We start from the raw sequence: 115,343 nt of genomic DNA, 5'->3' as shown, positions 1-115,343 counted from the left end.
GCGCATCGCGATGGAGGGGAGCTGCCGGGCCGCCCATTCCTGATTCAGCGCGTCCAGGGCCTCCTGCATGTCGATGGCCGCGGCCACGGCATGCCGGGCCTGTTCGGATGAATCCATCGGTTCCGGGGCTCCGAAGATCGCCATGACTGCGTCACCAATAAACTTGTCCACCATCCCGCCGTGTTTGAAGATTATCTCGGTCATCCGGCCCAGATACTGATTGAGCACTTCGGCGAGCTGAGCGGGTTTCATCTCTTCTGAAAGTTTGGTGAACTCGCAAAGATCAGAAAACAGGACAGTCACCGTCGCCATCTTGGGCGAATCCTCGAGTGTTTTCCGCCCTTCCACGATCGCGCTCACCATGGCCTGAGGCAGGAAACGCTTGAGAATATTTTCCGTCAAATGGCGATTCAACTCGGCCACCTTTTTCTCTTCGCGCTTCAGCTTGAGAAGGTTTTCCACGAGGCTCAGAAGTTCCAGCTCGTTGAAGGGCTTGCCGAGATAGGCACTGGCCCCCTTGGATGTCCCGATCTGTCGGCTTTCCTCGTCACTTTTCGCGGTCAGAAGAATCACCGGAATGCTGGACAGCGCTCCATCCTTTTGCAGTTCTTCAATGAACTGCGGGCCGCTCATTTTCGGCATCATCCAGTCGGTGATGATCAGATCCGGCTTCTGGCTTCGGGTCAGCTCCAAACCTTCCGCACCATTCCGGGCGGTCACGATTCGATAATTCCGTTTGCTGATGCTGCGCGTGATCAGCGTCCGCATGCTGTGCAGATCGTCGATAATCAGAACCAGCTCGCCTTCACCGTGCAGCGTGGAAACATTCGACTCGCGTTCGAGCGGCTCGGATTCGATATCAGCAAAGTGCCATTGCTTCGGCTGATACTGACTCAGGTCCGCGGTGGCCAATTCCTCGGCCGGTTCAGGGACGGCGGGCAAATCAAACCAGAATGTGCTGCCCTTGCCGAGTTCGCTTTCAACGCCCACGGTCCCTCCCAGTTTCTGGGCCAGCTCCCGGACCAGGGCCAGGCCGATCCCGGTTCCCTCATGCTCCCGGGTGGTGGAATTGTCCAGCTGTGTGAAGACCTGAAATATCCTGTCCTTCTGATCCGCCGCGATGCCCGGACCTGTGTCCGACACCAGGATGCGGGCCCGCCCTTCCTGGGTTTTCAGCCCGAGCCGGATGCACCCATGCGGAGGCGTGTGTTTCAGCGCATTGGATAAAAAATTGAAGACGATCTTTTCCATGGAATCAAGGTGCACGACGGCAAACACCGGTTCCGGGGGAATCTCGGTGGCAAATTCAATTTCCTTGCCCTGGCAGGTGAGGCGGACATATTCCGAACAGCTGCCCAGGAAGGCCGTCAGTTCCAGATGCTTCATGGTGAGAGTTTCGCCGCCAGTGGAATGCTTCTGAAAATCCAGCAGCTGATTGACGAGTCGATAGAGCCTCTTGGCATTCTTATAGGCCGTGTCCACGAAATAATTGTCACGCTGCTCGGCCAGGACCTGCTCCAGGGGATTCATGATCAGCGTTAAGGGCGTGCGGATTTCGTGCGAGATATTCTGGAAAAACAGGGTTTTCTGGGAATCGAGTTCCTGCAGCTTCATATGGGAATATTCAATTTCCTTCTTTTGCTCCACGAGCTGCAGCATGACGGCATTGATCTCTTCCGTCCGGGTCTTGACCTTTTCCTCGAGACCGCGGTTCAATTCGAGAATCGCCTCATTTTTCTCCCGACGCAGGACGTTGATACGATCGGAAAGAGCGAAGGAGAGGAAGATGATCTCCAGAGATTGGCCCGCCAGATTCGAATATTTTGTCAAAGCAAAGGTGGGTATAAGGCCCTGTGAGGTCAAGGCGGTAATGGAGTAACCCAGGATAACGAAGGCCCAGGCCCACACGAAGAACCTGGCGCCGGAATAACCCTTGCGATATTGATAAACCGATACGGAGATTGCGAAGAGCGAGTTGATAACGACCTGGATGCTCATCGGCTTGATCACAGCCAGGTAGCCAATGACAGGGTATAGCGCGATATAAGCCGCGTAAAATACATTATTGAGGCGCAGCACCTGATAGGCCATGCCTTTGGTTTTGCGCAGGGAAAAGAATATGATGATGTATAAATTTGTGAGAATGCCACTCATAAAAAATGAGTAAAGTCCAAAGGCCTCGTTGAGAAGCGGACTGCCCTCGAAAAAGAATTGATACGAGACCCCGGCAAAGTAAGTCTCACGGAAAAAGGCGAAAATCACCACGAGGCTATAGAACAGATATTCGACGGAACGGGTCGAAGCCGCGATGGAAAGGTTATAGATGGCCATCAGAAGGAAGCCACCAAAGAAGAGGGAGTAGATGAAGTTTTCCGTTAAAGTATGACTTGCATAGTAGGACCGGGAATAACCCCAGGCTCCCACTTGCATGCTGTGATGCGATTCAATGTGGATGTAATAGGTCGTCGTGCTGCCGGGAGGCGCCACGAGACGAAAGGAAATATCCCGGTTGTGCTGATCCCTTGCGCTATGAGGCACCATGCTGCCACTGATTTTCTTGCCACCACCGGCAGTATGCAGGCTGACCTTGTCGAGCAGAGCATAGGGAAAGCTCAGCACCCATTCGATTTCCACGGGCGCCACATTTCTTACCGTGAGGGACAGCCAGACGGGTGTGGCGGTGAAACCGAAATTGTCCTTCGGCAGGGTGATGAACTGGTCATCCGCCTGCCCCATGGGAATGAGGTCATCGGCGGTGTGGGGGACACCGTTAAAGTATTTGAAATGTGGGGTGATTTCCAGAACTTCGCTGGTTTCATCCAGAATCACGTCGGCCCACGATGCCTGGGAACAACACAGCAGAAGGCTGAGTATGAACGTGTGGATTGTGCGTGAACCGAAACCCATCAGCATGGGGTGCCCCAATTAATGCTTGGGATCAAGTTCGGCATTTTTTTGAGGAAGTTGAGCGGATTGGGTGTCCTGTCAGCTGGCGTTCAGGGTCCATGACTCGTCGTGATCCTGCAAAAAGCAGGACGCCGGCAGCCGGCCTTTGAGGTGGAAGGGCAGGGTGCCATGGGCCGGCGCGTGAGGATCCGGCACCACGAGTTCACAGGTCCCGCCCAGATTTTGAAACGCCAGCCGCACCGCTTCCATTCCCATGCCGCGACCGGAAATCTCATCCGCCGCATCCCGGGTGGAAAAGCCGCTGGAAAAAAGCAGCGCGACCACGGTGGATGCCGTTTCCCGGGTCAGAAGGCCTTTGGCTTGACCCCGTTCCTTCAGTTGATCAAGATCAATGCCGCGTCCATCATCGCGGAAGGTGAAGTCCCAACCATCGGCCGATGGAACCAGCGACCAGGCGATGATACCGCGCGCCTCCTTGCCCTTTTGCCGACGCTCATCCGGACCTTCCAGACCATGATCCAAGGTATTGCGGACAAGATGCAGCAGCAGGGTTTGCAGCTGATCATCCGCGGCCTTCGTCAGATGAATGTCCGGCAGCTGCACCTCCCAGCGCGGCTCAGGCTTGCCGAGTTCCGTGGCCAGCTGACTCGTGACGTGGCGCGCCTGGTTGAACAGCTCATGACAGGAGCGGAGAAGCCAGGTCCTGAATAAACCCTGCAGCGCCTGTTTCAGATGATTCCACACCGGACCCTGCGGCCAGCTGCCTTCAAGGGTGGTGTACGAGGACTCCAGGGCGGACAGATCCTTGCGCAGATCATGGGCCTGGAGCGTCGTATCGCTGGTTTGTTGCAGCCGTTCACGATAAAGATTCTGATAGGATTGTATCAGTTCGTTCAGACGGGCCAGAGCCTGCCGCTGTTTGTCAGCTTCCCAGCTGCCACCATCTTTCAGGAAAGTGCCATAAGCCTGCTCCGTCTCATGCAGGACCGAAGTGAGAGTTTTGAAATGTAAACTGCGGGCGAGGCCTTTCAGAGTGTGCAGTTCGATAAAGACGGCACGGATCGCAGCTTCGTGACTCCACCCTTGAGGATCGGAAGCCATCCGACAGGCTCTTTGGATATGACCCTGGGCCTTCTCGAAAAAGCGTTCGAGGTCAGGTGCCTTGCTCGCCAGAAGTTCGATGAGTATGGTCCATTCGCCCTGATTTTTCCTTTGTTGTTCCTGCAGCACACGAACCTGCGTGACGTTGCGGACGGACACCAGGATCCGTTCCATCACATGCCTGGAATTGATAATGGGATGCCATTCCACTTCCACGATCTGCCGTTCCTGATCGCGACCAAGGATGGCATATTCGGTCGGCAGGCAGTCGCGATTGGTTTCCCAGAGCAAATCCTCTTCACCCAAGGCGGACACGAGAGCGCTTTGAGCCAGCGATCGCGCCTCGCTGTCGAGCTCACTTTTGGCAAACATGACCTCCAGAGCGGATCGCCCTTTCAGATCCTTTTCCTGAAACAGCTCTTCCAGGTAAAGGGCATAATTGCCCTGAATAGTGAGGTCGGGTTGGATCATGAAGATGCCTTGCGGCACATGCTCCATGATGGAACGCAGTTCAGCCGTCTGGCGTTCGACCTCTCTTTGCAGTTCCGACTTTAATCTTTGCGCGGTGCGGAAGGCCGTTGCGAAGCGGGTGGCCACCACCTGACTCTGCAGGAACACGAAGATTCCGATGGCATACTGCAGAATATAGGGCTGGGGCAGTATATTGAGCGTGATCAGGATATCGTAGACGATGCCTGAAAATACGATCACGCAGCCGGCGAGGGCCAGCCTCGCGCCCTCCTCCTTCCGCCAGGTGGCACGCGCTAATATCAGCAAGGAATAGCTGGACTGAAGACCTATATTGGCTTGAAAAACCAAAAGGAAGCGGGAATAGGTCAGCAAATCAAAGCAGAGCACGACCAGGGTCAGCAGGGCAACGATCACCGTGAACACCTGAATGACTCGGACATGGCTTGCAGGGCGGAAGCTGAGGTGATTGAAGACGGCGTAGCTCCAGGGCCCGAAGATCAGCGTCAGATATTCAAATGCATAGTTGGTTTTGAAGAGCCAGGGACCCGCATCCGGCATAAAATAGGACGGAATCTGTCCACTCGTTACGGCCCGCATGGCCATGACCAGACAGAAGACGGCCAGGAACCCGCTGGCCTTATCCTCACGCCGCCGCATATAGAGCATAAGATTATAGAGGCCGATGACGACGATCACCCCGGTGGAGAAGATGAAGCTCATTCGGGAGATTTCATGAAGTTCCGCAACGCTGGTGCCGCCACCCAATTGAGGAATGCTCCAAAGTCCGCCTTTTCCATAATGAAAATTGGAGACGTGAACCACGAGAGTCCAAACCTCATCCGGACTCTCAGGATAAAAACTGATGATGAGTGGGCGCAGAAGCGGAACGGATTCCGCCGCTTCAGGCGCCACCTTTCCTGCTTCGAGCAACTGGGCTGCCGCCGCTTTCCCTTCACGATAGACAAAGAGTTTGTAACTGGTTGCCGCCGAACGGATGCCGACCTGATAGCCGTCGGGTCGCGGCATCAATCCTGTCACGCGCAAACGATAGGTCCCATAACCTGTCGCTCCGAGGGAGGCGCCGGTGTCCGGATGCGGGACCTGATCCCAGGGACGGCCGATTGCAATAGTCTGCCTCGGTTCAGGCCATGGTACGGCTGTGGGTGACCGCAGCTCCTGCCAATAAAAATCCCAGGGCCCGGTGAGATCGAGGACGTCATCGGACAAGGACGTTTTTTGCAGATCGAGCCAACCGTCACGGGATGCCGGCTGCGACCACCCGATGCCGGGAGCGCCTCCCAGCAGCAGAAGTCCTGTGATGATGACGGCAAGAATGTGTTTCAAAGATTGAATCCGGCTGAAAGTTGCGGGTTCCTGCAGATATTATAATGGAGGCCTGCGAGATCCCCTAGGTTCAGAACCTGCCTGGTTCACACACCCAGCGCTCCTTCCCTGCTGCGGTTCGCCGCCTTCCAGGCGTCTCAGGGTGAAAAAGCGGCTTTGATGGCTTTGACAACCGCCGCCTCGTCCACCCGATAGCCTTCAAAATGAATAAAACGCATGGCCAGGGAACTCGGGCTCACGAGGCAGGCATTTGCGGCCGGAGGTTCCGATTGTGTCCACTCGGCGTTGGTTCGCCGTCCGGGAGTGGAGGCGCCGCCGTTCAACTTGCAGCCGCTTTCCCGTTGATGATAGCAGACGCATCCCGCGCCAAGGTTCTGTTCCATCGAGCGCCAGAAGCGATTCGGCCAGGTGCCGTCATCCTCCTCGGCAGTCAGCTTCAGGCTTGACGCTTGGCTGATATGAGCGGTTCCCATGCAGCCGCTGGCATTGGTGCTCTTACCGGCTCCGTGGTATTCGAGATGATAATAATCACGGGCGCTCTCGATCCCATCGTACACGGCGTAGTAGCCGTTGCGAATGGAGTGCACAACGTCCGAATTCCGCACGCCGCCTTCCCCGCAGGCATAGCTGCTGGTCACGGGACTGCAGCCGGACGTTGACGTCAGACTGCAGCGATGTGCGGTGTTTTGCAGAAAGGCGACCGCATCCGTATCACGAAAGGTGCGCACGGCCCGACCATCAGCGGTGGCATAGTCGGATCCCATATGCGGAGCATCGATGACCAGACCGCGCGCCTGCTTCACTTCCTCCGGAGCACGGAAGGCGAAAACGCCTTGATACGCAGGCTGGTTTTTGTTTTCACGCAGAACCCAATACGAATGGCCGCTGGTGGCATCACGCAGAAGACTGGCTTCATAGGCCATCGTTTGCGCTGCCGCTACAAATTTCTCGCAGTTGGCATCAGCCCAGGCGAGTGCGGCTTGCCTGGCCGCCTGCCACTCCTTGCTGTCCGTTTCCCAAATCTTCATGCCTGCGTTGGCCTTTAAAGCAAAGGGAGCCGCTGCTATATAAGCGACCAGATCCGTTTCCGAGGCCACGGGAAGACAGGTGCTCGGGGCTGCGAGGCTGCGTGATGTCCATAGGGTTGCAACGGTTGTGATGAAGATCAAGCGTTTCAATCAACTCTCTCCTTGAGTGAAGCTAAAATTGGCTCTAGCTTTAACTGCGGTCTCCGGAAAAAGAAAGTTCAAAAGGATTCAATAGATATAGTTACGGAAGGGGTTAATCCACATGGCATACATGTTGCTCAAGGCGCTTTTGAAGGACCACGTTCTTCACTGCAAGCCATCTACTTCCCGGAGCCCTTATGAAATTGACGATTCTCCTTCTCCTCCTGACTCTCCCTGTTGCGTGTAAGGACAAAAAAGACAAGAAAAATGATGCCCCTGCGACCACCACGCCGCCTCCTGCTGAGACTGTGACGCCTCCGCCGACGACAACAACGACGACGCCGGCGCCCACGCCACTTGCCAGTGGTTACTGGAAAATCACCAAGGAAAACTGTGCCGCTATCGGCCGTGCCTTCGATGCGGAAAAGCCGGCCTGCGTGCGCGTGTCCACGAAAGAAGCCTGTGATCTTCTGGCCAACGGCTCCAAATTCGAATTCAGCTTTGGCGTCGGCGAATGTATCGGCCCTCGTCATCAGCCGAATGCAGCTTACTGTGCCGGATTCGGTCAGAAATTTGACCAAGGATCGAACAGCTGTCAAGCCATCACGGTTCAGGCGGAGTGCGAGGCTCTGGCCAATGGCTCCATTTTCGATACGGGCTTTCAGCAGTGCATGGGTGTGAAATATCTCCCGAGCGCAGACAACTGCGCGGCCTATGGCTCCAAGTTTGATGCGACCACGGGCAAGTGTACGGCGATTCGCACCGAAGCAGAATGTACCGCATTGAATAGCGATGCGATTTTCGATGCGGGCTTTGAGTCCTGTATTGGGCGCTGTGAATACAGAAATTCCATACTGGACGAGTGCTACCTCGACTGATCCCCTGCGGCGCTCGCGCCGCATCCCTCGACTCATCCCCCTGACCAGAACCTTGACAGCTGTCGTGCCCCTGGGCAGCCAAAAACCAAAATCCCGCACAGAATGATTGGCAAAAAGTTCAGGACCAGGTCTTGCTTCGCGAACCTTTGGGCAAGAATGAATAAAGGTCGAAAATGATGAAACTGCTTAAGAAACTGGCCTTGTTGGAAAGCGCGGATCAGGTCTGTGCCGTCCAGCAATTCCGGCTTTCCACGGAGTGAATCCATCGTCAACTCGGAATCGGCTGCAGGTGCCTGGCTAATGCGCGGTGAATGAACCGCCGTTCCACGCCCCTTCAGAGAGGTATTTGATGAAGATTCCAGTTTTGACAGTTGGTCTGGCCCTTTGTTTTGGTGGAGCCTGTAGCAAGGATAACTCCAACACGTCCTCGTTATCTGATGCCCCCTGCCCGGTTTCATTGGCCCTGGTGGGTGGCAGCAGCAATCAGTCGCATGATTTTATATTCCCTGATGGATTGTCTGAGTACAAAGCCGGTACCAAAGTCTTCCAGGCGAAGACGGGTCGAACCTATGAGTGCAAAGGTTTCCCCTATACCGTCTACTGCCGGCAGTACTCTGAAGGTTCCACGCAGTTCGAACCGGGCGTCGGTTCCAACTGGATGGCGGCCTGGGATCTGAAATGAATCCCGGAGCCTCAGGTCCTTCAACCTTTAACTCCATAAGTGAGCAAATCATGCAGAAACCACGCCTTTCCCATATTTCGAAAATCATCGCTCTCTTCGGTCTTTGTTTGACCCAACCGGTTTTTTCTCACGGTTTTGTGAGCACTCCTCAGTCCCGCGCCTATCTTTGTAATCAGGGTGGCAACACCAACTGCGGTTCGGTCCAGTATGAACCGCAGAGCGTGGAAGGCCCCGATGGCTATCCAGCCGGCGGCGCGCAGGATGGAACGATCGCCGCTGCAGGCTCGGCAGCCTGGGCTCCTTTGAATGAGCAAACGGCGGATCGTTGGAAAAAGGTTCCTATCAAGTCAGGTCGCAATAGTTTCACCTGGCATTTTACGGCGCCGCATTCCACCAAAAATTTCGTTTACTACATCACCAAAGCCAACTGGAATCCGAACCAGACTCTGAGCCGGGCTTCGTTTGATTCCGCACCTTTCTGTACGCTCGAACTGAATGCGAAACCACCTGTGGATTACACGCATGATTGCGTGGTTCCCGAACGTCAGGGTTATCATGTGATCCTCGCGTTGTGGGATGTGGGTGATACCGCCGCCACGTTCTATAACGTGATCGATGTGCAGTTCAATGGTGCGAACGCCCCGGGTGCTCCCACCACACCTGGCACGGCTCAACCAGCTCCGACTCCGAATCCAGCTCCGACCCCCAATGCTCCAACGACGCCAGCGCCCAACTGCGGTGGAAGCACGCCGAAGGTGTGTAAGGCCGTGGCGGGGAGTGCGGGGACGGATCAATGGTGTAACACCAACTGTAACCACAACCCGAGCTTCTGCCCTGTGGACCTCTGCTCCTGTGAAGGCAGTGCCGCTCCGGCTCCAGCTCCTGCACCCGCTGCGCCGACTGGCGATGCGAAGTTGAACTGTAGCGCGGTGCCGACCAGCGGTGCTGATGATCAATGGTGTAACATCAACTGTAATCACAGTCCTGCTTTCTGTCCAACGAACCTCTGTAGCTGCGAGTGAGACGCACCGGGTAGGGCGGGATTATTCCGCCCTACCATGGGTTACCCACGCAGCGAAAAATGCTTTACATGATCCCGTCCGGACCTCTATTTAAGCTTTCCAGTTTTGAATCCTGCAGAGCTGCCCCTGGTGGCTTCCGGGATTCCCACAAGATAGAGGTCACCATGAAATTGATTGCCATTCTGCCATTCGCCGCTCTTGCCTTCACTTCCGCTCTGCACGCCACTCCTGAGGATCAGCCACGGACTTTGCTGATGATGGAATGCACTGCTGCGCATGATGATACCGACCAAATTTTCCATGGCCGTGGACTGAAATTCGTGGGCTCTCACTTGGCCATCAAGGCCTGTAAGGACTGGGCGGAGAGTGAGGATCGCGACGCGAGCAAGTGTCGGATTGTTTCCTGTGAGCCTGTTCTTGAGGACAGCTGGGAAGGTTGAAGGAGGGCCGACGCCGGATTCGTCCGGCGCGGACGCAAGTCTTAGAGGACGGCCGGTGCTGAGAAGGTGAAGACCGTTCCCTGAGGGTTGGCCTCGGTCTTGTTATACGCAATCTGGAGCTTTCCATTCACGACATTAAGATCGCAGCCCATCTTGCGGAAATCCTGGGTGAGCGGATGCTTCAAGGCTATGTCCTTGCAGAGGTGAATCAGCAGTTTCGCTGCTCCCCCCTCCGGACTCTGGGCCGGCGTATCGGTCACCGGCGCAGCCCAATGGCCACTCAATGCGATCAGAGCACCATTCTTTTCCGACTGCTCAAACGCATGTCCATGGTATGTTTCGGGCAATCCGTGGCCGATTTTGTAATCGACCTGATCCCCTGAGTAAATCGTTGCTGTCATCTTGAATACGGTACCTTCAGTCACAATGTCACCATACTTCAGTCCTGGAGTGGACAGGAATTCGATGTACTCGCCTTCCATATCAATGGCGCCATACAACTGCAGACTCAGCGTCTCATTCAGCCCTGAGGCCTTGCTGAGGAGCCGGAACTGACGATCCAGTTGTTCATCATTCGGGAAGCCCAGCATGACCTCCAGGGTGCGTTTTGCGGGCTCAATGTTCGTGCCAATATCATGAAGTCGACTCGTATTCTGAGCACCACAGCTGATCGCCGCCAGGGAAAATGTCAGAGTTGTCATCATACGCAGCATTTCCAGTTCCTTTCATTGAAGGTAAATATGCAGCATCACGGTCTGTTGCATGACAGTACAATGAATTTTCCAAAAACCCCGATGTCTGTCAAATTCTGCGGTCACGGTGTCAAATGACTAGTCCTGATGGAAGCGAAAGCGGAGTTCCGCGGCCACGGGCAGATGATCCGATAGAGGCTTTCCCGCAGCGTCCACAAAGACATCGAAGGGGACATGATAATCCATAAGGGAGACGTCAAGATCATCTGATCCGCGGAAATATATTTTATCGATGAGTTCACAGAACGCTCCGGCCGGCTCCGCCGCACAGGATTCATTGAGGGCCGGGCCTTTGGAAGGAAGCGCCGGCAGATCATTCCACACCATCCAGGAGTCCTGAAAGCCTGCCTGCACCATGTGTTCGGCAATGTCTCCATTGCGGGTATAGCGGGAATTGAAATCGCCCACCACAACCACGGCCCGGCCGCCTGACCTCTCCTGGATCAGGTCGAGCAACTGCGTGATGTTGCTGCGCCGCGCTTCCATGGAACCCTCATCCGAACCGGCATCGGCATGCAGATCATAGACATCGACGGTGACGCCGGGCGTAATTTCATAGCGCGCGAACATGATACCTTTTGGAGTGAGGCAATCGCTCCCCTGGGTGATGACCCCATGACAGTCCTTCCACTTGATCCGTTCGAGACCCTGGAAAGGGACCTTGGAGAAGGCGTTCAAACCGTCACCGAAGCCCGCCCAGCCGGAGGTTTTCGACTGATAGGGATGCAGGGCCGCCTCGCTCAGTTTGTTGTGATAGTTGAAATCCTCCTGAACAAGGACGACGTCATAGGAATTGATGAGGGCCCCAATCTTCGGGGAATTTTTCGCGGGCGAGCTGGCCGAGATGGGCTCCGGCAGGCCTGCCACATTATAAGTCAGAAAACGGAGGCTGACGTCATCCGTCTGGGCGTTGAGAGCGGTTGAACCAAGCAGGATGATGCAGGCCAGGCATGCAAAAGGGCTCATAGCGCTTTTTCCTTCGAGTGGTGCGTTGTGAAAACGAAAGTTTGTGGGCGAATCTAGCAGTGGCCGCGCCGTGAGACACTTCAATAATCCTGAAATCGAAGCCCAGGTGCTATCATAATGGAGTGGTCTATTCCCCCAGGATGCTGCCAGCGATGGAGAGGATGCCTTGAAGTTCTCATACTCCCTTGGCCTAATGGTCGGTCTGTTTCTGTTCGCCATGATTCCACCCAACATTCTGCAGGGCGCGGAGCCTATCCGCATGACCCTGGGCGGCGATGGTGTGGCCATCGGCACAAGGTCGGACATCCTGATCGATACCGATGACAAACTCACCATCGACGACATTCGCAAACCGGAATATCAGGCCCGTTTCCAGCCTTTGCGCAAAAACGAAATGCCCTCCGCGCTGCGCGGATCCGCATGGCTGCGCTTCGAGTTGGAGAATCCCACCATCCTGACCCAGGAAATCGTCCTATCCCTGGATTACAGTTCCCGCATGGACACCGAGCTTTATATCGAGCGTGGGGGTCAGGTGGAACGATGGGAGGCTTCCGGCAGTTTCAAGGCGGGTGAGATTTCCTATCACCAATTCGCCTACCTGATCAAAAATGAGGCCGGCGCACGCATCTCCTGTTATCTCCGCCTCGCCCGGCTGCCCGTGACGCCGTTGAAGCCGACCCTCTATCTTCTGAAGGATCTTTTTAACAAGAATGACTCCGAGAAGTACATCATCGGCCTGTATTCAGGCGCGATCATCGTCATGTTCATCTACAGTGTTTTCCTGCTGATCTTCACCCGGGACCGGACCTATCTTTATTATGCAGGTCTGGTCTTCTTCTTTTACTTCATCGTTCTGCAGCACATGCATGGCGTGCTGTGGCAGTTTTATTTCCGAAGCGAGAAGCTCAGCGGCTTCACCCACAGCATCTTCTGGGGCGGCGTGGCTCTCGGCATCTTCAGCGCTTCGCTCTTCTTTCGGCGCATCGTGGATACCCGGAGCCACGCACCCGTCCTGCATCGCGTGGCGGGGCATATGGCCTGGATCCTGCCCGTTCTGATCGGCCTGTCCATGCTTCCGGAGCATGGAGTCATCCGCTTCGTTCCCTTGCTGACCCTTCTGGGCTGGCTCTGTTTTATTCTGACCTCCTCGCTTTATCTCCTCCTGAAAAAAGTCCCGACGGTCCTGAGCCCACTTCTCACCTTTCTCACGGTCCTGTTCTGCGCGATCGTCTATATCGCAACGGTGCTGGGCGCGATCGAATCCACGGCTCTGACAAGGCACAGCCTTTATCTCGGGGCCGCGGTGGAATCCATTCTGCAGTCCGTTGTCCTCGCCTGGAGAATGCATGCCCTCCAGAAGGAAAAGAAAATCGCTGAAGCCAGGCTGAGGGATCGTCTGGAAAAAGCGCTGCAGGTCTCGCTGTCGATGGCCGGCAAGCGTGAGGCTTCCGCAATCGTGCATGAGGCCATGCTGTGCCTCAGCTCGGAGATCCAGGATTGCGACAGCACCCGGGTTCACTTTCACCTCAACGAGACAGCCACCGCCGGCTTAAGTCTGCCCATCGAATGGAACGGGGAAAAGTTCGGCACCATGACCCTCGATCCGGCGTTGGGTGAGCCGGGGCCCGAGGATCTGGCCTTCATGAAGAATGTTCTGCAGTCCGTGGCTGTTGCCTTGAACAATATCCGTTTTATCCGCGAGCAGGAGGACAAGACCAAGGTGCAGCTGCAGCTGGAACTCGCCAGCACCATTCAAAAACATCTGCTGCCACAGAACAGCCCCTCGGCAGCCCTGCGGGTCGCGGCGCATTTCAGCCCGGCGGAGCATATGGGAGGAGACTGGTTCCATTACCTGGTGGATGAACAGCAGGAGTGGGCTTACATCGTCATCGCGGATGTCACAGGTCATGGCGTCTCTTCCTCGATTGTCACCGGGGTCCTGGCCGGCACCGTTATCGGTTTTCTGCGTGATCCCAATGAAACCGCGGCATCGATTCCACAAAGGCTGCGGAGTCTCTGCCACATCACCAATAGAGTTCTCTTTGAAACCTCGCGCGGTGCCGGACGATTGGCGACCTTAAGCGCCGCGTCCCTGAATCTCAAAACGGGTGCTTTGCATGCGGTCAATGCGGGGCACAACGGCTTTTACTGGGCCGGTCCTGCCGGCGTTCGTCATCTGAACCGCCGCGGCAGTCTTTTGGGTCTGAGTCTTGAACCTGAATTCGGAGAGATGTCGGCTCAACTGCAGCCGGGTGATCGGCTGTTCTTTTACACGGACGGTTTACTTGAAAACAAAGCCACGGATGGCCGTCATCTCAAGGAGCGGGAACTCCGCAACATGGTGCAGGACGCAGAGTCGCCCGAGGCGATGAAGCGTCTGATCCTGGAACGGGTTCTGCCCCTTTGGGGAAACATGGCGCTTGAAGATGATTGCACGTTTCTGTCTGTGCAATGGATGGGAGAAGTTCTGCAGGATGTGGTTTGAGACGATAATATTTTCACATTTATCTTGAATAAACTCTCGCGCGGCGATAATGAGACTTAAGATCACAGATACTGGTGCTGCCTCAATTGAAAAGGAGGCCGTGAGTTGCTGAATCTTTCGCGACGCTAATCTCATCACAAAATCATGTTCCAAATCAAAACGGGCATTTCACATGTCGCGTGAGGAATGCTTTTTTTTCAAAGGGAGATTTCCATGCTGAAGAAGAAATTAATTTCCTGGTCCATGTTCAGTCTCCTGATCAGCAGTGTTGCGCTGGCCGGTGCTCAGGAACAAAAACCAGGGCAACAATCACCCGGACAGCAATCACCGGGACAACAGTCACCGGGCCAGCAGACTCCAGAGAAGGGGCCGGAGCAGCAGGCTCCGGGTCAGCAGGCACCGGGACAGCAGGCGCCCGGCCAGCAGGCTCCGGGTCAGCAGGCTCCGGGTCAGCAGACGCCGGGACAACAGACCCCTGAGCAGAAGGTCTATCACTATCCTGAATTTGGTGTGCAGCTCGGCGTTCTGATGCATGAGAGCATGCCCAACGTCTATATTTATCGGATCACCCATGGATACGGAACCCTGGCCCGCCTCGGCCTGCATAATGGAGACATCATCCATTCGCTGGGTCAGCGGAGAATGACCACGCCAGCTCAGGTGGAAAGCATGATGCGATATCTGGAGTGGCAGCGTCAGTCTTATGGCCATCCTCTGTATGTGCCACTCCAGATTGCTCGTGGTGGCCAGTGGTATTCGTGGCACGCATTTTTCAACTGATATTGGATCGAACCGCAGTAACCACACAGGCATCTGACGCGACATCGGATCTCATGGTTCCAACCCGGGGCCGTGAGATCGCGATTCCGGCAGGCTCGCTCAAGTCGTCCCGTTGGTATCCCAGTGCCGCGGCACGGTGCGATTTTTCCAGATGCTGAGGAATACATCCGTCAGCGCCAGGAGCAGGGGACCCGCAACGATGCCGGCGGCCCCGAGAAACATAATCCCGCCGACGATGGAAAGGAATACGAGCAGGGTATGCTCGCGGATGCGCTTGCCAACCAAATAAGGATACAAAAGGTTGTCAATCAAACCGATCACAACGGAACCAAAGAAGACCAGGATCAGGGCCTTGCCCCAGGAGCCTTGAAAGACAAGGAGAGCCGCTGCGGGAATCCAGACGATGGCGGCACCCAGGATGGGGAGCACGGCAAGAATCGTCATCACCGCGCCCCATAACAGAGGGGCGGGCAGACCGATCGCCCAGAATACAAGGCCACCGAGCGTACCCTGAATCAACGCCATAAAAAGATGTCCATAGACTGTGGCACGGACTGTATCCTGCACCTGACGGAACACGCGATCGCATTCCTTTTCGGTCAGCGGCATAAAGCGCCGCGTCGTAACCAGAAACGCCACGCGGTCCCGCATCAGGAAAAAGATGATCAGGAGAACGATAGCCGCTTCGGTCAATTTCCAGATGGTGCCGGTCGCCAGCACGGGCACACGGGAGGCCATATCGGTTGTGAGGCTTTTGATGTCGCCTTTCAGGTTGAATTCCGTACGCAGGAGGGAGAGGGAGGGATGGCTTTGGAGAAACCTGTCCACGCTTTGCTGCAGTTCAGGACTCTGCAGCTTTTCCATGACGCCGCTGGCCTGATTGCCGATCTCAATGGTGACAAAGGTAAGTGGCGCCAGGATCGCAAAGCCGATGATCACAGTCGTCAGCGCCGCCGCCACGTTGGGATTTTTCCAGTGTGTTTCCATCCAGCGATGCAAGGGAAAGACGGAGATGGCCAACGCCAGGGACCATACCAGCGCCTTGGCGAACGGTTGAATGACCAGGGCAAAGCCATAGAAGATAAGGAGCGTTATCGCCGCCAGGAGTATGGAGCCGATGTGATGGCGATCCGACCAGAAGTCCACTCTGTTTTCGCTGTCTGCTGCATTCTGTTCCGCCACGGGAGGTACATCCTCTTGCAAAATGTGTTGTATCGTTTGAGAATCGGCGACATGGCAGCCGCAGGCCCCGAGCCATGCGCTGCAAGAAGCATGCAAGTTTCCTCGTGGGTGGCAACGACCATGGAGAGGATTGGTATGAATGCGAAGACGGAACCACGGATTACAGAATGCAGGGTGACGGCCTGGCAAATTCCAACGGATCAAGAGGAATCCGATGGCACCCTCACCTGGTCCGCGACGACGATGGTGCTGGTGGAGCTGAAGGCTGCGGATATCTGGGGACTGGGTTACACCTATGCGCATCAGGCGGCGGCCTCGCTCATCAGGACCGTTCTTTTTGATACTGTGAAAGAACGTTCGCCCTTCGATATTCCCGCCCTTTGGATCGAGATGCGACGTCGGGTCCGAAACTACGGCAACCATGGCCTGGGAGGCATGGCCCTATCCGCTGTGGATAATGCGCTTTGGGATTTGAAAGCCAGGCTTTTGCAGGTTCCACTCAGCCGCCTGCTTGGCAAGGTTCGGGAGGATATACCCCTCTATGGCAGCGGAGGGTTCTGTTCCTATTCGCTTGCCAGACTTGAGGAGCAGCTCGGCAGTTGGGCGGCCGAGGGATTTCGTGCCGTGAAGATGAAGATCGGCGCATCCCCGGATCAGGATGCGGAGCGCGTCCGCCGCGCGCGGGAGGCCATCGGATCCGACGTGAAACTGTTCATCGACGCCAATGGCGCCTGCACGCCAGGCGAGGCCCTGGCGATCTGTCGGGATCTGTGTGAACCTCATCGGGTCAGTTGGTTTGAGGAACCTGTTTCGAGCGACAACCTGAAAGGTTTGCGCCATGTGCGCGAGCATGCTGGACCTGGACTTGATATCGCCGCGGGGGAATACAACAGCACGCCTGATACCTTCCAGGCCATGCTGGAGGCGAACTGCATTGATGTGATGCAGGCCGACGTCACGCGCTGCCTTGGGATCAGCGGTTTTCTTTTGGTGGATGCCTTATGCCAGGGGGCTGATATCCCACTTTCTGCGCATACAGCACCGGCCATGCATGCTGCGGTCTGCGCGGCTGCCCAGAAACTGGTTCACCTCGAATATTTTCACGATCACGTTCGCATCGAAGCCATGCTCTTTGATGGCCTGCCCACGGTCCAGCACGGAGTTCTCCGCGTGGATCCGGAGGCTCATGGTAACGGCCTGATTCTGAAAAGGCACGCCGCGGAACCTTACATCGTGGCCTGAACCAGGCAGGCTCCCGAGGCCCGCGGTCCTCAGCAGGCCTCGTTATCGGAACCAGGCGTTTGCAGAAGCAGCCTCGTCATGTGCACCAGGCGTTTGCAGAGGCAGCCTCGGCATCTGCACTATGCGTTCACATAGTCCGCTGGTTGGTCTCGCGTTTCACGATGATCACCGCTTTCGATGGCCCGCCTTTGGACGTCAGAATCTTGGAGATGCGCTCCTCATTCAGGTTATCCATTCCTTTATCGCGGGCCTGACCTTTGATTTGAGCCTGATTCGTTTGAAAGACCCTGGAGATCCAGTTTGGTTTTTCAGCCATGCTGTAGGTGTCGACATCATCCACACCATTCTTATCCAGCAGGTCTTCGATGACATCGGCTCTTTCTTCAGCAAGATCCCGTTCCGCTTCGGGCAGCTTCTGATCGGCTTTGGCGGGATAGGCCTGATCACTCCAGGCGGCGACGATAACCTCATCGATGTTCTTATCGCCAGCGTAACCGGGAATGAGTGCCTTGATCTTGTTCTGCTCCGCTTCCGACAGCTTAGCTGAGCCCTTCGCAAAGGTCACTGTGGTCGTTTCCTTTTCCATCCTTTCCAGTTGCGCTTCGGCACTGGTATTGGCTGCTGTGGTTCCTTTGTTGTCACCGGCCGCTGAGGCTGCCACAGGCCAGCTGGCCAGAAGACCGACGACGAGGAATTTGTATGTCGCTTTCATAAGTCATTCCTTTCAAAATGTTGTCAGGTTTTTCCCTTCCGTTCACTCCGGGACGCTCAGGCATGCAAAGAGCGGCCTTCCATCCAATCCTGGGGCTGTTCACCCTGGGCTGGTTGCACGCGAATCCTGTTATGGACGTCCTTGATGCCGGCTATCCCGTCCATGGCATCCTCCGCAGCACGTTTTTGCCTGCGATCGGACACCGAACCGGTCAGGGTCACTTCACCATTTTTCACTTCAATCTCGACTTCAGAGGCATCCACGTGGGGATCGCGGGTGAGTACGTCGCATATTTCCTCCCGGATACGTTCATCAGAACGCTGATAACCCTTGGGTCCGCGTCCATAGTAGCGGCCGGAGTATGAGTCGGACTCCTGCTGACGGTCATTTCGGATGAAATTGGTGCGCCCGGCGGTGCCCCAGCCGCTGGCCGTCCAGTTGCTTGTGATATCCCGAGTATCATCGAAGCCTCCGCCGGTGTTCCAGCGATGACTTCCCTCTCTGTTCCAATCCTGCGACGGCCGTGGCCAGATGGGCCGATCCTGATGCCGCCAGGGGTCGGCTCCCCGTGATTCATAGTCGCCTGGTTTGAAGAAACGACCATCTTCCCTATTGAAGAATCCGCGATCCATGCTGTCCCTCCTCCTTAAAATGAAACGTCAGCATTTTTGCACAGGAATGCTGCAAGAAATGTGCGAAGGAGAGGGGCTGAGCTCATTTATGAATAACGACCTTCCAGCCTTCCGGCTTATGGGGAATATTCACACCGACATCCTTGAGATAGGAATGAAAGTCAATACAGACGACCTGCTGACCCAGCCGCAAGCTGTTGAGGCTGAATCTCCGCAGATAATCAGGAAGCATGGGTTGATTCAGGGTTAACGTTTTCTCCAAGGCATCGATTTCAAGACCGAGCGCGGCCTGCAGAAGACCAAAGAGGGCCGCGACGGACCAGGCCTGGGGGGAACAGGCCACCGGATAACGTGTGGGGCCTTCTCCTGGCTGACGCCTGAGGCCACAGTAAAGTTCGGGCAAGCGCGCGCCTTCGAAACGATTCGCGGCATCATAAAGGGCATTGAGGACGGACAAAACCTCCTGCTTCAGACCATAGCGGCTGAGACCCATGGCGACGATCGCGTTATCATGCGGCCAGACCGATCCATTGTGATAGGAGAGGGGATTGAAACGCCGCGAGTGTTTGGACAGGGTCCGTATGCCCCAGCCGCAAAAAAGCTGGGGAGCCAGGAGCGATTGGGCCAGGATGGGGGCTTTGTCCGCATCGACGATACCGGCCAGAAGGCAGTGCCCGGGATTGGACGTCAGTACACGGCAGGGACGCTTGTTTCCATCCAGGGCCACGCAGTAGGAACCGAGATCCGCATCCCAGAAATCACGATTGAACTGTTCCTTCAGGCGTTGTGCGGTCTCCCGGAGCTGTGTGGCCCGCGCCTCCTGCCCCATGAGTTCGGCAAGAAGGGCCGCCTTCAGACGGGCGGCATAGGCATAGCCTTGCACTTCGCAAAGGGCAATCGGCGGTTCCGCCAGAGTCCCGTCCGCATGGCTGATCGCATCATGGGAATCCTTCCAGCCCTGATTGTGAAGTCCATGTTCCCCTTTGCGTTGATACTCGATATAGCCGTCACCATCGCAGTCCCCATGGTGATCCAGCCAATCCAGGGCCGCTTCCACATGCGGCCAGAGCTTTTCAATCGTCTCCCGGTCTCCCGTGCGTTGATAGTATTCGCCCGCCAGCCATATGAAAAGCGGCGTCGCATCGATCGTTCCATAGTATGCCTTGAAGGGTATTTCCTTAAGATTCGCCATTTCTCCGGAGCGCATTTCATGAATAATTTTTCCTGGTTCCGCATCCTTGAATCGGTCGGTCTCCCGCGCCTGATGCCGCGCTAAAAACTGGAGCACGCCTTTGGCTATTTCCGGAGCGGTCCAGAGCGTGAGAAAGGCGGAAATCAATCCATCGCGCCCAAAGATGGTGTTGTACCACGGCACCCCGGCGAAGGGATAAAGGCCATCCTCCGTGACGGTCAGAAGGGAGACGAAGTCCACGGTCGAGCGATCGACCCAATGATTGAACTGCTCGTTGTCCGTGCGGATCCTGGCGATAAGGTGACGGTTGCGTTTCAGTTGATCGACCAGCCGATGTTTCGCATCATCGAAACTGAACTTTTCAACCCGACCCTGCTCATCCTTGGGTTCGACCTCGATGGTGAGCACCTGCTCCGATTTTGGAGTCAGATGAATCGAGAATTCGCACATCGAGTCGTTGACGGAGGAAAAGGGAATGGAAAAGTGGAGGCGGGCCTCCCTGTGCACCTGGTCGAGCCCCTGGTAGCCGAAGCCAATACACTGCGGACTGTGCTGCGTGTAGCCGAGCATATGGCCCCGACGAATCCTCTTGACTCCGCGGACCTCGAAAATATCGCGAAAATCGACGACATAACGAAAGGAAACCACAAGGTCGTGGGGAGCCAGATCAAAATTTTGAAAGGTGATCCTTTCGTAGCAGATTCCCTCAAAAAGAAACTTGGATCGAGCGATCAAGATCACCCCCTTGGGCGTGACGATCTCATCATCCGCACGGATATCGTCGTTGGTGAGGTTGACCGTCAGCATCTCGTTGCGATCCTTGATGAGCGAGTTCAGGAGCAGAGCCTTCTGGTTGTTGATAAACATCTCAAAGGTGGCGAGATAGCGACAGCCGCGGTAGAAGAGCCCGAAAGCACATGACGGCGTATAAGGGAAGTCACCAAAGATATTGAAGACAGCAAAGGTGTCCGCATGATTAAGAACTTTCACCTGTTCTTCAAGATGCGAGGTGGTGGCCACCGGGTCGACTTCCTCATCCTGGATCTGCAGAATATTGTTCTTGACCTGCTCCGGACCCATGCGCTCTCTCCTTTAGAAAAAATGCGTGGTTTGCGATGTGACGCCCGAGTTGAAAGGAATGATCATCTTGTGAGCCGTCTCAGCGATCAGCTTTTCATAGATCGCCACGTATTGCCGGGTCATCCTTTCCGCCGTGAATCGATTCAGAAATTCCTCACGGCAGCGGTGGCGTGAGATCCTGCTGATATTCCGTACGGCCGCGACACCTTCGGCGATGGAGTTGACGACGTAGCCGTTGATGCCGTGCCGCAGCACTTCGGGCACCGACCCTTGGCGAAAGGCTATGACCGGGGTGCCGCAGGCCATCGCTTCGATCATGACAAGCCCAAAGGGCTCGGGCCAATCGATCGGAAAGAGCAGAGCCAGAGCGCCTCCCAGGAAGTGATTCTGTGCCTGCTGGCTGATCTCGCCAACGAATTCGATCAAAGGATGATCCAGCAGGGGCCTAACTTCCTCTTCAAAGTACCTGAGGTCATTCTTATCAACTTTGGCAGCGATCCTGAGCGGCAGACGGCAGGCCTTGGCGATCTCGATGGCTCGATCCACCCGCTTTTCCCGTGAAATGCGGCCGAGAAAGGCGAGATAACGCCCCGGCCGTGGCTCGAAGGTCAAAAGATGGGGTGGCAGTCCATGATGGACAGTTCCAACCCAGTTGGCCATCGGCACGGGTGCGCGTTGTGCATGGGAGATGGAAACAAGCGGGGCTCTGTTGTAAGCGGTATAAAGCGACTGCAATTCCCGAACATCCTGCCGGCCATGCAGCGTGGTAAGAAATGCCTTGTCGAGCTGAGTCATGACCGGAAAGTGCAGATAATCGATATGAAAGTGAACGATGTCGAACTCATGCATATGGTCCAGGAGCATCTTTAACTGAACCAACTGCAGGGCCAGCCGGTCCTGGCAGGTCGCGTCCGATCGCAGGGCCTGGGGACAGGCGGCGACCAGTCGGGCGGAAGAGCAGGAGTCGCCGGAAGCAAAAAGGGTCACCTCGTGACCCTGCCTGACCAATTCCTCAGTGAGATAGGCGACGACCCTTTCCGTTCCCCCATAGGTTTTCGGTGGAACGGACTCTTCAAGGGGAGAGACTTGTGCAATACGCATGACAGCCTCCTTTCTCTGCCAGGGTACTTTATTCACCTCCCAGGGAAAGCCGAGGTTTTATGTACCTATGGTTTGGCTTCGCAGGGGTCGTCTGCAGGAGCACGACAGCAAAGTAGTGTTCGGCATCGGTCCAGCTCCTGACGCTTTGAAAACCGGCTTTCCTGCAGAATGCAGCAAACTCATGCAGATCATACTTGTACGATGATTCCGTATGGATGGTTTCATCCTTGCCGAAGGGAATCGGAACATCCTTGATCCACACCACCTGGTGCCGGACGGAACGCAGATGCATTTCCATCCGCTTCTCCCTGGCATTGAAGACTGCCTTGTGTTGGAACTCATTGAGTTTGAAGTCAGCGTCCAGTTCAACATTGATGCGATGGAGCAAATTGAGATTAAAGGCGGCTGTCACTCTCTCGGCATCGTTATAGGCCGCTTCCATGATTTTGGGATCCTTGAGAAGATCGATGCCAACCAGAAAATAGCCATCCCCACGCAGCATATGACGGATGCTTTGCAAAAGCGCCAGGGCTTCATCCTCATCCAGATTGCCAAGGGTGGAACCGGGAAAGAAGACCAGGGAGCGGTCGCGCCGGCCACGATCAAACAGAGGCAGGGCAGGCTGCCGGGTATAGTCCGCGCAGACGGGAACCATGGGTATATGGGGAAAACGCTGTGCGAGGGCGTGGGTGGATCGCAAAAGATGTTCCTTTGAAATGTCGATCGGAATATAGGCGGTGACGGCGGACGCGGCATCCAGGAGAAGACGGGTCTTGATGCTGCTGCCGCTTCCCAATTCGATAATGCGGATGGGATGGGGAATCTGCTCCAGGATTTGAGAGCCATATTTTTCGAGGATCGAGATTTCCTTGCGGGTCAGGTAATACTCAGGAGTCTCGCAAATGAAGTCGAACAGCCGGGATCCACGGGCGTCATAGAAATATTTGGGCGGCAGGGTTTTGGGAAGCTTCGTGAGCCCGTGCAGAACATCCTGCCGAAAGTTGTCCAGGCCTATGCTGAGATCATATTCACCAATCAGGTTTGATGGATTCATAACAAGTCCTTTGCGAGGCGCACGCCCGTGAACTGCCAGCGTGCGGTTGCTGGAAAAAAATTTCGATAGCTGGGTCGGATATGCTGCCATGGAGTGGCGCACGAGCCGCCGCGCAACACATACTGATTCACCATGAATTTGCCGTTGTATTCGCCGAGGCTGCCGGCCAGCGGCTGGTAACCGGGGTAGGGGGCATAACTGCTGCTCGTCCATTCCCAGACATCGCCATAAACCTGACTCGCATCATCATGCGCAGGAGCCGGATGCAGGTCGGAGAAGTCAAAAAAATGCCCTGTCAAAGGCCGACGCCGGGCGAAGACTTCCCATTCCTGCTCGGTGGGCAGGCGCGCTCCACACCAGCGCGCGAAGGCATCCGCTTCGAAATAACTGAGATGGCAGACAGGTTCATGCATCGCGAGACTTTCCCAGCCATGCAGCGTGAACTGGCGCCAACCGTGATGGTCATCATAATGCCAGTAGAGGGGCTGCTGCAGATGATGTGCGCGCACCCAGTTCCAGCCTTCGGACAGCCAGAGTTCCACCTGCCTATATCCTCCGGCCCGGATGAAGTCGAGGTATTCCCCGTTGGTCGCAGGGCGGCTGGCGAGAGCCACGGGGTTAATATAGATCCGATGCGCGGGGCGCTCATTGTCAAACGCAAAGGTTTCCTTCACGTGCCCTATGGTATGCACCCCCTCGGGCAGTCTTTCCCAGCGCAGCGCGGGTGCATGCGCATCGGTTTTCCGGTTCCGCGTCGTACCAAGAGCGGGCTGGAACGGTTGCATAAAGAAATTGTATTTGATGTCGGTCAGAAGCAGCTCCTGATGCTGCTGCTCATGATGCAAACCGATTTCAAGGATCTGGCTGTTGTGCAATTCACCCTGTTTTTCATCGCTTGAAAGTTCGAGAATGCGGCGATCGACGTCATGCCGCCAGGCGATGACCTCATCCAGTCCAGGTCGTGAGAGGAGACCGCGCTGCGCACGGGGGGGAAAGGAGCCTGCGGTTTCATAGTAGGAATTGAAGAGATGATCATAGAGAGGCGGAATCGGAGGGGTGGGGTCAGGACCTGTGCGTAAAAGAAAGCGTTCAAAAAACCAGCTGGTATGAGCCAGATGCCACTTGGGTGGACTGACATCCGGCATGGCTTGCAACTGGCAGTCTTCGGCGCTCAGTCCCTCACAGATTTTCTCGGAGTCGCGCCGAATTTTGAGATAGGACTCCAGGAGCGTGTTCAGACGGTCGACGCCCGTTTCTGGTTTCATCAGAATCCCCACAGCTTCCGAAACGCTTGTGCACTATTAATCCAACGTCCAATCCATGGACCCTGCAAGGTTCATGCTCGCTGTGGGAAGTCGGAAAGGCCTTCGTTTGAGCTGTTCGGGTCGGGATGTCCAGGTGAACCGTATTGCATTCCCAACAGTGTTCTCAACCGGCACTCGGGATATTCCCCAAGTCATCTGTTCTGCGCGGTCCACCCGGGGGCCGGGTCGGCAAGTCTCATCGCCACATTGCAGCGCTGATATTTTTTTCCATAATCATTCATAATCCCGGCATCATGAACGAAGCCGTTTTTTTCATAGAGATGAATGGCGGCTTCGCAGTCCGTATTGGTGAGGAGGTAGAGAACTGTCGCCTTCTGCTGACGGAAAGCCTCAATGAGGCCCTGCAGCAGCTTTTCCCCAACCTTGAGTCCGCGCGCCTTTTTCAAAACGCCCATCTTGGTCAGTTCAAAGCTGCCCGCCCCTGTTTTCAAAAGCGCCCCTGTCCCTACGATACCCAGCTCGCCTGCCTTGGCGAACAGGATCACGCCACCGCGATCGATCACTTCCGCCCTGGGATTCTTCAGAATATGTTCATCCGTTTCTTCCAAGCGGAACATATCCTGAATCCACTCCCGATTGATTTGATCAAAATATGGAGCATACTTGTCCTCAAAGGAGAGAATCTCAACATCCTGTTGCATAAGCCGGCTCCTTATAAGTTGCTGGGACAGGGTTCAACCTTCACAGACCGCGGACGCATTCCACGCGGAATCTGGCCCGGGTATTGTAGCCATTGGTCCAGTCGAAACCATCTTCATAGGTCCCTTGGATTTTATCGATCTCACCCCTGGCGAGTTGAGTCATCGCACTGGCTTTGAAAAAGTAGAAGCTGTACTGATCGCCTTCACTAAAATCAAGTTTGACCATAGTCAGCAGCTCCTCCTCGCTCAGTTCGCCGGTGGGATCATAAGTCGAACCTGAGTATTGGGCAGGCTGCTCCATGACAACCGGTTCGGGGAAATAAAAATCCGCTTCGCAGAAATTTTCAAGACCGGCGATGCAGTCTCCCACCGCGTCACATATCAGGCGGGAAGGAAACTCAACCGCCTCCTGAGCCGCTGCCTGGGTGCTCAGTGAAGCCAAAATTGTCAATACCTGTAGAGACTTATTCATAAAACCTATTCCCCTGGTGTGGGCCCATACCGACGGGCATCCCGTATTTACGACAAGATCAGCATGGGGGACAAGAGGAATCCGGAGATTCATACCAAAGAATGTTTAGGGAAAATTCAAGTCCCTAACCAAAATGAGCGACACATCAGGGTGCGCCTGCGTGTGATTCTTACCGGGTCCGAAGAATCGTCGTTGGCTCTTGATGGAGCGTCCATGAGATTTTGGAAGCATCTGCTCTTGGTTCTGGTTGGGATATTTTTTGTACCGTGGAAACTCGAAGCGAAAGAATACCCGCGCCTGGTCAAAGGTGTGTTGGATGTCCGTGGTTGGGATTTTGAAAAGGACGGCTCCATTCCTTTACGGGGTGAGGCGGAGTTTTATTGGGATCGGTGGATGGATCCGGATCCCGCGAAGTGGGATGGGAGTATTCAGCCGAGCTTTATTGATATTAAAGGGGGCTGGCAGAAGTCTGGCTATCCGGTTTATGGAAAGGGGACGTATCGAGTTCGGATTGAAGGTGATCGGCCTGTGAAGCTGGTCATGGGAGAAATTCGATCCGCAACAGATCTCAAGGTTTATGTGAATGGATCCATACTAAATTCATCCGAGAGAACTCCAGATGGAAGGTTGCTCTTTCCATTTAAGAAACCTCAAGTCCTCTCAGAGGCGCCCGCGACATCCTTCGATATTTTGTTTCATGCCGAGAACCAGGACTATATTCTAGGCGGGATTGTGACTGTCGAGGATTTGGGGCTCCATGATCAAATCTTCAAGTCCTTTATTGCTGAAGCGATCGTCAATGCTGGAGTGTTTTTCGCTCTATTGACTTTGGCTCTCTATAATATTGGTCTTTATACCGTCAATCGTACCGAATGGGGGCCACTACTGATAGCAGCCTGCTGCATTTGTGTGAGTGGATTAATAGCGATTGAGCCTGGACTCTGCCCATTTCTTTATGGTTCTGATGATAAGCTTCTTCCGATCAGAGTGTATAACCTTTCATTTTATACGCTACTCCCTGTTCTTTGGCTCTATTTGAAGGTTATGTTCCCCGACGTCTGTTATGCCATTGTCGTTAAAATCGTTGTCCTATTTGGGACCACGGTCGTGGCTATTACTGCTGTGTCTTCACCACGTATATACCTTGGTTTCAGTACGATCTACCATGTTGCCAGCCTATTGACTTTAATCTATATGATCGTTCAATCGGCCAGAGCAACAAGGAGAAAAGAGCTCGGAGCGTCAATCCTGCTGTTGGGCGCTGTTGTCTGCACAATATTTTCCATTTTGACAATCTTCATGATGCAAGGATATCTGCCCAGATTCCCCGCTGCCGCAATTGGTATGCTGTTCTTCTGCTTTTCCCAGTCCTTTATTTTGTCGATGCGCTTTGCCGAAACTTTGCGCCAGGTTCAGCGCAGTGAGGTTGAGATCCGCACCTTGAATGAGAATCTTCAAGAAAAGGAGAGAGCCAGAACACTCTTCTTCCACAACACATCGCATGAGCTGCGCACACCTCTCAACGGCATCATCGGATTCCTGGACCTCATCGAACAGGGACGCTACGGGAACGTGACAGAGGCAACGCATCAGCAGCTCTCCAAAGTCAAAAGTCTGGCCATCTCTCTCAAGCAACAGGTCAACACAATCCTCGATCTGGCCAAATCCAAACAGGGCAAACTCAGCCTTAAAAACACCCAATTTCCTCTACAATCCTTGATTCAGGACAGTCAAAACCTGGCGGAAGGTCTCGCTCTCAAGAAACCACAAGTTCAGTTCCACCTCGAAACCCCCGGCATGAATCCAAACTCCCTCTGGATCCATGACTACGATAAAGTTTTCACCATCATCCGCAACCTCATCGGCAATGCCTTCAAATTCACGGCCGTCGACAAGCCCAGTCAGGTCACGCTCACCTTGCGCCTGGGGACCGATCGCACACTGGAGATCGTGGTGAGCGATACCGGCATCGGCATCCCAGCCAGTCATAAGGATAAGATCTTCCAGGAATTCCAGCAGGTGGAAAACGATGCCCGCCGCTCATACGAAGGAACTGGCCTGGGCCTCGCCATGGTGCGGGATCTGGTCAACCTGATGGGCGGGACGATCAGCTTTGAATCCGAAGAGGGGAAGGGTTCCACCTTTTCGGTGAAGATCCCGGCTCAGACCGTCATTCATGTCGAGCAAAGCGAAATCTCAAGGGATTGGGCAAAAGCCTGCAGCCCAGCTCCGCTGCCAAAATCCGAGCTCGGGTCGGTTTCCGACCTGGTTGCTCAGAAGCAGGAGGCCAGGCATCTCATACTGGTTGTTGATGATAACGAGATGAACTGTGAAGTGGTCCGCGATATCCTGACCTTGGAAGGTTACGATGTAATATTGGCCTTTGGTGGACAGGATGCTTTGCTCAAACTCCGTGAACATCATCCGGATCTGGTCCTCCTGGATTTGATGATGCCTGAAGTTTCAGGTGAGGATGTTCTCCAGGCGATGCGTCGCGATCCAGACTTGGACAATATTCCTGTGATCCTGCTGACAGCGCGAGCTACGGAAGAGGATCGCATTCACGGCCTGGAACTTGGCGCTGATGATTATCTCGCCAAGCCGCTGATAGCCCGCGAGCTTATTCTGCGAGTTCATAATCTTCTTCTGCGGATAGAATCCACCCGCCTGCTGGAAGGTGTCGAACATCGTGAGAAAATGGCTCTGATGGGTGAGCTTTTAAGCGATTTATCCCATGAACTCAAAAATATTCATCATGCCGATGCCTATGGCAGCAAGAGTCTATTGGAATATGTTGAACCGCTCCTTAATCTTTTTCCCGATCGGGCAGATCAGGATCTTTCAGCCCAGACTCTGCTCGTGACATCCGCTGACATAACGCAAGCACAGGCCCGCGAACAACGGATGCTGGCAACGATTACAGGCAAACCCGAGCGCCAGGACCGTCGCCTTGCGATGTATCTCGCCTCTTTGCCTGTGCCTGACGCCTCCCTCCTGCGTCTCTGGGATTGGTCGCGAGCGTTACGCCCTGACCTCAGACTGGCTTGGGAAAGCCTTCTCGCCATGCTCCAACATGTGAATACCCTGAGCCAAAGTTCTGAGCGGACGCAGGAACTCATCACAGCTGTTCTGGATTACGGGCGTTACCACAAGGCGCAGAGCACCGTGGATATCAGTCGCGTCATCGCCTCGTCTCTGACCTTCCTCCAGGCGCGCTTCCGCCGCGCTGGTATCAAGGTGGAGAATCAGGTTCAGGCCCTCGAAGCACAAGCCTCCAGCTCCGATGTTCAGCAGATTGCTCTGAATATCCTGAACAATGCCTACGACGCTGTCAAGGACCTGAGTCCCGACCAGGAACGCCTGGTGGTCATCACTGTGGAAGAAGACGTCCCACATCAACTGATTCGCCTGCGTTTCGTTAACAAAGGGCCGGGCATTCCTGCCGAGGTTTTGCCACGTATTTTCGAAAGACGGTTCACGACGAAAGGGGACAAAGGCAGCGGCCTTGGACTCTATGTTTCGCGCCGTTTGGCCGTCAAAAACCACGGGGACCTTCAGGCTGACAGCCGCGACGGGGAGACAGCCTTCGAGCTAACGCTCAGGAAGGCAGGGTAATGTCATGTTCCTTCTGAGAGCTATTCCATGGGCATTCATTCTTCTTCTCGCCTCATGTGGGTCCAGGAAGGCCGCGCCTCGGGCTCAGGATGGAGTCCTGGATTTAAGAGGAATGGATATCCAAACTCTCGACCCATTGGAATTGGCTGGTGAATGGGAATTTTACTGGGAACAACTTTTGACCCCCGAAGTTTTGGCCAGCTCTGTGCCGCGGAAAGGGCTGATGCACGTGCCGGGCACCTGGACTCATTCCAAGGAAGGGTTCCCGAGTTTTGGTTATGCCACCTATCGTTTGCGTGTTCTTTTGGAAAGTCCTCAACATGTGTCTCTCTACTTTCCCCCTTCAATCTGGTCCGCCGCGCGCATTTATGTCGATGGAGAGGAAATCGCCCACTTTGGCGAGATGGGCACCAATGAAGAAACAGCCAAGGGTGGGCTTGGCATTATCCTTCATGGATTCCAGACCAAGGACAATTCCTTTGATATCGTGGTGCAGGTGGCCAATTTTGAGATCTTTTTAGCTGGTATCGCGATAGCACCTCAAATGGGATCTTTGACCTCACTGATGGAGCGGCGCGCCAAAGGATTGATGATTGATGTTTTTGTCGTTGGTGCGCTATTTATTATGGGACTTTATAACTTTTGCTTGTATATACTTCGCACCAAGGTTCGTTCCACACTCTGGTTCGGATGCCTCTGCGTGTTCATCGCCGTCTATGTTTCCTCCATGAGGGCTGGCTTGATCGAGATCCTGCTGCCAGGCCTGGGCTTTAACGATCGCCTCCGCGTCTTCAATCTATCCTGGGTCGCTGCTGTCGCGTCCTTTACCTGGTTTGTCCATCATGCATTTAAAGAGTTCTATGCGCGGTGGTTATGCCAATTGACATCCTGTGTTACCTTGGCTCTGTGTGTTGTCATCCTGCTGACCCCGGCGAAGGTTTTTGTGCCACCGACCAATGCCTATCATGTCTTGACAGCATGCGTGGCGCTTTATACGCTTTATGCCATCATTCGTGCCTGTCGAGCCAAAGCCAGTGACTCCTCCATTTTCCTGGGGGGATTGGTGATGCCTCTCGTCGCCACTTTTAGTGACCTGCTCTCCATCCGTAGAATTATTGAGGCGCCGACTCTGGCCGGATTTGGCCTCCTTGGATTCGTCTTTTTTCAGTCGTTCCTGATCGCCCGCCGTTTCTCCCGCGCGTTCGAACAGGCCGAACATCTGTCCGATAACCTGCAACAGGAAGTCAAAAATCAAACCTATAAGCTTGAAGCCCAGCGCGACAAGCTCATCGAACAAAAGAAAGAAATCGTCCAGGCCCATGAAGAGCTGCAGCGCCACGACGAACAAAAAACCCGCTTCTTCCAAAACATCTCCCACGAACTCCGCACGCCGCTCACCCTTATTCTGGGTTCACTGTCTCAGGCTGAAAAGAGCGAGCAGGAATCCAAACCCATCCAGGTCGCAGCCCGCAACAGCAAAAGACTTTTACGCCTCGTGAACCAGCTGCTCGATTTCCAGAAACTTTCCGTCGGAGAAGGCGACCTGCAACTGAAAAAACTGGACCTTCAGGCCTTCCTGAATTCCATCTCCCAGTATTTTCAACCCACCTGCGAACAGCGGGGCATTCGCTTCCAACTTGATGTGACGGACAGAGATCTCGATCGCGTCATGGTGAATGCCCATATCGATGCTTTGGAAAAGATCGTTTTCAACTACCTCTCCAATGCGCTCAAGTTCACTCCGCATGGTGGCGAGATCCGCCTGACTCTCGTGAAGGTTGGCCCTATGGCCCGCATTCAGGTCGCGGACACCGGACCCGGTATTCCCCAGGATAAGATCAGCCATCTCTTTAAAGTATTCTCGCAAGTGGATGGTTCCACCAAACGGGAATTCGAGGGCACAGGTCTGGGTTTGGCTTTGGCGAAAGAACTGGCCGTGAAAATGCAAGGCTCGGTGGGAGTTGACAGTCAGCCAGGTCGCGGCAGCATCTTCTGGGTTGACCTTCCGCTCTGCTTTGATGCGAGCCATACCATTGATCTCCTGGTTGTCGATGATGATGCCGCCCTGAGCCAGCAGATTCAGGATGAACTCCTGCAACGGCAGATTTGCGAAAACTTTCAGGTCGTCGGCAGTGCGAATGAAGCCCGAGCCGTCCTGAGCCGCTATCGGGTTCACTGCGTTCTTTCCGATGCCGTGATGCCCGACGAGGATGGTCCCACTCTGCTCGCCCATGTGGCCCAGGAGCAGCCCCACTGCAAACGCATCCTGATCACAGCTCGATCCAGGAGCCATCGCATCGTGCAGAAGGCCATCAATACAGCCAGGATCGATAGAATTTTCTATAAGCCGTTTACGAGCGAACTCTTTTCGGTCCTCAAGACCTTGATCGATGAAGCGAAGATCCAGCACTCGGCCAAGATTCTGGATCTGCTTGTCATTGATGACGAGGAGAGCGTCCTGAAGAGCATCCGCATGATGCTTCTCGATTCGGACAGTGTCACCACCTTCGAACTGGTCAAGGACCTTGACCGTGCCCGGCAGATGATGCGTTCGCATCGCATTCGCTGCGTCCTGGTCGATGCCAATCTTACCGCCGCCGATGGTACTGATTTCCTTATGGAAATTGCTGGCCTTCAGCCCGATTGCCACCGCATCATGATCACCGGAGAAAGCGGCCCTGAAGTCCTGGAAAAAGCCATTAACAAGGCGCGAATCGATCACGTTATCTATAAGCCTTTGCAGAAGCAGGACCTCTTAAGTCGCGTGGAAGAGGCCATTCGCCAGAGTCCCATTCAAGCGCCGAGCGAAATCGAAGAGAGCATCAGCTCGGACTATCAACCCAAGGACTGGCTGCTGGCGGATGTTCAGGCGCCAGTGGGCCTTGCGCCGCACGACCCATCCCTGGACGCAGCATCCGCACCCAGCCGTGAGGAAACCATTCTGGTGGTCGACGACGTCGATGATATGCGTGATCTGATTCAGACCGTGCTGCGTCGTCAGGGGTATCGGGTGGTCGGTGCCCGGAACGGCGAGGAAGCCCTGGGCCTGCTTCAAAACCAAGCCTTCGATCTGATTATCACCGACTGGATGATGCCACGTAAATCCGGACCCGAGCTGCTGGCCGATCTGCAGAAGGATCCCCGGCTCGCCGGCATTCCGACGATCCTGCTCACGGCGAAAGGCGATGATGTCAGCAAGGTCGTGGCCGCCCGGGAGGGAGCCTCCGCTTATCTGGCCAAACCTTTTGATGAAGTCGAGTTGCACAGCACGGTGGCGAACCTGCTGAAGTTGAAGGAAGGCGAACGAACGATCGCCGCGCTCAATCGCGATCTCACCGAAAATATTCTGAAGCGCTTTCTCCCGCCCCATCTGGTCAACGAAATCGCGCTCGGTCACCGGGAATTCATCAATGAGGCCAAACTCAGCCCAGTCACGATACTTTTTGCCGATCTCTGCCAGTTCACCAAAACCTCGGAAGAACTGGGACCCCGCCGCATCTCGCTGGTGCTCAACCAGTACTTCGACGCCATGACCGAGGTTATTTTCCAGGAGGGCGGGACGATTGATAAGTTCATCGGTGATGCGGTGATGGTGATTTTCGGTGCTCCTGAGGCCATGCCGGTCGAAGAGCAGGTGGAAAAGGCCTGCCGCTGTGCCCGCCTCATGCACGAAGGTTTGGCTGCGCTGGGACAAACCTGGGAAAGCGAAGGCATGCCCCGGTTCGAAATGCGAATCGGCATTCACCATGGTCCGGCCACCGTCGGCATGTTTGGTGGTTCCCGACGCTCGGACTATACCGTGATTGGTCCCACGGTGAACCTGGCCTCACGGGTTGAGTCGGTGGCTTCTCCAGGCGAAATTCTGATGACCTCCGTGGTCCGCGATTATCTGCGGGATGATAACTGGGAAAAAGCCGGAAGCTTCAATTTAAAAGGGGTGGGGGGTGGCATCACGCTTTATCGCTTGAAGCAGGGCCACAGGAAGGCAGCATGACGTCCGTTAGCCAGCGACCGCGACGTGATCCTGCTTCTCCAGCCGCAGCATAAAAAACGTCGTATCATCAGCGACCGGCTGATGACTCCAATGATTCCTCATCAGCTCGATCAATCGTTCCTGGCAATCATCCAGGTTTTCATGCATGGTCAGGGCCTTATGGATGGACGCCACACGAAGCGGTTTCCCCCCAGGCGCTGTGTTTTCCGTCAGCCCATCCGTGTAAAGGAAGATCGATTCCCCAGGCTCCAGCGAGAACGTATGAACCCGAAAAACCGGAGTCTTGAACATCCCGATCAGGCTCCCCGGATGAACATGCGGATGGATTTTTCCGCCGGATATTTTTAGTAGCGGCGTATGCCCGGCATTCACATGGCAAACCTCGCCGGTTTCCCAGTTCAAGGATATGAGCACGAGGCTCATGAAACAGTTGGCTTCATGACAGCGATCAAAGAGGGCTTCATTTATGGACTGCACGATATACAGGACGCGATTCTGTTCCCCCATCTCCTGGTGCAAACTATTGTGAATGGCCCCACGGGTGGCACCGGCTGCAATCACGGACATCAGCGCCGGAGACAGTCCATGCCCCATGACATCACCCAGGTAAATATACAGGCGTTTTTCCGCGGCACAGTTGATCATCCCTACCCAGTCACCCCCAATATTCTCAGCGGGTTTGGTGTAGTAAGTATAATTCAGAAAAGCTGGCAGATTGGTTTCCATTTCCCGACGTCGCAGGAATTGAGCGGAGCGCACCACCTCCTCGATCTGCTTTTGTTCCGTCAGGACCCGCGTCAGCTGGGTCTGCACCTGGGACATCCGCCCCCCCACAGCCAGCGACAGGAGCACGATTTCAATCGATCCCCCGTAGAGCTGAATCCAGTTGCTGATCTCAAAGGCCGGTGTCAGCCCAATCAGACTGAAGATATTCGCCGAGGCACCGGTCAGATAAAAGCTCCAGGCCAGCGTGTAAAAGTAGGCCGGCTTGTAACGTTTCCAGCAAAGATAAACCCCCGCGCTGACGAGCAGGGTTACGGCATGGATGGAGTTGAAAAGACAGAGGGTTGCGGCCATCTTATTGGAAACCAGCAGGTTGATCAGGATGTTCACGACACTGATCGCACCGCAGATCTTCATGGCCCGGGACATCATGGGGAATTGCAGGCCCAGGGAAAGAAGCGAATGGGAAAAGATCAGGGCGGTGATGATCACAGCATCCACCGAAAAAATCATCACCCAGTTCGGCAAGGTCTCCCAGCCAAAGAACATATGGTGCGCATACTGCATGATGCCCATGGAACTCGACTGGTACGCAACATTGCTGAGCACGTAGATCACATAGATCAGGTACATGCGATCGCGCACGGTTACATACAGGAAAAAATTATAGAGGGCGATCACGATATGGAACCCAAGGAGCAGGCTGATGATCATGAGCTCCTGAGCATTCTTATGATGGAACGCCTGCTCATCCCAGACTTTCAAACCCAACTGCACGACGTTTTCCGCATCCATGCGCAGCAGATAGGTATGGGTTCCGGGCGGCACCATGAGCCGGAAAACCGGCTGCCGACTGATGATGCTGCGCTGCGAGATCGGTTCCTGATCACCCTGGGATCCCAGCGAATGAAAACCTGTATCCTGCTGATGGAACAGCTCCAAACGATCGATGATCGTCGTGTTGTTCTCGATGAGAAGAGGCCGCTCTTCCATCCGGGGATTGGTTAATTGAAAGGCCACCCACTTGGTTGAAAAATCCAGGCCGAAGTTAACGGATTCCCCTGTTTCCTTGTAGTAACGTCCGCTCTGAAACGTTTCGAACACACGTTCGGGACCCCATTCCGACGGCACCCCATAGAGTATCCCTAGGGAATGGGTCAAGGACGTGCCCGCGGCCTGGTCCGGCAGAGTCAGAGCTGGCAGATTGTGCGCCGCCCATGCCGCAGGGAGCCCGCAGCATAGGGTGATGAGCCCCAGCCAGACTCGGACGAATAGTGTTCCAGGACGGTGCATGAACGGCCTTTTTGTACGAAGAAGTTCCCCAGGTGGATCGGAACAATGAAGGAGAAATTAAGCGGGGCTGTCCAATGTTTTGACAGAAACGGGTAGGGGCATTTGCTGCCAACTGTGCGAGGCTTTCAAAACCGGCTGTGCGATCTGCAACAAGCCGGTTGGCTGGCTTTGGTAAAAATGCAAAGAATTTCGAAAGCCTGTTCGAAGGCCCTATTACGGCATTTTCCTTGCATATTTTATGTGCATCAATTCAACCATGGAGTCGTTCGCCATGCACATGGGTCAGGTTTTGGGGCTTCTTGCGGCACTCTCATTCATCCCGCTCGCCTGTCAGAAGGAAAAATCTCAGGACACCGCCGAGGAAACTGCGGCCGCTGCGGACACGGAGTCAGATCCTGCCCCGGCTGCCAAGGACCAGGTTGCGGAAAATCAACCGCCGGCCACCTGCAGCGCCCTGAATATCCCAAGCTATGAACTTTGGATTAAGGATCTCAGTGCGCTGCGCTGCGACGAATGCCATAACGAAACATTCGCCTGGGAAGGAATTATCCTGACCAACTATGATGGTTATAAAACGTATACCAAAGCCATCCGCAATCGGATCTTTTATAACCTGCTCAGCAAGCCTTTGGAACCCGGTGAGCAGGAGATGTTCCTGACCTGGATTGATAACGGACTGCCTCGGACGGAGAGTGACTGTTCCAATCTCCCGGAGGCATCCAGTTCCGGTTCGTGAGCGGATTAACCTTCCGCACCCGCGACCTTGATTTCCGTGGACTGGATATAGATGGCCTGCTGACGTAATAGGCTGGCCGTCCTGTCATCGATTTTGTTCCTCTTCAGCCACTCCTCCGAAAGCGTCGGCATGCTGCGGATCACTCCACTCAAGTTGACCTTCTGTCCCGCTTTGATAGCCACCTGTCCTTCCATGGGCTTGCCCGGCGTAGGGATTTCAGCAAATGTCACAAAAACCTGCTGGCTGGGGCTTGGACCTATCCAAAAGCTCTGATCGCCAATGACGCTCTGCACCTCAACCTGCTGCAGTTCCACCTTTTTTCCTGCCAGGGATGCCTTATCCTGGCTGTCCAGAATCGTCTGTAAGTGATTCATCGTTCCATCTGTCGTTGCTGACTCAGTAGCCTGTCCTCGCGGTGATATCAAGACTGATGTGGCGACGATTGCTGGTTTATTCTGAAACTCCACTTCGTAACTCGGATCCAAATCAAAGTTGAACTCCCGCTCGACGTCCGCGACCACGATATTGCGAAGAGTTCCCGTCACCAGAGCGATATCATCCACTCGGAATGGTTCCTCTGCACGACGCCGTACACTTTCTTTGAGGGGCTGGTTTGTCAGGACACGAATCTCACTATCAAAGAAGTCCGTGCCTCCCAGCTGAAACGCCCGGGTTCCAAATACTTTCTCGATTTCGCCACTGACGGTCACTTCCTTGCCTAAGTACAGAGCAGGGTTTTCCTTAATATCCTCCACGCGGACGCTTGCGGGTACCGGAGCACTCTTGGTGCAGCCCCAAGGGGCAAGGACGAAACCTGACATGATACAGGACATACAGAGTTGTTTCATTGTCGTCTCCTCAATGAGCTAAAAAATAATCTCGTTTCTGGCCCCAGGCGGCAGCTGCCCATCGACACGCTTGATGGGCGTTCCTTTCGCCAGCGTTTCCTGAGGTTCCACCTGATTGATCATGGCCAGCCTGCTCACGGGCACAGGTGATGAACGGCGTTCGACAAACGCAGACAACGACATGGATTGTGGAAGTTTTGTGACCGTAATGCGCAGGGGCTGGATACTCAGAATATCCTTATCCGTGATCGGTTGAAAGCTTTCAAAGGTCTGCAGCACCTGGGGCCGATAAGCGGCCCAGCGGGCGGCCATGCTGTAGCCCATGACCTGATAGACCTTGCCTTGATACGAAAGAAAAGCGGCCAAACCATCCATGATTCCTGGATCGGTTTGAGCGCGAAAGGGAAGAAGGACCCCGCTTGCTCCGGAAACCTGAATGGCCTGTAAGGGGCCAAATGACAGGCCTTTTTGCTGGCGAAACTGCAGAGCCGCTTCATCCACCGTCCTGCTCCTGGTGAGGCCAAGAACCATAGCCGCATCCCGCGATGGGCTGAGCGCTCCGACGACGTCCCTTTGATTGGTGGTTTGCCATCCTTCCGGGAACTCCATGCGCCACTGCAGGTCGGGATGATAAAACCGGGATTCCACAAAATAACCGTCCCGTGGATCGCTTCCAAAAATCAGACCATCGATATGCTGCAGGTATTCATTCTGGTTCACGATCGGATTCTGTGGCTGCAGGTTTTCGGAACGGATGGTTTGCACGATAAGTTCACGGCGCTCCTCGGGTGCTGGATGGGTGGCGAGCCAGCCAGGCATTTTTTCCTGATCCTGCGCCTGACTCACTGCCGCCAGCACATCCATGACATCGGTGAGTTTTTGCGGAGCATACTGAAGGTCGGTCATATAACGAAGTCCGAGACGGTCGGCCTCGCGCTCGTCATCCCGGCTGAATTTGAGAAAGAGAAGCTGCATGCCCTGTTGCGCGGCGCGGCCCAGTTCCTGAAGTTCGGGATAGAGCAGGATGCCGATACCGAGCCCCAGGGAGCCAAGCGTGGTCTGGCTCATTTGTTCCACCGAATGCCGGGCCGTGACATGACCGATTTCATGCCCGAGGACGCCTGCCAGCTCCGCCTCCGACGTCAGATAAGTGAGCAGTCCGCGTGTGATGTAGATATACCCGCCCGGAAGAGCAAAGGCGTTAACCACGGGATCATCGAGCACGGTAAAGGTCCAGGGCAGCTCCGGGCGTTCCGAGCTGGCCGCCAGGCGCTGGCCGATGTCGTTGACATAACGCTGAAGCCCCGGATTATCGAGCGCCTCCATAGCCTTGAGAATTTCGGCATGGGCCTGCTGGCCCATAGCAATTTCCTGCTCCGGGCTCATCAGGGCCAGCTGCCGTTCACCGGTTGCAGGATTGGTGGCGCAGCTCATGACCGTCCCTATGAGAAGCAGACTCAATAGGAACGTATGAAACAGACTTTGATGCAACATGATAATCCCGTCTATGCATGAGGTCCTGGCTGATAGTCACCCGCGACTCCGCCCGGTGGCGTTCCCAACGTCCGATCCTTGAAGCGCCGATAATAATGGGACAACGCCATTTGATAGGATTCCGTGATGCCCTGGTCCCGATCGTAAGGTGGTGCGTTCTTCACCTCATCGCGGGTCATGGCCACCTCGATCTTCTGATCGTACCAGTCGATGTTTTGAACGAGGCCTCGATCGATCACGACCTCGCCACCAGGCCACCACCGGCGTGCATCCGCGATCACATGGGTGACCCGCCAGGATTCTGGTTCAATCAGCAGGTCTTCCAAAATGCCAAGATCACCATCCGTGGCGCGCAGACCGTATTTTCTCACTTCATTAAAGCTGCGCAGGTGGACGTCCTGGTCCTTGTCCTGGTCGATTCGTGCCTGAAGTTCCTTGCCTACCGTGGGTGGCAGGGAATCATTTTGCCATCTGTCCCTACCCGCCGATTCTTCCCCATAGGGTGGATAGCTATAAATTCCAGGCCAAGGGTAAGCGCCCAAGGGAGTGGTCCAGTAAGGACTCCATCCATAGTACTGGCTCAGGCGCTCTTCATGCTGCCGCGACACGGTTTTTTCCGAGTCTGAGGGTGGACTGTCGGCAATCTGCTGTCGGGTGAGCTTCGTGTGAAAAGCCTTATCGTCTTCACTGTAATGAGTCAAGGCTTCCGGACTGATCAGAACAAGACGATCCGCTCGCCAGGTTCCAATGTCCACAACGAAATATCGTATGACCCAGGAGATATCATCAAAGTAGACATCCTTAATATCCCCATAGGCTCCATCGGAGGCCCTGAGCTTGACCTTTGTGATCGCATGCGTGCTGTACAACATTTCATGCCCCTTTCCCAAGTGGCCCTGTCGAGTCTGCTCCATACTGAAATTTCTGCAGCATGGTGGAGCATCGACCTGGGTCAACACTCCCTGTCCAGGTTTTGCAACATTCATTCCTTTTGCATTCTTCATTATTGGTCCAAGTCTTGCTAACAGGGTTGGCGGCGGAATGAGATGACAAAGGATCGGTGGGATCGTGATCACAGTATTTTCCGAGCGTATGAATCTCGTCCTTGGGAAGCTGCGCGCGTCCTACTGGTTTATCCCAGGATTGATGGCCGGAGCTGCAGCGCTGGGGGCGTTTTTCAGTCTCAAGGTTGATGACGTCCTGAAGAGTTCGAGGCTGCCTGAGTGGATGGTATTTTTCTCGGGAGGACCCGACGCCGCCCGTGATGTTCTGAGCGCGGTTGCCGGTTCCATCATAACCGTGGCTGGCGTGACATTCTCGATCTCCATGGTCGTCCTCTCCCTCGCGTCCCAGCAATATGGTCCCCGCCTGCTCAGAAATTTCATGCGGGATCGATCAATTCACGTGGCCTTCGGCACGTTTGTGGCCACATTCGTCTATAGTCTTCTGATACTGCCTTCCACTCTGAGTGGAGACGAGGCGGGGCGTGAGGCCTTTACTCCACGGCTGGGCGTCACGATTAGCATCGCATTGGCCATTTGCAGTGTCTTTGTTCTGATCTATTTCGTCCACCATACTGCCCGGTCCATTCAGGCGTCCCATATTGCAGCGACGACATGCGACGAATTGCTCGAGACGATCAGAAGCTTGAATGGTCCTCAGCCTGAGAACAATGACAGCCGCAATGATGGGAAGGTCTGGACACTGGATTCCGATTCCATCCCCGTCTGTTCCCGCAGCGCGGGATATTTACAGGCCTGCAATCTGAATGAACTCGTCACACTGGCGACCGAATATGATGTCATGATTGAAATCATTGTCAGGCCGGGCTCGTTTATTACCCAGGATGATGCCCTGGCGCGTGTCTCAGGCAAGAAAATAAATCGGGAAAGCCTCACGCCTGCCATCTGTGAAAGTTTCATCCTGGGGACTGAACGAACCATGGAACAGGATCTCGAATTTGGCTTTCATATGCTCGTTGAGATGGCCGTTCGCGCCCTCTCGCCATCTTTAAATGACCCTTATACGGCTCTTCAATGTATTGACTATCTGCGTTCCGCATTCCAAACGATGATGCACCTGCCCCAGCAAAGTCCCCTGCATAAGGACGCTCAAGGCTCCATTCGGGTGATACAGCCCATCCTTGGCGTCAGCGATGTGCTTTCAAGCACTATTCCACATCTGCATCACTATGCCCGCAATGCGCCCATGGTTCTGAAGGGACTGACTCAAATGCTGGAATGCCTCAAGGCAGATGCTGGAGGTGGGGAGGTTTTGGACATCATAGAAGAGCTCCAGGCACAAATTTCAAAGTCCCTCGATGCGTGCCAGGCTCATGGGTCGTCCGCGCAGGCAAGTCCCTGAGCCCGGCTTTCTGAATTGATTATTTCACGGAGAACTGCACCACAACCCCGGCATGATCCGACGGCCACAGCCCGCCTGATGTTTGATCCTCAGGTTGATTCCCGACCACCCAGGCCTGGACCTCCTGTGACAGCCAGTCGCTATCATTTCTGGTCAGGACCAGGTCGATGCGTTCAACCAGGTTGGAATCCTTGTTGGAAAGATCCGCCGCCTGGCAGCAGGTCAGACCCAGCTCCTCGGGCCCGATACGATCATTCCAAACATCACGATAACCCGACTGCATCATCAGATCGTAACTGGCGCCTCCTTCAGGGCGCGAATTGAAATCACCCACCAAAAGGATCGGCTCCGAGCGGCTGCCGAGGATGGTCATGAGTTCCTTGGCCTGCATGGCCTGCAGAGGTTCCAGTGCCGAGATCTCGAGATGGCTGTTGACAAAGACCGCCTCCTGACCCAGGAGGTTCACATTCACCAGGGTGTAACCCCGGTTGACGGTCAGGTTCGATTTCCCATCCGGGAAGGGCAGGGAGAGCGCGGCCTGGTAGTTGCCCTTCAGCGCGGGTTCGGCTTCCACATCACCGCGAGCCAGAATCAGATCATGATCGGTCAGGCGCACATCATCGCGGGTTTCATTCGCCCGCGGAACCTCGACATCCGCATTCTGCACGCGCGAGACCACTCGATAGTCGAGCCCGCGTGAGGCCAGCTCCGACATCAAAGTTTTTTCAAAGTCATAAACGACCGTCGTGGCAGGTTCCATACCACCCTCCATACGATCCCCGGGTGATTGAACCCGAAGCAGGGACACCTCCTGAAGACCGATTAAATGCGGCCGGTGCGCTGCAATCTGGTCGGCGATGGCGATAACCCGCTCCTCGAATCGGGTGGACTCCATGGTCCTCCAGGCCGCATCCGCACGGGATGCCATTTCCTGCATCGAAGGCGACGCCAGGATGGGTGCCGTATCGGCTCCAACGTATAAATTCCAGGTCATCACAGTGAATGAGTCCTGGGGAGCCGCTCCGCCCATGGAGAGGAGTGCAGAAAATCCGAGAACCATGGCCCCTGTCAGGTGTTGACGTATCATCTCTATCCCTCTTTCAAATGTTGATAATCGCCGATCTTTGATAGGGATGAGCTCGCCGTCAATAGGAGAAACCACGCACTGGGCCTGATGGCGGCCTCTATTCCGCCGTCACGCGATGCCAAAACTCAGTGGGATAGCCGCGTGCATCCAGATGAAGCACCTGCCGGCCCGGGACGGCAGTCTTTCCTGAACACGTCCAGGTGAAAACCGTGGCACGGCCTGTAACATAAGCCGGGATCACGTCGGCCTTCGGATTTTGGGCACAGTACGTGTTCATGGCCTTCGATGGCGTGCGGCTGCTGTCCCCTTTTTGATCACAGGGGAGATTCGCTCCCGTGCAACAGGCATAAACCTGCTGATCCATACAGCGCCAGCGGCAGGCATTCTCAGGCGGGACAGGAGCATCCGCAGTGATAACCTCGGCGCGCTTGAGTGCTGCGACGATCTCAGCTGTCACCTCGGGCTTTTGCCAGGCTGAACCAGGTTCGTCCACTGTGCCTTTCTCAGCACAGTAAGCAAAAGGACTGGTTGTCGGTGCAACTTGCGCAGGGTCCGATTCGATGTTCCTGGAAACCGTCGCGGTACAAGCCAGCGGGAGGATCAGAAAGAGGATGGAGATGAGTCTGCCTGCCTGGATCATGTTTTTTCCTTTTTCGTTCTGCATTCGGGAAGATCGGCCGGGCTCGGCCGTTCATCCTCTTATCAATTTCCGTTCCAGAATCAGGTGCCCGCAGGCATGGACTCACGGCGGGGCAACTCACGCCGTGGCGCGTCATCCTCCAGCTGCAGCCAGCGTCCAATGCCATAGCGATTGTGGGAAATGAAGTGGTAAACCAAGCGTCCGACCCAGCTTATAACAGGCAATCGGAGCAGAGGCAAAAACCAATGCACCAGCCGGGATTTCGCTCCCAGCAGTTCGATGACAGCCCTATAGTCGGTCAGCTGCTGAAAGCGCGGCGTCAGCACCGTAACCCGCTTCAACGCCTTGTCCGGATCAATCATGGGCCAGCGTTTCATCACACTGCGATTGTTGACATCAACAAAGTGCATGCGCGGTCGGTCTCCCAGTCGCTCGAGGAATCTGCGGCTGCGGCGACAAATGGGGCACTGCTCATCGTAGAACACAATGTAACTTCCCTGATCTTCCTGTCGCATCGCGTCTCTCCTTCCACGTGGTTGGCATGTGGTCCATCAGGAAATTAGAATGAATTGAGGAATTTTTCCAGAGGTGGGCTTGACGGAAAATTTAGCGGGGAACCGGATGGATGCAAATCTCTCGCGTGTGCTCGCTGCGCGTTATCGCATCCACTTTTTTCGCCCATCGGGTCAGAGCCGGGTATTGATTGAGGATCTGGGACTCCTCCTCGAGGGAGGGGTCCAGGAGAGCCTGGATACTCATGAAGAGACTGAGATCGAGTTCCTTAAGCTCCGGCCCGGTTACAAACTCCGTTCTTTCAAGTATCTTGTTCAGCATCTGCGCGCCCTGAGTCAGCTCGTTGATATATTCGCTGTGGCGCAATCCGCCCACCTCGGTGGACCTGAGAATGTCGCAAGCCCGCGTGCGCACATAGGCCACACTGCGCGGAATATCGTTGCTGGTTTTGATGGTCATAAACGAGCGGACAAAACTTACATAGTTGTCCTGTTTCAACCAACGCCCATAAATGACCAACCAGACCAGCCAGCGCTCGGCCCAATGTTCCAGGTACCAGAGTTCAGGGGTCGTGGTCACTTCGCTTCCCACAAAATCCATGCGATTATTACGTTCAAGGAGCCATAAAACGATCTTGGCTGTTCCCTCGATATAGGTGGTGTCGTTCACCTTGATGATCGGAATCTTCCGCATCAAGGGTTTCACTTTGTCAGATATTTCGGATTCGTTGACAGTTTTAGGAAAGCTGATGTCAGCGACCTTATACGGAGCGTGCAGGTAGGCCAGCATTCTATGGATTTTGGTGCAACGCACATAAATACTGTCACAAAATTGACTTGCAGGCCATTGGTAAAGAACGATGTCGGGTGCGGTTTTGGCAAAGATATCACCGTCGTCCGTGGGCGCGGCAGGTTCGATTTTTTCTGCTATTGGGACAGCGCTCATGGCCTTATCCTTTCATACCTTTTCATATTCGGCTGATTGCGCCCAATCATTAAGCCCGCCGGATGTTGCCCACGAACCGGGGATTCTTACAAAAAGTAGTGAAACTTTGGGAATTATCCCGGCAGTCCTGTCAGGGCTGTCCCCCTAGCCTTGGGTCGGCGATCCCGATAAGATAACCCTACGTGCTTTTACTCTGCCGGCCTAAATTCCGACGAGGTTGGGAATGTTCTATTACTTCGGTTACGGTTCCAACATGAGTATTACGTCCCTCAAGGCCAAGGGCGTGGAACCTCTCTCAGCCGAGCCTGCGATCCTGGATGGGTGGAAGCTCAGCTTCAATATTCCGGATTTCTTCCTGATCGAAGGCGGCACCGGCAATATCACGAGCGCGCCGCAGCATAACGTGCATGGCATTCTCTATTCCTGCCGCGACGAACATCTCAAAGTGCTGGATGAACTGGAAGCCCTCGGCGTGAACTACAAGCGCGTCAAGCTCATGGTCACAACCTATACCGGCCGGACAGTTTCCGCTTTCGCCTATACCGGCATCGAGGAGCGCCTGAAGGAAGGCTATCAGCCGTCACGAAGGTATCTCAATATCCTGCTGCGCGGCGCCGAGCAGATGGGCCTCGACCCGGAATACATCAATATCCTGAAGAGCATTGAAGTCAAGACCGATCCAGTCAACCGGCCTTTTCATTTTCCGTTGCGCCCGTCCCGCATTTTCTCGCAGGAGGATCTGAAGGCCCACCCTTATCATACGGCCATCGCAGGGGCCGTGTTTGACATGACCGTGGCCCGTCCCGATCACCAGTATCTTCGGGATTTTTTCAAGGGCAAGGACATGACGCTGTTTTTCCTGAAGCGGATGGATACCAGCGATGGAACGGAATCCTTTGAAGACATCTATAAAGGCAGGATCAGCAACGAACAGAGGCGTTATCTGACCAACTACCTGCACGAGTTCGACCGGGAATATCATTACGTTGGAAAGATGGAATACCAGCTGGATCTGGCCCACAAACCGCGCATTTCCGGCAAAACAGAGAAGCGGCCTGCTGAGCATGCCTCATCGCATGCCATTATCGAGAATGCCGAGAAAATGAATCGCTTTCTCGGCCACGAGAATCTGGGCTTTCTGTCGTTCTCCCATGGGTTCATGCCGCTGCAGCCGCCCAAGGAAAACATGCCGCCCGCGTACAAGGCCTGGGATGAGATTATTCAAAAACTCCCGGAACTGTATCGGAATCTCCAGCTGCGCAGGGAGGTCCGTCAGCTGCCCATTTTGGATGCGGGCGAGGGGAGCCTGGGCGATGCCTATCTCTTGCGTGCCGGGGCCATCCTCTCGATGCTGGCTCATGCCTATTCCTATGTGGAGACGAGCGGGCCCCAGCCCCTGCCGCCATCGCTGTCCCAACCCTGGGCTGATGTGCGGCGTCGATTGGGACGCGAGCAGGAGGTGCTTTCCTACATCGATCTGATTGTTTACAACTGGAGACTTTTGCAGCCTGACGCTGCGGATCCCTTCCGGGTTGAAAACATGGCCCTTCTTATCCCGACCGTCGATAACAAGGAAGAAAACCATTTCTACCTGACCCAAACCGAAATCCTCGCCCAATGCGCGCCGATCATTGGCGCCATCGCTCGCAGTCAGGAAGCGGTGAAAACGGACAGCCACAGCATCATTGAGGATGAGCTGGCCCTGATCATCGAATGTCTGAAGCGCGTGGTTCAGGATTCCCTGCTCAAGATCAATCCGAATCCTGTCAGCAGGAGTCACGTGGATCCGGTGATATGGGCGAAGACGGTGGCGCCCTTTGCGGTGCCGGTCAAACCGGGCGTCCAGGGACCCAGTGGAACATCGTCCCCGATCTTCAATCTTATGGATGCATTTTTTGGGCGCCAGAAATACGAGACGTTTCTCGGCAAGGAAATCAAAAGTCTGCGCAGCACGTATCCACCCTACTGGCGGGAATTCCTCGAAGCGGTGGGGGCGCTCTCGGTACCGGATTACATCCGGACCTCCGAGGATCCGAATCTGCGCGCGCTCCTGCGGGAAACCTTTGAGCTGTATGCCGGACCCAATGGCTTCCTCGGTCGCCATCGCATGAAGGTCTATGGTTATCTTGAAATCGCTTTCAAGGTCGGGCGCAGCGTCACGATCGGCGGTTTTTCGGGACTTTTTAAGGATCGCACCTGGGAGCAGGTTGATTCGGAACTCGAATACGCGCGCATGGAAAGACAGGAATCCTTTCCCAGCAGCTGTCACTATGGTTCCATCAAATCGGTTGGGCAGACCCACCATTCCGGTCCCGAAAACGTTAAACACGTAGTGCTCGATGTCACAGGAACAGGCATCCATTATCAGCCTGGAGACCGCTGCGGCATCCTCCCTGAAAATTCCGATCAGCTGATTGGTCGCACGCTGATGGCGCTCGGCGCCACTGGCAATGAACCCATACGTCTGACCGAGGAATGGGTCAAGGCCGCCCATCTGCGTCACGGCTTCGCGCAAACGACAAGTCTCACGCTGCGGGATTTTCTGCGCTTTGCGAAAATTCGTCCCGTTGTGCCGCGTCTTGCGGAAGCGCTTCATGCCATTTCCCAAAACAAGGCCCTGGCGCAGGCCATCAAAACTCAGACGACCGTTCGCTGGGAACTTTGGGATCTTTTGAATCTCCTTCGTACCGAAGGATTTGATCCCACGCGACTCTGGAAGAGTGACTACCACTCGCCCATGTATATCGCCCGGGTGGTTCCTCCGGAACAGTTCCGCATGTATTCCATTTCGTCCGCGCTGGAGCCAGGCGAACCCGCCACCGAAATCCATCTGACGGTGGGACGCCTGCGCTATCAATCCGATGGCACCTCGGGTGAGTCCGATGTGGAAAGATTGGGCACAGCCTCGAATTTTCTGGCGACAGGGCACGGCCGCAAGGGTCCGCTTTCGCTCATTATCGATCATCCTCCACGCTTCAGTCTGCCCAAGGACCATACCACCCCGATCGTCCTGATTGCCGGCGGCACCGGCTTTGCACCGTTCCGGAGCTTCATCGCCCGACGCATGCAACAGAAGGACAGCGGCCCGTGCTGGATCATGCTGAGTCTGCAGTCGCGGGACTTTTTCTATTATCAGGATGACCTCCTGCCCGGTCTTGCCAGCGGCATGATCAAACTCGACACGCTGTTCTCGCAGGAGGATGCGCGTCCGGTCTTTCAAAAATCCTCGGCGAATCATGGTTCGTTTGTTTATGAACCCAACCCCCGAGGTCATATTCAGGATCTCCTGCTCGACAAGGCCAATGCCTCCGTGCTTTGGAAGATGCTGCAAAAGCCGGAAGATGGCGGCCAGGGCGCCTATCTTTATATCTGCGGAAGGACCCGCTTTGCCAAGAGCATTCACGGTGCCTTGAAAACCGCATTCTCGGACTTCTTTGAAGGCGATACCGACGAACGCCTGGCAGCCTCACATGAAAGCCTTTGTCGCATCGCGGCGGAAGGCCGCTTTATGCAGGAAATTTTCACACACGCCCGCTCCTGGGATACCGAACGGACCTCGTTTGATATTTCCGAAGTGGTGGATCGGAATAATGCCGCCAATGGTTACTGGCTGATCATCGACGATGTTGTTTATGATGTGACGGACTTTATTGGCCTGCATCCCGGTGGCAACACCGTTCTGGCCAACTACTGTGGCCTTGACGCCACGCAGGGCTTCATCAAGGTTCATCATGGTCATTCCGAGATTGAAGCCATGCGCGATATGTATGAGATCGGTGTGGTGCGCCAGCTGGATTTCAAGGGAGCCGCCCGAGCCGTTCATCTGCGCGGCATTCAATCCGTTGTGGGTGTTTCCGCGCTGTATCGCAAATGGATCGGCATCCTCTATCTGGTCGTGGAAATGGAAAACGCCTTGAATCTCGACCAGTCTCTGCAGAAAAGCTCGACGACCCGGGGAGAGAGCGCCGAAGAGCGAACGCTTTATAAGATTCAAAGGTCCATCGAAACCCATCAGCGTTTTATTCTGTCCTATGCTCAGGAATTAGGCGGACAACCCTTCATTGAGATCTGGGAACTGACCAGTGGCATGATGTCAACGCGGAACGAACAGCTGTGGATGCGGGATGTGATCATGGCCATTCACGAGGGTCTGGACGCCAAGTTTCCCGTCGCTCTGTCGAGTGCGATGAACGATCTTCTGGACGAGCTGATCGCCGAACAAAGCCCCCAGGATGATCCGCGCAGGCAGGCGCTGATTCTGGCCTGCACGCGCATTGAGGACATGGATCGGCGTTTGCTTTTGACCATCAAAAGAGGCCTGAAGCGGGGGATCGAAATTTTTGAAAGCTTCCAGTCCCAGGCGCTGGAGGAAGGTGGCCAGAACCTTCTGGCTGAGCTGCGGCAGTTCCCCACAGCCTTCGAGACTTACTACCGTGAGGCCCGTAATCTGTTCCATGACATGGGCTGGAAGCGTGAGCAGGATCGGCACCAAATGGAAATCAGGCCCTGGCAGCTGGACGAGATTCATATACTCATGACGGATCTCTATTGGACCTTTGAGGAGCATTCCCGCGAGAGGATCGTTATTCTGCGGCGCACGCCGACGCCGATCACGGTCATCGGTGAACTCATTGCGAGCAACGAGCGCATGATTGCGCTTATGCAGAACAAATATAGTAGCTATGGTGTCATAGTTGATATGCGCCAGGCGTCGCAGAGAAATGACCCGGATTTCGAGAATGCCATGCTGAAGCTACGACTGGCCGTGGCCACGAACTTTGCGCGGGTGGCGGTTCTTCTGGAAAGTGCCACGGGGGTGCTACAGGTCAATCGGATTGGGCGTAATGATGGGGCGGAGACTTTCGCCACCATGAATGAATTCGCGGCGGTCAAATTTGCCAAAGGTGCAGCTTAATACTGCTTAAGAAGCTCCGATTTGCATGATATGATGAGCCGGGCTTAGGCAAGCTTGACAACTTTGTTCATTGAGGATCGTCATGAAACTATTTTACACTCAAGGCGCATGTTCTTTGGCTCCCCATATTGCTCTGCATGAAGCCGGTTTGAAAGTTACGCTGGAGCCGGTGGACCTTCGAGCCAAGACCTGGCAGGACGGTGATTTCACGAAAGTGAACCCCAAAGGCCAGGTTCCTGTCCTGCAACTCGATAATGGAGAAAGATTAACGGAATGTGCGGTGATTCTGCAGTACATTGCGAATCTGAAGCCTGAAGCCCGGCTCCTGCCCCAGGGCAATACAATGGAGCACTGGCACGCGCTCGAAGCTCTCAACTTCGTTGCCACCGAACTTCATAAAGGTTTCGGTCCCCTTTGGAATCCCGCATTGCCGGCTGAAGTGAAAAATATCACCAAGGACATGCTCGGCAGGAAATTTGATTTCATGTCAAGCCGCGTGGCCGGCGGCAAGTTCATGTTGGGCAATGCCTATAGTGTCGTCGATTGCTATGCTTTCACGATATTGAACTGGACCAACGTCCACGGCATCGAGCTTTCCAAATGGCCTGAGCTGAGCCGCTATATGGAAACGGTTCGGAGTCGCCCAGGCGTTCAGGCTGCATTAAAAGCGGAAGGCCTCATCAAGTAACCGCCAGGCCCCGATTCAGGGAGTCCCGGCGATGATCGCGGCCAGGGTTCTCGTTTCATTCGTGGGAACGGGAACCAGGTTGACTCTCTCCACGATCCTGATGGCCACCACGATCCTGTCGAAGCTGGCTTCGATCTCGACCAGGGATGGGCCATGGATTTCGATGACGCGATCCCACTTGCCAATGCTATTCGCCGCAAAGTTTGCCGACACATTCGGGGTCAGCAGTTCGCCCGGCAGAGCATAGGTCAACGTGAAACGGTCGGGATCCGTGGACATCAGAATGTTATCCTTGAAGGCCGCCACACCAACCAGCATTTTTGCTGAATTCGAGACGGTTTCCTTGGCTATGATCTTTCCTGTGAAATAGGTTCCCGCAATTTGTGATGGCGGAACCACCAATTCCTCTGGATTGGGGGTCACGGTCATGGGACTGGCGTTTTCCGGGACCTCGATCGGATTGGGTGCAGGATACTCTTCCGGTCGACCTTCCTTGATTTCATGGTGCGAGGGCATCATATCAACGGATGAATCGAGAGACGCGGGATTCAGCTGACTCTGCGCGCTGCTCTCCAAGGACCCTTTGCTGTTGCACGAAACAGCAAAGGCCATCAGAAATAGGGCGGCTCTCAAGGAGATATTTTTCACCATGCGACTCCTGGATTTAGAGACTTTATCGGCTGATCGGCCTGGGGAATTGAGAGAGAGCCAAGGACCGCAGACTTTCCAAATTAATTCACGATTATCGAGTCCATCGATCCGAATTTTTACCCGACCGAAGAAGTGATCGGCCCCGGGGAAATCGTAACAACTTCTGTCGATGGGTGGGTCCGTGGCTCCTGCCTGGAAAGAATCCTGAGCATCAGGACGGTGGCATCATCATGCGGCTGACCCTGTGAGCCGGATTGATCCATATAACGTGCCAGGTCCGTCTTCAGGTCTTCGATGTTTGCGCTTTTCCTGATGAGGTGCGTCAGGGTCCGGGGTGTGAGCGCCTGGGCCTTTTCGCTCTGATTTTCCACGAGACCATCGCTGTAAAGAATAATGATATCGCCGGGGCTGAGCGGGACATGAATAGGCTGGAATATGGGCATGCGGTTGAAGCCCAAAATGCTTCCGCGCCGCAGGTAGACGTGGACCACGTCGGCTGATTTTACGAAGACATTGACGTGCCCGGCGTTCAGGTAAAGGCAATCCAGCGTGACGAGATCAATCACAAGCAGGGTGCAGGTCATCATCGCATTCTGTTTGGTGCCCACGCGCAGGATGGTTTCATTCAACTGCGTGGCCAGTGTTTCGGCAGCCTTTTCCAGGGTCTGCTGGGAAGGCAGAGATAGAACAGCCGTTTGAAAGCTGCCGGCAGCCGAGCCTGTGATCAGTGAAGTGGCGATTCCGTGGCCTGTGACATCACCGAGACACACGTAAAGGCGCTGCTGGTCCTCGCGTTCCATGCAGGCGAACCAGTCACCACCCAGGGCATCCGAGGGTCGGTAAATAAAGTCCATTTCCATGGTGGAGGTACGGATGTCCTTCAGCAGGAAGGATTCCTGCACGACACGAGCCACTTCGAGGCCATGCTGCAGGTCCTTGCGTTCCTGAGTCAGCTGCCGCATCCGATCGCCCAGGGCCACCGAGAGCATGATGACCTCCAGCGCAATCCCCGCGTGGAGAATATAGATATTCGTGCCGTTGGCCGGGATGACTCCAAAAATGATCAAGAGATAGTGGCAGGCTGTATAAGCCGGAAAAATCCAGGAGCAGAGGTAATAGCGTGCCGGGCGAAATCCACGCCGCAGGACCATGAAGGCCACGGGAGGGATCATGAGGCAAAAGAAGAGAGCGGAGAGACAGGCGAGCAGCAGGACCCAGGTGTACGCGAAGATAAAGGTGCCGAGGGTCAGCATGATCTGGCTTGCGAGCCAGAGGTTAATCAGTCGATCAACGCGGGGGACGATTTCATAGGTCCGCAGGAATTCCTTGGCGAAGAGCGTGCCCCAGACTGTGCTCATGATGATGGAGAGGACATAGACGCGGTTGGTCCACCAGTCGCTCTGAGGCCAGAGCCAGGCGAAGGCATAGCCGTCCAGTGTGAAGAAGAGGGAAAACCAGGCCAGGAGATTGATCGAATAGATAAGGTACGCGAGGTCCCTGGAAAAGATATAAACGATGAGGTTGAAGATGAACATCACGCCGATCAATCCGAACAGCACACCGGACATGTACTCCTTGTGCCGTTCATGCTCATAGTGAGCTTCCTCCGCGCGAAGAAAAACAGGCATGATGAAGGCATCCGTGGTCTGGACGCGCAGATAGTAAACCGCCTGCTCATGAGCCGGCAGATTGATTTGGAAGGTCGGAAGTATGGAGCGGATCTGACGTTCGTTGTGGGGCAGAAGGTCGCCGACCTCCTCGCGGGACCAGCTGCCGCCGTCGGGGCGATAGAGCGTGACGGAATCGAGCCAGGAGCACCCGGACTGCAGGAAGAGCTTTTTGTCCTGAGCGTCGGGATTATGGAGAACGAGGCGGAACCAGTAGGCGGAATCGGTGAAACTATAAACGGGTATGGCACCGGGGAGAGGCTGGAAGCTCATGGGTTGCTTGGCCACATCATGGATTTCCAAGGAGCCATCAGGATCTTCAAAAACGTCCAGGTAGGAACCCAGCGATTGTTCGCGAAAGCCTTCGCTGATGCTTAAAACGCGCTCCGCCCTGGCTTCTGTTGCCAGCCCTAGCATGAAAGCAAGGATGAGCCCTAAAGCGCGCAAATGGATGGCCTCATTGTAAATAATATTCCTGATTACCCTTCGGCAGTCTGATCACAGACTTGAGGCTGGTTTTCGTCAATCGCAGAAACCGCGTGATCGGTGTCTTCAGGGGGACCGTCACCGCTATCGCAATCGGCTGATTGTGTGGGTGGAATCAACCTTATTCCGCGAAAATGCAAATGAAGTGTGCGGGGCCTTGCGGCCCTTGCAGGGAAAGGCGTTTATCCTAACCCCAGATGGACTTGAGCCGTGGGTCCTCACTCACGCGGTGCTGGATTTGGAGGAGCTTCGGAGTTTCGGCTTCGAACCACGCGGGGCCGGGTCTCCACCTGGTCATGACCCGGACGTAAATATCGAGAGCTGTCATGCTGGTTCCCAGGAAGTAGGGCGCCCCCGCCTGCTGTTCCATAAAGCGCCACAGTGTCTTGCAGCGTTCGTCCGTTGATTTTCTCAGCTGCGGACCTGCGGCTTCGCCGACCCACTTCGCTGGATTGTCACCGTAAGTAAACGTTGGGTAGATGGCGGCGACAAGCATGACCGCATAGCGCCAGAAGTCTGGGATGAGGTTGGTGTCCTTGGGAATCAAGGGCGCCTCGGGATTTGCGGTCTGGGCATAAACGGCGACGGCCAGAGATTCGGTGAGGATTTTTCCGTTAGGCAGCCTGAGTGTGGGAACCTGACCCAGACTATTCAAAGCGAGCAGTCGATCGCGGTCGGGGCCGGGCTCGTCATATTTTTCCAGGCTCATAAAATCGTAGGGGATGCCGGCCAATGTCAGGAAGGCCTCAGCCATGTCCGAGCCGTCACCGCGTCGGCCAAAGACTTCGATCCTTGTGCTCATCGTTGACTCCTTGTTTTCGTTGTGTGCTTCCAGGGAGGAGTTAACAACAGTGGCCGTGGCAACGCAAGATTTTCATCGTCCGTATTTTCCAGCAGATGGGGACGAACGAACATACTGGGCGAGCATGGCAATCAGTTGGACATAATTGATGGGCTTCGATAAATGATCGTCACAGCCTGCAAGAAGCGATCGCTCCCGGTCTTCAGGCAAGGCGTGGGCTGTCAGGGCGATGATCGGCTTTCCATAACCCTTGCCGCGCAGGGTGCTCACGGCGGCGTGGCCGTCCAGGACAGGCATGTGCATGTCCATTAAGATGACATCATAAATTCCATTCATGGCCTGTTTCACGGCTTTGGCGCCGTCATCGACAACATCGACCTGCGCACCGCTTCGTTTCAGCAAACGCTGAATGAGGATCTGGTTGTCCGGGGAATCCTCGGCCACAAGGATTTTGGCGCCATTCAGGGCCTCGGGAGGGGGGAGTGCAACGCCTGGATCTTTCTTCTGGTCAGGAACAATGGGAGATTCCAGTTTCCTTTCCATTGGACCGGGGTCAATGAACACCTCAAATGTACTGCCGACTCCCGGATGGCTTTCGACCAATTCAACATTGCCCCCCAGTTTCTGCGCCAGTTTTCTGGAGAGTATGAGTCCGAGGCCCGTGCCCCCAAATTTCCGGGTCAAGGACGGGTCAGCTTGCACAAACGGCTGGAAGAGATTCTTTCCCGCTTCCTCCGCGATGCCGCAGCCGGTATCTTTGACAACAAATCTCAACTGCGTGCCGTTGTCCTTGAGTTTGACCAGGACCTCGACGCGGCCGTACTCGGTAAACTTCACGGCATTGCCCGCGATGTTCAAGAGGATCTGACGCAAGCGTAAGGGATCCGTATCAATGGATTCCGGGAGGGGGCCTGAGGTCCTGACAAGAAATTCGATACCCTTCTTCTGAGCCTGAATGCCGATCGAGGACGTCAGGTCCGTAAGAACTCGTGAAAGCGGGACGCGCTCTTTTACAATTTTAAGCTGCCCGGCTTCGATCTTCGATAAGTCGAGAATGTCATCGATCAAGGCAATGAGCGCGTTGCCATTGCGATCAATGATATCAATGTAATCGGTCCTGGTGTCCGTATCCAGATCCGAGGCCTTGAGAAGCTGGCTGAAGCCGAGGATGGCATTGAGTGGCGTGCGGAGCTCATGGCTCATATTGGCGAGAAAAGCGCTTTTCATTTGATTGGCAGTCTCGGCTGCACTCTTCGCCAGGCGTATTTCCCGTTCGACCTGCTTGCGTTCCGTAATATCCTGGATGACGCCAAAAGCCTTGATGGGACTTCCATCCTTGTCCAGACGCAGGTTGGCATTCACGGCGACCCACTTGATAGTCCCATCTTTGCAAACATAGCGCATTTCATCATAGTAATCCGGGTCTTCACCCTGATACGTTCTTTGCCAGGCTTTCGTCGCCCGCGGCTGGTCGTCGGCATGGGTGATGGCAAAGAAATTCATCGACAGGAGTTCACTCTCCGTGTAGCCGGTCATCTCGCAAAGCTTTTTGTTGACCTGGAGAAATTGTCCGTTCACGGGGTTCGCTACCGCTTTGCCAACGGAGGCGGTCTCAAACATGGCGCGAAAGCTCTCTTCGCTCTCGCGCAGGGATGCTTCGAAACGCTTGCTCTCCGAGATGTCGTTCACGATGGTGAAAAAACCTTTGACCGTTCCATCAAGGTCGATATCGGGTGCATAGGAAGCCTTGATATAGCGCGCAGCGCCGGCTTTATAGGGTATGTAAGTCTCGACGCTGACAACCTCTCCTGCCAGAGCCCTCTCCATATACGATAGGATCTCTTTGTACGATTCCTCACCGATGACATCCAGCAGGACATCGACGACGCGGCGCCCGCACACGTCTTCCGGCTTGAGGCCGAACCACTTTTCATAGGCTGGATTGACAAACCGAAAGCGCAGGTCTTTGTCAGCATAAGACACCACATCCGGCAACGTTTCCGTGATGAGCCGGAAGTGTTTTCCCTGGTAGAGAAACGTCTTGTTGCCTTCCTCATGGCGTCTTTCCTCGGCGTTGAAGCCTTTCAGTTTCCCGATCATCCACTCGACCTGGTCCTCAACAGACGGCTTGCCGAGTCGGATATCAGGAGGTTCGTAGAAAAAATTACGGCACATTTGGTTGCCGAGGATGGCGGTCGCATGACAACGGAGAACCTCCTTGATCCTCGCGGCCGGAAAGCGATGCTTATCGTACTGGCAAAGGGCTATCGCGGGACTTTCCGCGATAAAATGATGTAAGGAAGCTTCGAATTCGGCAAGGTTCCCGTGAGCGCTCTCCGCTTCGAGGCACCAGCTCATCTCAATAATCAGGCGCACGCCAGAGAAACCTGCAGCCAGCGCATTCTCAACCTGGGAGCGCAGGAGATCGATCATGGGAAGGGGATTGAAGTCACGTCGAGCCCGCTTGCTCAGCTTTGAGGTCACGAAGCTCAGGGCTCCCGTATCGATGCCGGCCTGATGGAGAGCTTTCACGACCGCCCTTTTCGAGCCGTCATTGGAACAATAAATGGTCTTGTGATTGAGATGAAAACCATCGTTCATGAAGGGGAGCATCACAGCGATTTGCTCAGCGAGGTTTTCATAGACGAAGCAGAGATGGTCATGTTTTGCAATCTGACCCATCTCATATTCAAGCTCAACCATTATGGACCTCGTGCAAGTCAACTCCGCTCAATAGGGTCATGAGACGTTACCGTGAGGCGCCGTCAGACAAGTTGCAATGACATCTGCCGCCAGCTGTCTGCATGCCAGAGTCCTTGAATTATGTGCGGCGTTTAAACAATACTGCAGAGTACCAGGTCAGGTCTCGATATAATTCAGGTCCTTGCCAAAGGTCTCTGGAATGAAGAGCAAGGCCGAATATGCTAATAAGGCACAACCGATACCCAGGATGAGGGCGCTATTCACCACCCCAACCGATGGCCTGAGCACCTGAAAAATGGATGTAACGATGACGATGAGGCCTCGAACGAGATTGGGTACGGTCGTCGCCACCGTGGCCCGCAGATTCGTGCCGAACTGTTCCGCGGCGATGGTAATGAACAGCGCCCAAAACCCGAACGATATGCCGAGGGCGAAGTAGAGGGCATAGTAATACGAGCTATCGCGCCCACGCGTGAACAAAAAGTGCACGATAAGAAGCATGGAAACGCTCAGGAATCCGGCCACGGCCTTCCTGCGGCTGCGCAGGATCTGGCTGGTGATACCGCTGCTCAGGTCTCCAATCATCTGACCTATGTAGTAAAACATGATGACCTTGCCAGGAACAATAGGACTGGTCGCGCCCAGAGCTTTGCCCAATTCGGGTGAGAGTGTCAAAAAAATGGAAAATATGAAGGCGATCGGAACGCCGATCAAGATGCACTGGAGGAAACGCAGGGCCCGACGGCGGTCGGTGAAGAGGGAAAAAAACCGTCCTCGGGGAACGAGGGTCCGGCGCATCTGCAGAAAAATGGTCGATTCGGTCACGCGGATGCGCACCAAAAGGAGGAGAAAGCCCATAAGACCTCCTATCACATAAGACGTCTGCCAGGTAAAGGCCCCGCCGACATAGGCCGCCAGGGCCGCGCCACTGACACCGCATCCTGCAATCAAACAGGTGCCATATCCACGTGTCTCCTTGGACATCGTCTCACCCACAAGGGTCACCGCCGCCCCCAGCTCGCCAGCCAGGCCAACACCGGCGATAAAGCGCAGGACGCCGTAGGCTTCCGTCGAAGTCACGAAGGCATTTAACAGATTGGCGGCGGAATAGAGAAAGATTGAACCGAAGAGTACCGAGAGGCGGCCACGCTTATCGCCCAGAATACCGAACAAAATGCCGCCCAGCAGCATGCCGCCCATCTGAAGATTCATCAGATGCACACCAACATTGAGGAGTTGATCCTCGGGGACACCGAGACTTCGAAGGCTCGCCATGCGAACGACGCTGAAAAGTACAATGTCATAGGAGTCGACGAAATAGCCCAAAGCCGACACGATTACGTTGACCGAGAAGAGTTGACGAGTCAATGAATGGGGTGACATGGTGATAGTCTCCCATGCGCTCGCAAGCGCCGATGGAAAGGAATCTTCGGTGAAGTATGTAATTGCTTTTAACCTGGTTTTCTTAAGGATGCAATTGGCTATGCTTGGATGGGAATGCAAAGATACTTCGTTTTTCGGACGGGCCCATAGCCTGTCCCCTTGCGCGCAAAGCCTCTGCGTGTACGAGGCGCGACAGCGATTGACGGCATGAGGGGAGATTTTGCCGATTGTCATGTCGCAGCGCAATCAGGCAGAATTCATTCCACCCCACGATGAGGTGGCTCGATGTCGCATAAAACAATATGGTTCCTCAGCCTGCTCTTCGCCGTACTGTCTCTGGTTCCAGCCATGGCCCATCTGCTGGAAATGCCCAACAAGTTACAACTCAGTCGTGACGAGTACATGACGGTGCAACAGATCTATCGAGGCTGGGCTTTGGTCGGAGTCTTTATCTTCGGAGCGCTCCTATCGCTCCTGGCCCTCAGCCTCGCTGTTCGCAAACGTACCAGTTCGTTCCGCCTGGTTTTCACCGCCTTCCTATGCATCGTCGCGACGCAGGTTATCTTTTGGACATTCACCTTTCCCATGAATCAGCTCACCGGGAACTGGACGATCGTGCCTCAGGATTGGATTCATGCCCGCAACCAGTGGGAATATTCGCACGCTATCAGTGCCGTACTCAACATCGCTGCTGTCGTCGTCCTGATTCTGGCGATCATTAAACATGGATCCGCACAGGACAGGTCGGAAAAAGATGCGGCAGGCAGCCCGTGACTTATGATCGGCTGCCGTTCGCAGGGCGGGTCTAACAAAACTTCACAGTCGCTTCACATGGACTTCAGGTTGACTCCATAGGGGTGTTCTATTCTAACTCCAAGTGAATTTTGAGGAGATTTTCCTGTTCGTGAAAGGGCCTCCTGCTATAGCTTGCACCCGTTGAAACCGATAAGAATAATAATTTGAATTTGCCGTTCTACCACATATCAAACCAGGAGGAACAATGAAAGCGCAGAGGACCACGTATCGAATCGCCGTCGGCGTCGCGCTCGCGACAGCATTCATCCTTATCTGGCTGAGCCTCGGCGTCGGCATCATTGGAAGAGATGGTGATCCTGCAAACATAATGTACTTCGGGGTGCTAGCCGTCGGGATTATGGGCGCTCTCATTGCGCGCTTTCGACCAGCTGGGATGGCCCGCGCGCTCTTCGCTACGGCGCTCGCTCAGACGTTGGTCGCCGTGGTCGCACTTGCCGCCGGGTTGGGCCGCCCTTGGAGCGGACCGCTGGAGCTTTCAATCCTGAACGGGATCTTCATTGCACTCTTTCTCGCATCGGCCTGGTTGTTTCACCGTTCTGCGAAGACCCAGGTAAGTTCTTCCCCTTTCTGTCCGTCTTCTGGAAGTCGATAATAGGGGCAGAATGTGGAATGACTCTCACCAAATACAAAAATTCTCTCTTCGAAAATCGAAGAGGATGCTTCCGCTGCTGGCGTTCGCCATCGGCTTTATATTCTGCTGCCTTCAAGCCCAGGCTGAGGAATCCCGGAATACTGTGACAGCGGTGCAGGGCACGCTGCATCTGGAACCCCGGGATTTCGAGAACCAAAACCTGATAGCTCTCGATGGTGAATGGGAGTTCCACTGGGAGTCCCTCCACAGCCCCGAGGACTTTGCCACCGGCCGCGTCAGCGAACCGGCTTATTTTCGCGTTCCGGAGCTATGGAATGACCACAGCATCGGCGGCAAGGCTCTCTCCGGTTCAGGGTATGCAACCTATCGCCTGAAGATCACACTTCCAGTGTCTTACCCTCAAGCTCTGGCTCTGCACATACCCGAAATGGGGACAGCCTATCGACTGTTCATCAACGGGAGCGAAGCGGCGTCGACGGGCCAGGTGGGGCGGGATGCGGCCTCGTCCCGCCCCGGCCGTCGCCAATCCATTGCGAAGATTCCCTTCGGGGTCCATGAAGTCGAGCTGATTTTCCAGGTTTCGAATTTTCATCATATGACCGGCGGTACCTGGAACAGCATCGTTCTGGGATCAGAAGCCGACCTCCTGCGCAGGCAGAAACTTGCCATCGGAACCGACGCTTTCATTATCGGCGGTCTTCTGTTCATGGCCCTCTACCACCTCATGATCTTCCTATTCCGACGTGGCAATCGCTCTCCTTTGCTCTTCGCCGTTTTTTGCTTTGCCGTCGCCGCCCGAAGCATACAGTCAGGCGAGGGACAGCTCGGATTTATCCTGTGGCCGAATTTTAGCTGGGAGCTGTCCTATAAACTGCACTATCTCGGATGGCTGATCGCGACGCCGGCGTTGAGCTATTTCTGGGCGCTCCTCTATCCGAAGGAATCCATCCGGATTTATATCATAGCCAACTTCCTCTTCGGTCTTTGTACGAGCCTGATCGTCCTCTTCACCGAAGCCAGGATTTTTTCGCAGACCTATCCGATCTTCACCTGGCTGACCTTCGTGCTGCTCGCTTTCGGCCTTCACGTCACCATCCTCTCCGCTGTGCGAAAGAGGGAGGGAGCCCTTGTCAACCTGATCGGCGTGACCATCCTGATCGCCGCCGGCATGCATGATGCTCTCTATTCGCTTGGGCTCTTCAGTACCACGACCAGCCTGATGCACATCGGGCTCTATGGTTATGCGTTTTCGCAGGCGACCATTATCGCCAAGCGTTTCTCAGGAGCCTTCCGACGAGCTGAAACAGCCGAGGCTGCCGTGCGTAAGCTCAATGCCGGTCTCGAAGAGGTCGTGGAAGAGAAAACCCTTCACATTAAGTCCATCATGGAGAACATCAAGCTGGGCATCTTCACGATCCTGCCCGAAGGCAAGAGGATCCATCCTGACTATTCCCAGCATCTCAAGGAAGTTTTTGAAGTCGACAGCCCCATGCAGTCGAATGCAGTCGATATTCTCTTCCGCTACAGCGACCTTTCCTCCGACGCCAAAAATCAGGCCGAGGCCGCCCTGGACGCCTGTCTTGGGGAAGCCCAGTTCACGTTTTCCCTGAACCGCCATTGTCTTCCATCCATCATGAGAGTCAATCTACCAAGCCAGCGACAGAAAACCATTGAGATGGACTGGAATCCTATCTGCGACCAGGAGGTCGTCAAGGAAGTGCTTGTGACGGCCAGAGATGTGACGGAACTGAGAAAGCTCGAACTCGAAGCGGAAAAACATCGAAAGGACATGGAAATCATCGGCGAAATCCTTGAGATTCCGCACGATAGCTTTGCACGCTTCATCGACCTTGGCGAGCGTTTCATCGAAGAGAACCGAGGGCTGATCCGCAAAATCGATGCACAAAACCATATTGAAGTGATCCGAATTCTCTTCATCAATATGCATACTTTGAAAGGGGCGGCGCGGTCCTATGGCTTCCGGAATATGAGCCACATCCTGCATGACGCCGAGGCTTATTATGCCCTGCTTCAGAAAACAGGTGCCGCACCTGACCCGATGAAGCTCAACGATGATCTGAACAGGGTGGAAGCCATCCTTGAAACCTACAATGCGATCAGCACTCAGAAAATTGGGCGCAAGCCTTTGGCCGTGACAAAGCTTGAGATCGACCGTGCGAAAGCACGTGATGCCATGCTTCGCCTGGATACTCTCATCCAGCAGAATCTGACTGACGAAGCCCGGCATGCCGTCGCCGATATTGAGCGAACCTTTCATGAGATGTTTTACAAACCTGCCGCCCTGGTTCTGGACGACCTTCTCAAGCCTGTCGCCTCCCTGGCTCGCATGCTGAAAAAAGCGCGGCCTCATATCAGTGTGGAAGACCCCGGATTTGGATTGAATCAGGAAGGTCACGAGCTGCTGGGCAACATTTTCATCCATCTCGTCAGAAATTCGATGGACCACGGCATCGAAACACCGGAGGAACGGAAGAAAAAGGGCAAGGATCCTCAAGGGACACTGCGCATCCAACTGGTTCCGGATGGGGATTCTCTGCTGATTGCCTACTCGGATGACGGAGCGGGTCTGGATCTGAAGAAGCTTAAGGACATTGGTATCGAGCGAGGCCTCCTCACGGACGATGTCTCACTCACGCCGCAGCGGATTAGTGCTCTGATCTTCGATGCGGGAATTTCCACAAGCTCCAGCATCACGGATATTTCCGGTCGCGGGGTGGGCATGAATGCTGTCCAAAAGTATATCGAGAAAGGCGGTGGAAGCATTGCCATTATTCTTCGCGAATCAGCCGCCCCTGGTTCAGGTCATAGGCCCTTCGAATTTCACATTCGCCTTCCTCGCCCATTATGGGCGCCTCCGCTTCGCAGTGAAAAGCCCAGGCAGGCCGCCGCGTCCTGATTCCCGCGCTGGCACCACCATCACCCGAGGCCACTCCTACGTAATGTGCTTTTTACGGCGAGGGCCGCTTCCCCTGACGGAAAAATATTGTATTGATTGATCGACAGAACATGAGCTTCCTGCACTTGAAATTCCGTGCGCCAACCCCATTTTTCATCGCCTCCGTAGTAATGGCCCAAAACCACGAGGCGATCATCGACCCATTCGCCTGCGCAAACCATCGCGGTTGAACCCGTATGAAAGCTGTCCATCCAGTAGCAGGTCGCCTGGGATAGCCTTTGGTCCACGCCGAGGATTCGAATTCCCGCGTGATCCTTGCTGCCGACTCGGCCTGTGTATTCTTCCTGGATGAAGAGTCCGCCCAGAAGGGGAGTGAATTTCGATTTGACGTATCCTGGATGCACAGGAGTGTTCGGCTCGAACCAGGTCTCGGCCGGTCCTTCCCATTCCCCAAGAAACACATTCATCCTCTTTAATATCGTTTCGGCTGGAAGGCTCTTATTACTTTCACTCATATAGGCTCTCATCGTTGTCAGGTTTTCAATTGGGTCTTTTATATATCACGCGGCAGTTGGTTGGAAGAGCTTCTCTTACTGGGCAAGCGGCAATTCGGGAGCAGACTCAGGATAGCGGTCCCGAATGTCGGTACCAAAAGTCTTGCTGTAAAGGTCAAAGAATTCAGCACTCGGCTGAAGTCCGTTGCGATCGACTGAGAGTTCGGCCCGTATTCCCTTCACGAAAAACATCTTCACAAGGCCGACATTCTTTGCATTGATCTCGCCACGCGGCTCCAGTCGGAAAAAATCCTTGACGCGTTCCGCGGTGGATTCGGAGATGTTGATCTCATCGACTTCGCCCGAAGATTCCATACGACTGGCCAGATTCACGGAGTTTCCGAAGACGTCATAGACGTACTTTTTCGCGCCGACGATGCCCGCCATCACCGATCCTGAGTTCATGCCGAGGCGCATTTTCCAGTGAAATCCCTGGCCATTTTCCCGATTGCGCTGGATACGGCTATGGATCACGCCCTGCATCTCCAACGCTGCCAACACCGAATCCACGGCATGGGATTGGGTCTGCTCCGGGATGCCCCCGGCATACATGTAGGAATCGCCGATGGTCTTGAGCTTTTCCAGGCCGTAGCGCTCCATGATGCCATCGAAGATCTGGAAGATCTCATGCAGCTCCTCGATCAGCTGCTCCGGTGCCAGGCTTTCCGAGATCCTCGTGAAGCCAGCGAAGTCCGTGAAGACTATGGTCACCTCATCGTATTTTCTGGGCAGGACGTAGCCGGTCTGTTCCAATTCAACCGCGACGGAGGAGGGGAGGATATTGAGGAGGAGCTTTTCGATGGTCCGCGACTTGTCCCAGCTTCGGTACCTGATTTTGTTGAGGATGTAGACAAGGCTTGCGACCACCACCAGGGTCGATGCCAGATCATTCAAACTGTATTGCAGGGATGCTGTATGCTCGCCGATGCCGACGTAGAGCCAGGCAGCAAAGAGGCTGACGACCGAGGTTGCAACGATGGCGCCATGCAGCCAGACGGGGAACGGAATGATGGGCATCATCATGAGGGCCATGAAATAACCGCCCATGTATTCCGGACTGATTCGGGTCATTCCCGTGATGACGGCGGCGGAGATTTCCACATAGGCAACGATGAAGGCACCGCAGATCAAGGCGCGATAGCGATGACTCATGAACCGATAGGTTATGCCGACTATCAGCGATATCACGGTCAATCCTGCCCTTAGATAGGGCAGGGAGCGAAGCTCGGGAAAGAGTTTGGAATCTGTCACGATATAGGGGAGGAAGATGAATGAGCAAATCAGGACAGCCAGGGGAATCATGCTCGCGCATTGGGCCTCCAGCTCTTCAATATAGGTCGCCCCATGATTGAGCCGATGACGGAAGAGTTTGAGATTTCGGCGCGAGTAGTCGATTAGCATTTGCTGTCATCCAAGGCGATTCTGAGAGGTTGATTAATTTTATCATAATTCTGAAGAGTCGAATAAGGTCATCGATCTGGGTATTTCCTCGGAGTTGGCACGCGACTCTACTTTCTGTTCCAAAACTAACGACAATTCGTCCCAATATCATAATTTTCCTGACTTAACTCCGACCCAAATACTGATGCTCCCTTCCCGAGGGGGAATGCATGGAAGTAATGCGGTTGGTCTTACCCACTGGCGTCGAGAGGATTCCATCTTATGGGAGTCTGCGTTATGAGGGTGAGAAGGTGGGTGCATGGGAGGGTGCATCATCGGGCGGGAGCGGCGGAACCCTCAACGTTACGGTGACTGATGATCCTCGGGTCGGCACTACGATTCGCTGGAAGCGGGGCCTCTCTTCTCAGAGGGCCTCCGCTTTTTTCCACTTGGAGATGTCCGACTCCGGATGTTCTGCGGACTGTCACTCCTTGTGCCATCTCCTGTGGAATTTCTCGATGCAGGCCAACGCCTCCTTCCGTTGCTCCTCGCTCAAGGACGCATGGAAGGCAGCGAATTTCGGGTAGACCGCCTCATAGATGGTATGGAGGCGCGCTGTCCGCTCGGCCATGTGTTTTTCAAAAAAAGCTTTCGATTGCTCGGCATCCAGGGTTGGCCTGTCCAAAAGAGTTATGAGTTCTTCCATAGGCTCCGTCCGGCTTTGCTTCATCTGTTCCCGGATGGCATTGGTCAGGTCTGTGAGCCTGGCTTCCTGATCCTCATTCAGGTCGAGTTCGCTTGAGATTCGGTTCTTGACGAAATCAATGCGGGAATCGCGGTCGCGATGGCAGGCGAAAGCGACAAGTAAAACGGCAGGAATCAGGATTATGAAGAATTTTTTCATACTGTAGCCTCCTAAAAGATTCAAAGCCATCATCGGACATTTTCTGGAAAACTGCTTTTCGAGGCTGTAACCTTTTGTAACATATCGTAACATGGCCTGGTCCGGGCCGACAGAATCCGATACGTTAGGCTGAGAGGGGTGTATCCATGCGTGTTCTTATGATCGACGATGACCTGAAACTAATCAAACTCCTTCAGGATTATTTTCAAACCTTTCAGATCGATCTGAAGGGCGCCGGTGATGCCCGCAGTGGCCTCGCCCTGCTCAGGGCCGAGCAGCCGGATCTGGTGATTCTTGATGTGATGCTTCCCGAGCAGGACGGGTTCAGTATTTGCAAATCCATACGGAACTTCAGCGAGGTTCCGATCATCATGCTGTCCGCACGCGGCGAAACCATGGATCGCATTCTGGGTCTGGAACTCGGCGCGGATGATTATCTGCCGAAGCCCTTTGAGCCTCGTGAACTGGTGACACGCATCCAGGCCATCCTCCGGCGCTCAGGTCCGAGCCGCGGCCAGACGATCCTGCGCTTCGATCGTCTGGAAATACGACTGGCACAACGCGAGGCCTTTCTTGATGGCGAGGCATTGGGTTTGAGTTCGATGGAATTCGACCTGCTCGCTTTGCTGGCCGGAACCCCAACGAGGAAATTCAGCCGGGATGAACTTATGAACCAGCTGCAGGGTTTCGAATCGGAAGTCTATAGCCGTTCGATCGATGTACTGGTGAGTCGATTGCGGGCCAAGCTCAAGGATGATCCGAAACAGCCTCATTTCATCAAATCCGTGCGTGGGCATGGCTACGTTTTTCTGGGAGAGAAACAATGATCCATTTTGCTCTCCATCGATCGATTTTTGTGCGCCTTCTGCTGATCTATGGCAGTACGTTCATTATTCTGACCGGAGGGCTTTTTGCGATTTTCTCCAGGGGTGGTCAGCGCGGGCAGGTGTTCCGTGAGAATATTCTCTATTACACTCAGCTGCTGGCCCAGGACATCGGAACTCCGCCGGATTTGAAAAAAGCCGCTGAGCTGCATCGAAAATTGGGTTTCGACATCGCTATTCAAGGGCCTGATCTTGATTGGGTGTCGCGCCCCGCTTTCGGGGAAAAAGTTCGTCAGGAAGGGTCCGCTGTCCGGCGCAGGCAAGGACCTGGACCCTTTGCGATGCGACATACCATTGTGCGCGTTGAGAGGCCGCCTTACGTTTTCTTCCTGGGCGGTCTTCATGCGGAAGAGGATTTTTCACCGGCGACTTTTTTCGGTGCCCTTCTTCTCATCGGGGGCGTGCTGTCCTTAAGCTTTCTGCTGGTTCGCTATATCCTGCGACCTTTGCGGGCCATGGAATCGACGGCACAGGCCTTCGGTCAGGGGGATTGGAAACGGCGCGTTCCGGTGCATGGGCGTGATGAACTCGCGAGTTTGAGCCAGACCCTAAACGAGATGGCCGATCGCATCGAAGGCTATATCCTCTCCATGCAGAAGCTGCTCCTGGCGATCAGCCATGAATTCCGCTCGCCGCTCACACGGATGAAGGTGGCTTTGGAATTCGTAAGGAATGATAGCATTCGAAGCTCTTTGAACGAGGACATCGTGCTTTTGGATCGTATGACCGAGGCGCTCCTCGAAACCGAAAGGCTTCGTGCCAGACCCGACAGCCTGAAGCGGGAAAACGTCTCCTGGATCGAATTCCTGCGCACGCTCGCGCTCCCTTACCCGGATCTTGTCCTGGAGCTTCCCCCTGAAGAGGCGACAAGACCCGGAAATTTTGATCGGAGCCGGATGACCATCGCGATACGAAACCTGATTGAAAATGCTTTGAGACATGGGGGTGGCAACGTTCACGTGCGATTGCGGCAGAGCGCGCAGGAGACTCATATCGAAGTCCTGGATCGCGGCCCCGGCATTCCTGACGAGCAGCTGGCACATTTGGGTGAACCCTTTTTCCGCGCGGATCCGGCTCGTGTTCAACAGGGAGGATTTGGTCTGGGTCTCAGCCTGGTCTATGCCATTGTTCAGGCGCACCAGGGGCGTGTGGTCGTCGAAAGGCGGGAGGGAGGCGGAACGTGCTTCCGCATATGTCTGTAAGCGAGGGCCTGCGTTTCGCACGAGCCAGGTATTCGCGGCTGGCGGATCGCTCCGCCAGCGGACGATCAATCGAACTGAATCGTAAACACGCCTGGCAGAACGGGACGGCTCACTCGTTCCGCGGTTCCACCTTTCAGCTCGGCCTTGACTGCAGGCAGGGGACCGGCTGCCGACTTGGCGAAGGAATAGACACATTGGAGCTTGTAATTGTCACAGCTCACAGGCTTCGTTTGCAGGACGCTTGCCGTGTCGAGCTTCACGTCAAATAAGTTGCGTGCATTATACAAATAGCTGAAATAGGTGCCGGGGTCGGTTCCAGCTGGAAGCTGATTGAAATGTTCACTGTACTTCAACACCACAGTGAAGGTCTCTGGTGCGCCAGTTACAGGGACAGCACGTACGGTAAGATCCTTCTTAAGGCTCAAACTTGGAATGGCCTGCAGCGTCAGCTGACCCTTGTTCGAGACTTTGTCATCCAGCTGGATTTGATACCTGATTGTCAGCTCCTGGCCGGCGACCAAAGCCTGCTGCAACTGAGCCTTGACCGCAATGGTATCATATACCCAGTTGAAATCCTTTGTTTCCAGCGTGACACCGTCAGCCGTCTCAAAAGTGTATTTCTCATCGCTCGTGGCCGGAAGCTCAAAGTTGATTTCCTTCATCTCAGCAGGGACTTGAATCTTGCTATCAATGGCCAAAAGTTTCGGGTATTCCAAAATGACTCTGGATGGGATGCTTTCCTTGCCATCAGAATCAATCATGCGATAAGTGAATGTATCGCGGAAGGAAGTGGCCTTGATTTTCAATCGGCAGGCGCCTTCTTCACAGGCCACCGTAAAGTCGGTTGCCTGTGGGTCGTCCACGAAGAACCCTTTGACAGCGGAAACACGCATCTTGCTTGCGTCCTCGTCCGCATTGTAACCGCGGGCATCACCTCGGGCGATAACGACTTCGAACTGGCTCGAGCCGGTCTCCTGCAGAGCGTATCGGGTAAGGTTAGGCTTGAATGGAGCAAACTTTTCGCGAATCAGGCGCAGGGTTTTCTTGGGGCTTGCACCGTAAGAATTTTTGAGGACAAGGCCAAGGTCCACATAACCAACGTCTGTGGTGAAACGGCCTTCCACGACGCAGCTGCCCTGGGCATCGCAGTTGATTGTATTGCCATTCGCCAAAGACACTCCAGAGCTGGCGTTGATCGTAACGTCCAGGGTTTGGGCTGGAAATTGGGAATCATAGTCCTGTCCACGATCCAGGCGCACGGAGAAACTATCAACCGAGGCGTTCACTTCCTCACCAAAGCGGCTGATACGTTCATTGGCATCTGTGAACGCGATCGCATCGCGCTTGAAGACGACTTTCTTTTGGAGAATGGCTCCCTGGGATGTCGGGGTCACCAGTTTCAAGCGAAGGGGAACCTCGCTGGTGAAATCATGGGTCCTGGTTACAGTTGCACGGCATACACCTTCTTCGTCGCAGACAAAGGCCTGCGACCGGGTGTTGTCATCAAGAACAGGAGCCTCAGTAAACTTCAGACCATACGCGCTGTCCATGATGACAACCGAGGTCACCTTGGAACCGTCCGCAGTCTGATAGTCGCGACCGGGTTTCAGCTCCAGCGTAAAAGGACCTGTCCGGTCGTCCCAAACCTCGAGGTCTCTCTCGGTATTGGCGGTGTGCGGGACAACTTTAAGGCTCTGCTGGGGACTCTGATAGGTTCCCGAATGAAGCGTATAGTTGAGCATAACAAAAGGTTGGGCGCCCGAGTAATACACGGATAGTTTACAAGTACCAGCAGCGTCACAACTTTTCGGGCCAAACGAGAGATCCGGGATGTAACGCGAGCGATCAATCTCGACGGTCGTCGCAGGGATATCGCCTGCGCTTATGTAATCGGTGCCAGGAACAAAAACGATATCCGTATAAACGTTGTTGCTGACAACCGCTTCCTTCGCAAAAGGCGTAATCTGCGGCGTTATCACGTGCCATTCGACGCGACCTGTTTCCTGCACGGCGCCGACGCGATAGATCATGGAGACTGGCTTAGTCAGATCGAATTGAACATTGTTCGCCAGGCAACCTGTTTCAGAGCATTGAAAGACAGGATGGGCCATGCCCGTCGTAGCCTCGACCTTAATGTAACTTGCAGGTCGATTCCACGATGAGATGTAGTCGATGCCTTGTATGAGGGATGCTGAAGTCTGGCCATCAAAGGTGGCCTTTTTTGAAGGAAGATATTTAACGACTTCTGGAGTCGCCGAAATCCGGTCGGAAGGCATGACCATCTCAGGGATGCTGAATTTAAAGCTGACGGCCGGGTTATAAATTTGCTGCTTGTAGAAGTATTCAATCTCGCAGGCTGTGGTTGTGCAGCTGGCTTTAACGATATTACCACCTTCGCCATAGAGGGCTGTGAGCTCCGGAGCCTTCTCGAGTGCAGCTCCATATTGATCCGCGATGGGAAAGCTGATTTTAACAGTCTCTTTGAAGCGGGGGGTAAACGCGAAATTCGCGGGAATTTTAGGCTGTTGACCTTTGAGGAAAATACGGCCCTGAGTCCAGGCCTCGCCCTGTTCATCTTCCAGATGATATAAGATCGCTGCAGGACTCGAATCGGTCTTCTCTTTTTGCTTATACTCGATGGTGCAAATACCATCGTCACAAGCGGCTTTGGTCACGTCCACAAGATAGGCCTGCTCGATGGTCACGCGGACAGGCTTGCGATCGGACTGGTAAACGAAGTTCTGCTTGAAGCGGGAGTCTGCCGCTGGCGTCAGCGCAAGAGTCTGGACGATATCAACGCCACCTCTCACGTCACCGCTGGGACTTACGATAATCGGGCGCTTGGACTTTTTCTTGTGATTACATGCGGTTACGGTCATGAAGGCCGCCATGACGGCAATAACGGCCAAGGGCATGTTTACTATGTTCTTTGTCATCATGAGGCCTCAAATAAAATGACAATCTCAACGGGCACAATGCCGCGAGGGTCAGACGCGGCCGGGCGGAGAATATTGCAGGTGGTGCTCTATATCTAAGATGAGTTGTCCTAAATGGCATGAAATAGATGCAGCAGAGTACAGTGGCTCTGCACCACCAGGAATTAAGCCTCCCTTGACAGGGGTGGCTTTGCGCCTTAGAAAAGCGTTTTGAAGCTGAGAGGGGAGAGCATGGATATGACGAAAAAGGCGCTGGCTGGTCTGATATTGCTACAAAGTTTGGTCTGGTCTTGTGGTGAGAAGTCGCCCGATTCCCAATATAAGCCCAGTCCTGAGCCTCTTGATTTAGGAATATGGTCCTTGGGATCGCCGCTACCCCAGTGGTATCTCAAGAGTGGCCGATATGAGAGCGGATGCCTGATGGAGCCTTCGCCGTTCGATGAGGAACCATTCAATCGTCCGACTTACAAGAAAACACGCCTGATTTTCGAGGGAACGGCGCTGTCCCGTGAAATCACTTACTTTAAAGATTCCGGCTGCGTCGATCCCGATCATATGCATGGGCAGGCGGCGACCGTGAGCATAGCCTACAGGTCGGCTCCCGACGAAACGGGGGCGAGCTATATCGTGTACGACGCTTATGAGAAGCCTCGGGTGTCAAAGGTCCAAGTCTATTTGAATACCGACGACGCGAGCTTTTTGAATGAGCATGGCATTTGCCGCAAGACCTGGATCCCGGATAGCATGAACGATGTGATGGAACTGGATCAAGCAGGCTGTGAGGCTGATGTCGAACGGTTTGAAAGCGGCACAGCGGAGCGGATGCAGGGCATGTTTCTGCTCATGCGCCTGGACCCGATTCGACTGGATTCGGGCTTCTCCCTGGTCGCTCGGGAGCGTCCGGATGGATTGGGCGTTAAGGCAGGTAGCGGACTTCTGATCAAGCATCCCGAGCTACTCTTCACTCCTGTTCATTAACATCAATTTGGGGCGGTCTGAGAACTGTGTAATAATTGAAGCGCAAGGAGGCAAGATCAGGCATCCTGAGATTCAACCTGGAGCCGTCCCCATGCAGGGGGACATCGGTCATCAGGGTCGATCACGCCCCGCTATCGGGTATTCCAACCCAGACCGATAGTTCCATAAGAAAAGGAACCTGTTGATTTATAATCTTCGGCTATGTCCTTGGCCTCCACACTGGCAAAACTTGAGCCCAGGCCATAGCGAAGAAAGAGCTCCAGGCCCCCTGCAAAGTTCACAGCCATCCCCAGTTCTGCAATGGGAATAGGATCCAGGGCGATTGTATAAGTTCGATTGACATTGCTTGGCAGGTCTTCGTACTGAATGGATAACTTCTGAATGTTTATCAGGCCGCCACCGAGCGACAGAGCCAGCCGCTTCCAAAGGACCACGCGTCCCCCCAAACCGAGGGCGAGATGAGAATATGAATTCAGGGGTTGCGGCGGACCCTGCCCCAGGAAGTTAGCCATATTTTTCGTATCTGCAACGCCACTGGAAATGGCGAGATACGAATACATATAGGTCCAGGGCCGGATTTCCAGCTCAAGCGCCACGGATCGGCCTTTGAAGGAATATTTTTCATTGAATGCATTGTGGATATCAGCGTATCCAAGGCGAATGGAAAAAACGTTGTCAAGTGGGTCCTCCTGAGTAACCTGAGGCGTTTCCTGCTTCCAGTTTTCCTCCATGAGTTTGCGTTCCGACTCCAGATAGAAACCCTCCTCGATTTCGCCGTCCGTGATATTGGCAAAATCCATCTTTTCCATGATGGCTTCGATATCGGGCAACAGGTCGGCAAAGAAGTCCAATTCCTCCTCGCGGGCTGGAGTCGCTTCAAAACGTGCCGCCGTTTCCAAATAGTCTTTGGTCTTTTCAACTCCCAGCAAACGAATCAAATTAGCCCGATCCTGCGGGGTCACGGCTTCCCAGGCTTCGGTTTTTTGACCAGCTGCGAGCTCGATAGGCATCTCTTCCGTTTGCATACGACGCAAGGTTGTCAGCCGGCTCAGTTCCCGGTAGTTTCGATTCCGGTATTGCTCAAGCGACTGCGAGTACAACTGCTGACTTTCTTTTGAGACCCGGCGCATGGAGATGTTGGCATCAAGGTTCAGCGCCTGGCTCATTTTCCCTTTCACAGCAAAGAGGAGATCCGCTCTCTTAAGGTCCGTTTCCAGGGAAGATGAGCGGACGGTAAAGCCGTTAAAATTCAGACCAGGATTGACTTTGATCCGCATTTTCCCAGCTATGATATGGACTGAGGGATAGGCAGCCTGGGTCTGGAGCAGCTGCATGAAATTGGGCACGAGCTGAATCACCGATTTTTCCGAGAGAGTGATCTCATGAAAGGATTGAATCCTGATTTGTGCTGATGCATTCGCCCCGGTACTCATCAGGTCACCATATTGAAGCGGAAACTGCTGCGTGGCAGGATAGGCCTCCCAGTACCAACCTTGATAGAACGAAACCTGGTGGACTTTTGAGTTCACCCGATGATCGAATTCCGGAGATTTTTGCTTGACGGGGTTTCTCAGGACAGCGACTTCGCCGCGAAAGGTAAGGAGGACACCCAGCGGCTCCTTAGCGGCAGCATAGGCCGTTAATTCAGCAAGAATCAGGAATAAAAATACGAGGATGAACATGATGAATCCAGATTTGATGTCAATCAAATAGCCTATAAACAAGTATAATTTTTTTGGATTATTTTGAATAGATCCAAATTCTTGTATCTGCTAAAGCTGGCTTTTTACTCTCAACCGAGTTCTGGATCGTTGGGGAAGCCCTAAGGCAAGAGGAAGGCGGCCCCGCAGCCGCCTTTGCAAACACGCTCAGGGTTTTGAGCTTTTCACTTCGCACTGATTGTCGATCAGATAGACGAGCCCGGAAATTCCTTGCTTGTTTCGAATGGCAACCGCGAAGTCAAAGGTCAGAATATCAATCGTGCTGATATCCGGACTGTTGAACAGAGCCTGCAGCTGGTCAAAGGTAAGACTAATGGTGTAGTCGTTACCGTTCTTGGCAGGAACGATAGGGAAGTCATCAATAGCAGTCATGACATCCGTGATATTAATCGCGTTGGGGAGCTTGCCATTATTGAGAACGACAGGCCCGAAACCAAATTCCAGGTCGCCTGTACCGATGGTGTTGGTACAGTTCTTCAGGACGATTTCCAGAGACGGTGGGGTTATAAGGTCACCGCTTTCAACAAAGCGTGCGCTGAGGGAAGCGCAAGTTGGAGCAGCTTCTTTCTCCAGATGCGCATACAGTTCGTTTACATTGATATCGTTGACGAGAATCTCGTTCTTGATATCCAGTACGCTGTGGAGGAATGTGACATGTATTTCTCTAAATTCGCAGTCATCCTCGCATTTTCCCTTGCCTTGGCTGCTGCCTTCTCCGATTGGTTGAATGGAGCGTACGAGTTTCTTATCGATCAGCCTGTTATTGGCGGGGTCTCTCACTTCAAATTCGTGGATACCCTCGCTGAACAAACTAGCAATCTTATAGGTTTTGCCGTAAACGAACTCCGTCAAGCGAAGTTCGCAGTTTTCAAGCGAAGAATAAAGTTCAACGGACTGCTCGTCTGCACTGAAATCCAGGCTGGCTTTGAGCTTATCATTACACCAGAGGTCAGCTTTGGTAACATAACCGGGTGAACCCTGGCCATATTTGTTCAGACTTAAAGAGGATTCAACCTCTTCAACGCCAACGGAAAGTTTTGTCGACTGAAAATCGTCTTTCTCTGCACTATTTTTTTGGCAAGATATCCCGGCAATGGCAGAAAGCACAACAACCGTAATCAAACGCATCAAGAGTCTCCTTTTCCACTTACTTTTGAGAGGCTAAGAAAGGTGATATCCGAAGGATTCAGCAAGACACGTACCAGATGAAGAGAAATCCGTAGGATGCCACTCGACTTTTGAGCCTGGAGAGTTTCTTATTGAATACCAGGTCGTTAAAAGTTGGACCATCCGTAAGAATCGGGTGTCGGGTCTGGATGGACGGTTTATACGCATGCAGTGGGTGTCAATATTCTAGCGAATCATCACTTTTTAGACAGAATCCCGAGGCCTCGTTCCTGGTGACGAAAATCTTAAGATATCAACCGCATAGAACCTGAGGTAGGCGACCATTTCCCCGATATTCCCTGAAAAATCATAGTTAGGCAGGGCGTGTATCGATCATGAGCAGGCCTTGCCCGATGTGGACCCAAAGACGGTCAAAGGGGGAACGTCAGAAATTTTCGGAACCGGGAAACGCATTGACCTAATAAGCTGCTGGGTGCAGGGGAGCGATTGAGGGCGCCCATCAGCTGCAATAAACCGGGTCGATTCGTCAACTTCTCTGTTTCTCTGGATTCGTAATTTCAGGGTGATGTCTTGCTTGGAGCCAGGCTCATCGGTGCAGAACCTGGTTGCATCAAGGTTGGTCTGCAGAAACCTGGCCTGTGTTGCGATCGTCACGTCATCGTCCACGTTGAAAATGAATGGAAGACAACGGTGACGTCTTGCGCTTTCCGGGGAGGCTAAAACTGTTTAGACTGGGGATAGGTCGCCCAATCAGCACTGGCGGATGGGCTGAGCGGCGGGGGTGGGGAAGGTTCGTATGAAATAAATTAGGACGATTTGAACCATGAAAATCGATATCGAATTGTTGAAGAACGCTATTGGAAAAATTCTCGATGCTCAGAAGGAACTCTATGGGCCTACGATTGAGACTGATAATGATCTGTATTGGTTCATCCAGCACGAAGAGCTTTATGATCCAATTGTCTCACCGAAGGATTTAACTCTAGGCTCCCTCGAAGATGATTGGCAGCAAATGGAATCTCTTATGAAAGAGGGCAACGATCCTATCGGCTATATGGCTGTTTGGGCAGCAATGTTGCTTCGAGTTGTTGGAGAGCAAGGACTGAACTCGAAAAAGTGACGTAGGTTCGCTTTGATGATCGCATGTGTAATTTTTTCTCCTTGGTTTGCAAATCGCCGTCTAACGGCTGAAAATTCGGCGATCCCAAACCCTCACTTGGAAGCCTGCCGACCCCTCTGGCCGTTTTCCTCATGACGCCCGACTACTCCACCAATGACCGGACCCAGCTGAAGATTGATGGCACTCATGTCTCTGTGCATAAGCGGCAGTCGCCCAAGAACAGAGCTCTCGGCTCCCCTCATTGCTTTATGCCCTCGAATAGTAGGGACCGACATAGCTCTGAAGATACTCCATCTTATTCAGGGAAGCGCATCTTGTCGAGGAAACTGCCAGCAAGGATATCCCGGCTAGGAAAGGGAAACGCTTCAGGTTTTTCTCAAGCGTCTTGCCTAATATCAAAGTCAACTCCGGATCATTACTGTCGGTCATTTCCTTATCGGAGGACTAGGGCAAATGACTAGCAGAAAACGTCAGGCAGACTCATGCAGCTATATGGTAGCAGGGAGAATAATGCTCATCTGCGCGGACCGCAGTCGGTGGAATTCCTGTACATCCCAGTCCGACCCTGGCTCAGTGATCAGCACCATAATAACCAGGACGGTTTCCCCGTCTTGATCCGGGCCGGATTGTGATGGGAACCCTTTGAAAGTGCTCTGTATTGGGCCGTCCCAGGGCAGTGAATGAAATCACGTATTGCCGCTTACAGAATGGGCATGAGTGCTCTTCTTCGAATCCTTGTTCCGAAGACGGCATTGTTGTGGGCATGACATGAAGGACCCATTCTCGACAGCATTTGTTCATTTCGACCTGCACTCTAAAGCCTTCACACGACAGGTTCCACTTGCAATAAATAAACCTTATCAGCAAGCCTTGCGAAAAAAGCAAGACGAGCCGCCCGTGCTGGAGGAGAAGCCGGAATTGCCCACATTGCTCAAATTATGGAAGGCTGGAATTGCCAGCATGGCTTAGGTGCAACGCGTTTCCATGGACTCCGCTGATCTACAAACCGGAATGAGGCCAAATCAAGACCCATCGGCTATCTCCCAGGCCGGTTCGTACTCTTCTTAGAATTTTGATTTTCGACTCGGCCTCGCTGTCCGTTATTTCATTGATCCGTAGAGGCTTCAAGTCCCTTGGCAATAAAGCCATCAAGGAAATTCCGTTGAAGTTGATGGGGTAAGCTCTCCTGTCTGTCATGAGCTTTTCCATGCCTGGCTGCTGTGAGAAACTGGCTTCATTGATACGGGCCATGGCAATGAGAGGTCGAAGATCGGACCAGGTAACCTCAGACAATGAACCACTGTGCTCTTCAGGTTTTGCCTTCTTTTGGCTTACAACGATGCCGTGACGCTCAAACCATGAACTTAAATCCATCGACGGATCTTCAGTCAAAAGACCAATGTGCCACAGAGATTGGTTCGCAGAATCAGCCTTGGCCCATGCAACCCGAAAGTATACTTACTCTTCCTTGAGAGAAATCAGGACGGTGGACTCTGGCTGAAGATAGTCCAGACTCCTGATCCCTATCCCGATCGTGGAAATATCAACGAGAATCGATCTTACAAGGGTTTGCGTATCAGCAGTTTTCAAACAGCCTGACAAATCGTAATGACCAGGCGTTCGTTTTCCAGATCTGCGTTCGATCTGGAGTGGAGCAGTATGAGTCATGAATAACCTCCAGGGTTTTCTCTTTGCGAAAATTAATCAGAAATTGTGTAGATTCTACTGTATGACTGGGGACGCCACCGCCCCATTCCCTGTGCTTCGTGAACGAGCAGTTGGAAGTCAGCGTTTTCCTTATTCCTTAGCGCCCAACGGCGTTGACGTATGTATACAGAAACTATACATTGGCCTCAAGACGGGCTCCCGCTGATCAAATTTTGATCCTCCTAAAAGAGGGAGCCCCAGTCACGCAACCGAAGTGCTGGATTGCCGGAGTGTGAGGAGTAGGGACGTGGATTCTCGGTTGGTCAAGGAGAAGACGCATCCCGGACCGGATGGCAGACGGACAGTCTGCATTCTGCTCGTCGAAGACAACAGGGGAGACGCGAGACTCATTCAGACTCTGCTGCGCGAGTTTGGTACGAATGCTTTCTCGCTGGATGTGCATGTCGCTTCAGATGGCGAAGCAGCGATAGATTTTCTCTTACAGCGCGGCGAGTATTCCGGCGCAGTCACGCCAAGCGCCGTCATTCTCGATATCAATTTGCCCAAGAAGAGCGGATTTGATGTTCTGACTGAGATGCGAAAGCACCCACGTCTAAGGCGCATGCCTGTCTTTATCCTCACGACATCCAATGCCCACGAAGATATTTTGAAGGGCTATTCGCTTGACGCAGTTTCATTCATCACGAAACCAAGCAGCCTTGCTGGTCTTGAAGATGCGGTCAGGATGTTCCTGGCCGTCGAGCTGCCACGGGTGATTCGAGAGGATTGAAGTTTCCAATGGATACTCAAGGCAATGACGACAGCAACGAATCAGGCTGCCCAAGCCTGGTTATAGGCATAGGGGCCTCGGCTGGCGGCCTGGAGGCTTTAAGAGAGCTGTTCGCGTCCCTGCCACCAGATGCGGGAATGGCTTTTATTGTCGTTCAACACTCGGATCCCCGTCATGCAGCTATGCTTTCTGAAATACTCCAACCCATAAGCACAGTGCCGATCGAGCTCGCAAAAGATGGCCAAAGGATACGACGCGACCACGCTTATACAGCTCCAGCGGATCAGGACCTGGTCGTTGAGGACGGTATCCTCCGGCTTGTGCCCAGAACCCTGACCCGTCGCATTCATTTGCCCGTTGACACCCTCTTCTGTTCGCTGGCTCAGGCTTATGAGTCGAAGGCCATAGGCATCGTTCTTTCCGGGACCGGGAACGATGGAACGATTGGTCTTCAAGACATCAAGATGGCAGGAGGCATCGCGATTGCGCAGGACGGGCAATCAGCCAGGCACTCCGGAATGCCAAAGAGCGCGATTTCTGCGGGTCACGTCGATCATATCCTGTCCCCCTCCAATATTGCAGCCGAGCTTGCTCGCATCGCTTCCATGGAGGAAAACTCGACCGTTCGGACCGGCGACGAAGATCGCGCCGCCTTGAAGGAGATTCTTTCCCAGCTCAAGACCAGTTTCGGCGTTGATTTTGCTGACTACAAGGAAACGACGGTGTCACGTCGTGTAAGAAAGCGCGTGACCTCCTCCAAACTTAAAACCCTGGTCGAGTACCTTGCGTTTGTGAAAACCCGCCCGGACGAATTGGAGGCCCTCTACGGTGACATCCTCATCAATGTGACGAGTTTCTTTCGCGATCCGGAGATGTTCGACGCGCTCGAAGCCTTGATCATTCCGAAGATAACCGAGGGCCGCGGGGCAGAAGACTCACTTCGAGTCTGGGTCCCTGGCTGCTCGTCCGGTGAAGAAGTGTACTCACTGGCCATCCGGTTGGCTGAATTCAACGAGAAATATCACCATTCATTCTCCGCGCAATTCTTCGGCACGGATATCAGCGAGCCAGCGTTGGAGAAGGCTCGTTCCGGTATCTACCCCACGACGATTTCCTCGATTGTTTCGCCTGAGCGTTTGAAGAAATTCTTTGACCCCGTTCAAGGTGGATATCAAATCAAGAAGGAGATCCGCGATACGTGTGTCTTTGCCCGCCAGAACGTGATCGCCGATCCGCCCTTGTCCCGCATGGATCTGATTAGTTGCAGAAACCTGCTCATCTACTTTGGGCCGGCTCTTCAAGAAAGGGTCGTGCCGATATTCCACTATGCCCTGAAAGTCCCGAACGGATTCCTGATTTTAGGGAAGTCGGAACTTGTCGATGTGTTCTCGGACTATTTCATCCCAATCGAAAAAGCCCATAAGTTTTACCAAAAGAAAGACATTCCGCTTCGCCTTTCCTATCAACCGATACCCGGGCATAAGTTCCCCGTGAAGGTGGAGTCCCTCAAACCTCAACCCAGCATCCCACCGGCCCGTGACAGCGAAAACGATATTCACAGGGAAACCGATAGGTTTATTCTCGCCAATTTCAGTCCGGCGGCCGTCGTGATTACGGAAAACTGCGATATCGTTCAGTTCCGGGGCCACACAGCCGCTTACCTGGATCCTTCGGGGCGAGCAAGCTTCAACCTGTTCAAGATGCTTCACCCCGATCTTATGCAACCCGTGCGGCAGGCCATAGAAAAGGCAAAGTCAGGAGAGGCAAGCTTCGTCAAATGCAATCAACTCCGTTTCAGGTCCGGTGATGAATTCAAACATGTGAACGTCCGGGTCACTCCACTGCGAACTCCAACCTTAAAACAGCGCTACTTTCTTATCATCTTCGAGGAGTCGCCAGCCTCGCTACCCAGGCCCGGGCTTCAAAAAACCGAGTTCAAGGACACTGATGGGGCCGAAGTCGTGCAAGTCAGCGAATCGGAGGAAATCCGTCGGTTGACCGAGGAACTGGAAGGCACGAGGCAACACCTTCAAGCCGTCATCGACGAGCGCGATATCGGGTTCGAGGAGCTTCAGTCAGCCAACGAGGAGGTCACATCCAGTAACGAAGAACTGCAAACGATTAACCAGGAGCTTGAAACCGCGAAGGAGGAGCTGGAGTCTTCCAACGAAGAGCTGACAACTCTTAATGAGCAACTCCGCCACAACATGGAACTTCTGCGCAAGAGCGAGGAGCACTTTCGAATACTTGTTTCGGGAGTCAAAGACTACGCAATCTTCATGCTGGACCCCGCTGGCCGTGTTCTGAGCTGGAATGATGGTGCCGAGCGAATCAAGGGTTATTCAAAAAATGAAATCATAGGCGAGCACTTCTCCATTTTTTATCCAGAAGAGATGAAGCGAGCAGGAAAACCCAACAAGGAGCTGGAAGTCGCGACCAAGGCAGGTCGCTTTGAAGAGGAGGGCCTCCGGGTCCGAAAGGATGGCGCAACTTTTTGGGCAAGTGTCATTATCACCGCTCTGTACAATGAGGACGGCAGGCTTTACGGATTCGCGAAAATCACAAGAGATATCACCGAGCGAAAACAGGCCGATGAAAAACTGCGGCAAAGCGAGCTGAGGTTCCGGCGCCTGATATCCGGTGTTAAAGATTATGCCATATTCATGCTCGACCCCGAGGGCTACGTCATGTCCTGGAACGAGGGGGCGGAACGGATCAAAGGATACAAAGCCGAGGAAATCGTCGGGCAGCACTTTTCAAAGTTCTACCCAAAGGACGATGCGTACAGGACGAAGCACGAGCTTGAAATTGCCGCGAGAACAGGGACGTATGAGGAGGAAGGCTGGCGTATCCGGAAAAATGGAACACGTTTTTGGGCCAACGTCTTGATAACCACCGTAAGAGATGATGCGGGCCAGATCATCGGCTTCTCCAAAGTGACCCGTGATTTGACGGATAAGCGTAATGCCCAAGAGGCGCTGAGAGCAAGCGAGGCGCGAAGCAGACTCGTCCTCGAAAAAGCGCATGATGCTTTTGTTGCGATCAATGACAGGGGCAGCATTACGGAATGGAATCCGCAGGCCGAGACGACATTCGGCTGGTCTCGCCAGGAGGCCGTGGGCCGATCCCTCTGTGAAACCATTATTCCGGAAAAATACCACCAGGCCTACAGGCGGGGCCTGGAGAATTTTGTTAAGTCAAGCGAAGGACCCGTTCTGAATCGCCGTCTTGAGTTTCCCGCTCTGCGAAAAGACGGGACGGAAATCCCTGTCGAGCTGACCGTATTGCCTATAAAGGTTGATGACAGTTATTCGTTTACTTCGTTCATCCGCGATATCAGTGAGCGCAAGAGGGCGGAAGCATTGGCCGCATCGAACGCGGAGCTGCAGGACTTCGCTTTCATTGCGTCACATGATCTCAAGGAACCACTCCGGATGGTTTCCACCTACTTGCAATTCGTGGAGAAACGAGCCCGTTCGAAGCTTAACGATGAGGAAAGAGAGTTTATCGATTATGCGTGTGAAGGAGCGCAGCGTATGCAGGCCCTTATCGAAGACCTGCTTTCCTACGCACGCTTGGGCAGGGCCCCGCAGAATACTCGACCGGTTGATTTCAATGCGGTGGCTGCAGAAGCGGAAGCCAATTTAAGGCCAGCGATCAGAGAAAGCGAAGCGAGTCTGAGGATAGGCTTGCTTCCGACGCTGAATGCTGATCCCGTGCAAATGGTTCAAGTATTCCAGAATCTACTGAGCAACGCAATCAAGTATCGCAGCGAGAAGAAACTCGAAATCGAGATCACGGCGGAGGAACGGCAGGAAGGATGGATGTTTTCAGTGAAAGACAACGGAATCGGCATCAGCCCAGAGTATGCCGAAAGAATTTTCCTCGTCTTTCAGCGACTGCATAGTGATCGAACAAAATATCAGGGCACGGGTATCGGACTTGCCATCTGCAAGAAGATTATTGAGCGTCACAGGGGGCGCATCTGGGTGGAGTCGAGATCCGGCGAAGGGGCCAGTTTCCATTTTATTCTTCCTGGAGAGCACGGGATAGCGCGCAATGAGGCCGCCAGCAGCACTTGATTTTCGGAATTGGAGGCAGCGTGGAACAGGAAGTCGAAATCCTTTTGGTGGAAGATAATATTTCTGATGCACGGTTATTCACGATTCTCCTCCGGGAAACGCAATTCCCAGGCAAGGTCCATTGGGTCCCTGATGGCGTTGAGGCGTTGGACTTTCTCCATCGGCGGAGTACCTACTCGAATTCACCGCGTCCTGATGCGATCGTATTGGGCTTGAATCTTCCACGCAAGGACGGGCGGGAGGTACTCAAAGAGGTCAAGACGGATTCAGACCTTAAGTCGATTCCCGTCTTTATCGTGACCACCTCCAGCCGGGATGAAGACCTCATAAAAGCCCATCAGCTCGGGGCGACTTACTTTTACACAAAGCCCAAGGAGCTCGGCGGGTTCGAGGGGCTGGTGAAGACGCTGGCGACCGTTGGCTTTGCTCTCTTGAGTCAAAAGCAAAGCCATGAAGCGTAAGGCGTTCGTTCGAATCGAACAGCTCACTCTTTGAGGAGGGCCAGGAGGCGAGCGTTGTCACCTGACTCGAGCGCCGCCTCGGCTTCAAGGCTGGCGGTATCCCGCCCCAGAGTCGCAACGGCCCGCACAACACCTTGGGACAGGAACGCAACCGTTGCATCGTTGTTCTGGACTTTTCCGCTGACCCGAATCTCGTCCCAAGCCGGTGCATGACCAACATAGGCCAGTGTTGTATCGTACTGAGCCGTCCAAAAAAAGGGGACCGTTCGGTACGGAGCTCGTTGGCCAAGCAAGTTACGTGCCGCCGCCTGGCCTTGACGTCCGGCAACGGCCCAATGTTCGATGCGCATGCGCTCCCCGGTTCTGGCATCGGGGAAGAATGCCAGGTCTCCTGCCGCAAATACACCCGATGCGCTTGTCTCCAAATAGGTATCCACTTCAACCCCTCCACCACCGAGTCGAAGCCCTGCGCTCTCCGCGAGGCCGATATCCGGACTCACTCCAATCCCCACCACGACCAGGTCGGCGGGAACAAGTTCGCCTTGATCAAGTTTTACGGACTGGGCGGTGATCTGATCAATATTCCGCTTGAGGTAAAACGTCACGCCGTTGGCCTCATGGGTCTTTTGAAGAAATGATCCGATCTCCTTGCCGACGACCCTCTGAAGCGGTATGGCATCCATGCTCACGACCGAGACCTTCATTCCTCTGGCACGCAAGGAAGCGGCCACTTCAAGTCCAATGAAACCGGACCCGATGACAACGGCATTTTTCGCCTGACCAGCGGCAGAAATGATGCGGCGGCAGTCCTCAAGAGTCCTCAGGTAATGGACATGCGGAAGCTGGCTTCCACTTACGCTGAGGCGACGGGGAGTGGCTCCCGTAGCGAGAAGGCAGCGGTCAAACTCAAAGGTTTCGCCTGATGACGTCGTTATGATTTTTTTCGTGGCGTCGAGGCTTACGGCACGTACACCGAAACGAATGTCGATGCCGGCTTCCCGGTAAAATTCCTCGTTTCGCAGCGGAATCCATTCTTCGGGAGCCCGGCCCGCCAGGTAGTCTTTCGAAAGATTGGGTCGATCGTAGGGTGTAACCGTATCAGCCGATAGCAGGGAAATGCTCCCGTTGAATCCTTGAGTTCGAAGCTCTTCGGCTGCCGCGTTTCCTGCTGCTCCGGCGCCAACGATAACAACCCGATTCACATGTGGCGAAGAAGCCGACTTTTGAACTCGAGGTTTTCGGCCACGAACGTAGACATGCCCGTCACGCAACTCGACGGTCCAGCAGGAAAGAGGATTCAGTGAGGGGCAGCTTGCATGACCTGTTGCGAGGTCAAATGCAGCATGATGCCAGGGACACCGAAGTTCGTTACCCACGATCATTCCTTGTGACAAAGGTGCCCCATAGTGAGGGCACGTGGCACCCAGAGCATGGAATGTTTCGGAACGTCGGATCAACAGGACGGCTTCACCAGCAACATGGCCCAGTAATATGCCGTTCACAGGTATCGTTGAGATTTGAACACCTTGCTCGAAATCTGGACCTGTTATGGGTTCGCTTGAGTTTCCCATTTCTTTTCCCTTTCGATAAATTCCAAAGTCACGTACGACCGATATCTTCGTCAAATATATCAGGAGGTTTAATTTTATGACATATGTTTATGTCATATTAGTTAATTTGTGAAAGAAATCGGGTGACTGTCCTTCGCCAGCGATATGTCCTCTCGTCAGTCATCCCAATGTCCGTTTGGCAAAAATTCAAGGTTTTCTCCACTTTGTCGATGACCATCGTGTCCGATGACAAAGGAACTCTTGCATGATTTTGCTGAAATACCCTAAACCTGGAATTCTTATTGTTGGCATCCTGTGGAGCCTCGCCTTTGGCTCGTCGCCAGCGTCCGGCAAGGTCATCCAGGTGCCCAGCAATTTGAGCGAGATTCCCATCCATGGCAGCTCCCTGGATTTCTATCATGACCAGGGTCATAACATGGATTTGAAACAAATCCTGGACCTGCCGGCGGAATCTTTCATCACTGTGCCGGATAAGGTTCCTTATTGGGGCATAACCAGGGCCGGAATCTGGAGTCGCTTTGTCTTACGCAACGACACGGGGCAGAGCATCCCAGCTGTTCTGGAATATGGTTACCCCAGCGCTGATCTTGTCGAATTCCACATTCCCAGCAGTCAGGGCTATGAAAAACGCGTGTCCGGTGATCGCATCGATCCCCGGTCCAGGGAGGTCGCTTACCGACTGGTAGTCTTTGGTTTTGAAATTCCACCTGGCGAGCATGTTTACTACTTTAAAGTCAGAACTGAAGGGATAAACCAGCTTTCTCTCCGCCTCTATGCGCGTGACCACTTCTTTGAAAAAAGAACGGCCGAATCAAGTCTCATGAGCTTTTTCTTTGGTTTTCTCACCGTCATGTTTTTTTACAATGCGTTTCTGGGGCTCACAACGCGCAATCGGCTCTATATCTCCTATGTGGTTTTTAACATACTCTCCATCCTGAACTATCTCGGGCTGCAGGGACATTACATGACTCTGCTGCCGCCAGGGTTTGCTGAATTTTTCAGTAACGAGGTCATGGTCGCAACGGTCGGTTTTCTGTCAGCGGCTGCCATTTGGTTTGTCAACGACTATCTGGGACTGAAGCGCAGCGCGAGACGGCTCTGGATGGTCACCCTCATCCCCGTTCTGAATGCCCTGATTGCGGGTGTTATAACTCTTATCAATATAAGCGTCGCCGTTAAAATGAATGCTATCACAGCGACCCTGGCCCCTCCTCTCGTTGCGATCGCCATTGGTTATCGCTGCTGGCAACGTTATCGTCCCGCTTATTTCCTCGGTCTATCGTGGTCACTCTTTCTGCTGAGTTCCTTCATCGTCCTGCTGGCGATGATTGGATTGCTTCCTCACAGCACACTGACCACCTGGGCCCAGTTTATTGGTGGGTCGGTGGAGGTCGTGCTGCTTTCCCTGGCGGTAGGTGACAAGGTGCGCTTGCGGCAGCTGAAGGCCGACCAGGAGATCCGTGAGCTCAATGAGGGCCTGGAGCGAAAAGTCGAGGAAAAAACCCGTGATATCCGCAGTATGATGGGAAGCATTCGGCTTGGAATCTTTTCCATAGTTGGACAGAACCTTGTCATCGACAACGAATACTCCCGGCAACTGGAGGAGATCCTTCATGAGGAAAATCTTCAAGGCAAACCCGCCCTCGGTCTGATCTTCCGTCATAGCGATGCCTCCACGGATCAGATGGCGATGCTGCAATCCGCGCTCTGCTCGGCTCTGGGGGACGACGTCATCGCCTTCGATTCGAATGCCCATTGCTTTCTTCGCGAAATCAAGGTCCATCATCCCGGCCTTGGCGAGCAAATTCTGGAGCTCGAGTGGAACCCCATCGTCAACAAGCAGAATATGACGGAAAAGGTCCTGGTCGTGGTGAAGGACGTGACCGAGGTTCGGCGCTCAGAGGAACAGAACGAGCGGCAGAAGCTTGACGTTCAGTATATGACCGAACTGGTGGCCCTGCCGGCCGATCGGGTGGAGCGCTTTTTCAAGCTGGCCGATGCGCTCATCGAGGAGAACAAGCGTCTCGTGCAAGGCGCAAAGTCGGGCTCGCTTGATGTCGTCAGGATACTCTTCATCAACATACATACGCTCAAGGGCACATCACGCGCTTTCTGTTTCAAAGATCTGAGCGACCTCACCCATCGGGCGGAGCAGGTTCTGGCCGACATACGACAGGGCCGACGAGCCTGGGATACAGAGCAGCTCATGGCTGACCTGGACCGTATTCAAACGCTGCTCCAGACCTACCTTTCCATCAATACGCAGAAACTCAATCGTACGGCAGGGCATCCCGCCAACCTGATGATTGCCCGCAGCGAACTGAAAGCCAGGCTCGATCTTTTGGAAAAAATCGCCCATTCCAGTCATCCCGATGAGATTTACGAAGGCATCCTGCAGATCCGAAATTTCTTCGTGAGTCTGCTCTACTGTGATATTCGGGAATTCCTGGAGGAGTTCCGCAAGCCCATTGAGAAGCTGGCCCATGATCTGAAGAAGGAGAATCCGGAGTTTGTCCTCCACCTTGATGAGGTTTATCTTTCGGATGAGGTCACGGACGTTCTCAGGAATATCCTTATGCACAGCATCCGTAATTCCCTGGATCACGGCATTGAGGCTCCTGATGAGCGACTGTCGCAGCAAAAATCAGCCCGAGGTCGCCTCGAGGTGAGTGCCCGAATCCATAAAGAACGGCTGATCCTGACCATCAAAGATGATGGGCGTGGCCTGGCGCTTCGCAAGATCGAGCATTTGGCGGTGATCAAAGGCCTGATTCCGGAAAGGCATGATCTCGATGTGATGGCCATCGCCAATCTCGTCTTTCACTCAGGATTTACGACCACCACGTCGGTGACTGACATCTCCGGTCGCGGAGTCGGGATGGATGCGATCCGCTCGTATTTGGAAAAAATCGGTGGTTCCATCGCCATTCATCTGATGGACCCCAATCCTTCGTTCCTGCCGGACTTCATGCCGTTTGCGCTGGAACTGCAACTGACCACAGGATTCCAGCAGATCAACAGACGACCAAAGGTCCTGTCCAAAGTCAGCTGAGCCCGGGGGCTTCCATGCTTCCTCGCAACATGGGATTCCGCTTGCTCAAAAATGCTGCAACGGATGAGCCATCCCCTTGAGCTGCATTTTTTCATTTCCTATGTTCGGTAAGAGGGTCATGATAGAGCCGCAATGCGCGATTGTTGTTCTCGCCAACAGGGTTTTATTTGCATGAAAATATGTCATCGCCTTTCTTTACATGGAAGAAATTACTCTTCGCTCATTGTCCGTTTGTTCTGCCTGGCGTCACTTGTCACATCCTGCCAACGCTGCTCGACTGCGGAAGAGGATCTTCGCATTGGGGTATCACCATGGCCTCCCATTGAATATCTCTTCCTTGCGCAGGAAAAAGGTCTGTTCGAGCAGTTGGGTGTCAAAGTGAAAATCATTGAATACAGCGCCATACAGGATGCGCGTCGAGCTTTTGAACGTGGCCAGATTGATGTGATGGGGGTGACGCCGCTTGATGTTTTGCTGGCCGGACAGTACTCAAAGCGGCAGCTCCAGGTGTTTGCCGTCATGGACACGTCGCATGGAGCCGATGTCCTCATCGCGCATTCCAGTATAAAGAGCCTCAGTGATTTGAAAGGCAAGGAGGTAGGCGCTGAACTGGCGACGGTCAGCTTTTACCTCCTGTCTCGGGCCGTCGAAAGCCACAGCTCTGTCTCGCTCCAGGATATGACAGTTGTCCCCTTGAGCCAAGGGCACATGGGCTCCGCGCTACGCAATGGCAAAATCGATGCGGCCTCCACCTTTCCTCCTTATTCTTTCAAACTGCTCTCCGACCCCGACTTTCACATGCTGTTTAGTAGCAAACAAATACCTGATGAGATCGTGGACGCTTTTGCTGCTGATAAGGACCTTATCGATCGACGTCGAGATGAGCTGGCCCGGTTTCTGCTCGGATTTTTTAAAGCGCAGCAGTATGCCGAGCAGCATCCGGAAGAATCTTACGCTTTCATGGCTGCCCGAGAGCATATCCCGAGTGCTGAATTCAAAGAGTCTCTTGGTCTTGTCAAGATGGTTTCACTCAATGAACAGCTCGCTTTTCTCGGTCCTGACGGAACGATCGAAGCGACGTTCCAGCGCATGGAAAACATGCTTCGTGGCCTCGGGCATCTTTCAAAACCACAAGAGGATTATAAAGGATGGACTGATAGCATAGTGAAAAAGGCCCTTCCCATGCATGAGGATAAAACGAGCCATGATCCTGACTAAAATCAAGCGACACATTGCTCTTTTTCTGCTGCTGGCTGGGGTCATCCTTGGCTCGGGAATTTTCATCTCTCACGCCATCTTTGAACATCAGCTGGAGAAAGCCTCATTCAAGCGTTCCGAGACTATTGCGAATATGCTGAATCATGCTGCAGAGACGCAGCTTCCCGATGAAGATTTGCAGAGACTCGTGAGCGTGCTCAGTGGTGAAAGTGATGTGGAATTTGTTCTGGTGATCGGCTGCTGCGCACCTCGCGTCATGGCCTCATCCCATCACCGCTGGATAGGAATGCCCCTGGAAAACCTGCCTCTTGATCCCGACCTGATTCAGGATATCAAGCGAACCTTGGAATCGAGACAGACGGTTTCCCGACTACATAGAGAAGCTCTGGCCGCCGACTATCTGGCGCCCATTTTGCTGACCCAGCCTATCGTCAGAGGACAAGGCCCCGGGCTTATCCTGGCTGCCACAATCATTCGACTCGATCTGCGGAATATTTACAGCATGTCCTTGACGACCAGCATCACCACAGCGGCTTTACTGATTTTTTCCATCTGCGGATCCGGTCTTATCCTTCTCAAACTCCATCGCCTTAAGACAGCACGTGTTGTGCGCTCCATCATTTCCACTATCAAACAGGCTGGGAGAGAGGAGGAAGCGCTGCCGATCAAGGCTGCTTTGATTCCTGAAGTGAAGGAGATGGCTATCGAGCTTATCTATGCCTTTACAGCCCTGCATTCGAGCGAGCAGCGTTTGCGTTTTGCGCTGGATGCCGGAAATATATGGGCTTGCGAGTGGGACCTGGGCAGTGATTTCATTGTCTGGTATGAGGATCGAGGCCTATTGTTTGATGAGACCAAAACCGGCCAGGGAGTCAAGTCATTCAGCGATATCCTCTCAGTCATCCACCCCGATGATCGGAATTCCGTGGATTCCCGGGTTCGCAGTTCGATTTTATACAGAGCCTCTTTCAGTGCTGAGTTCCGCACCGTGTGTGCTGATGGAACCCACCGCTGGGTGTCTTGCAGCGGCAAACTCATCAAGAGGGGCAGCAAGGACACCATGATTCTGACTGGAGTCGATATCACCAAACGCAAGCAGTTTGAGTCGACGATCGCATCCCAGCAGGCCAAGCTGATTGCATCATCGAAAATGAGTGCGCTCGGTGAGATGGCGGGTGGCATCGCTCATGAAATCAATAATCCTCTCGCTATCATCGACGGTAAAGCGAAGCAGCTCAAAATATTCCTGAACCGTGAACCTATTCCCAAAGAGATGACCATAGGCGCTGTGGAAACAATTTCCAATATGACCCGACGCATCGCCAAGATCATAAGAGGACTCCGCACCTTTTCCCGCAATACGGATATGGATCCCTTTGAGCAGGTCAAGGTTCGGACCATAGTCGACGAAACCCTTTCCTTCTGCTCAGAACGATTCAATGTGTACAAAATTCAGCTCCTCATTGACGATTTTTCTCCTGATCTGGAGCTGGAGTGCCGGGCGACTGAGATTTCCCAGGTGTTGCTCAACCTGCTTTCGAATGCCTTCGATGCTGTCGTGAACCTGAGCGAGAGATGGGTCAGGATTAGCGTCGGGCAGATTGCCGGGACCATAGAGATCGCGATCATGGACAGTGGAAAGGGAATACCCGAGGACATCCGCCCCAAACTGGGCCAGCCTTTCTTCACGACCAAGGAAGTTGGCAAAGGGACGGGCCTCGGTCTGAGCGTTTCCAAAGGCATTATCGAAGCTCAAAACGGGTCCCTGAATTATGACGAAACGTCGCCCAATACCAGATTCGTGATCCAGCTGCCGATATCTCAATCCAAAAGCCATAGGATGCACAACAGCCCGAAATGAATTTCAATGTTTGGTCTTACGGATCTCGTGCCTGACTTGACATTCTTTCAGCCGGCTTCTATATTCACCCTTGAGGGTGAATAATGAACGCTCACAAACTGGACCTTGATCAAATCCTTTTAGCCTTGGCGGATCCCACACGTCGGGCCATATTGCAGCGCTTATCCAAAGGCGAAACCAGGGTCACCGACCTGGCCAACCCTTTCGCGATGTCATTGAACTCTGTCTCCAAACATATCCGTATTTTGGAGCGTGCGCGCCTTGTGAAGAGGCGGCAATCGGGTCGTGAACACTTTCTGTCTTACGATCCCCGTGCCTTTGAGATGGCGCTCCAATGGATGGAAAAGCAGAGTCGACTTTGGAACGGGCGACTGGATATTTTGGAACAAATCCTGGATGAGGAGGACAGCCGTGAATCCGAATGAATCCATCACCGTCACCGTCATGAGGCATTTTCGGGCGGCGCCTGAGCGCGTATTTGATGCCTTTCTCGATCCCGCCAAAGCCGGCCGCTTTCTCTTCGCGACCGAAACAGGGCATATGAAGCGCGTGGAGATCGATGCCCGGGTCGGCGGCCAGTGGATCATCGTGGAAAATCGCAATGGCGAGGATGTTGAACATCATGGCGAGTATGTGGTCATAGACCGACCCAAACGCCTGGTCTTCACCGCGCGTGTTCCCAAATATTCGGATGGAACTGATACGGTCACCATCAGCATCACACCCAAAGACCAGGGTTGTGTTCTGGTTCTAACGCACGTCATGGCAGCGAAATTCAAAGACCAGACCGAAGGCTTCTTTGAAGGCTGGGCGGGCATTCTCATGGGCCTTGCCAGGGAATTGGGTGAACAATTCCTGAACCTAAAACAATCCATCGACATCAAAGCTCCCGCTTCCCGGGTTTGGGAGGTTCTGACCAATAGTCAGCTCAACCAGGAATGGATCAGTCTTTGGTGGCCAGGAACCAGAATGGAATCCGACTGGAAAGGTCCCGACAGTCCTGTGACCTGGATCATGGAAGACGGCAATGTGGGTTCGAAAGGCTTTATTTATAGCATCACGCCCAACCGGCATCTGAAATTCAGTTTCAGGGTTCAAGGCCTTGATTTTCAGAAGTTGGATTTTCTGACGTTTGATCTCCGGGAAGAGCAGGGAAAGACCAGCCTGACCGTGGAAATGGGCGATTTCTCGGACTCACCAGAGCATGAGCAGTGCCTGCCGGGGGCCAACGAAAGCTGGAACCTTTCCTTGCCCAAAATCAAGGCCATGGCGGAACAGAAGTGAGGGTCAATTACCCCGTTAGCGTCAGCCCGATGCCCCTGGGAGAGGGGCTCGGGTTGCGAAGCCCTGTCACCGCAGGCAATCCATTTCATCCGCCGTTCCCTCTGGAACCTTGAACCTTGCCTCATATTCACTCAACGCTTTCTTCCAGTCAGGGCTCAGTAGAAGTTCTCAGGTGGATTTATTTATGCTTGGCCTTGCCTTAAATTAATTGTCTGCTTTTCTGAATATGATGTGTGTAACAACCTTGTCATTTTCATAAAGATTGCCGATCAGTTCTGAACCCTGCGCATTGGTCGCCATCTGAAGGTAGGACCCATCGCCTGTTTCCAAGATCAATGTCTGAGTTTCCGAGTCAAACCGCAGGCTGATGTTCTCATCGCCTGATATCGCTTCAATTCTGGAAATCCGTACTTCATCGCGGTAAATACTAAGTACAGCCCGTGAGGCGTCTTTCCCCTTGTCATCGAATTTTTCCAATTCGAATTCGAAACGGCTGTTGTTCCAGGATTCTTTAGGGGCGAGGGGTTTCCCCCTATAGCTGCCATACAACTCTTCAATGAGATATCGGTGCTGAGCGAGGTTAAGAGGCTGAAATTTAGGAAATCCCTGAGTCACGCCTGTCAGTTTTTTAGCTTCGAGAGACGCGATGGCTTCTTCTGGACTGAAATATTCGACATTCAGTACTACGTCTCGCTCGGTTTCCTCTGTGGCTGGAAACGGCGGGGCCCGGCGTGATGATTCGTGTATTGGGTCGCTCGCCTGGGTATCGGACTCATGCACTGGATTCCCGGTAGCAGCCACGTTATCGCCATTGCTGGCAATAGCTTTAGAAGGCATTGGAGTCACTGGTACCGCGGCCTCGGTTTTCGCCGCAGTCATAGAACGATTGGTGTCGACGATAACATTGTCGCTGTCTACCGGGCGCATTGTCTCCTGTTTCGGCCACAGATAGAGAAGACATACAGCTGCGATAGCAAACGTGAGGCCTATAACTTTTTTACTCATCATCAAATCCCGAAAATTCGCTTAAGAGATAGAGCCATTTCTGGCGTGAGGATGTCATGGAACTTTTTATACAATTCCATCTTACGTGCTATATAGCCTACGTCCTCTTCGAACTCCAGCTGATCGATGAAATTTGCATAGTCGAGGAGAAGGAAATTCCTCCTGCCGGCGTCGTCCAGACATTCCAATGCGTCCATCCAGAGGCCTTGCGAGAACGAATATGTCAGTTCTTCAGCTTGGTTGCCAATGATTGCTGCAATTTCATTTCGCGATGGTACAACGTCCAAAGGTTGACTGTAGATGCTGTGCCAGAGCCCAGAACGACAGACCTCGTTTGGAGCACCGAGCGCTATAAGGAGGCGGTAGGTATTTACCAAGTGAGTGAGCAGATTCCGGCCTGTATGCCTGACTCGATGGGCTTTGAATTCAATAAGGCGATGCAGAGAATGGAGAAAAAAACCGTCGTCCAGCGCAATTAGGTCGCGGGATAGCATGTCTTCTACACATTTTTCGTTCAGGTAATGCTCCGGCGTCTGTTCCCAGAATGAAAAGATTACTGAGTACCGCGTTCCCCTATGAATAGGCCTCACGGCATGCCATGACTGGCTACTTAACTCGAGCAGGAAGAAGTTGTTCTCATCAAACGAAATGGTCTTCTCCACCTTGTTACGCCCGTCCAGAATTTGGATCTCACCACCTCCGACGTCACCGTCATTGATGACAAGACCCAAGCGAATGCTCTCATAACCTGGACCCGGCGCATCGGTATGTGGATTAATGTATTGGCCCCGCGCTAGGAGGTGAGCGGTGGCAGTGAAGAAAGGTTCCAGGGTCACTCCGAGGCTGCATTCCACCATTTGCCTTACGGCTTGATGGAAAGCCTTATTATTCCATGGAAGCGTGTCGGCACCTATATCATTCAAGCTGAGTTCATGTTGATCATAGAACCTTTTCTTTACCCGATTCCATGGCAATTCACTCTTGAGCTCGGAGAGTATCCTTTCAAAATCTGCATCGTTGAGATAGGGCATGCTGCCAAAAGCATGCTTATAAGGTTGTTCATGTATGGTTACCATCATGATATTTTCTCTTTGTAATAGAGGTCGGGATATATCTTTCGAAAGATGTGGGTGTATATGTCCATGTAATCCGAACAGTACACGCTTGGGTTATCGAATCCTCTGCTCTCAGACCAACGATGAGCGATGAAACCACCCCCACAGACAGTCTTGAGCTCACATGTTCCACAGGCTGAAGATGGCAGACTGCTGGCCTGATGCACGGCCGTCCACCACGGATCATTAACGATGTCCTGCAGCGCATGAGTATGCACGTTGATGCAGCTTGCGTTCTTTTTCTGCCTTGGGATGATATTCAATGCATCATGATGCTCAATTCGGCCGTCGGTATTAATGGTGACGGTCGAGTTCGCACCTGAGCCAATTGATTCCGATGAGGATTTTTTGCCGAGGACTGTGCGCAGCATATTTCGCAGTATGGGGACGTCAACATCCTGGGCTGCATATTCATCATACCATAGATCAAAGAAGCCCCGGTAAAATTTTGCGATCGAGGGCGCATGATCTTCAAAGGTGTAATCGGGTATCAGCACGTTGAAGCGATTTACCTTTAGGTCATGAACGAAATGCTTAAAGACCTCCTTCGGCTCGATCATAGGATCGCAAACAGAAATGAGCCCGGGAGAGATTCCTTGCGATCTTAAGAGCCCCAGGCAGTTGACTACGTTTGCATAAGAACTTTTGCCTTTGAAGTCGATTCTGCTCCGATCGTGAGCATCTCTTGTGGTGTCAAGGCTGACAGACACAGCAATTTCGAACTCTTTGAGGATCTCAATCCACTCGGGATCCATTAAAAGACCGTTAGTGGTCATTCCAAGGTTGATTTTGACACCAGTCTCGCGCTCGATGGCTCGAATGTCGTTGCTGATCTGTCGAAGATTCTTCTTGCCATAGAGCAGCGGCTCGCCGCCGTGATAAATGATGGAGAACTCGCGCGGTTTATACGTCTTGAGGTGGGCGGCGAGTGTCCGCACGAACGCCGCTCTGGTTTCAGCATTGAGAACGTTTGGGTAGTCCCTGACTTCGCCGTTGCGAAACCAGTAACAATACGTGCATTTGAGATTGCAGATACTCGCAAGTTTCAAAATGATAGTCGAAATTATCGGATTCATGAGCTTCTGCCTATTGTGTGACAGGAACGATATCCTTCCTGTCACTTGGTTCATCGCTTACTTGCCGAACTTATCCAAAAGTCCAGGTTCCTTGATTAGATCATTTGGAATTAAGCCGCCTGGAGTGATTCCCGGAATAATCCTCTCCGCAACTTTGTCTACAGTCCGATCGTATCTGTCGAAATTTCTATCATAGCCTTCCTCGTCGATGGACTGCGACTCCAAAATCTGTTGAACCAGAGCGGATTTTGAGGCCAGCTTGGCTGTGGTTCCGCTTTCCTGGCGCAAGCTTGCCAAAGCTTCAGCATTGGCTTGACTCGCACCGGAACCTGCAAGAGCTGCAACAGCAGCCATCGCCAGTTTCTTTGCCTTTTTGATTTCTGAATCTTTCATAACATTACTCCTATTTAATCTCACCTCACTGCGAGGGGAGAGTTTCTTGTTGAGCCTTATTTATGAATCCCATCACTTTAGAATTTGAAAGGGGCAGGACGAACAGGATCTTTTGTTTCCTTCCACCCAGGTCCACTATCTTGCTACCCTTGATAAGGCCTATCATCTTACCGCCCTGGATTAGGACCGAACCGGAATCGCCGTCGCCGGAATAGCCCTGAAAGTGGTCCTTATCCAGTGGTATATTCTGGAAGTTGACATAAACACCTTCCATGGGTTCAACCTTCAACTTGGAAAGATGCCTCGCAGGTTGACCAGAGTTTAACCATTTCCCTCCTGTGCGAACGAAGTTCTGAACTCCAAATCCGAGGAAATAGGCATCGCAATCTGATTGCAGAGATCCAATTTTCAAGTAGCTAGACTGCCCTGCTCCCTTGATTCGGATGAGGGCAATATCGTTTATGTGCTTGATGTCTTTTGCAAAATCGGGATGAATTAAAACACTCGGCTTTTCAATTCGGTAGCTTATATGGTTCTCTGTTATGACCAGGTGTTCAGTAGTCTTCGCGACACAATGAGCTGCCGTTATAACGTAATCTTCGTTGAAACGCATGCCGCTACAGAGTCGATGCTGGCCCACTTGAATTCTGGCTGCTAAACGCTCCAATGCAGGAAGATCAGTAGGAATGCAAGCGTGGGCTTGATTCCTGAAGAGCATGAACGCTGCAAAAAAGACTATGATGCGCAAGTGCAAGTCTCCTCCTTTTTCATCCTCCTTACTAACAAAAATCAATTACTGATATTGCAAGGCATCACAGAAGAAATGAAAAAAAGTTCAATTCTTTTTAGGTGGCACTTATGGCGGTAACTGAATGTGACTCTGAGTGTGAACATCAGTGACGTCAAACGTCACAGCGAAAGGAAATGGCAGGGCTTTTGTTTGAAGTGATGAGTGCGACGCAGATGAGAAGCATCAGTAGCGCCTTGAATTGCTGGAGAGACTGTAGACCCGGCACTGAGAAACGCAGCTGCGCTTAGCGCCACGTGGTTTGTTAGGCCATCTCGAATTCTTCAAAAATCTGATGTGGGTAATCGGCTCTAAGCTTGGTTCTATAATTAGGATCTGTCAGTAGCTCCCGCACTTTCGCATTTGAAACAACCAGGAGGATCCTTGCGTCTGACCCGGCCTTGGACTTCGACAGGAGCAGCCCAGGACTGATCCGAACCAGCTAGGAATTTCTGAAGCCTGACGCCATCCTCCCAGCGGCACTCCAGCAGCCAGAACTCGGCGCCATCGCGTTCGATCATCTCATCGGCCAGCCGGCGCGTGGAACATCCGGGCCGACTATGACAACCCCATGGACCTGGCGATGATCTCTTTCATGATTTCCTGCGTTCCACCACCGATTGGCAAAAGTCTGGCATCACGGGAAAGGCGTTCGACCAGGGTTTCCCTCATATATCCCATGCCACCAAATATCTGAACCGCTTCATAGCAGACTTCCTGAGCAACCTGGGCCGCAAGATTCTTGGCTGCAGCCACATCCTGAGGCAGGCCCTTGCCGTCCTGCATTTGCTTCGCAACCGCGAGCGTAAGGGCCTTGGCGCCCAGGACCTTGGTTTGCATATCGGCGAGCTTATGCCTGGTGACCTGAAATCTGCCGATGGGTTGACCAAACGCCTGTCTCTCGCGACTATATTGCAGAGCCTGCTCCAGTGCAATTTCCGCCAGGACATAGCCTTGTACGGCCAGCATCAGTCGCTCGTTTTCAAAATTCTTCATGATCGCTGGGAAACCCGAGCCTTCCGGCCCGATTCGATTTTCATGGGGAACGAAAACATCATCAAACACCAGTTCCCCGGTGTCAGAGGAACGCCACCCGGTTTTCTTCAGGCTTTTGGAAACTCGAAAACCTTCACGCTCCCTTTCCACGACAAAAAACGTCAGGCCATGATGCGAGGCATCTCCCGTTCGAGCCAATACGGTAAATTGATCGCCCCGAACACCGGATGTGATAAACGTTTTAGCACCTCTTATCACATATCCACCATCAACAGGACGAGCCGTGGTGCTAATCCTGGCCACGTCGCTGCCTGTATCTGGTTCCGTGATAGCCAACGCTGCAATTTTTTCACCCCGAAGTACCGCAGGTATGAAGGCCTGCTTTTGAACTTCCGTACCAAGCGCAAGTATGGGCGGCAATGCAATCGAGAGGGACCCCAGACCGACGGCAACTCCGGTAGCCCCGCCGCGCAGCAGCTCCTCCTGGGCCACGATACCGTGGAACAGGTCACCACCGCCTCCCTCTAATTCCACGGGAAAGGTGGGCCCCAGCAGACCAACGGCTGCCGCTTTTTGATAAAGCGCTCGATCAAAAATCTCAGCCTCTTCCCATTCAAAAGCAAAAGGCTTGATTTCCTTGTCCGCAAATCGACGACAGCTGTCCCTGAATGTCTCGTGAGACTTATCATAATAGTGAGCAAACATCGCCTGCATGGCTTCCCTCATGATGGAATGTCTGAACTAATCTCAGCCAAGGCCTGCTTTGCCATGACCTGACTCTGCCTATCAACCAGAAGGCGAGAAACCTTGCCATCTCTTTCCGCTCGAAGCTGATGCTCCATTTTCATGGCCTCCAATACCATGATCGTGGCACCTTCAAGAACGAAATCACCCTCCTGAACCTTGAGTTCAACGACACGGCCTGCAAAAGGAGCGAATAGCGTGCCACTGCCTTCCGGCTTGTTCTTGTCAACAAATCGGTAAGTCTGATTCACAAAGGCAAAGGTTCCCTGCTCATCAGATATCCAGATGGTGGCTCCGTCCCGGATCCAATGAATCCGTTCCACAGGCCGGCCCTCCATCCGCCATTGAAAGCAGTCTGGATCCTGTGGAGAAATATAAATGGTAGTCTGCTTATCAGCCGCGCGGACATTGATCTTGTACGCGTCGTGATGGGGCTCGATGCTCAGGTCCAGGTCACGAACCTCTTCACCGTAAGCCAGCTGAAATCGACATCTCGAAACACCCGTATTGTTAAATCCCCAAAGCTCTTGAGGGAATGGAAACGACTGGTGTTGCTCCAGCAACAGGGCAATGGCCGCTTTTTCAAATTGGAAAGCAGAAGGTCTCTCGACGGTCAATGCCGAAAGAATTTCGGTGCTTAAGGCACCTTCATCGAACAAGGGGCTGTCGATCACCTGCTTCAAATAGGATAGGTTGTTCAGGACACCAACAAGGCGGGTGCGAGACAGGGCCTGGCTCATCCTCCGCCTGGCTTCCTCGCGGTCCTTGCCCCAAACGATGAGCTTGCCAATCATGGGATCAAACGAACGACCCACCTTCATCCCTTGGGTAAAACCCAGATCCAATCGGATACCCGGACCTTCCGGCTGCTGCCACGTGAGAATGGTCCCCGTTTGTGGCAGAAACGCATTCAAAGGATCCTCACAATTCAACCGAACCTCGATGCAATGCCCGCTTGGAACGGATTCGGTCTGGTCCAGCAACCTGGATGGAAGGATTTGCTCCAGACTTTCGCCGTTCTCAACTCGAATTTGACACTGCACAAGGTCAATGTCGAAGACCATTTCCGTGACGGGATGTTCCACCTGCAGGCGCGTGTTCATTTCCAGAAAATAATGCTGCCCTTGCTCATCCAGTAAGAACTCGACGGTTCCGGCACCCAGATAATTGCAGGCACAGGCCAATGCTCGGGCGCTGTCCCACAAATTCTTTCTGACTGCTGGGGAAAGACCCGGTGCCGGCGCCTCTTCCACGATCTTTTGATGCCGCCTCTGAACCGAGCAATCGCGATCACCCAGGATCGCAACAGCCCCATGTTTGTCGCCCAATACCTGAACTTCAACATGCCGGACAGCCTGCATGGCTTTTTCGATCATGATTCCCGGGTCCGCGAAGAGTCGCGCTTCCGATTGGACCCGCTGCAGGGATTCCAACAACTGCGAGGGCTCAAGCACCAGACGCAGACCACGGCCGCCACCTCCCGCCACCGCTTTCAGCATCACGGGATAGCCAATTTTTTCGGCTTCGCGGGCCATGCGTGCCGGTGATTGATCAGGACCCTGATATCCCGGGATGCAGCGAACGCCAGCCTGCTCGGCAAATTCCCTGGCCTTGGACTTGCTGCCCATCAAACTGTTCACCTCCGCTCGCGGACCAATGAAGGCGATATTATTTTGCTCGCAAAGACTGGCAAAACCAGGGTCTTCCGATAAAAATCCATAGCCAGGGTGAATCGCATCCACACCATTCGCCAGGGCCAAGGCGACCAGCTTCTCCGCATTCAGATAGCCATCGGCCAGGGGATCTTCACCATCGAGAAGGATGGCCCGATCTGCGGCTTTCACATGGGGCGCATCTTCATCCATACTCGTGTATACGGCTACGGACGTAAGGCCCATCAGCCTTAATGTTTTGCAGATGCGAACGGCAATTTCACCACGATTGGCAATGAGAACTGACTTCATAGCTTCATCCAGTCTGCAGACCTTTTTTCCATAAAGGCCCGCCGTCCTTCGACTCCCTCAGGTCCCATCAGCGCCTGAGCAAATTCCTCAGCCGCCTGATCCAGGACCGCGTCAAGGTCAGGGTTAACCACCTGCAGGAGCAGCTTCTTGGTGACAGCATTGGCACCGGGAGCGCACTTTCGAAGCTTCTTCAGAATGGCTTCGAGCTGAACATCCAGGTCCTTCTCATCCGTGAAGGTCCCATGGACAAGGCCGAGCTCCTTCGCCTCCTGCCCGCTGAACCGCATCCCCAGCAAGGCCAAACGTCGTGTTTGAGTCAGCCCTATTCGCAAAGTAACGAAGGGAGCGATTTGGGCCGGAATCAAACCTAAACTGGTTTCCGGCAAACCGAACTGTGCCTGCTCATGCGCCAGCGCCAGGTCCGTAACACAGCAGAGGCCAAAGCCGCCACCCAGCACGGCACCTTCCAATATTCCTATCACGGTGAGGCGACAGTTATTGACAGCCTGCAGCAAATAACCAAAGTTCCTGTTCGCCTTGACCAGGTTTTTCTGCTGCAATTCACTGCCGGTCTCGGGATCATAGGACATGTCCTTGATATCGCCGCCCGCGCAGAAATTCCCATCCTGACCACGCAGTATGACAGCAAAGAGGTCACGCCGCTCCGCGAGATTTTCGAACAACTGTCTCAGCTCGTTCACCATCAGCTGATTCATTGCATTTTTTTGCTGAGGCCTATTCAAAGTGATCGTCAAAACATGTGCTTCCTCATGAAGCTTTAGTGTCTGCCACTCAGTCATCTGCTTCTTCCTATTCTAGCGTTTGCCCAAACCCATGAGCTTGCAAATGATACCCAGCATCATTTCATCGGCACCGCCACCAATGGAGAGAAGCCGGTTATCCCGATAGGCGCGAGCCACTTCGTTTTCCCACATGAAGCCCATGCCTCCCCAGTACTGCAAGCAATTGTCAGCCACCTGCCGACTGAGGCGTCCCGCTTTCAGCTTGGCCATCGAGGCCAATTTGGTGACTTCCTCGCCACTGATATAAAGTTCACAGGCCCGATAGGTTAAGGCCCGGAGAGCCTCGACCTCCGTTTGCAGTTCAGCGATCTTGAATTGAATGCTTTGATTGGACAGAAGAGGTGCGCCGAAGGTATTACGCTGCCGGCAGTGATCAATGGTCGTCCTGATCACCTGCTCCATGCCCTTTAAGCTGCTGGCCGCTGCAAACAATCGTTCTTCCTGAAACTGCATCATCTGCATCGGAAATCCCTGTCCCTCTTCACCGATGCGGTAATACTGGGGCACTCGAACGTTGTCGAAGAAGATCTGGGCCGTATCGGAGCTGCGCATCCCGAGCTTGTCAAATCGCGGCGAAACCGTCACGCCTGGACTCTTCATGGGCACGATGATCAAGGATTTATTGTAGTGAGGAGCGCCTTCGGAAGTGTTGGCCAGCAAACAGACAAAATCGGCCTGGGTCGCATTGGTGATCCACATTTTCGAGCCGTTGATAATATAATCAGCACCGTCTTTCACAGCCTGAGTCTTGAGCCCAGCGACATCCGAACCTGCCTCGGTCTCACTCACACCGATGCTGCCGACCATATCGCCTGAAATCGCTGGCGCCAGGAATTCGGCTCGCAGGCGATCACTCCCAAAACGAGCCAGAGCAGGAGTGGCCATATCGGTTTGCACGCCTATGGCCATGGGAATGGCGCCACAGCGGATCGTCCCCAATTCCTCGGCTACGACCATTCCATAGCTGTAATCCAAGCCCATTCCACCAAAGCGCTCCGGTTTGGTGACACCAAGCAAACCGAGCTGGCCCATTTTTTTGAAAAGCTCATGCGCAGGAAAGATTCCCTCCTTCTCCCATTCCTCAACATTGGGGTTGATTTCGTCTGCAACAAATCGCCGAACCGTCTCCGCCAATGCCTTATGCTCTTCAGTCATTTTCATCATGCTCTCCTTCTCAACATGCTCAAAACCGCGAAACACCGAACGTACTGCCAGCGAGCTTTGCTTGATCAGCTGACTGACAGATGAATAGACAAAGACCGAGCACCTTGCGCGAGTCCCGGGGATCAATGACGCCATCGTCCCACAGGCGGGCGCTGCCATACATCGCTGACGACTCCTGATCCAGCTTTTGCCGCGTAGCCTCTTCCATCATGGCCAGCTTGCGTTCATCAACGGTCTGCCCCAGCTTGCGCATTTTTTCTTCGGTGACCGTGCGCAAAACCATACCGGCCTGGGCACCACCCATCACAGCTGTTCGACTGTTGGGCCAGCTGAAGATGAATCGGGGATCGAATCCACGCCCGCACATGGCATAATTTCCAGCCCCATAGGAGCCGCCGATAACGAGCGAGATCTTGGGCACGCGAGCATTGGTCATGGCCTGGATCATTTTTGAGCCGTGCTTGATGATGCCGTTCCTTTCCGATTCGGTCCCAACCAGAAAGCCTGTGGTGTTATGGAAAAACAGAAGGGGGAGTCCAGCCTGATCGCACAACTGAATGAACTGTGCGGCCTTCACGGCTCCTTGCACCGTAATGGGCGCATTGTTTCCGATCAGTCCGCAGCGCATGCCCATGATCCTGCTGTGACCACAAACTGTGCCCTGGTCATAACCTGGCTTGAACTCCATGAACTCCGATCCATCGACGATCCTGGCCCAGATATCCCGAATATCAAACGGTGTTTTGATGTCTTTCGGAATCAGACCGAGCAGTTCATCTGCCGGATACAAAGGTTGAACGATGGAAGTGCGGCCAGGGAACGGCATGCCTTCCGCTTGATCCTGAAAAATATGGCCAAGCAGCGTTCTGGCGAAGGCAATCGCATCGGCGTCGCTTTCCGCAATATACTCCGCGGTTCCGGAAATCCCGGCGTGCATTTCTCCTCCGCCCAGGTCCTCGTCGCTGGCGATTTCACCCGTGGCCGCTTTGAGCAGGGGAGGGCCTGCGAGAAAAAGCTTGGACTGGTTGCGCACGACAATCACATAATCGGACAGGCCGGGTTGATAGGCGCCACCAGCCGTGGCATTGCCGTGGACTATGGTCACCTGGATGAGACCCAGCGCCGACATCTTCGCCTGATTGGCAAAGGTTCGCGCTCCTTCCACAAACACTTCAGACGCATAGTTCAGGTTCGCGCCGCCGCTTTCCGCCAGCGAGACCACGGGCAATTTGTTTTCCATGGCGATCTGTTGCAATCGAAGCGTTTTCTTCAGCCCGGTAGGTGAAATGACCCCGCCTTTGATCGCGCTATTGCTGGCGACGATCATGCAAAAGCGTCCGTGAATGAGACCAATTCCGCCGATAACACCGCCACCACAAGCCGATCCGTCCTTGTCGTCTTCCATTTTATAGCCGGCAAAGGCTGCTATTTCGAGAAAGGGACTGCCGGGATCGAGCAGGAACTCCACCCGCTTTCTGGGAATCATCTTTCCCTGCGCCGTGAATTTCGCTTCCGCCTCCCGCTCGCTCAGTTCCTTCAAACGTTCAGTCTGACGAAACTCTTCCAGCTGACTTAACAGGAATTCCTTATTGGATCGGATTTCAGCTTGCCCACTTACGTTGTAACTCTCAATAACTGGCATCGGCCACTCTCCAAGGTTTGCGCACTAGTCCAGGCTTTCCACGGCATCTGGCAGCTTCGATCGATGGAATCCGTCGTAGGCTTGATTATTTTCCGCCTTCGCCAAAGGCCAGAATTTGCCACCCAGTGGCGAGCCTCCATCCACCCGCAGAGTCGCTCCATTGATGTAACGGGCCCCATCGCTGAGCAGAAAACAGACGGCCGAGCTGATTTCCGCCTCGGTGCCGAGACGCTTGAGGGGAACACCCGCTTTCATGGTGGGCAGCAAGGCCTGAATGCTTTTATCATAGGTATCCATTCCTGATGACGCGATCCAACCCGGTGCCACCGCGTTCACACGCACACCGCGATGAGCCCACTCCACGGCAGCAGTCTTTGTGAAGTTGTCCATGCCGGCTCGTGCCGCTCCGGAGTGCCCCATTCCCGGCATTCCGCCCCAATTGTCCGCGGTAATATTGACAATGGACCCGCCGTGCCTGCTCATGGACTGATTAAAAACCTCCCGAGCCACGAGAAAGCCGCCCACAAGATTGGTGCGCACCACGGCCTCAAAGCCTTTTTGTGAGATATGACTCAAGGGTGCAGGAAACTGCCCTCCCGCATTATTCACAAGCCCATGAATGTGCTCAGCCGATTGAACTATTTCGGCAACGGTTTTGACGACCAATGCCTCGTCCCGAATATCGCAGACGTAGGGTCGTGCCGATCCCCCGTCCGCCTCGATTTCATTGCAGACAGTTCTCAGTTTTTCCTCGTTGCGGCCGACGATGTGAACCATGGCGCCCAATGCGCTCAGTTCATGAGCAATGCAGCGTCCGATACCGCTGCCACCTCCCGTGACGATAAACTGCCTGCCGGCGAACATGTTATCCCTGAAAATTGATTGATAAGATTTGCTCATAGGATGTCTCGCGGAATGGAAATGTTGATTTGCAAGAGCTGTTGACCATAGGATTTGCCTTGGGCATCGGCCTGGAGGCTTGCCATGCCACCGCCGCCCAGACTATTTTTGAGCAGAAAATTGAGAGCCATGATGCCCGGCATTTCCCAGCGTTGAACGGATTCAGCACAACCTTCTTCGCCCGGTTTCTGCTTCTGGGAAAAATACCGACGGAACTGCTTATGGACTCGTTCCGCTGAGAGCTCTTCCCGCAGCCAGGGCCAATATTCCGGTTTACGAGCGATCACCCCGATATTCGCGTGATTGCCTTTGTCTCCACTGCGGGCATAGGCGAGGCGATAGAGAGGAACGTCAACCAGATCAGACGATTTAGGCCGTTCGAGTCTGTCAGCGGACCTTGGATGTTGCTCATCCGGCAACTGCGACGACTCATCGGGAAATGAATGCACAGGAGTGATGATGGCTTCCCCATCCGACGTCCAGCTAACGGGAACCAGTTCCTTGTCGACCATGGCCACCAGCATCCCCATTCGTGGTGAAGGCTGGGGCCGCCCCGACGTTACCCCATAAATTCCCGCCCCCATGCCTGTCGCGGCCTGAGCGATTTCCTGGCAAAAATCTGCGACGGCTGTCTTGTCCTTATGAGCAACAGCAACGCGAAGGACGATTTCCAACGCATCCTCGGATACATAAGCTCGGCTGTCGCTGGAGTCAGGAGCAAAGTGTTCACCGCTGCCCAGGCACTCGATGAGAGTTTCCTCAAAGCCTGCCGCGCCTCGTTCTGTCAAACAGCGTTCGACTCGATCCAGAATGGCCTTTCCAACCGCCCGCGCTTTGATATGAGCGTTGTGGCCACTGATCATAAGCAGGGCGTTGGCCCGATATCCATCCAGGTAAAAGCCACAGGCCTTATATTGCCCGGATGGTTGCCGTCCCTTGGCACCGCATACGCGGACCCGGTCCGCCGCCTCCACTTCGACCTGAACATTTCTGAAATCGCAGATGACGTTGGGGAGCTTGTAGCTGGCGGGATCATCGATTTCGTAGACGATCTGTTCGCACACCGTTGCAAAATTTACCAGCCCGCCGGTGCCGGCAGGTTTTGTTACGATGAAACTTCCATCCTCGTAACATTCAACGATTGGAAAACCAATCTGCTCCGGATGAGGGACCTGAAGCCAGTCTGTGAAATTTCCACCGGTGCACTGCGCCCCACACTCAATGATATGGCCAGCCAGGGAACCTTGGGCCAGCCTATGGTAATCATCCCAGGACCATTGAAAATGGTGCACAAGAGGAGCCAGAACCAGGGCGCTATCGACCACGCGCCCGGTGATGATGATGTCACATCCGGCATCCAGTGCCGCCACGAGCCCTTCGGCTCCCAAATACGCATTAAAACAGACCAGTTTCTGACCCGAAAGGGTCGCGTCCTGCCCCCAGACCCTTTTTTGAAAGGCGCTGTCTTTCGCATGGCGCGCTTGAAGATCATCACCTGTCACGGCTCCCACTTTCAGGGACAGGCCTTCGGCATCAATGAGGGCTTGCAGCTGTCGCTTGCACTCGATGGGATTCAATCCACCTGCGTTGGCGAGCACACGGATCTTCCGGCTTTTGATCTGTCCGAGGAGTGGCTTCAGAATTTCCAGGAAGTCGGGCGCATAACCCTGTTCGGGCTGACGCATTTTAGCCATAGCCAACAATGCCATAGTCGTTTCAGCCAGAAAATCAAAGACAAGATAATCGATGGCGCCGCTTTCAATAAGCTGTTGCGCCGCTCGCGGCGTGTCACCCCAAAAAGCTGAAGCACAACCGATTGATACATGCGTCTTTTTCATGGCGTTCCCACCTTTTGGCAAGCTTTGGGTATATTTACGAGCCTTTTAAGGACTCGTTATGGCATCTTTCAAAAAGTTGAGTTACGCTTACCAAGCAAGCGCTTGGTTTGCAAATTGATTTTAGGAAACAGAGATGAATGTGATCAGTCGACTGGTAAAAGAAGGTTTGATCTGCGACCCGGAAAGTCCCAGGGGACGTATCATTCAGGAATCGAGCAAGCTGTTTGCTGAGCGTGGTTTTGAAAAAACGACGGTCAGAGATATTGCCGCAGCAGTCGGCATCCAGTCTGGCAGTCTCTTCCATCACTTTAAAGTGAAGGAAGACATTCTGAAGGCTATCATGGAAGAGGCCGTGCGCATCTGCGTAGCACGGCAGGAAGAGGCCGTGACCCTCGCTCAAACGCCGAGAGAAAAATTGCGCATGCTCATTCGGAGTGAGTTGGAAACGATTCATGGAGCCACCGGTCGCAGCATGTCGATTCTGGTATTGGAATGGCGCAGCATTTCCCAACATAACCAGCAGGAGCTGCTCGAACTCAGGGAACAATATGAGCGTCTGTGGTTCCAGGTTCTGGAAGAAAATTCGCCAGGAGAACTGGCCATTCGCAACATTCCGATCTTGCGCCGATTGATCAGTGGTGCCTTGTCCTGGTCCACCCATTGGTATCGGAATGATGGTAGTATAGATCTGGATCAACTGGCCGATTACTGTCTGGCTCTGGTGTTGAAGCAACCCATGACGACGGAAGATGAACTGTAAAACTTATAAGTCCAAGGTAAACCGATGACGCAATTTTATCCGAATTTGCTGGCCCCGATCGATCTCGGACCTGTCACTTTAAAAAACCGTGTGCTGATGGGCTCCATGCATACGGGCCTGGAAGACAGGTTTTTCAATTATGGGAAACTCGCCAGCTATTTCGCGGAACGGGCCCGTGGTGGCGTGGGCCTGATTATCACCGGCGGCATTTCACCAAACCGTCGAGGCTGGCTTGCGCCGGCCGGAGGCACTCTCAATACCAGGCTTGATGTCTTCAATCACCGGCGCGTGACCAGCGCTGTGCACCGCGAAGGCGGTCGGATTGCAATGCAGATCCTGCATGCCGGACGCTACGCTTATCATCCTTTTCAGGTCTCCGCGTCCAGCGTGAAGTCTCCCATCAATCCCTTTACGCCCCGCGAAATGAGCGAGAAACTGATCCTCGAGACCATCGACGATTACGCCCGCTGCACCCAGCTCGCCCGCGAGGCGGGTTACGATGGCGTTGAAATCATGGGAAGTGAAGGTTATCTCCTCAATCAGTTCCTTTGCAAGCGGGTGAATAAGCGCGAGGATCGTTGGGGTGGTCCGATCGAGAATCGCATGCTCTTTCCGGTCGAGATTGTGAAGGCGATACGCAAGAGCGTCGGTCAGGACTTTCTGCTCATCTATCGACTCTCTCTGCTTGATCTTGTTGAAGGCGGCAACACCTGGGACGAAATCGTGACGACCGCGAAGGCGCTTGAGGCCGCTGGCATCAACCTTTTGAATACCGGCATCGGTTGGCACGAAGCACGCATTCCGACGATCGTCACGTCCGTGCCAAGGGCCGCGTTTCGTGCGACGACGGCGCGCATGCGCAAGGAACTGCGAATACCCGTCTGCGCTTCGAATCGTATCAACACTCCCGAGGTCGCGGAGGACATCATCGCGTGCGGTGACGCGGACATGGTTTCCATGGCTCGCCCCTTGCTGGCCGATGCGGAATTCGTGAATAAAGCCGCGACGGGCCGAGCTGACGAGATCAACACCTGCATTGCCTGCAACCAGGCGTGTCTTGATCATATCTTTTCGATGAAACGCGCAACCTGTCTGGTCAATCCACGAGCCTGCCACGAAACAGAGCTGGTCATCCTTCCCAGTCAGAACAAGAAAAAGATCGCCGTCATCGGGGGAGGCATGGCGGGACTGGCTGCGGCAACGACAGCTGCTGAGCGCGGGCATGATGTCACACTCTTTGAAGCTTCGTCAGCCATCGGCGGGCAGTTTCGAATGGCAGCAACCATCCCTGGCAAGGAAGAGTTTCGCGAAACGATTCGCTATTTCGACAAGCGGATCAAGCGGGTGGGTGTGAAGCTAAAGCTCAACACGAAAATCGAAGCTGCTGATCTCAGCACCGACTTCGACGAGATTATTGTCGCGACAGGGGTGGTTCCACGCCGGCCTGCGATCGAAGGTTTGGATCATCCCAAGGTATTGTCCTATGCCGAGGTCCTGGCTGAACGCAAGGCTGTCGGCTCGAAAGTGGCGGTGATCGGTGCCGGTGGGATCGGCATCGACGTATCCGAATTTCTGCTGCACGATGCCGACCAGAGCATTGAGAGCTTTGAGAAGGCGTGGGGCATCGATTCCAAGGTCACGCACGAAGGGGGCTTAACCTCACCCGAAAAGCACCCACCTCGGAGGGAAATTTGGCTTTTGCAGCGCAAACCTGCTGGCAAGTCGATGGGTTCAGGCCCTGGCAAAAGCAGTGGGTGGGTGCATAAGATCGCCTTGAACCAGAACGGTATTCGTATGCTGGGAGGAGTTGAGTATCAGAAGGTTGATGATCAAGGTCTGCACATCATGCACGAAGGGCAAGCCAAGGTTCTGCCTGTGGATAACGTGATCATCTGCGCTGGCCAGGAGTCGGTGCGAGATTTGCTTCCCGTGGATGAGGCAGGGAAGATCACGAACGCCCGCTATCATGTGATCGGCGGCGCAGACTTCGCGGCTGAGTTGGATGCGAAACGTGCGATTCAGCAAGGTACGGAACTCGCCTCGCGGCTCTAGAGCGGAACCGGTGCGGGTTCAGTGCCCGCCCGTTCATCCACTTCTATGGCCAGTTAAGCAGAAGCTTGGCTCCAAAACCGAAAAAACTTCCACCTTGCCCCCTCTGGAATCCGGCTTTCACGTCCGTGATTCCTTCAAGCACATTGGGATAGAAAGGGGTTCCATTACGGCCCGTGTGATCCTGGGATGCGTAAAGAGAGAACGCGCCTTCGCCAAATCTCAGAAAGACAAGCTCCAATTCGGTATATCCCACGGTTCCCGATGACAAAGCCACAGCTACGTTACGGCTCTCTTCGTTGAGAGTCACTTTTCCCAATGCAGCCTGGAAAGAAGGCCCTAAAGAAAGAAAAATATCAGGGAATCCCGTCGACGGTGTATATCCAATCTTGATATAGGGCAGGGCGATCAGTGCCAGCAGATCGACCTGGGCCTGATAAAGCGGCACTCCTTCACTTTGCAATTTTTCCGTCTCTTCTTTCAATAGGCCGCCGCTCAGATAGCGAGCCGTAAAGTTGATATCAAAATCAAAATAGAAATCTCCATCGCGACGAAATGCCTGCTGCAGGAACAAACCATAGCCGCTCGACTGCCCTGCCGCCAGTCCAAGCGAACAGGTCTGTTCCGTTGGATCTTCATCGTCGTTAATACATGATTCGGGGATCGAATCCATGGCAGGAGTCTTGTACGTGAGATTGATATGGTCGAAAGAGTGGCTATACTCGATGCCGACTTGATATTTATTAAAATAATTCCGCATTGCATCAATAAAAGCAAAACATTGCTGAGATACAAGCAGAGACGATATGAGAACAATGTTTCGGTACCACGCATGCATAGAACTATCCCAGGGTTGCTTTCAATATTTCCTCTCTGTAAATCGGTAATTTGTCTCAGGAGTTAAGCTGATTTATTGGTAGCTCTGGGACCTGCGAAATTGTCCAGGAAAAAGAGGGTGCCTTCGCAGGGATCGGGGGCAATCTTGACTGAAAAGGAAGCCTTGGGAGCGAGATGCTGCTGTTGCGAAAGCAGCGCCGTTTCACCCAGGCTTGAGCCGCCGCCCGCATAAACAACGTCAGCCTCAAGGCCACTGACAGCGATGATTTCGCTCATATAGGTGGCAAGGGTATCAGATCCCTGCATGACCATCGGGCTGCCGTTGTTTTGTGCGAAAAGAGATGTGCTGATCCAGAGAGAGCTGAAAAGCAGTTGGCGCATCATGTTAATCTCCTTGGTTTGTTGTGGGTGCCCGAACTGCCCCAACCGGAAAGTCGGAAATCCGGTTGTCGCTCGTGTCGATAGGATATTTCAAGAGAGGAAGAGATTATGCTCGGCAAGAGAGAGGCAGCTATGTGCCTGCTTTCAAATCAGGGAAGCCCATTGACTTCCCGCATTTCAACCTGATCCAGAATACTGCCCTGTCCGTCGGAGGGGCCGCGATCCGTAAATGCCAGGCGCGTGCTGCTCGCATCGGTAATAAAGGTTATGCTGACCCGTGTCCATTGCAGAGCTTCATTGGCTTTGGAGAAAACCATGGTCGAACCCAGCCTGGCATCGACAGTCTGGGTTACCGTCGCCCGCTTTTTATACCAGAACTGGGAACCCGCTTTGATAGGCAGATCCTGATAAAGGTAAATGTTCCCGCCGGTGCCGCTGGAGCATGCGGAATCGAGTTCCGTGTTTTTTTCGCCCTCATAGGGTGCGCCAACGCTGGTCAGCATACGACCGACCTGGGCTTCGATGTAAGCAATCCCGTCGGCACAGTTATGGGTCTCAGCGGGCTCGGCTTTCCAGGTCTCCGACTGAGTTGACGTGGTGCGCGAATTGGTCGAGCCCGCGACGACTTCGTATTCGTCAAAGCCGCCGTTGCGAACCAGATTGGTACCCAGCGAGCTGTTGCCGGCGATGCCATCAATCAGAATATGTCCATCATTGAAGATGAGCAGGACCTGCAGGCTGGCTCCGCTCGGATTGGCGAAAGTTAAGAGGAAGAGCTGCCTCTGAGTGTCATGACTGCTTGAAACTTTCTGCCAGCGGTCCTGCTGCTTCGCTGGACGAAAGGATCCAGCTCAGCTTCCTTGTTGTCAAAGGCTGGCGTCTCATCTGAGGAATTTGTGGAATTTGTGGAAGTGGTTCTGGTCTCTCTGCTCAGCCACTGACGACCCTGACAAGCCGCAAGCCATAGAACAACGAGCGTTGAAAACAAGACCAGGGAATAGTGAAAGAGAAATCTGCCTGGCCGATTATAGGACCCGAGCTTCATACCATTACCCTTCCATTTTCGCCGCATTTAACCGATAGCGTCTCTATCTGTTTTGGTGAGAATGGCCTTAATGATGCCAAATCCCAAATAAACTTGCCACGTTGCCATCAATAGAAAGATTGAGCGAACGTCTTAACCAGCAGTTTTTAGTGCATTTTGTGGTGGTATCATCGTCGGATCCATACTCTGCCCATTGTTTCTGAAGCGCAGAATAACATTGTATTGACGCGATCACTCGTTGCTTTCCAGCGGCTACAATCATGGAGTGATTCGATTTTTTTGGCACGAGTATAAAGGTTTGTTTAGGAAATACCTGGATCTTTGCCAGCGTCGCAGCAGGTTTGGGCACTCTCCTTGTGAGTAACGAAATATTTATCCTGAGACACCTTCACAGCCAGCGGCCCTGGATGGCTATCGGCGGATTAGAGCGCTGCTTCGCGTTCAATTCATTGTGGTTGCGAACGCCTTACGAAAGATCATGTTTGATAATGATCACACGTAATGACCTTTCATTGAGTTCCGTGATATGGCAGGGAAACTGCATGCTGATGCCCCAACGTGATGCGATTGTGGAGGTATAGTATGTCCAGGAAAGTGAAAGCTTTCAGTCTATGGGTATGTTTCAATTTGGTGATGGGGACATGGTCGTGTTCATATTCCGAGCAGAACAAAGAGACAGGCTCGACCCAGAATGCATCCGCAGACGCCATGAGCGTTCCGGAACTGGTCTCAAAAATGACGTGGTCAGTCGTGCTGAATAACGTTCGCTTCGGTAAACTATTTTCTGGTTTTGATGGAACCAATTCGTTCAAAGTCTTAGTGGATGCCAGGGTCTTTGGTGAACTCCCACAAGAGATTCAAGCTAGCGAAGAGAAAATTATTGAACTCTACAGAGGTAAAGACTATGAATCGGCTGCTGTAGCCAAGGCCGCAGGACTTTCCTTGGAGGTCGATGCCTCATTTGTGACTGTCAGCTTCAAAGATATAAGCCCTGGAGGTCGCCAGTACGAATTGACGACCCAAAAAGCAGGTTCGACGTCAGCGACATTCAAACTCGGATCGGCGGAAATGCCACTGGCCTTGGAGATTGCAGAATATACGGCTGCGCAGGTAGCCGCTGGCAAGCAACGTTACAATACGGAGGTCACGGGCGAAACGTATTCGCCGGCATGTGCATCCTGCCATCGAACTGATAGGGGGGCAAACCATTCGCCCTATTTGATGGCCAATTATTCGGATCCAGGTCTGCTCGCGACCATTGAAGCGGGTGTGAATACTGATGACAACTGGGAATCCAACATCCCCCACAAGATGATTTTCGCGAACGATGCGGAAAAATCAGGAATCGTTCCTTATCTGAGAAGCCTTGACCCCAATCTTCTGCCGAAAGATCAGGTGCAGTAGAGGGACTGTTCCGGAAGGTGAAGTGTGAACGGGGACAGAATTGCAAATTCACATTAGTGGGATACTACGTTCAACTGCTGATCGAAACCTGTCACCCACATATCGTCAGGCAGGCTCATCCGAAAGTGGAAAGGCACGGCAGTTGAGTCGACCTGGATGTTGTCAGATGCATTAAATATGATGGCAATGCCCCCACCAGCATCCTCCAGCATGGTCCGGACCGCGTCCAATCCGACCCCGCGTCCAGAGATGTCTGATAGCTGGGAGGCCGTTGAAAACCCTGAATGAAAGATGGCATTGGCGATCGCATAGGGATCATTGTCATTGACAGCCAGGAGTCCTTTTTCCAGAGCCTTTTCTTTTATTCTCTTCAAATTTAGCCCCTGGCCATCGTCACCGATAGATAGAAGCAGCATATTTCCCTCGATTAAGGAACGTATAGTGATCAGTCCCTGCGCTGGTTTGTTTTTTGAGAGGCGTACGTCCGTTGATTCCAGGCCGTGGTCCACGGAATTGCGCAGAAGGTGGATAAAGACGTTTTGGAGGAGTTCCACGGTCTGAGGGGGTATATCCACGCTTGGGGTGTCTATGGCGAAGCGTGGCTCCTGTTTGCCGAGGTCGACCGCTACCTTTACAACTTTGTCACAACATTCCTTAAGAACCGTCGGGAGAGCTTTGTAATAGGCATAGTGAAGAACATGCTCTTCATTTGAGCAGATGCTCCTTTTTTCCTTGGGAAGAAGCTGGAATATATTCAGGAGTTTCGCGACCATATCCTTGTTGAGATTGATTGTGTTTGAAGCCGAACGACCGAGCTTATCGCGGAATATGGAAATGTACTCCTCCAGGACAGAGGTGATCAGGTGATAATCTGACATCAGGCTGTCCAGGTCCAGCTGATCCAGATTGTTTTGATAAAGACTGCAGAGATTCTCCGCCTTGTGGATGGTGTTGGTAAGATCCTTGAAACCCAAGCTGCGGACGTGGCCTTTCATCGTGTGATAGCAGAGGAAGATTAGCTTCAATTGTGTCGCATCTACTGGCTTGCTGGATTCGAGTACACCCTGAACATCGCTCAGCAGTTTTTTTGAGGCATCAAAAAACCTCTGACAGCGTTCAATCTCAACCGCAAGAATCTCCGAGATTTTTGTGATTTCCTTCTCGTGAGCTTCCGCCTGCCCCCGCAATTTCTTGATTTCTGTCACATCACGCAGCGTGACAAGCAGTTTATCCGTTTGCAGGTTTTCGTCTTCAATGACTTGCCAATCAACTTCAAGGAACCTGCCAGGCATCTCGATATCTCTGGGAAGATGGCTTTCATTCAGTTCAAATTCGAATGGGGAATCCAAGGAGAGGTCGATTGCGGTTCTCATGCGGGCTACATCATCGTCGTTCATGGTGGAGCCTTCACTCAGAAGAAGAGCTGGATCGGCATTCAATATATCCGTTCTATCCACCAAAGTGCAAAGATGCTGACTATATTCCTCATGGATTTTGACTCCAGGCAGAATTGAAAATATTCCCTGCTGAATGTGCCTCATGATGGAGCGGATCTCTCTCGTCTTTTCGTCCACAATATCTTCAACTTGATCAACGTATTTTCTCAAACTGATGTTCAAGGTCCTGAGCTTGTCTCCCATGGTGATCGATAGCAGGAGAGCTTCAGACAGGGAGCCGATCTCCATAATGTGGTCGAGGAACGTGATGCTGGAAAGGTAACCATGCAACATCAACGTTTTAAACGCTGATCCTATTAAATAGATTGAAAAGGCTGTCACATAGAAATAAGCCTGCTTTTCCTTCTTTGTCATAAGCCAAATGGCAGGTCCGATAATCAGAGGAACAATGGAGAATACCATGAAGGTTGAGAATGGGATCATAATTGAGGTCGGTGCCGTGACATATGCGATAGCCGTTAGGATGACAATGAACTGTGTGACTTTGGTGAGCTTATTAATTCGCGGGTAAGACCGGAAAGGCAGGAATTCCCGAGCAAAGGCAACAAAGAATGACCCATGAATGCCAAGGAATAGAAGGTAATGATAACTCCAATAAACAGCGACATTTTTTGTGTAGATATTGAAATAGAATCCATTCAACTCGGCTTGAACGAGCCACGTAGTCCCGACAAAGCCCACGTAAAATAGATAGATCTTCTGCCGGGAGATAAGAAAAATCCCAAAGTTATAGGTCAAAAGAGCTATTGCTGCGCCGGCGTAAGCCCATTGAAAGGGCAGCCAGCCCTTTATGACCTTTTCGAGGTTCTGTTCAGAGTGAAGCTCAACATTGAGGAGGTGGGGAACGACGGAGGTGTAGGCCATGAAATAGAGTTCAATGTCCCTCTTTTCCGAACTTAATTCAAGAACTGATGTGGTGTTGTTTTCAGTATCAAACCGGCTTCTCAATGCCCTGGGTTCATGAAAGCTTTTACGGAATGAGTTTATAATCTTATTGCCGTTTTCCACCACAAAGTATTGGGAATCGACCACATATCCATTAACATTTAAAATGATTCGCTTGGTTGGTTGGCTACCTTGATAGTGAAGTCTTATTCGGTACCAGACGGGTCGGTTATTAAAGCCAAAATTCGGTCTGTAGCTATCCAGATCCACGAAGCGTTGACGGTTCTCTAACTTTAGGAGGTCGCTTATTTGGAGTAGGGGAGTCGATTGATATATGGCGTCATAGTACGCAAATATCTTGAGTCTTTTTTTTTCAAGATCAGGTTCCAGCAGATAATCAAGCGCATCCATCGGTTGCCAGTCAACCGCTTCATCCTGATAAAAGTAACTTAGACTTCCTTTTCCTGGTCGATGGAATTCAAAATCGTCGTCTATGGCGATCGGACTCTGGGCAAACACGAGGGTTTCGAACCATGCGATCGCCAGTAAAAAAAATAATGTAATCACCCGTTTCAAAGACGAGGATCTTTCCAAATGGGGGAATTGTGAATGCGATTGTGTCAATACAAGGATAGACCAGGAATTTGCCAGGTGCAATGTGAGGAATTACCAGCGCAGGCGTCACTGAAGCCTGAAAGAACCAAGAGGGGAAATCAGATGGGGGCCGACTGGTTCCCTCCTGGCCTGATCAAGAATAACTTTGGCAGCAAGCCTCAACGAAAATTAGCTCCTATAGGACCACAAGTCCTCCGTCTACCGGCTTACAGCTCAAAGTAATTACCGTGCAGGTGACCAAGTAAAAGTCACAGGAAAATTGGAGTTACACTCGACTAAAATCATGGTGTTAGCCGTGGAGACTCCCATGCATTTTTGCGACAATCGGTTACGGAATTTGGCCTGATTAGTTCCCACAAGGATGGGTTCCCAGGTCTTATCCATGTAAAGGTCGCATGTTTTTTGGACGATGGCCGATCCCAGGGAATTTGCGCTAATCGATATGCACTTGGCAGAGGTCCGAGATCTCAGTTGGAAGAAGTTTTGCCCCTCGGTATATAAAAATTGCTGGTTCAATCCTGGAGTTTGGCACGGGAAGCCCAGGATCCTTGAATTTTCGGCAACGCTGCTGCTATCGACATCCAGGCATCTTCCGCCTTGAAATGTGACAAAGTAGTACCCCGTGGTGCTGGGGGCCGTGCCTGGCGTGGAAGTCGCATTTGAAGCCTTAATCTGGGCTTCCAGCTTATTCTTCTCATCCTCTAGCTTTTTTGTTTTATCAGCCAAAATGTTTTTTTCGTTTTCCAATTTTTCAATCTGTTCTTTTAAAGACTTTTTCTCTTCCTCTGTCAGCTTATCTTCTGAAGCGTCCATATTTTTGAGATCCTGGATTTCTTTATCTTTCTGGCTAATGATCTGCTCGTTGGCACTGATCTTTGAGTCTTTTTCAGCTATGGCGCCCAGAGCTTCGCTGATCTGCTGGCTTTGCTCTTGATTCTGCTCTTCCAGATCGTCGAGGCGGCTGGACTCTTCAGTAGGCGTTTTGGAGAGGTCCTTATTTCCAACTTCGATCTGGGGTGTTCTAGTGGGAGATCTGCAGGCAAAGAGTAAGGTTGTGCCTGCCACCCAAAGTGCTCGGCGCGGAAAATTTTTCATGAGTTGTACCTCCGGATTGGTTCTGCTGGATTTGTTTCACCTTTCGTGCCAGTGCTTTGTATTGAACTTTCTGGAGGTGGTGCTGATAAGTAAGCAACGAGTGAGCAGATTTA

At 53.4% G+C, this 115,343-nt stretch carries 82 protein-coding genes and 2 pseudogenes (1 of these 84 running past the window's edge); 32 read left to right on the top strand and 52 right to left on the bottom strand.

Features of this window, described 5'->3' with window-relative positions; translation table 11 throughout:
- The 3 genes from OLTU_RS17695 to OLTU_RS17685 form a co-directional block, all read right to left on the bottom strand.
- Positions 1-2,907, bottom strand: partial view of a 7TM diverse intracellular signaling domain-containing protein gene (locus OLTU_RS17695; RefSeq protein ID WP_218110102.1) — the 5' portion only. The gene continues 267 nt to the left of window position 1, outside the view; 2,907 of the gene's 3,174 nt are visible here — the first part of the coding sequence; its start codon is at positions 2,905-2,907; the stop codon falls past the left edge of the window.
- Between the two features lie 78 nt (positions 2,908-2,985).
- Entirely contained in the window at positions 2,986-5,823 is a 2,838-nt protein-coding gene (locus OLTU_RS17690) for a 7TM diverse intracellular signaling domain-containing protein (protein ID WP_141734090.1), read from the bottom strand.
- 137 nt (positions 5,824-5,960) lie between these two features.
- Positions 5,961-7,001 (bottom strand): hypothetical protein, encoded by a 1,041-nt coding sequence (locus OLTU_RS17685; RefSeq protein ID WP_141734089.1) that lies wholly within the window; start codon positions 6,999-7,001, stop codon positions 5,961-5,963.
- Between the two features lie 188 nt (positions 7,002-7,189).
- Between OLTU_RS17685 and OLTU_RS17680 the strand changes: the two genes are divergently transcribed.
- The 4 genes and pseudogenes from OLTU_RS17680 to OLTU_RS17665 all read left to right on the top strand — a co-directional run bounded on the left by OLTU_RS17680 (position 7,190) and on the right by OLTU_RS17665 (position 10,014).
- The gene (locus OLTU_RS17680) at positions 7,190-7,870 is read left to right on the top strand and encodes a hypothetical protein (RefSeq protein WP_141734088.1); all 681 of its coding nucleotides are present in this window, start codon (positions 7,190-7,192) and stop codon (positions 7,868-7,870) included.
- Positions 7,871-8,348: 478 nt separating this feature from the next.
- A pseudogene (locus OLTU_RS33235) lies at positions 8,349-8,552 on the top strand (N-acetylglucosamine-binding protein GbpA); the annotation flags it as partial.
- A gap of 50 nt (positions 8,553-8,602) precedes the next feature.
- A complete protein-coding gene (locus OLTU_RS17670) occupies positions 8,603-9,574 on the top strand; it encodes a lytic polysaccharide monooxygenase (protein WP_141734086.1) in 972 nt (323 codons plus the stop codon).
- Between the two features lie 164 nt (positions 9,575-9,738).
- Positions 9,739-10,014, top strand: coding sequence for a hypothetical protein (locus OLTU_RS17665; RefSeq protein ID WP_141734085.1), 276 nt, complete (start codon positions 9,739-9,741; stop codon positions 10,012-10,014).
- Between the two features lie 41 nt (positions 10,015-10,055).
- Here OLTU_RS17665 and OLTU_RS17660 read toward each other — a convergent pair whose 3' ends face one another.
- Complete coding sequence (locus tag OLTU_RS17660; protein ID WP_141734084.1) at positions 10,056-10,727, bottom strand: hypothetical protein; 672 nt, start codon at positions 10,725-10,727, stop codon at positions 10,056-10,058.
- Positions 10,728-10,844: 117 nt separating this feature from the next.
- On the bottom strand, positions 10,845-11,732 hold the full coding sequence (locus OLTU_RS17655; protein ID WP_176736731.1) for an endonuclease/exonuclease/phosphatase family protein: 888 nt from the start codon (positions 11,730-11,732) through the stop codon (positions 10,845-10,847).
- 193 nt (positions 11,733-11,925) lie between these two features.
- Here OLTU_RS17655 and OLTU_RS17650 point away from each other — a divergent pair, with 193 nt between their 5' ends.
- Together OLTU_RS17650 and OLTU_RS31970 are read left to right on the top strand one after the other, a co-directional pair.
- Positions 11,926-14,217, top strand: coding sequence for a SpoIIE family protein phosphatase (locus OLTU_RS17650; RefSeq protein ID WP_141734082.1), 2,292 nt, complete (start codon positions 11,926-11,928; stop codon positions 14,215-14,217).
- A 213-nt stretch (positions 14,218-14,430) separates the two neighbouring features.
- Positions 14,431-14,997 carry a hypothetical protein gene (locus OLTU_RS31970; RefSeq protein ID WP_176736729.1) on the top strand — a complete coding sequence of 189 codons (567 nt, stop codon included), beginning with the start codon at positions 14,431-14,433 and terminating at the stop codon, positions 14,995-14,997.
- Positions 14,998-15,096: 99 nt separating this feature from the next.
- On the opposite strand, the gene OLTU_RS17635 is transcribed toward OLTU_RS31970, so the two are convergent.
- A complete protein-coding gene (locus OLTU_RS17635) occupies positions 15,097-16,179 on the bottom strand; it encodes an AI-2E family transporter (protein ID WP_176736728.1) in 1,083 nt (360 codons plus the stop codon).
- Between the two features lie 90 nt (positions 16,180-16,269).
- Between OLTU_RS17635 and OLTU_RS17630 the strand changes: the two genes are divergently transcribed.
- The gene (locus OLTU_RS17630) at positions 16,270-17,421 is read left to right on the top strand and encodes an enolase C-terminal domain-like protein (protein ID WP_218110101.1); all 1,152 of its coding nucleotides are present in this window, start codon (positions 16,270-16,272) and stop codon (positions 17,419-17,421) included.
- 127 nt (positions 17,422-17,548) lie between these two features.
- On the opposite strand, the gene OLTU_RS17625 is transcribed toward OLTU_RS17630, so the two are convergent.
- The 8 genes from OLTU_RS17625 to OLTU_RS17590 all read right to left on the bottom strand — a co-directional run bounded on the left by OLTU_RS17625 (position 17,549) and on the right by OLTU_RS17590 (position 25,630).
- Positions 17,549-18,133 carry a hypothetical protein gene (locus tag OLTU_RS17625; RefSeq protein ID WP_141734077.1) on the bottom strand — a complete coding sequence of 195 codons (585 nt, stop codon included), beginning with the start codon at positions 18,131-18,133 and terminating at the stop codon, positions 17,549-17,551.
- Between the two features lie 56 nt (positions 18,134-18,189).
- Positions 18,190-18,765, bottom strand: coding sequence for a BON domain-containing protein (locus OLTU_RS17620; RefSeq protein ID WP_141734076.1), 576 nt, complete (start codon positions 18,763-18,765; stop codon positions 18,190-18,192).
- 82 nt (positions 18,766-18,847) lie between these two features.
- Positions 18,848-21,037 (bottom strand): amylo-alpha-1,6-glucosidase, encoded by a 2,190-nt coding sequence (locus tag OLTU_RS17615; RefSeq protein WP_141734075.1) that lies wholly within the window; start codon positions 21,035-21,037, stop codon positions 18,848-18,850.
- A 12-nt stretch (positions 21,038-21,049) separates the two neighbouring features.
- Entirely contained in the window at positions 21,050-22,138 is a 1,089-nt protein-coding gene (locus OLTU_RS17610) for a glycosyltransferase family 4 protein (RefSeq protein WP_141734074.1), read from the bottom strand.
- Positions 22,139-22,166: 28 nt separating this feature from the next.
- Positions 22,167-23,192 carry an L-histidine N(alpha)-methyltransferase gene (gene egtD / locus OLTU_RS17605; protein WP_141734073.1) on the bottom strand — a complete coding sequence of 342 codons (1,026 nt, stop codon included), beginning with the start codon at positions 23,190-23,192 and terminating at the stop codon, positions 22,167-22,169.
- Positions 23,189-24,457, bottom strand: a complete 1,269-nt coding sequence (gene egtB / locus OLTU_RS17600) for an ergothioneine biosynthesis protein EgtB (protein WP_141734072.1) — start codon at positions 24,455-24,457, stop codon at positions 23,189-23,191. The genes egtD and egtB overlap by 4 nt, the downstream gene beginning before the upstream one ends.
- Positions 24,458-24,648: 191 nt before the next feature.
- Positions 24,649-25,158: a GNAT family N-acetyltransferase gene (locus tag OLTU_RS17595; protein ID WP_141734071.1), complete on the bottom strand. Its 510-nt coding sequence runs from the start codon at positions 25,156-25,158 to the stop codon at positions 24,649-24,651.
- Positions 25,159-25,198: 40 nt separating this feature from the next.
- Positions 25,199-25,630: a hypothetical protein gene (locus OLTU_RS17590; protein WP_141734070.1), complete on the bottom strand. Its 432-nt coding sequence runs from the start codon at positions 25,628-25,630 to the stop codon at positions 25,199-25,201.
- A gap of 213 nt (positions 25,631-25,843) precedes the next feature.
- Here OLTU_RS17590 and OLTU_RS17585 point away from each other — a divergent pair, with 213 nt between their 5' ends.
- Both OLTU_RS17585 and OLTU_RS17580 read left to right on the top strand, forming a co-directional pair.
- Positions 25,844-29,245, top strand: a complete 3,402-nt coding sequence (locus tag OLTU_RS17585) for an ATP-binding protein (protein ID WP_176736727.1) — start codon at positions 25,844-25,846, stop codon at positions 29,243-29,245.
- Between the two features lie 112 nt (positions 29,246-29,357).
- A complete protein-coding gene (locus OLTU_RS17580) occupies positions 29,358-33,239 on the top strand; it encodes a response regulator (protein ID WP_176736726.1) in 3,882 nt (1,293 codons plus the stop codon).
- A gap of 6 nt (positions 33,240-33,245) precedes the next feature.
- On the opposite strand, the gene OLTU_RS17575 is transcribed toward OLTU_RS17580, so the two are convergent.
- Positions 33,246-35,255, bottom strand: coding sequence for a SpoIIE family protein phosphatase (locus OLTU_RS17575; protein WP_141734067.1), 2,010 nt, complete (start codon positions 35,253-35,255; stop codon positions 33,246-33,248).
- A 256-nt stretch (positions 35,256-35,511) separates the two neighbouring features.
- Between OLTU_RS17575 and OLTU_RS17570 the strand changes: the two genes are divergently transcribed.
- Entirely contained in the window at positions 35,512-35,991 is a 480-nt protein-coding gene (locus OLTU_RS17570) for a hypothetical protein (RefSeq protein WP_218110100.1), read from the top strand.
- 5 nt (positions 35,992-35,996) lie between these two features.
- Here the strand turns inward: OLTU_RS17570 and OLTU_RS17565 are convergent, their stop codons facing one another.
- The 3 genes from OLTU_RS17565 to OLTU_RS17555 are packed head-to-tail and all read right to left on the bottom strand — an operon-like array spanning position 35,997 to position 39,205.
- Entirely contained in the window at positions 35,997-36,839 is an 843-nt protein-coding gene (locus OLTU_RS17565; RefSeq protein WP_141734065.1) for a hypothetical protein, read from the bottom strand.
- Between the two features lie 18 nt (positions 36,840-36,857).
- Complete coding sequence (locus OLTU_RS17560) at positions 36,858-38,333, bottom strand: M48 family metalloprotease (RefSeq protein WP_141734064.1); 1,476 nt, start codon at positions 38,331-38,333, stop codon at positions 36,858-36,860.
- Positions 38,334-38,344: 11 nt separating this feature from the next.
- On the bottom strand, positions 38,345-39,205 hold the full coding sequence (locus tag OLTU_RS17555) for a hypothetical protein (RefSeq protein ID WP_141734063.1): 861 nt from the start codon (positions 39,203-39,205) through the stop codon (positions 38,345-38,347).
- A gap of 196 nt (positions 39,206-39,401) precedes the next feature.
- Here OLTU_RS17555 and OLTU_RS17550 point away from each other — a divergent pair, with 196 nt between their 5' ends.
- On the top strand, positions 39,402-40,697 hold the full coding sequence (locus tag OLTU_RS17550; protein ID WP_141734062.1) for a DUF2254 domain-containing protein: 1,296 nt from the start codon (positions 39,402-39,404) through the stop codon (positions 40,695-40,697).
- Positions 40,698-40,716: 19 nt separating this feature from the next.
- Here the strand turns inward: OLTU_RS17550 and OLTU_RS17545 are convergent, their stop codons facing one another.
- The 4 genes from OLTU_RS17545 to OLTU_RS17530 all read right to left on the bottom strand — a co-directional run bounded on the left by OLTU_RS17545 (position 40,717) and on the right by OLTU_RS17530 (position 43,882).
- Positions 40,717-41,784, bottom strand: a complete 1,068-nt coding sequence (locus tag OLTU_RS17545) for an endonuclease/exonuclease/phosphatase family protein (protein ID WP_141734061.1) — start codon at positions 41,782-41,784, stop codon at positions 40,717-40,719.
- A gap of 97 nt (positions 41,785-41,881) precedes the next feature.
- Positions 41,882-42,424, bottom strand: a complete 543-nt coding sequence (locus tag OLTU_RS17540) for a hypothetical protein (RefSeq protein WP_141734060.1) — start codon at positions 42,422-42,424, stop codon at positions 41,882-41,884.
- 80 nt (positions 42,425-42,504) lie between these two features.
- Positions 42,505-42,939 (bottom strand): thiol-disulfide oxidoreductase DCC family protein, encoded by a 435-nt coding sequence (locus OLTU_RS17535; protein WP_141734059.1) that lies wholly within the window; start codon positions 42,937-42,939, stop codon positions 42,505-42,507.
- Between the two features lie 91 nt (positions 42,940-43,030).
- On the bottom strand, positions 43,031-43,882 hold the full coding sequence (locus OLTU_RS17530; protein ID WP_141734058.1) for a glutathione S-transferase family protein: 852 nt from the start codon (positions 43,880-43,882) through the stop codon (positions 43,031-43,033).
- Between the two features lie 223 nt (positions 43,883-44,105).
- Between OLTU_RS17530 and OLTU_RS17525 the strand changes: the two genes are divergently transcribed.
- Positions 44,106-48,797, top strand: a complete 4,692-nt coding sequence (locus tag OLTU_RS17525; protein ID WP_141734057.1) for a cytochrome b5 domain-containing protein — start codon at positions 44,106-44,108, stop codon at positions 48,795-48,797.
- 82 nt (positions 48,798-48,879) lie between these two features.
- On the top strand, positions 48,880-49,485 hold the full coding sequence (gene gstA / locus OLTU_RS17520; protein ID WP_141734056.1) for a glutathione transferase GstA: 606 nt from the start codon (positions 48,880-48,882) through the stop codon (positions 49,483-49,485).
- A gap of 15 nt (positions 49,486-49,500) precedes the next feature.
- Here gstA and OLTU_RS17515 read toward each other — a convergent pair whose 3' ends face one another.
- The 5 genes from OLTU_RS17515 to OLTU_RS17495 all read right to left on the bottom strand — a co-directional run bounded on the left by OLTU_RS17515 (position 49,501) and on the right by OLTU_RS17495 (position 57,177).
- On the bottom strand, positions 49,501-50,136 hold the full coding sequence (locus OLTU_RS17515) for a hypothetical protein (RefSeq protein ID WP_141734055.1): 636 nt from the start codon (positions 50,134-50,136) through the stop codon (positions 49,501-49,503).
- Positions 50,137-50,252: 116 nt separating this feature from the next.
- Positions 50,253-52,250, bottom strand: coding sequence for a 7TM diverse intracellular signaling domain-containing protein (locus tag OLTU_RS17510; protein WP_141734054.1), 1,998 nt, complete (start codon positions 52,248-52,250; stop codon positions 50,253-50,255).
- A 226-nt stretch (positions 52,251-52,476) separates the two neighbouring features.
- Positions 52,477-53,091 (bottom strand): glutathione S-transferase family protein, encoded by a 615-nt coding sequence (locus OLTU_RS17505; protein WP_141734053.1) that lies wholly within the window; start codon positions 53,089-53,091, stop codon positions 52,477-52,479.
- Between the two features lie 72 nt (positions 53,092-53,163).
- Positions 53,164-55,794: a PAS domain S-box protein gene (locus OLTU_RS17500; RefSeq protein ID WP_141734052.1), complete on the bottom strand. Its 2,631-nt coding sequence runs from the start codon at positions 55,792-55,794 to the stop codon at positions 53,164-53,166.
- Positions 55,795-55,950: 156 nt separating this feature from the next.
- Positions 55,951-57,177, bottom strand: a complete 1,227-nt coding sequence (locus tag OLTU_RS17495; protein ID WP_141734051.1) for an MFS transporter — start codon at positions 57,175-57,177, stop codon at positions 55,951-55,953.
- Positions 57,178-57,462: 285 nt separating this feature from the next.
- On the opposite strand from OLTU_RS17495, the gene OLTU_RS17490 reads away from it, so the two are divergent.
- From OLTU_RS17490 to OLTU_RS17480, 3 genes and pseudogenes are all read left to right on the top strand, one after another.
- Entirely contained in the window at positions 57,463-57,951 is a 489-nt protein-coding gene (locus OLTU_RS17490) for a DUF1772 domain-containing protein (RefSeq protein ID WP_141734050.1), read from the top strand.
- Between the two features lie 232 nt (positions 57,952-58,183).
- Positions 58,184-58,585 (top strand): annotated as a pseudogene (locus OLTU_RS17485) (hypothetical protein); the annotation flags it as partial.
- A 64-nt stretch (positions 58,586-58,649) separates the two neighbouring features.
- Positions 58,650-61,502, top strand: a complete 2,853-nt coding sequence (locus tag OLTU_RS17480; RefSeq protein WP_176736725.1) for a 7TM diverse intracellular signaling domain-containing protein — start codon at positions 58,650-58,652, stop codon at positions 61,500-61,502.
- A 20-nt stretch (positions 61,503-61,522) separates the two neighbouring features.
- On the opposite strand, the gene OLTU_RS17475 is transcribed toward OLTU_RS17480, so the two are convergent.
- The 3 genes from OLTU_RS17475 to OLTU_RS17465 all read right to left on the bottom strand — a co-directional run bounded on the left by OLTU_RS17475 (position 61,523) and on the right by OLTU_RS17465 (position 64,340).
- Complete coding sequence (locus OLTU_RS17475; RefSeq protein ID WP_176736724.1) at positions 61,523-62,017, bottom strand: DUF1579 family protein; 495 nt, start codon at positions 62,015-62,017, stop codon at positions 61,523-61,525.
- A gap of 75 nt (positions 62,018-62,092) precedes the next feature.
- A complete protein-coding gene (locus OLTU_RS17470) occupies positions 62,093-63,457 on the bottom strand; it encodes an adenylate/guanylate cyclase domain-containing protein (RefSeq protein WP_141734046.1) in 1,365 nt (454 codons plus the stop codon).
- Positions 63,458-63,920: 463 nt separating this feature from the next.
- Positions 63,921-64,340, bottom strand: a complete 420-nt coding sequence (locus OLTU_RS17465) for a Spy/CpxP family protein refolding chaperone (protein WP_176736723.1) — start codon at positions 64,338-64,340, stop codon at positions 63,921-63,923.
- 146 nt (positions 64,341-64,486) lie between these two features.
- Between OLTU_RS17465 and OLTU_RS17460 the strand changes: the two genes are divergently transcribed.
- A complete protein-coding gene (locus OLTU_RS17460; protein WP_141734044.1) occupies positions 64,487-65,167 on the top strand; it encodes a response regulator in 681 nt (226 codons plus the stop codon).
- The gene (locus OLTU_RS17455) at positions 65,164-66,426 is read left to right on the top strand and encodes an ATP-binding protein (RefSeq protein ID WP_141734043.1); all 1,263 of its coding nucleotides are present in this window, start codon (positions 65,164-65,166) and stop codon (positions 66,424-66,426) included. Before OLTU_RS17460 ends, OLTU_RS17455 begins: the two co-directional genes overlap by 4 nt.
- A 65-nt stretch (positions 66,427-66,491) precedes the next feature.
- Here the strand turns inward: OLTU_RS17455 and OLTU_RS17450 are convergent, their stop codons facing one another.
- Positions 66,492-69,341, bottom strand: a complete 2,850-nt coding sequence (locus tag OLTU_RS17450; RefSeq protein ID WP_218110097.1) for a hypothetical protein — start codon at positions 69,339-69,341, stop codon at positions 66,492-66,494.
- 252 nt (positions 69,342-69,593) lie between these two features.
- On the opposite strand from OLTU_RS17450, the gene OLTU_RS17445 reads away from it, so the two are divergent.
- Positions 69,594-70,340 carry a hypothetical protein gene (locus OLTU_RS17445; RefSeq protein WP_141734041.1) on the top strand — a complete coding sequence of 249 codons (747 nt, stop codon included), beginning with the start codon at positions 69,594-69,596 and terminating at the stop codon, positions 70,338-70,340.
- Positions 70,341-70,471: 131 nt separating this feature from the next.
- Here the strand turns inward: OLTU_RS17445 and OLTU_RS17440 are convergent, their stop codons facing one another.
- Complete coding sequence (locus tag OLTU_RS17440; RefSeq protein WP_141734040.1) at positions 70,472-72,022, bottom strand: FecR family protein; 1,551 nt, start codon at positions 72,020-72,022, stop codon at positions 70,472-70,474.
- Between the two features lie 186 nt (positions 72,023-72,208).
- Entirely contained in the window at positions 72,209-73,189 is a 981-nt protein-coding gene (locus tag OLTU_RS17435) for a hypothetical protein (protein ID WP_141734039.1), read from the bottom strand.
- Between the two features lie 823 nt (positions 73,190-74,012).
- Here OLTU_RS17435 and OLTU_RS17430 point away from each other — a divergent pair.
- Complete coding sequence (locus OLTU_RS17430; protein WP_141734038.1) at positions 74,013-74,309, top strand: hypothetical protein; 297 nt, start codon at positions 74,013-74,015, stop codon at positions 74,307-74,309.
- A 768-nt stretch (positions 74,310-75,077) separates the two neighbouring features.
- Positions 75,078-75,278 carry a hypothetical protein gene (locus OLTU_RS17425; RefSeq protein WP_141734037.1) on the top strand — a complete coding sequence of 67 codons (201 nt, stop codon included), beginning with the start codon at positions 75,078-75,080 and terminating at the stop codon, positions 75,276-75,278.
- 30 nt (positions 75,279-75,308) lie between these two features.
- Here OLTU_RS17425 and OLTU_RS17420 read toward each other — a convergent pair whose 3' ends face one another.
- Positions 75,309-75,701, bottom strand: a complete 393-nt coding sequence (locus tag OLTU_RS17420; protein ID WP_218110096.1) for a hypothetical protein — start codon at positions 75,699-75,701, stop codon at positions 75,309-75,311.
- Between the two features lie 562 nt (positions 75,702-76,263).
- On the opposite strand from OLTU_RS17420, the gene OLTU_RS17415 reads away from it, so the two are divergent.
- From OLTU_RS17415 to OLTU_RS17405, 3 genes are read left to right on the top strand one after another with little or no spacing between them, the layout of a single operon-like run.
- Positions 76,264-76,746: a response regulator gene (locus OLTU_RS17415; RefSeq protein WP_176736721.1), complete on the top strand. Its 483-nt coding sequence runs from the start codon at positions 76,264-76,266 to the stop codon at positions 76,744-76,746.
- Positions 76,747-76,754: 8 nt separating this feature from the next.
- On the top strand, positions 76,755-80,828 hold the full coding sequence (locus tag OLTU_RS17410) for a PAS domain S-box protein (RefSeq protein WP_141734034.1): 4,074 nt from the start codon (positions 76,755-76,757) through the stop codon (positions 80,826-80,828).
- 20 nt (positions 80,829-80,848) lie between these two features.
- Positions 80,849-81,289 (top strand): response regulator, encoded by a 441-nt coding sequence (locus tag OLTU_RS17405; RefSeq protein ID WP_218110095.1) that lies wholly within the window; start codon positions 80,849-80,851, stop codon positions 81,287-81,289.
- A gap of 23 nt (positions 81,290-81,312) precedes the next feature.
- Here OLTU_RS17405 and OLTU_RS17400 read toward each other — a convergent pair whose 3' ends face one another.
- Positions 81,313-82,860 (bottom strand): FAD-dependent oxidoreductase, encoded by a 1,548-nt coding sequence (locus tag OLTU_RS17400; RefSeq protein WP_141734033.1) that lies wholly within the window; start codon positions 82,858-82,860, stop codon positions 81,313-81,315.
- Positions 82,861-83,104: 244 nt separating this feature from the next.
- Between OLTU_RS17400 and OLTU_RS17395 the strand changes: the two genes are divergently transcribed.
- The 5 genes from OLTU_RS17395 (at position 83,105) to OLTU_RS17375 (ending at position 90,275) form a co-directional block, all read left to right on the top strand.
- A complete protein-coding gene (locus OLTU_RS17395) occupies positions 83,105-85,912 on the top strand; it encodes a 7TM diverse intracellular signaling domain-containing protein (protein WP_141734032.1) in 2,808 nt (935 codons plus the stop codon).
- A gap of 132 nt (positions 85,913-86,044) precedes the next feature.
- Positions 86,045-87,130, top strand: coding sequence for an ABC transporter substrate-binding protein (locus OLTU_RS17390; protein ID WP_141734031.1), 1,086 nt, complete (start codon positions 86,045-86,047; stop codon positions 87,128-87,130).
- Entirely contained in the window at positions 87,117-88,991 is a 1,875-nt protein-coding gene (locus OLTU_RS17385) for a sensor histidine kinase (protein ID WP_176736720.1), read from the top strand. The genes OLTU_RS17390 and OLTU_RS17385 overlap by 14 nt, the downstream gene beginning before the upstream one ends.
- A gap of 83 nt (positions 88,992-89,074) precedes the next feature.
- On the top strand, positions 89,075-89,416 hold the full coding sequence (locus OLTU_RS17380) for an ArsR/SmtB family transcription factor (protein ID WP_141734029.1): 342 nt from the start codon (positions 89,075-89,077) through the stop codon (positions 89,414-89,416).
- On the top strand, positions 89,403-90,275 hold the full coding sequence (locus OLTU_RS17375; RefSeq protein WP_141734028.1) for an SRPBCC family protein: 873 nt from the start codon (positions 89,403-89,405) through the stop codon (positions 90,273-90,275). Before OLTU_RS17380 ends, OLTU_RS17375 begins: the two co-directional genes overlap by 14 nt.
- Before the next feature lie 204 nt (positions 90,276-90,479).
- Here OLTU_RS17375 and OLTU_RS17370 read toward each other — a convergent pair whose 3' ends face one another.
- From OLTU_RS17370 to OLTU_RS17315, 12 genes are all read right to left on the bottom strand, one after another.
- Positions 90,480-91,283 carry a hypothetical protein gene (locus OLTU_RS17370; RefSeq protein ID WP_141734027.1) on the bottom strand — a complete coding sequence of 268 codons (804 nt, stop codon included), beginning with the start codon at positions 91,281-91,283 and terminating at the stop codon, positions 90,480-90,482.
- Positions 91,283-92,359, bottom strand: coding sequence for a DUF6817 domain-containing protein (locus tag OLTU_RS17365; protein ID WP_141734026.1), 1,077 nt, complete (start codon positions 92,357-92,359; stop codon positions 91,283-91,285). The genes OLTU_RS17370 and OLTU_RS17365 overlap by 1 nt, the downstream gene beginning before the upstream one ends.
- A complete protein-coding gene (locus tag OLTU_RS17360) occupies positions 92,356-93,444 on the bottom strand; it encodes a radical SAM protein (RefSeq protein ID WP_218110093.1) in 1,089 nt (362 codons plus the stop codon). The genes OLTU_RS17365 and OLTU_RS17360 overlap by 4 nt, the downstream gene beginning before the upstream one ends.
- A gap of 84 nt (positions 93,445-93,528) precedes the next feature.
- Positions 93,529-93,864: a hypothetical protein gene (locus OLTU_RS17355; RefSeq protein ID WP_141734024.1), complete on the bottom strand. Its 336-nt coding sequence runs from the start codon at positions 93,862-93,864 to the stop codon at positions 93,529-93,531.
- Positions 93,865-93,889: 25 nt separating this feature from the next.
- Positions 93,890-94,612, bottom strand: coding sequence for a trypsin-like serine protease (locus OLTU_RS17350; RefSeq protein WP_141734023.1), 723 nt, complete (start codon positions 94,610-94,612; stop codon positions 93,890-93,892).
- 597 nt (positions 94,613-95,209) lie between these two features.
- Entirely contained in the window at positions 95,210-96,361 is a 1,152-nt protein-coding gene (locus tag OLTU_RS17345) for an acyl-CoA dehydrogenase family protein (protein WP_141734022.1), read from the bottom strand.
- An 8-nt stretch (positions 96,362-96,369) separates the two neighbouring features.
- Entirely contained in the window at positions 96,370-98,355 is a 1,986-nt protein-coding gene (locus OLTU_RS17340; RefSeq protein ID WP_141734021.1) for an acetyl/propionyl/methylcrotonyl-CoA carboxylase subunit alpha, read from the bottom strand.
- Positions 98,352-99,155: an enoyl-CoA hydratase/isomerase family protein gene (locus tag OLTU_RS17335; RefSeq protein WP_141734020.1), complete on the bottom strand. Its 804-nt coding sequence runs from the start codon at positions 99,153-99,155 to the stop codon at positions 98,352-98,354. The genes OLTU_RS17340 and OLTU_RS17335 overlap by 4 nt, the downstream gene beginning before the upstream one ends.
- A 15-nt stretch (positions 99,156-99,170) precedes the next feature.
- On the bottom strand, positions 99,171-100,319 hold the full coding sequence (locus OLTU_RS17330; protein WP_141736811.1) for an acyl-CoA dehydrogenase family protein: 1,149 nt from the start codon (positions 100,317-100,319) through the stop codon (positions 99,171-99,173).
- 22 nt (positions 100,320-100,341) lie between these two features.
- Positions 100,342-101,964: an acyl-CoA carboxylase subunit beta gene (locus OLTU_RS17325; RefSeq protein WP_141734019.1), complete on the bottom strand. Its 1,623-nt coding sequence runs from the start codon at positions 101,962-101,964 to the stop codon at positions 100,342-100,344.
- Between the two features lie 24 nt (positions 101,965-101,988).
- Positions 101,989-102,828, bottom strand: a complete 840-nt coding sequence (locus OLTU_RS17320) for an SDR family oxidoreductase (RefSeq protein WP_218110092.1) — start codon at positions 102,826-102,828, stop codon at positions 101,989-101,991.
- Positions 102,829-102,860: 32 nt separating this feature from the next.
- Positions 102,861-104,702, bottom strand: a complete 1,842-nt coding sequence (locus tag OLTU_RS17315; protein ID WP_141734017.1) for an acyclic terpene utilization AtuA family protein — start codon at positions 104,700-104,702, stop codon at positions 102,861-102,863.
- Between the two features lie 133 nt (positions 104,703-104,835).
- On the opposite strand from OLTU_RS17315, the gene OLTU_RS17310 reads away from it, so the two are divergent.
- Both OLTU_RS17310 and OLTU_RS17305 read left to right on the top strand, forming a co-directional pair.
- Positions 104,836-105,462, top strand: coding sequence for a TetR/AcrR family transcriptional regulator (locus OLTU_RS17310; RefSeq protein ID WP_141734016.1), 627 nt, complete (start codon positions 104,836-104,838; stop codon positions 105,460-105,462).
- 24 nt (positions 105,463-105,486) lie between these two features.
- Positions 105,487-107,514: an NADPH-dependent 2,4-dienoyl-CoA reductase gene (locus OLTU_RS17305; RefSeq protein WP_141734015.1), complete on the top strand. Its 2,028-nt coding sequence runs from the start codon at positions 105,487-105,489 to the stop codon at positions 107,512-107,514.
- A 43-nt stretch (positions 107,515-107,557) separates the two neighbouring features.
- On the opposite strand, the gene OLTU_RS17300 is transcribed toward OLTU_RS17305, so the two are convergent.
- From OLTU_RS17300 to OLTU_RS17290, 3 genes are all read right to left on the bottom strand, one after another.
- Positions 107,558-108,349 (bottom strand): hypothetical protein, encoded by a 792-nt coding sequence (locus OLTU_RS17300; RefSeq protein ID WP_141734014.1) that lies wholly within the window; start codon positions 108,347-108,349, stop codon positions 107,558-107,560.
- 62 nt (positions 108,350-108,411) lie between these two features.
- The gene (locus tag OLTU_RS17295; RefSeq protein WP_141734013.1) at positions 108,412-108,732 is read right to left on the bottom strand and encodes a hypothetical protein; all 321 of its coding nucleotides are present in this window, start codon (positions 108,730-108,732) and stop codon (positions 108,412-108,414) included.
- 146 nt (positions 108,733-108,878) lie between these two features.
- Positions 108,879-109,232 (bottom strand): hypothetical protein, encoded by a 354-nt coding sequence (locus OLTU_RS17290; RefSeq protein ID WP_141734012.1) that lies wholly within the window; start codon positions 109,230-109,232, stop codon positions 108,879-108,881.
- Between the two features lie 1,124 nt (positions 109,233-110,356).
- Here OLTU_RS17290 and OLTU_RS17285 point away from each other — a divergent pair.
- Positions 110,357-111,178, top strand: coding sequence for a c-type cytochrome (locus tag OLTU_RS17285; RefSeq protein WP_141734011.1), 822 nt, complete (start codon positions 110,357-110,359; stop codon positions 111,176-111,178).
- Positions 111,179-111,231: 53 nt separating this feature from the next.
- Here the strand turns inward: OLTU_RS17285 and OLTU_RS17280 are convergent, their stop codons facing one another.
- Complete coding sequence (locus OLTU_RS17280; RefSeq protein WP_245676871.1) at positions 111,232-114,087, bottom strand: 7TM diverse intracellular signaling domain-containing protein; 2,856 nt, start codon at positions 114,085-114,087, stop codon at positions 111,232-111,234.
- 270 nt (positions 114,088-114,357) lie between these two features.
- Entirely contained in the window at positions 114,358-115,230 is an 873-nt protein-coding gene (locus tag OLTU_RS17275; protein WP_141734009.1) for an RICIN domain-containing protein, read from the bottom strand.
- Positions 115,231-115,343: the final 113 nt, after the last annotated feature.

It is taken from the genome of Oligoflexus tunisiensis (assembly GCF_001748245.1).
Classification (GTDB): Bacteria; Bdellovibrionota_B; Oligoflexia; order Oligoflexales; family Oligoflexaceae; genus Oligoflexus; species Oligoflexus tunisiensis.
The sequence above is the reverse complement of the archived record's forward strand: the minus strand, read 5'-3'. Positions and strand labels throughout refer to the sequence as shown.

Bases quoted from the DNA above. Each gene is read 5' to 3' on its own strand.
- OLTU_RS17680 (WP_141734088.1), top strand. From the start codon at position 7,190: ATGAAATTGACGATTCTCCTTCTCCTCCTGACTCTCCCTGTTGCGTGT.
- OLTU_RS17670 (WP_141734086.1), top strand. From the start codon at position 8,603: ATGCAGAAACCACGCCTTTCCCATATTTCGAAAATCATCGCTCTCTTC.
- OLTU_RS17665 (WP_141734085.1), top strand. From the start codon at position 9,739: ATGAAATTGATTGCCATTCTGCCATTCGCCGCTCTTGCCTTCACTTCC.
- OLTU_RS17660 (WP_141734084.1), bottom strand. From the start codon at position 10,727: ATGCTGCGTATGATGACAACTCTGACATTTTCCCTGGCGGCGATCAGC.
- OLTU_RS17655 (WP_176736731.1), bottom strand. From the start codon at position 11,732: ATGAGCCCTTTTGCATGCCTGGCCTGCATCATCCTGCTTGGTTCAACC.
- OLTU_RS17650 (WP_141734082.1), top strand. From the start codon at position 11,926: ATGGTCGGTCTGTTTCTGTTCGCCATGATTCCACCCAACATTCTGCAG.
- OLTU_RS31970 (WP_176736729.1), top strand. From the start codon at position 14,431: ATGCTGAAGAAGAAATTAATTTCCTGGTCCATGTTCAGTCTCCTGATC.
- OLTU_RS17630 (WP_218110101.1), top strand. From the start codon at position 16,270: ATGCAAGTTTCCTCGTGGGTGGCAACGACCATGGAGAGGATTGGTATG.
- OLTU_RS17625 (WP_141734077.1), bottom strand. From the start codon at position 18,133: ATGAAAGCGACATACAAATTCCTCGTCGTCGGTCTTCTGGCCAGCTGG.
- OLTU_RS17620 (WP_141734076.1), bottom strand. From the start codon at position 18,765: ATGGATCGCGGATTCTTCAATAGGGAAGATGGTCGTTTCTTCAAACCA.
- OLTU_RS17615 (WP_141734075.1), bottom strand. From the start codon at position 21,037: ATGGGTCCGGAGCAGGTCAAGAACAATATTCTGCAGATCCAGGATGAG.
- OLTU_RS17610 (WP_141734074.1), bottom strand. From the start codon at position 22,138: ATGCGTATTGCACAAGTCTCTCCCCTTGAAGAGTCCGTTCCACCGAAA.
- egtD (WP_141734073.1), bottom strand. From the start codon at position 23,192: ATGAATCCATCAAACCTGATTGGTGAATATGATCTCAGCATAGGCCTG.
- egtB (WP_141734072.1), bottom strand. From the start codon at position 24,457: ATGAAACCAGAAACGGGCGTCGACCGTCTGAACACGCTCCTGGAGTCC.
- OLTU_RS17595 (WP_141734071.1), bottom strand. From the start codon at position 25,158: ATGCAACAGGATGTTGAGATTCTCTCCTTTGAGGACAAGTATGCTCCA.
- OLTU_RS17590 (WP_141734070.1), bottom strand. From the start codon at position 25,630: ATGAATAAGTCTCTACAGGTATTGACAATTTTGGCTTCACTGAGCACC.
- OLTU_RS17585 (WP_176736727.1), top strand. From the start codon at position 25,844: ATGAGATTTTGGAAGCATCTGCTCTTGGTTCTGGTTGGGATATTTTTT.
- OLTU_RS17580 (WP_176736726.1), top strand. From the start codon at position 29,358: ATGGATATCCAAACTCTCGACCCATTGGAATTGGCTGGTGAATGGGAA.
- OLTU_RS17575 (WP_141734067.1), bottom strand. From the start codon at position 35,255: ATGCACCGTCCTGGAACACTATTCGTCCGAGTCTGGCTGGGGCTCATC.
- OLTU_RS17570 (WP_218110100.1), top strand. From the start codon at position 35,512: ATGGAGTCGTTCGCCATGCACATGGGTCAGGTTTTGGGGCTTCTTGCG.
- OLTU_RS17565 (WP_141734065.1), bottom strand. From the start codon at position 36,839: ATGAAACAACTCTGTATGTCCTGTATCATGTCAGGTTTCGTCCTTGCC.
- OLTU_RS17560 (WP_141734064.1), bottom strand. From the start codon at position 38,333: ATGTTGCATCAAAGTCTGTTTCATACGTTCCTATTGAGTCTGCTTCTC.
- OLTU_RS17555 (WP_141734063.1), bottom strand. From the start codon at position 39,205: ATGTTGTACAGCACGCATGCGATCACAAAGGTCAAGCTCAGGGCCTCC.
- OLTU_RS17545 (WP_141734061.1), bottom strand. From the start codon at position 41,784: ATGATACGTCAACACCTGACAGGGGCCATGGTTCTCGGATTTTCTGCA.
- OLTU_RS17540 (WP_141734060.1), bottom strand. From the start codon at position 42,424: ATGATCCAGGCAGGCAGACTCATCTCCATCCTCTTTCTGATCCTCCCG.
- OLTU_RS17535 (WP_141734059.1), bottom strand. From the start codon at position 42,939: ATGCGACAGGAAGATCAGGGAAGTTACATTGTGTTCTACGATGAGCAG.
- OLTU_RS17530 (WP_141734058.1), bottom strand. From the start codon at position 43,882: ATGAGCGCTGTCCCAATAGCAGAAAAAATCGAACCTGCCGCGCCCACG.
- OLTU_RS17525 (WP_141734057.1), top strand. From the start codon at position 44,106: ATGTTCTATTACTTCGGTTACGGTTCCAACATGAGTATTACGTCCCTC.
- gstA (WP_141734056.1), top strand. From the start codon at position 48,880: ATGAAACTATTTTACACTCAAGGCGCATGTTCTTTGGCTCCCCATATT.
- OLTU_RS17515 (WP_141734055.1), bottom strand. From the start codon at position 50,136: ATGGTGAAAAATATCTCCTTGAGAGCCGCCCTATTTCTGATGGCCTTT.
- OLTU_RS17505 (WP_141734053.1), bottom strand. From the start codon at position 53,091: ATGAGCACAAGGATCGAAGTCTTTGGCCGACGCGGTGACGGCTCGGAC.
- OLTU_RS17500 (WP_141734052.1), bottom strand. From the start codon at position 55,794: ATGGTTGAGCTTGAATATGAGATGGGTCAGATTGCAAAACATGACCAT.
- OLTU_RS17495 (WP_141734051.1), bottom strand. From the start codon at position 57,177: ATGTCACCCCATTCATTGACTCGTCAACTCTTCTCGGTCAACGTAATC.
- OLTU_RS17490 (WP_141734050.1), top strand. From the start codon at position 57,463: ATGTCGCATAAAACAATATGGTTCCTCAGCCTGCTCTTCGCCGTACTG.
- OLTU_RS17480 (WP_176736725.1), top strand. From the start codon at position 58,650: ATGCTTCCGCTGCTGGCGTTCGCCATCGGCTTTATATTCTGCTGCCTT.
- OLTU_RS17475 (WP_176736724.1), bottom strand. From the start codon at position 62,017: ATGAGTGAAAGTAATAAGAGCCTTCCAGCCGAAACGATATTAAAGAGG.
- OLTU_RS17470 (WP_141734046.1), bottom strand. From the start codon at position 63,457: ATGCTAATCGACTACTCGCGCCGAAATCTCAAACTCTTCCGTCATCGG.
- OLTU_RS17465 (WP_176736723.1), bottom strand. From the start codon at position 64,340: ATGAAAAAATTCTTCATAATCCTGATTCCTGCCGTTTTACTTGTCGCT.
- OLTU_RS17460 (WP_141734044.1), top strand. From the start codon at position 64,487: ATGCGTGTTCTTATGATCGACGATGACCTGAAACTAATCAAACTCCTT.
- OLTU_RS17455 (WP_141734043.1), top strand. From the start codon at position 65,164: ATGATCCATTTTGCTCTCCATCGATCGATTTTTGTGCGCCTTCTGCTG.
- OLTU_RS17450 (WP_218110097.1), bottom strand. From the start codon at position 69,341: ATGCCCTTGGCCGTTATTGCCGTCATGGCGGCCTTCATGACCGTAACC.
- OLTU_RS17445 (WP_141734041.1), top strand. From the start codon at position 69,594: ATGGATATGACGAAAAAGGCGCTGGCTGGTCTGATATTGCTACAAAGT.
- OLTU_RS17440 (WP_141734040.1), bottom strand. From the start codon at position 72,022: ATGTTCATCCTCGTATTTTTATTCCTGATTCTTGCTGAATTAACGGCC.
- OLTU_RS17435 (WP_141734039.1), bottom strand. From the start codon at position 73,189: ATGCGTTTGATTACGGTTGTTGTGCTTTCTGCCATTGCCGGGATATCT.
- OLTU_RS17430 (WP_141734038.1), top strand. From the start codon at position 74,013: ATGAAAATCGATATCGAATTGTTGAAGAACGCTATTGGAAAAATTCTC.
- OLTU_RS17425 (WP_141734037.1), top strand. From the start codon at position 75,078: ATGAAGGACCCATTCTCGACAGCATTTGTTCATTTCGACCTGCACTCT.
- OLTU_RS17410 (WP_141734034.1), top strand. From the start codon at position 76,755: ATGGATACTCAAGGCAATGACGACAGCAACGAATCAGGCTGCCCAAGC.
- OLTU_RS17400 (WP_141734033.1), bottom strand. From the start codon at position 82,860: ATGGGAAACTCAAGCGAACCCATAACAGGTCCAGATTTCGAGCAAGGT.
- OLTU_RS17395 (WP_141734032.1), top strand. From the start codon at position 83,105: ATGATTTTGCTGAAATACCCTAAACCTGGAATTCTTATTGTTGGCATC.
- OLTU_RS17390 (WP_141734031.1), top strand. From the start codon at position 86,045: ATGCGCGATTGTTGTTCTCGCCAACAGGGTTTTATTTGCATGAAAATA.
- OLTU_RS17385 (WP_176736720.1), top strand. From the start codon at position 87,117: ATGATCCTGACTAAAATCAAGCGACACATTGCTCTTTTTCTGCTGCTG.
- OLTU_RS17380 (WP_141734029.1), top strand. From the start codon at position 89,075: ATGAACGCTCACAAACTGGACCTTGATCAAATCCTTTTAGCCTTGGCG.
- OLTU_RS17370 (WP_141734027.1), bottom strand. From the start codon at position 91,283: ATGATGAGTAAAAAAGTTATAGGCCTCACGTTTGCTATCGCAGCTGTA.
- OLTU_RS17365 (WP_141734026.1), bottom strand. From the start codon at position 92,359: ATGATGGTAACCATACATGAACAACCTTATAAGCATGCTTTTGGCAGC.
- OLTU_RS17355 (WP_141734024.1), bottom strand. From the start codon at position 93,864: ATGAAAGATTCAGAAATCAAAAAGGCAAAGAAACTGGCGATGGCTGCT.
- OLTU_RS17345 (WP_141734022.1), bottom strand. From the start codon at position 96,361: ATGCAGGCGATGTTTGCTCACTATTATGATAAGTCTCACGAGACATTC.
- OLTU_RS17340 (WP_141734021.1), bottom strand. From the start codon at position 98,355: ATGAAGTCAGTTCTCATTGCCAATCGTGGTGAAATTGCCGTTCGCATC.
- OLTU_RS17335 (WP_141734020.1), bottom strand. From the start codon at position 99,155: ATGACTGAGTGGCAGACACTAAAGCTTCATGAGGAAGCACATGTTTTG.
- OLTU_RS17330 (WP_141736811.1), bottom strand. From the start codon at position 100,319: ATGAAAATGACTGAAGAGCATAAGGCATTGGCGGAGACGGTTCGGCGA.
- OLTU_RS17325 (WP_141734019.1), bottom strand. From the start codon at position 101,964: ATGCCAGTTATTGAGAGTTACAACGTAAGTGGGCAAGCTGAAATCCGA.
- OLTU_RS17320 (WP_218110092.1), bottom strand. From the start codon at position 102,828: ATGTTCGCCGGCAGGCAGTTTATCGTCACGGGAGGTGGCAGCGGTATC.
- OLTU_RS17315 (WP_141734017.1), bottom strand. From the start codon at position 104,702: ATGAAAAAGACGCATGTATCAATCGGTTGTGCTTCAGCTTTTTGGGGT.
- OLTU_RS17310 (WP_141734016.1), top strand. From the start codon at position 104,836: ATGAATGTGATCAGTCGACTGGTAAAAGAAGGTTTGATCTGCGACCCG.
- OLTU_RS17305 (WP_141734015.1), top strand. From the start codon at position 105,487: ATGACGCAATTTTATCCGAATTTGCTGGCCCCGATCGATCTCGGACCT.
- OLTU_RS17300 (WP_141734014.1), bottom strand. From the start codon at position 108,349: ATGCATGCGTGGTACCGAAACATTGTTCTCATATCGTCTCTGCTTGTA.
- OLTU_RS17295 (WP_141734013.1), bottom strand. From the start codon at position 108,732: ATGATGCGCCAACTGCTTTTCAGCTCTCTCTGGATCAGCACATCTCTT.
- OLTU_RS17290 (WP_141734012.1), bottom strand. From the start codon at position 109,232: ATGCTGACCAGCGTTGGCGCACCCTATGAGGGCGAAAAAAACACGGAA.
- OLTU_RS17285 (WP_141734011.1), top strand. From the start codon at position 110,357: ATGTCCAGGAAAGTGAAAGCTTTCAGTCTATGGGTATGTTTCAATTTG.
- OLTU_RS17275 (WP_141734009.1), bottom strand. From the start codon at position 115,230: ATGAAAAATTTTCCGCGCCGAGCACTTTGGGTGGCAGGCACAACCTTA.